The sequence below is a fragment of the Duganella flavida genome (assembly GCF_009857445.1).
In the GTDB taxonomy this organism is placed as follows: Bacteria; Pseudomonadota; Gammaproteobacteria; order Burkholderiales; family Burkholderiaceae_D; genus Rugamonas; species Rugamonas flavida.
On sequence record NZ_WWCN01000019.1, the window covers coordinates 1 to 105,960 of the forward strand.

At 62.0% G+C, this 105,960-nt stretch carries 102 protein-coding genes and 2 pseudogenes; 60 read left to right on the top strand and 44 right to left on the bottom strand.

Annotation, left to right across the window (positions count from 1 at the left end; all coding sequences use genetic code 11):
* The 3 genes and pseudogenes from GTP46_RS24455 to GTP46_RS24465 form a co-directional block, all read right to left on the bottom strand.
* Nucleotides 1-669 (bottom strand): annotated as a pseudogene (locus tag GTP46_RS24455) (hypothetical protein); the annotation flags it as partial.
* Between the two features lie 267 nt (nucleotides 670-936).
* Nucleotides 937-2,283 carry a sigma-54 dependent transcriptional regulator gene (locus GTP46_RS24460; protein WP_161009243.1) on the bottom strand — a complete coding sequence of 449 codons (1,347 nt, stop codon included), beginning with the start codon at nucleotides 2,281-2,283 and terminating at the stop codon, nucleotides 937-939.
* A 156-nt stretch (nucleotides 2,284-2,439) separates the two neighbouring features.
* Nucleotides 2,440-2,775 carry a hypothetical protein gene (locus GTP46_RS24465; RefSeq protein ID WP_161009244.1) on the bottom strand — a complete coding sequence of 112 codons (336 nt, stop codon included), beginning with the start codon at nucleotides 2,773-2,775 and terminating at the stop codon, nucleotides 2,440-2,442.
* A gap of 157 nt (nucleotides 2,776-2,932) precedes the next feature.
* On the opposite strand from GTP46_RS24465, the gene ligD reads away from it, so the two are divergent.
* Complete coding sequence (gene ligD, locus GTP46_RS24470) at nucleotides 2,933-5,314, top strand: DNA ligase D (protein ID WP_161009245.1); 2,382 nt, start codon at nucleotides 2,933-2,935, stop codon at nucleotides 5,312-5,314.
* Here the strand turns inward: ligD and ku are convergent.
* A complete protein-coding gene (ku, locus tag GTP46_RS24475) occupies nucleotides 5,295-6,119 on the bottom strand; it encodes a non-homologous end joining protein Ku (RefSeq protein ID WP_161009246.1) in 825 nt (274 codons plus the stop codon). The two genes, ligD and ku, sit on opposite strands and share 20 nt — an antisense overlap.
* A gap of 214 nt (nucleotides 6,120-6,333) precedes the next feature.
* Between ku and GTP46_RS24480 the strand changes: the two genes are divergently transcribed.
* Nucleotides 6,334-7,821 carry a GGDEF domain-containing response regulator gene (locus tag GTP46_RS24480; RefSeq protein ID WP_161009247.1) on the top strand — a complete coding sequence of 496 codons (1,488 nt, stop codon included), beginning with the start codon at nucleotides 6,334-6,336 and terminating at the stop codon, nucleotides 7,819-7,821.
* On the opposite strand, the gene GTP46_RS24485 is transcribed toward GTP46_RS24480, so the two are convergent.
* Nucleotides 7,818-8,954 carry a thiolase family protein gene (locus GTP46_RS24485; RefSeq protein WP_161009248.1) on the bottom strand — a complete coding sequence of 379 codons (1,137 nt, stop codon included), beginning with the start codon at nucleotides 8,952-8,954 and terminating at the stop codon, nucleotides 7,818-7,820. The two genes, GTP46_RS24480 and GTP46_RS24485, sit on opposite strands and share 4 nt — an antisense overlap.
* 87 nt (nucleotides 8,955-9,041) lie before the next feature.
* On the opposite strand from GTP46_RS24485, the gene GTP46_RS24490 reads away from it, so the two are divergent.
* The 7 genes from GTP46_RS24490 to GTP46_RS24520 all read left to right on the top strand — a co-directional run bounded on the left by GTP46_RS24490 (nucleotide 9,042) and on the right by GTP46_RS24520 (nucleotide 19,932).
* Entirely contained in the window at nucleotides 9,042-9,608 is a 567-nt protein-coding gene (locus GTP46_RS24490; RefSeq protein ID WP_161009249.1) for a TetR/AcrR family transcriptional regulator, read from the top strand.
* Nucleotides 9,609-9,690: 82 nt separating this feature from the next.
* The gene (locus GTP46_RS24495) at nucleotides 9,691-11,337 is read left to right on the top strand and encodes a SulP family inorganic anion transporter (RefSeq protein WP_161009250.1); all 1,647 of its coding nucleotides are present in this window, start codon (nucleotides 9,691-9,693) and stop codon (nucleotides 11,335-11,337) included.
* A gap of 146 nt (nucleotides 11,338-11,483) precedes the next feature.
* Nucleotides 11,484-13,988 carry a response regulator gene (locus tag GTP46_RS24500; protein ID WP_371869748.1) on the top strand — a complete coding sequence of 835 codons (2,505 nt, stop codon included), beginning with the start codon at nucleotides 11,484-11,486 and terminating at the stop codon, nucleotides 13,986-13,988.
* A 40-nt stretch (nucleotides 13,989-14,028) separates the two neighbouring features.
* Complete coding sequence (locus GTP46_RS24505; protein ID WP_161009252.1) at nucleotides 14,029-16,212, top strand: EAL domain-containing response regulator; 2,184 nt, start codon at nucleotides 14,029-14,031, stop codon at nucleotides 16,210-16,212.
* Nucleotides 16,213-16,229: 17 nt separating this feature from the next.
* Nucleotides 16,230-17,999 carry a DUF885 domain-containing protein gene (locus GTP46_RS24510; protein WP_161009253.1) on the top strand — a complete coding sequence of 590 codons (1,770 nt, stop codon included), beginning with the start codon at nucleotides 16,230-16,232 and terminating at the stop codon, nucleotides 17,997-17,999.
* A 69-nt stretch (nucleotides 18,000-18,068) separates the two neighbouring features.
* Entirely contained in the window at nucleotides 18,069-19,370 is a 1,302-nt protein-coding gene (locus GTP46_RS24515) for a DUF945 family protein (protein WP_161009254.1), read from the top strand.
* Entirely contained in the window at nucleotides 19,363-19,932 is a 570-nt protein-coding gene (locus GTP46_RS24520) for a nucleotidyltransferase family protein (protein ID WP_161009255.1), read from the top strand. Before GTP46_RS24515 ends, GTP46_RS24520 begins: the two co-directional genes overlap by 8 nt.
* Here the strand turns inward: GTP46_RS24520 and GTP46_RS24525 are convergent.
* Entirely contained in the window at nucleotides 19,929-20,585 is a 657-nt protein-coding gene (locus tag GTP46_RS24525) for a sigma-70 family RNA polymerase sigma factor (RefSeq protein ID WP_161009256.1), read from the bottom strand. The genes GTP46_RS24520 and GTP46_RS24525 overlap by 4 nt on opposite strands.
* A 150-nt stretch (nucleotides 20,586-20,735) precedes the next feature.
* On the opposite strand from GTP46_RS24525, the gene clpP reads away from it, so the two are divergent.
* On the top strand, nucleotides 20,736-21,329 hold the full coding sequence (gene clpP / locus GTP46_RS24530; protein ID WP_161009257.1) for an ATP-dependent Clp endopeptidase proteolytic subunit ClpP: 594 nt from the start codon (nucleotides 20,736-20,738) through the stop codon (nucleotides 21,327-21,329).
* Here clpP and GTP46_RS24535 read toward each other — a convergent pair.
* The 3 genes from GTP46_RS24535 to GTP46_RS24545 form a co-directional block, all read right to left on the bottom strand.
* Nucleotides 21,326-22,219 (bottom strand): NAD-dependent epimerase/dehydratase family protein, encoded by an 894-nt coding sequence (locus GTP46_RS24535; protein ID WP_161009258.1) that lies wholly within the window; start codon nucleotides 22,217-22,219, stop codon nucleotides 21,326-21,328. The two genes, clpP and GTP46_RS24535, sit on opposite strands and share 4 nt — an antisense overlap.
* A 100-nt stretch (nucleotides 22,220-22,319) precedes the next feature.
* Complete coding sequence (locus GTP46_RS24540; protein WP_443093205.1) at nucleotides 22,320-22,796, bottom strand: Csu type fimbrial protein; 477 nt, start codon at nucleotides 22,794-22,796, stop codon at nucleotides 22,320-22,322.
* Nucleotides 22,797-23,007: 211 nt separating this feature from the next.
* A complete protein-coding gene (locus GTP46_RS24545; protein WP_443093206.1) occupies nucleotides 23,008-23,475 on the bottom strand; it encodes a Csu type fimbrial protein in 468 nt (155 codons plus the stop codon).
* Nucleotides 23,476-23,871: 396 nt separating this feature from the next.
* On the opposite strand from GTP46_RS24545, the gene GTP46_RS24550 reads away from it, so the two are divergent.
* The 8 genes from GTP46_RS24550 to GTP46_RS24585 are packed head-to-tail and all read left to right on the top strand — an operon-like array spanning nucleotide 23,872 to nucleotide 29,504.
* Nucleotides 23,872-24,747 carry an urease accessory protein UreD gene (locus tag GTP46_RS24550; protein ID WP_161009261.1) on the top strand — a complete coding sequence of 292 codons (876 nt, stop codon included), beginning with the start codon at nucleotides 23,872-23,874 and terminating at the stop codon, nucleotides 24,745-24,747.
* A 13-nt stretch (nucleotides 24,748-24,760) separates the two neighbouring features.
* Nucleotides 24,761-25,063 carry an urease subunit gamma gene (locus tag GTP46_RS24555; protein ID WP_092269656.1) on the top strand — a complete coding sequence of 101 codons (303 nt, stop codon included), beginning with the start codon at nucleotides 24,761-24,763 and terminating at the stop codon, nucleotides 25,061-25,063.
* Between the two features lie 11 nt (nucleotides 25,064-25,074).
* Entirely contained in the window at nucleotides 25,075-25,401 is a 327-nt protein-coding gene (locus GTP46_RS24560; protein WP_161009262.1) for an urease subunit beta, read from the top strand.
* A gap of 8 nt (nucleotides 25,402-25,409) precedes the next feature.
* Complete coding sequence (gene ureC, locus GTP46_RS24565; protein WP_161009263.1) at nucleotides 25,410-27,110, top strand: urease subunit alpha; 1,701 nt, start codon at nucleotides 25,410-25,412, stop codon at nucleotides 27,108-27,110.
* Between the two features lie 15 nt (nucleotides 27,111-27,125).
* Entirely contained in the window at nucleotides 27,126-27,635 is a 510-nt protein-coding gene (ureE, locus tag GTP46_RS24570) for an urease accessory protein UreE (RefSeq protein WP_161009264.1), read from the top strand.
* Nucleotides 27,635-28,315 (top strand): urease accessory protein UreF, encoded by a 681-nt coding sequence (locus GTP46_RS24575; protein ID WP_161009265.1) that lies wholly within the window; start codon nucleotides 27,635-27,637, stop codon nucleotides 28,313-28,315. The genes ureE and GTP46_RS24575 overlap by 1 nt, the downstream gene beginning before the upstream one ends.
* 10 nt (nucleotides 28,316-28,325) lie before the next feature.
* On the top strand, nucleotides 28,326-28,949 hold the full coding sequence (ureG, locus tag GTP46_RS24580; protein ID WP_202414421.1) for an urease accessory protein UreG: 624 nt from the start codon (nucleotides 28,326-28,328) through the stop codon (nucleotides 28,947-28,949).
* A gap of 9 nt (nucleotides 28,950-28,958) precedes the next feature.
* Nucleotides 28,959-29,504 (top strand): HupE/UreJ family protein, encoded by a 546-nt coding sequence (locus GTP46_RS24585; RefSeq protein WP_161009266.1) that lies wholly within the window; start codon nucleotides 28,959-28,961, stop codon nucleotides 29,502-29,504.
* Between the two features lie 6 nt (nucleotides 29,505-29,510).
* Here GTP46_RS24585 and GTP46_RS24590 read toward each other — a convergent pair whose 3' ends face one another.
* Nucleotides 29,511-30,128 (bottom strand): 1-acyl-sn-glycerol-3-phosphate acyltransferase, encoded by a 618-nt coding sequence (locus tag GTP46_RS24590; protein WP_161009267.1) that lies wholly within the window; start codon nucleotides 30,126-30,128, stop codon nucleotides 29,511-29,513.
* Nucleotides 30,129-30,269: 141 nt separating this feature from the next.
* Between GTP46_RS24590 and GTP46_RS24595 the strand changes: the two genes are divergently transcribed.
* The 7 genes from GTP46_RS24595 to GTP46_RS24625 all read left to right on the top strand — a co-directional run bounded on the left by GTP46_RS24595 (nucleotide 30,270) and on the right by GTP46_RS24625 (nucleotide 36,249).
* Nucleotides 30,270-31,607, top strand: coding sequence for a sigma-54 dependent transcriptional regulator (locus GTP46_RS24595; RefSeq protein WP_161009268.1), 1,338 nt, complete (start codon nucleotides 30,270-30,272; stop codon nucleotides 31,605-31,607).
* Nucleotides 31,608-31,789: 182 nt separating this feature from the next.
* Complete coding sequence (locus tag GTP46_RS24600; RefSeq protein WP_161009269.1) at nucleotides 31,790-32,755, top strand: hypothetical protein; 966 nt, start codon at nucleotides 31,790-31,792, stop codon at nucleotides 32,753-32,755.
* A gap of 49 nt (nucleotides 32,756-32,804) precedes the next feature.
* Complete coding sequence (locus GTP46_RS24605; protein WP_202414422.1) at nucleotides 32,805-33,089, top strand: hypothetical protein; 285 nt, start codon at nucleotides 32,805-32,807, stop codon at nucleotides 33,087-33,089.
* The gene (locus GTP46_RS24610; RefSeq protein ID WP_161009270.1) at nucleotides 33,086-33,745 is read left to right on the top strand and encodes a C39 family peptidase; all 660 of its coding nucleotides are present in this window, start codon (nucleotides 33,086-33,088) and stop codon (nucleotides 33,743-33,745) included. The genes GTP46_RS24605 and GTP46_RS24610 overlap by 4 nt, the downstream gene beginning before the upstream one ends.
* A gap of 14 nt (nucleotides 33,746-33,759) precedes the next feature.
* Nucleotides 33,760-34,173, top strand: a complete 414-nt coding sequence (locus GTP46_RS24615) for a hypothetical protein (protein WP_161009271.1) — start codon at nucleotides 33,760-33,762, stop codon at nucleotides 34,171-34,173.
* Between the two features lie 10 nt (nucleotides 34,174-34,183).
* A complete protein-coding gene (locus GTP46_RS24620) occupies nucleotides 34,184-35,242 on the top strand; it encodes an acetate kinase (protein WP_308495447.1) in 1,059 nt (352 codons plus the stop codon).
* Between the two features lie 59 nt (nucleotides 35,243-35,301).
* Nucleotides 35,302-36,249 carry an MBL fold metallo-hydrolase gene (locus tag GTP46_RS24625; RefSeq protein ID WP_161009272.1) on the top strand — a complete coding sequence of 316 codons (948 nt, stop codon included), beginning with the start codon at nucleotides 35,302-35,304 and terminating at the stop codon, nucleotides 36,247-36,249.
* A gap of 13 nt (nucleotides 36,250-36,262) precedes the next feature.
* Here GTP46_RS24625 and GTP46_RS24630 read toward each other — a convergent pair whose 3' ends face one another.
* Nucleotides 36,263-37,318, bottom strand: a complete 1,056-nt coding sequence (locus tag GTP46_RS24630) for an alkene reductase (RefSeq protein ID WP_161009273.1) — start codon at nucleotides 37,316-37,318, stop codon at nucleotides 36,263-36,265.
* 11 nt (nucleotides 37,319-37,329) lie between these two features.
* Nucleotides 37,330-37,620, bottom strand: coding sequence for an ArsR/SmtB family transcription factor (locus tag GTP46_RS24635; protein ID WP_161009274.1), 291 nt, complete (start codon nucleotides 37,618-37,620; stop codon nucleotides 37,330-37,332).
* A gap of 128 nt (nucleotides 37,621-37,748) precedes the next feature.
* On the opposite strand from GTP46_RS24635, the gene GTP46_RS24640 reads away from it, so the two are divergent.
* Entirely contained in the window at nucleotides 37,749-38,756 is a 1,008-nt protein-coding gene (locus tag GTP46_RS24640; protein ID WP_161009275.1) for a hypothetical protein, read from the top strand.
* A gap of 2 nt (nucleotides 38,757-38,758) precedes the next feature.
* Here the strand turns inward: GTP46_RS24640 and GTP46_RS24645 are convergent, their stop codons facing one another.
* From GTP46_RS24645 to GTP46_RS24665, 5 genes are all read right to left on the bottom strand, one after another.
* Entirely contained in the window at nucleotides 38,759-38,956 is a 198-nt protein-coding gene (locus GTP46_RS24645) for a hypothetical protein (protein WP_161009276.1), read from the bottom strand.
* Between the two features lie 2 nt (nucleotides 38,957-38,958).
* Nucleotides 38,959-39,318, bottom strand: a complete 360-nt coding sequence (locus GTP46_RS24650) for a DUF1304 domain-containing protein (protein WP_161009277.1) — start codon at nucleotides 39,316-39,318, stop codon at nucleotides 38,959-38,961.
* Between the two features lie 21 nt (nucleotides 39,319-39,339).
* Nucleotides 39,340-40,281, bottom strand: coding sequence for a M14 family metallopeptidase (locus GTP46_RS24655; RefSeq protein WP_161009278.1), 942 nt, complete (start codon nucleotides 40,279-40,281; stop codon nucleotides 39,340-39,342).
* A gap of 66 nt (nucleotides 40,282-40,347) precedes the next feature.
* A complete protein-coding gene (locus GTP46_RS24660) occupies nucleotides 40,348-40,722 on the bottom strand; it encodes a DP-EP family protein (protein WP_161009279.1) in 375 nt (124 codons plus the stop codon).
* Nucleotides 40,719-43,988: an nSTAND1 domain-containing NTPase gene (locus GTP46_RS24665; RefSeq protein ID WP_161009280.1), complete on the bottom strand. Its 3,270-nt coding sequence runs from the start codon at nucleotides 43,986-43,988 to the stop codon at nucleotides 40,719-40,721. Before GTP46_RS24665 ends, GTP46_RS24660 begins: the two co-directional genes overlap by 4 nt.
* Before the next feature lie 149 nt (nucleotides 43,989-44,137).
* Between GTP46_RS24665 and GTP46_RS24670 the strand changes: the two genes are divergently transcribed.
* Both GTP46_RS24670 and GTP46_RS24675 read left to right on the top strand, forming a co-directional pair.
* Nucleotides 44,138-44,755, top strand: a complete 618-nt coding sequence (locus GTP46_RS24670; protein ID WP_161009281.1) for a glycoside hydrolase domain-containing protein — start codon at nucleotides 44,138-44,140, stop codon at nucleotides 44,753-44,755.
* Nucleotides 44,752-45,075: a hypothetical protein gene (locus tag GTP46_RS24675; RefSeq protein ID WP_229259081.1), complete on the top strand. Its 324-nt coding sequence runs from the start codon at nucleotides 44,752-44,754 to the stop codon at nucleotides 45,073-45,075. The genes GTP46_RS24670 and GTP46_RS24675 overlap by 4 nt, the downstream gene beginning before the upstream one ends.
* Here GTP46_RS24675 and GTP46_RS24680 read toward each other — a convergent pair.
* Nucleotides 45,038-45,502 carry a hypothetical protein gene (locus GTP46_RS24680; RefSeq protein ID WP_161009282.1) on the bottom strand — a complete coding sequence of 155 codons (465 nt, stop codon included), beginning with the start codon at nucleotides 45,500-45,502 and terminating at the stop codon, nucleotides 45,038-45,040. The two genes, GTP46_RS24675 and GTP46_RS24680, sit on opposite strands and share 38 nt — an antisense overlap.
* 101 nt (nucleotides 45,503-45,603) lie before the next feature.
* Here GTP46_RS24680 and GTP46_RS24685 point away from each other — a divergent pair, with 101 nt between their 5' ends.
* Together GTP46_RS24685 and GTP46_RS24690 are read left to right on the top strand one after the other, a co-directional pair.
* Nucleotides 45,604-46,032 (top strand): hypothetical protein, encoded by a 429-nt coding sequence (locus tag GTP46_RS24685; protein ID WP_161009283.1) that lies wholly within the window; start codon nucleotides 45,604-45,606, stop codon nucleotides 46,030-46,032.
* On the top strand, nucleotides 46,029-46,229 hold the full coding sequence (locus GTP46_RS24690) for a hypothetical protein (protein WP_161009284.1): 201 nt from the start codon (nucleotides 46,029-46,031) through the stop codon (nucleotides 46,227-46,229). The genes GTP46_RS24685 and GTP46_RS24690 overlap by 4 nt, the downstream gene beginning before the upstream one ends.
* A 123-nt stretch (nucleotides 46,230-46,352) precedes the next feature.
* Here GTP46_RS24690 and GTP46_RS24695 read toward each other — a convergent pair whose 3' ends face one another.
* Both GTP46_RS24695 and GTP46_RS24700 read right to left on the bottom strand, forming a co-directional pair.
* Complete coding sequence (locus GTP46_RS24695; protein WP_161009285.1) at nucleotides 46,353-47,222, bottom strand: pirin family protein; 870 nt, start codon at nucleotides 47,220-47,222, stop codon at nucleotides 46,353-46,355.
* A 14-nt stretch (nucleotides 47,223-47,236) separates the two neighbouring features.
* Complete coding sequence (locus GTP46_RS24700; RefSeq protein ID WP_161009286.1) at nucleotides 47,237-47,836, bottom strand: FMN-dependent NADH-azoreductase; 600 nt, start codon at nucleotides 47,834-47,836, stop codon at nucleotides 47,237-47,239.
* A gap of 118 nt (nucleotides 47,837-47,954) precedes the next feature.
* Here GTP46_RS24700 and GTP46_RS24705 point away from each other — a divergent pair, with 118 nt between their 5' ends.
* Entirely contained in the window at nucleotides 47,955-48,866 is a 912-nt protein-coding gene (locus GTP46_RS24705) for a LysR family transcriptional regulator (protein WP_161009287.1), read from the top strand.
* Here the strand turns inward: GTP46_RS24705 and asd are convergent, their stop codons facing one another.
* The gene (asd, locus tag GTP46_RS24710) at nucleotides 48,867-49,712 is read right to left on the bottom strand and encodes an archaetidylserine decarboxylase (protein WP_161009288.1); all 846 of its coding nucleotides are present in this window, start codon (nucleotides 49,710-49,712) and stop codon (nucleotides 48,867-48,869) included.
* 159 nt (nucleotides 49,713-49,871) lie between these two features.
* Here asd and GTP46_RS24715 point away from each other — a divergent pair, with 159 nt between their 5' ends.
* The 7 genes from GTP46_RS24715 to GTP46_RS24745 all read left to right on the top strand — a co-directional run bounded on the left by GTP46_RS24715 (nucleotide 49,872) and on the right by GTP46_RS24745 (nucleotide 57,981).
* On the top strand, nucleotides 49,872-52,073 hold the full coding sequence (locus GTP46_RS24715) for a TonB-dependent receptor plug domain-containing protein (protein ID WP_161009289.1): 2,202 nt from the start codon (nucleotides 49,872-49,874) through the stop codon (nucleotides 52,071-52,073).
* Between the two features lie 18 nt (nucleotides 52,074-52,091).
* Entirely contained in the window at nucleotides 52,092-52,436 is a 345-nt protein-coding gene (locus GTP46_RS24720) for a hypothetical protein (RefSeq protein WP_371869749.1), read from the top strand.
* Entirely contained in the window at nucleotides 52,433-54,703 is a 2,271-nt protein-coding gene (locus GTP46_RS24725) for a GAF domain-containing protein (protein WP_161009290.1), read from the top strand. Before GTP46_RS24720 ends, GTP46_RS24725 begins: the two co-directional genes overlap by 4 nt.
* On the top strand, nucleotides 54,704-55,621 hold the full coding sequence (locus tag GTP46_RS24730) for a LysR family transcriptional regulator (protein WP_161009291.1): 918 nt from the start codon (nucleotides 54,704-54,706) through the stop codon (nucleotides 55,619-55,621).
* Between the two features lie 109 nt (nucleotides 55,622-55,730).
* Nucleotides 55,731-56,021 (top strand): H-NS histone family protein, encoded by a 291-nt coding sequence (locus GTP46_RS24735; RefSeq protein WP_161009292.1) that lies wholly within the window; start codon nucleotides 55,731-55,733, stop codon nucleotides 56,019-56,021.
* Between the two features lie 129 nt (nucleotides 56,022-56,150).
* Nucleotides 56,151-57,332, top strand: a complete 1,182-nt coding sequence (locus GTP46_RS24740) for a metal-dependent hydrolase family protein (protein ID WP_371869750.1) — start codon at nucleotides 56,151-56,153, stop codon at nucleotides 57,330-57,332.
* A 34-nt stretch (nucleotides 57,333-57,366) separates the two neighbouring features.
* Nucleotides 57,367-57,981 (top strand): LON peptidase substrate-binding domain-containing protein, encoded by a 615-nt coding sequence (locus tag GTP46_RS24745; protein WP_161009293.1) that lies wholly within the window; start codon nucleotides 57,367-57,369, stop codon nucleotides 57,979-57,981.
* On the opposite strand, the gene GTP46_RS24750 is transcribed toward GTP46_RS24745, so the two are convergent.
* The 3 genes from GTP46_RS24750 to trpS are packed head-to-tail and all read right to left on the bottom strand — an operon-like array spanning nucleotide 57,982 to nucleotide 60,289.
* Nucleotides 57,982-58,941: a DMT family transporter gene (locus GTP46_RS24750; protein ID WP_161009294.1), complete on the bottom strand. Its 960-nt coding sequence runs from the start codon at nucleotides 58,939-58,941 to the stop codon at nucleotides 57,982-57,984.
* Between the two features lie 11 nt (nucleotides 58,942-58,952).
* Nucleotides 58,953-59,216, bottom strand: a complete 264-nt coding sequence (locus GTP46_RS24755; RefSeq protein WP_229259082.1) for a DUF1294 domain-containing protein — start codon at nucleotides 59,214-59,216, stop codon at nucleotides 58,953-58,955.
* Between the two features lie 17 nt (nucleotides 59,217-59,233).
* The gene (gene trpS / locus GTP46_RS24760) at nucleotides 59,234-60,289 is read right to left on the bottom strand and encodes a tryptophan--tRNA ligase (protein WP_161009295.1); all 1,056 of its coding nucleotides are present in this window, start codon (nucleotides 60,287-60,289) and stop codon (nucleotides 59,234-59,236) included.
* A gap of 259 nt (nucleotides 60,290-60,548) precedes the next feature.
* Between trpS and GTP46_RS24765 the strand changes: the two genes are divergently transcribed.
* Nucleotides 60,549-60,788: a hypothetical protein gene (locus tag GTP46_RS24765; protein ID WP_161009296.1), complete on the top strand. Its 240-nt coding sequence runs from the start codon at nucleotides 60,549-60,551 to the stop codon at nucleotides 60,786-60,788.
* Nucleotides 60,789-60,828: 40 nt separating this feature from the next.
* Nucleotides 60,829-62,697 (top strand): CocE/NonD family hydrolase, encoded by a 1,869-nt coding sequence (locus tag GTP46_RS24770; RefSeq protein ID WP_161009297.1) that lies wholly within the window; start codon nucleotides 60,829-60,831, stop codon nucleotides 62,695-62,697.
* Nucleotides 62,698-62,703: 6 nt separating this feature from the next.
* Here the strand turns inward: GTP46_RS24770 and GTP46_RS24775 are convergent, their stop codons facing one another.
* Genes GTP46_RS24775 through GTP46_RS24785 form a run of 3 tightly spaced genes read right to left on the bottom strand, consistent with a single transcriptional unit; the run spans nucleotide 62,704 to nucleotide 65,409 of the window.
* A complete protein-coding gene (locus GTP46_RS24775; RefSeq protein WP_161009298.1) occupies nucleotides 62,704-63,495 on the bottom strand; it encodes a substrate-binding periplasmic protein in 792 nt (263 codons plus the stop codon).
* Entirely contained in the window at nucleotides 63,492-64,730 is a 1,239-nt protein-coding gene (locus GTP46_RS24780; RefSeq protein WP_161009299.1) for a TCR/Tet family MFS transporter, read from the bottom strand. The genes GTP46_RS24775 and GTP46_RS24780 overlap by 4 nt, the downstream gene beginning before the upstream one ends.
* 19 nt (nucleotides 64,731-64,749) lie before the next feature.
* Nucleotides 64,750-65,409, bottom strand: coding sequence for an HD domain-containing protein (locus GTP46_RS24785; protein ID WP_161009300.1), 660 nt, complete (start codon nucleotides 65,407-65,409; stop codon nucleotides 64,750-64,752).
* Between the two features lie 200 nt (nucleotides 65,410-65,609).
* Between GTP46_RS24785 and GTP46_RS24790 the strand changes: the two genes are divergently transcribed.
* Together GTP46_RS24790 and GTP46_RS24795 are read left to right on the top strand one after the other, a co-directional pair.
* On the top strand, nucleotides 65,610-66,104 hold the full coding sequence (locus GTP46_RS24790) for a chemotaxis protein CheW (RefSeq protein ID WP_161009301.1): 495 nt from the start codon (nucleotides 65,610-65,612) through the stop codon (nucleotides 66,102-66,104).
* 72 nt (nucleotides 66,105-66,176) lie between these two features.
* Entirely contained in the window at nucleotides 66,177-67,826 is a 1,650-nt protein-coding gene (locus GTP46_RS24795) for a methyl-accepting chemotaxis protein (RefSeq protein ID WP_161009302.1), read from the top strand.
* On the opposite strand, the gene GTP46_RS24800 is transcribed toward GTP46_RS24795, so the two are convergent.
* From GTP46_RS24800 to GTP46_RS24810, 4 genes and pseudogenes are all read right to left on the bottom strand, one after another.
* A complete protein-coding gene (locus GTP46_RS24800; protein ID WP_229259083.1) occupies nucleotides 67,827-68,462 on the bottom strand; it encodes a ribonuclease HI family protein in 636 nt (211 codons plus the stop codon).
* Nucleotides 68,463-68,482: 20 nt separating this feature from the next.
* Nucleotides 68,483-68,917, bottom strand: coding sequence for a hypothetical protein (locus GTP46_RS29955; RefSeq protein WP_371869754.1), 435 nt, complete (start codon nucleotides 68,915-68,917; stop codon nucleotides 68,483-68,485).
* Nucleotides 68,918-69,013: 96 nt separating this feature from the next.
* Nucleotides 69,014-69,241 (bottom strand): annotated as a pseudogene (locus GTP46_RS30430) (YXWGXW repeat-containing protein); the annotation flags it as partial.
* A gap of 125 nt (nucleotides 69,242-69,366) precedes the next feature.
* Nucleotides 69,367-69,591, bottom strand: a complete 225-nt coding sequence (locus GTP46_RS24810) for a hypothetical protein (protein ID WP_161009305.1) — start codon at nucleotides 69,589-69,591, stop codon at nucleotides 69,367-69,369.
* A gap of 191 nt (nucleotides 69,592-69,782) precedes the next feature.
* Between GTP46_RS24810 and GTP46_RS24815 the strand changes: the two genes are divergently transcribed.
* The 8 genes from GTP46_RS24815 (at nucleotide 69,783) to GTP46_RS24850 (ending at nucleotide 81,998) form a co-directional block, all read left to right on the top strand.
* Entirely contained in the window at nucleotides 69,783-73,028 is a 3,246-nt protein-coding gene (locus GTP46_RS24815; RefSeq protein ID WP_161009306.1) for a penicillin-binding transpeptidase domain-containing protein, read from the top strand.
* 82 nt (nucleotides 73,029-73,110) lie between these two features.
* Complete coding sequence (locus GTP46_RS24820) at nucleotides 73,111-74,424, top strand: hypothetical protein (RefSeq protein ID WP_161009307.1); 1,314 nt, start codon at nucleotides 73,111-73,113, stop codon at nucleotides 74,422-74,424.
* An 11-nt stretch (nucleotides 74,425-74,435) separates the two neighbouring features.
* Complete coding sequence (locus GTP46_RS24825) at nucleotides 74,436-75,020, top strand: hypothetical protein (protein WP_308495448.1); 585 nt, start codon at nucleotides 74,436-74,438, stop codon at nucleotides 75,018-75,020.
* A 3-nt stretch (nucleotides 75,021-75,023) separates the two neighbouring features.
* Nucleotides 75,024-76,175: a hypothetical protein gene (locus tag GTP46_RS24830; RefSeq protein ID WP_161009309.1), complete on the top strand. Its 1,152-nt coding sequence runs from the start codon at nucleotides 75,024-75,026 to the stop codon at nucleotides 76,173-76,175.
* The gene (locus tag GTP46_RS24835; RefSeq protein ID WP_161009310.1) at nucleotides 76,172-77,179 is read left to right on the top strand and encodes a hypothetical protein; all 1,008 of its coding nucleotides are present in this window, start codon (nucleotides 76,172-76,174) and stop codon (nucleotides 77,177-77,179) included. The genes GTP46_RS24830 and GTP46_RS24835 overlap by 4 nt, the downstream gene beginning before the upstream one ends.
* An 88-nt stretch (nucleotides 77,180-77,267) precedes the next feature.
* Nucleotides 77,268-79,295, top strand: coding sequence for an SPFH domain-containing protein (locus GTP46_RS24840; RefSeq protein WP_229259084.1), 2,028 nt, complete (start codon nucleotides 77,268-77,270; stop codon nucleotides 79,293-79,295).
* Between the two features lie 6 nt (nucleotides 79,296-79,301).
* Nucleotides 79,302-81,617: an SUMF1/EgtB/PvdO family nonheme iron enzyme gene (locus GTP46_RS24845; protein ID WP_161009311.1), complete on the top strand. Its 2,316-nt coding sequence runs from the start codon at nucleotides 79,302-79,304 to the stop codon at nucleotides 81,615-81,617.
* Nucleotides 81,618-81,653: 36 nt separating this feature from the next.
* A complete protein-coding gene (locus GTP46_RS24850; RefSeq protein ID WP_161009312.1) occupies nucleotides 81,654-81,998 on the top strand; it encodes a zinc ribbon domain-containing protein YjdM in 345 nt (114 codons plus the stop codon).
* Here GTP46_RS24850 and GTP46_RS30220 read toward each other — a convergent pair.
* Entirely contained in the window at nucleotides 81,982-82,545 is a 564-nt protein-coding gene (locus GTP46_RS30220; protein WP_161009313.1) for a GNAT family N-acetyltransferase, read from the bottom strand. The genes GTP46_RS24850 and GTP46_RS30220 overlap by 17 nt on opposite strands.
* 153 nt (nucleotides 82,546-82,698) lie before the next feature.
* Between GTP46_RS30220 and GTP46_RS24860 the strand changes: the two genes are divergently transcribed.
* Both GTP46_RS24860 and GTP46_RS24865 read left to right on the top strand, forming a co-directional pair.
* Nucleotides 82,699-83,181 (top strand): DUF4124 domain-containing protein, encoded by a 483-nt coding sequence (locus GTP46_RS24860; protein WP_161009314.1) that lies wholly within the window; start codon nucleotides 82,699-82,701, stop codon nucleotides 83,179-83,181.
* A 4-nt stretch (nucleotides 83,182-83,185) separates the two neighbouring features.
* On the top strand, nucleotides 83,186-83,395 hold the full coding sequence (locus GTP46_RS24865; RefSeq protein WP_161009315.1) for a DUF6434 domain-containing protein: 210 nt from the start codon (nucleotides 83,186-83,188) through the stop codon (nucleotides 83,393-83,395).
* A gap of 60 nt (nucleotides 83,396-83,455) precedes the next feature.
* On the opposite strand, the gene GTP46_RS24870 is transcribed toward GTP46_RS24865, so the two are convergent.
* Complete coding sequence (locus GTP46_RS24870) at nucleotides 83,456-84,499, bottom strand: helix-turn-helix domain-containing protein (protein ID WP_202414424.1); 1,044 nt, start codon at nucleotides 84,497-84,499, stop codon at nucleotides 83,456-83,458.
* A 43-nt stretch (nucleotides 84,500-84,542) separates the two neighbouring features.
* Nucleotides 84,543-85,091, bottom strand: a complete 549-nt coding sequence (locus GTP46_RS29965; protein ID WP_229259085.1) for a discoidin domain-containing protein — start codon at nucleotides 85,089-85,091, stop codon at nucleotides 84,543-84,545.
* A 208-nt stretch (nucleotides 85,092-85,299) separates the two neighbouring features.
* Between GTP46_RS29965 and GTP46_RS24880 the strand changes: the two genes are divergently transcribed.
* Nucleotides 85,300-85,698: an OsmC family protein gene (locus GTP46_RS24880; protein ID WP_161009316.1), complete on the top strand. Its 399-nt coding sequence runs from the start codon at nucleotides 85,300-85,302 to the stop codon at nucleotides 85,696-85,698.
* Nucleotides 85,699-85,702: 4 nt separating this feature from the next.
* Nucleotides 85,703-86,581 (top strand): pirin family protein, encoded by an 879-nt coding sequence (locus tag GTP46_RS24885; protein ID WP_161009317.1) that lies wholly within the window; start codon nucleotides 85,703-85,705, stop codon nucleotides 86,579-86,581.
* Here the strand turns inward: GTP46_RS24885 and GTP46_RS24890 are convergent.
* The 9 genes from GTP46_RS24890 to GTP46_RS24930 form a co-directional block, all read right to left on the bottom strand.
* Nucleotides 86,578-88,134 (bottom strand): adenylate/guanylate cyclase domain-containing protein, encoded by a 1,557-nt coding sequence (locus tag GTP46_RS24890; RefSeq protein WP_161009318.1) that lies wholly within the window; start codon nucleotides 88,132-88,134, stop codon nucleotides 86,578-86,580. The genes GTP46_RS24885 and GTP46_RS24890 overlap by 4 nt on opposite strands.
* Before the next feature lie 16 nt (nucleotides 88,135-88,150).
* Entirely contained in the window at nucleotides 88,151-89,680 is a 1,530-nt protein-coding gene (locus GTP46_RS24895) for an FHA domain-containing protein (protein WP_161009319.1), read from the bottom strand.
* Between the two features lie 95 nt (nucleotides 89,681-89,775).
* Entirely contained in the window at nucleotides 89,776-90,753 is a 978-nt protein-coding gene (locus GTP46_RS24900) for a PP2C family protein-serine/threonine phosphatase (protein ID WP_161009340.1), read from the bottom strand.
* An 80-nt stretch (nucleotides 90,754-90,833) separates the two neighbouring features.
* Nucleotides 90,834-91,352 (bottom strand): SH3 domain-containing protein, encoded by a 519-nt coding sequence (locus GTP46_RS24905; protein WP_161009320.1) that lies wholly within the window; start codon nucleotides 91,350-91,352, stop codon nucleotides 90,834-90,836.
* A gap of 6 nt (nucleotides 91,353-91,358) precedes the next feature.
* On the bottom strand, nucleotides 91,359-92,966 hold the full coding sequence (locus GTP46_RS24910; RefSeq protein WP_161009321.1) for a hypothetical protein: 1,608 nt from the start codon (nucleotides 92,964-92,966) through the stop codon (nucleotides 91,359-91,361).
* Between the two features lie 3 nt (nucleotides 92,967-92,969).
* Nucleotides 92,970-95,462, bottom strand: coding sequence for an FtsW/RodA/SpoVE family cell cycle protein (locus GTP46_RS24915; protein WP_229259086.1), 2,493 nt, complete (start codon nucleotides 95,460-95,462; stop codon nucleotides 92,970-92,972).
* Nucleotides 95,462-96,499: a serine/threonine-protein kinase gene (locus GTP46_RS24920; protein ID WP_161009322.1), complete on the bottom strand. Its 1,038-nt coding sequence runs from the start codon at nucleotides 96,497-96,499 to the stop codon at nucleotides 95,462-95,464. The genes GTP46_RS24915 and GTP46_RS24920 overlap by 1 nt, the downstream gene beginning before the upstream one ends.
* Nucleotides 96,500-96,575: 76 nt before the next feature.
* On the bottom strand, nucleotides 96,576-97,022 hold the full coding sequence (locus GTP46_RS24925) for a glycine zipper domain-containing protein (RefSeq protein WP_161009323.1): 447 nt from the start codon (nucleotides 97,020-97,022) through the stop codon (nucleotides 96,576-96,578).
* Nucleotides 97,023-97,156: 134 nt separating this feature from the next.
* Nucleotides 97,157-97,687: a GNAT family N-acetyltransferase gene (locus GTP46_RS24930; protein ID WP_161009324.1), complete on the bottom strand. Its 531-nt coding sequence runs from the start codon at nucleotides 97,685-97,687 to the stop codon at nucleotides 97,157-97,159.
* A gap of 128 nt (nucleotides 97,688-97,815) precedes the next feature.
* On the opposite strand from GTP46_RS24930, the gene GTP46_RS24935 reads away from it, so the two are divergent.
* From GTP46_RS24935 to GTP46_RS24955, 5 genes are all read left to right on the top strand, one after another.
* Nucleotides 97,816-99,246 carry a M20/M25/M40 family metallo-hydrolase gene (locus GTP46_RS24935; RefSeq protein ID WP_161009325.1) on the top strand — a complete coding sequence of 477 codons (1,431 nt, stop codon included), beginning with the start codon at nucleotides 97,816-97,818 and terminating at the stop codon, nucleotides 99,244-99,246.
* A gap of 58 nt (nucleotides 99,247-99,304) precedes the next feature.
* A complete protein-coding gene (locus GTP46_RS24940; RefSeq protein WP_161009326.1) occupies nucleotides 99,305-99,544 on the top strand; it encodes a hypothetical protein in 240 nt (79 codons plus the stop codon).
* A 155-nt stretch (nucleotides 99,545-99,699) separates the two neighbouring features.
* Entirely contained in the window at nucleotides 99,700-99,954 is a 255-nt protein-coding gene (locus tag GTP46_RS24945) for a hypothetical protein (protein WP_161009327.1), read from the top strand.
* 58 nt (nucleotides 99,955-100,012) lie between these two features.
* On the top strand, nucleotides 100,013-101,383 hold the full coding sequence (locus GTP46_RS24950; RefSeq protein WP_161009328.1) for a TolC family protein: 1,371 nt from the start codon (nucleotides 100,013-100,015) through the stop codon (nucleotides 101,381-101,383).
* Nucleotides 101,380-102,753, top strand: coding sequence for a multicopper oxidase family protein (locus tag GTP46_RS24955; protein WP_161009329.1), 1,374 nt, complete (start codon nucleotides 101,380-101,382; stop codon nucleotides 102,751-102,753). Before GTP46_RS24950 ends, GTP46_RS24955 begins: the two co-directional genes overlap by 4 nt.
* Here GTP46_RS24955 and GTP46_RS24960 read toward each other — a convergent pair.
* Nucleotides 102,750-103,379, bottom strand: coding sequence for a hypothetical protein (locus tag GTP46_RS24960; RefSeq protein ID WP_161009330.1), 630 nt, complete (start codon nucleotides 103,377-103,379; stop codon nucleotides 102,750-102,752). The genes GTP46_RS24955 and GTP46_RS24960 overlap by 4 nt on opposite strands.
* A gap of 110 nt (nucleotides 103,380-103,489) precedes the next feature.
* On the opposite strand from GTP46_RS24960, the gene GTP46_RS24965 reads away from it, so the two are divergent.
* Nucleotides 103,490-104,743 (top strand): voltage-gated chloride channel family protein, encoded by a 1,254-nt coding sequence (locus GTP46_RS24965; protein WP_161009331.1) that lies wholly within the window; start codon nucleotides 103,490-103,492, stop codon nucleotides 104,741-104,743.
* The last annotated feature ends 1,217 nt before the right edge of the window (nucleotides 104,744-105,960 follow it).

Here is a 105,960-nt window from a genome sequence, read left to right on the forward strand (position 1 = left end):
TGCGCCACTGCTGGCGTTACTGGCCCAACCGCCGGTGCCGCCGCTACCGCCGCTGGCGCTGCCCGCGGCGGTATTGCCGTTGCTGGCGCTGCCATTGCTGGCGCTGCCGCCGCTGCCTGCTGCGGCGCTACTGCCGCCATGGGCCGCCGCGCCGCTGCCACCGCTGGCGCTGGCGCTGCCACCGCTGGCATTACCGCCACTGGCGCCGGTGCCGGACGCACCATTTGCATTGCCGCTGTTGCTGGCGATGTTGCCGATGTTGTTGATGGCATTGCCGGTGACCGAGCCGGTCAGCGCGCTGGTGGCGGTGGCCGATGAACTGTTGAAGGAGTTGCTGAGGTTGGCTGTGGCGGTGCCGCCGTTGTTGGCCGCTGCGGCGCCTGCTGCTGCGGCATGCGCAGCGCCGGTGCTGTCGTTATTGTTGTTGCGGTTGTCATTGTCCCGGTTCGTGCTGCTGTCGTTATTGCGGTTGCTGCTGCTGTCGTTGTTACGATTGGTGCTGCTGTCGTTGTTGCGGTTGGTACTGTTGTCCTGGCTTGCGCTGGCATTCTGATTGGCTGAGGCGCCGCCAGACTGGTCAACGGTGCTGCTTGGGGTAGGCGTGGTTTGAGCGTGGGCGGCAACGCTGAATGCGATGGCCAGCGCGGTCGCAATAATGTTCTTTTTCATGGTAGATCCTTGTTGTACGGGTTAGCGGTTCACGCCAGCGGTTGTGCCTGGCTAAGGGTGCTACCGCAATAACAGTGCCAGTCGCTGGTTGTGCTGGCTAACACCATGATTTGAAAAGGATTCGCCTGCGACAGGCAGGATGCATGCGGACAGTGAGGGCGGGGAACGAGCTGGCGGGCGCGGCACTCGTCCCGGAAAAGTGACAGATCAGGCTGGTTTGAGAGGTGCTACGGCAGCGCTGTTGTCACAGGATTGTGACAGCGTGCCTTATTTGCCGCGATTGCGGGCTGGTGAGGGGATGCCGTGCTTGGCCATGAGGCGGTACAGCGTCATGCGCGACACGCCGAGTTCTTGCGCAATTAATGTGACACTCTTGCCGTCGCTTAAGCTGGACTCGATGGCGTAACGTTCGGCGCGGATGCGTGCGCCGCCCAGGCATTCGCTGCCGTTGTTGCGCACCGGTCCGGTCAGCATCAGATCGCCCGGCTGTATCAAGCGTCCCTCGGACATCACCATGGCACGCCGGATGCGATTGATCAGTTCGCGCACATTGCCTGGCCAGTGGTGGGCGCGCAGCGCCGCTTGCGCGGCCAGGCTGAAGCCCTGCAACCTGGCCGCCCGTTCAGCCGCGTATTTGTGGAAGAAGTGTTCGGCCAGTGGCGCCAAGTCTTCCTTGCGTTCACGCAGCGCCGGTACTTCCAGTGCCAGCACATTCAAGCGATAGTACAAATCTTCGCGGAAGGCGCCACGCGCCACCGCCGCTTCCAGATCGACATGGGTCGCAGCAATCACGCGCGCCTCCACCGGAATACTGCGGGTGGCGCCCAGCCGTGTAATGGAGCGCTCCTGCAAGAATCGCAGCAAGGCGGATTGCTGCTCGAATGGCAGGTCGCCTATTTCATCAAGGAATACCGAGCCGCCGTCGGCCGACTCCAGCAAGCCTTGCTTCTCGCGTGTTGCGCCCGTGAAGGCGCCGCGTTCATAGCCAAACAATTCCGATTGCAGTAGCGAGGGGGCGATGGCGGCGCAGTTGATGGGAACGAAGGGGCCGCCGGCCCGTGGCGAATGGTCGTGGATAGCGCGCGCCACCAGTTCCTTGCCGGTCCCGCTTTCGCCGCGGATCAGCACCGGTGCACTGGCGCTGGCGACGCGCAGGATTTGCTGACGCAGACGCGCAATTTCATTGCTTTGCCCGACTAGCGGCATGCGCGTCGACAAGGTCCGGCGCGGCGCGACGTGGCGCAGTCCGGCCACGCCCTGGGCATGTCCCAATGTATGGGCAAGCCGGAAGCCGTCGATCGGCCAGGTGTGAAAGTCGCGGCAATGCTCGTGTACCAGCTGACGGCAGGCCGCGTCCAGCAAGGCGTCCGGGTGACAGATAGCAATCCACTGCAGCTCCCAATGCTTGCGCAGGAAGGCGTCGAGTTGAGGCAGTTGCGCGGTATTTCCATCGAGCAGTACGATACCGATGGTGACTTGTAAAGCGGGAAGCATATACTCTGCAGCCGCCAGGTTCAGTGCAACATTGACCTGCCAGTCAGGCACGCAGCGCGTCAGCTCCGCACTGGTATGCGCGTCGCCAATGGAGACGCAAAGCAATGTTCTGATGGTCATTAACTGCTGCCTGTTTACGAAGAGGATGTGTCCGCTGAATGTAACAGACACGGCGTAAACATTGGTTGTTGGTTTCAAGCGTGCAGGGGTACGGAGCCTGCGAAAGCAACAAGACAGCACGGCTGCCCGCGTTGGGGCAGCCGTTGGCGGCAGGGCTTACTTGGTAGCGGCTGCGGCTTCTGCTTTCTCAGCTTTGGCGTGGGCCTTGGCTTTGGTTTTGCTAGCCTTGGCGTGTGCGTCGGCCTTGTCGGATTTCTCTTCAGCCTTGGCGACGGCGACGTCTTTCTTGGCATCGGCTTCTACCTTGGCGGTCTTGGCTTCTGCCTTGATCTCGGCCTTGGTTTCTTTGGCTTCGGCTTTAACCGCAGCTTTGGTTTCCTTGGCTTCCGCTTTGGCGGCAGCAGGAGTAGCTGGGGTAGCAGGAGCTGGGGTCTGTGCGAATGCTGCGGTAGCGAACAGGCCGGCGATCAGGGTAGCGATTACTTTAGTCATGATTCAATCCTTTGGTATTCAGGTTTCGGGCCCGGGACAATTCCCGCGTCTCTGAGCAGAAAACGCGGCCTCGGATCGTCTCGTTGACGGGCTTTACAAACGCTTACATGTTGGTCACCGCACGGTGTAGCCGCTGGCCCGGACGTAGGCTGTGCAGATGAAAGGCTCGCTCACAACTTACAAGGCCAAGCGCAACTTTACTGTCACGCCGGAACCGGCGGAGGGCGGCGAGGAGGGCGCCGGCACGCTGGCGTTTGTGATCCAGAAGCATTGGGCCTCGCGCCTGCACTACGACTTTCGGCTGGAGCTGGATGGCGTGATGATAAGTTGGGCCGTGCCCAAAGGGCCGAGCTACGACACGCACGACAAGCGCATGGCCGTGCATGTAGAAGATCATCCGATTTCGTACAACGACTTTGAAGGCACGATACCGCCCAAGCAGTACGGTGCGGGCAAGGTGATTATCTGGGACAAGGGCACATGGTTGCCGCTTGATGATCCGCACCAGGCGCTCAAGGCGGGCAATTTGAAGTTCGAACTCCATGGCCACAAGATGCGTGGCCGCTGGGTGCTGGTGCGCATGCGTGGTAAGGGCGAGAAGCAGGAGCCATGGCTGCTCATCAAAGAAAGCGACGACTACGCCCGCCCGGCGAATGAGTTCAGTGTGATCGACGAAATGCCCGATAGCGTGAAGTCGCTGCCGATGCCCGGCGCCCCTGTGCTGCCGGAGAGTCTGTCGCCGCAACTTGCCACGCTGGTCGACGCGCCGCCCACATCGGTGGAGGACTGGTTGTTCGAGGTGAAGTTCGACGGCTATCGTCTGCTGGCGCGGATAGATGGCGACAACATTCGCCTTATCACGCGCAATGGCAACGACTGGACACACAAGCTGCAACCGCTACACGCCGAGCTAAAACGCCTCAAGCTCCCCAGTGGCTGGTACGACGGCGAAATCGTTGTCCACGATGAGCAAGGCCGTCCTGATTTCGGCCTCCTGCAAAACGCCTTCGATGAAGACCACCCAGCCGATATCGTCTACTTCCTGTTCGACCTGCCATTCCACAACGGCCGCGACCTGCGCGACACGCCGCTCGAACAACGCCGCGAGACGTTGAAACAGCTGCTGACCAAGCGCCGCTCCGACACCATCCGCTTCAGCGCTACCCTCACCGCCGACCCGCAAGACATGATCGCCGCTGCCTGCCAGATGGGCCTTGAAGGCATCATCGGCAAGCGCCGCGATTCGCTCTACACTGGCCGCCGCAGCGGCACCTGGATCAAACTCAAATGCGGCCAGCGCCAGGAGTTCGTCATCGGCGGCTACACCGACCCACAAGGCTCGCGCAGCGGCTTCGGCTCACTGCTGCTTGGCACTTACGACGAACACGGAAAACTCCACTACGCCGGCAACGTCGGCAGCGGCTTTGATGCCGCTACGCTGAAAGACCTCACTGCCAAGATGAGCAAGCTGCATGCCGACACCAGCCCATTTTCGGCCAGCCGCGAGATTGCGCGCAAAGCCCACTGGCTCAAGCCTGAGCTGGTGGCGGAAGTCAGCTTTGGCGAGTGGACCCGTTCCGGATCGATTCGCCACGCCGTGTTCATCGGCCTGCGCAAGGACAAAGCTGCTTCTGCCATCGAACGCGAAAGCCCCGCCATGAAAATCACCAATCCGGATCGCATCATCGACAAGCAAAGCGGCGCCACTAAAATTGAACTAGTACGCTACTACGCACTGGTGGCCGATCTGATGCTGCCTCATTTAAAAGGACGCCCAGTCTCGCTGGTGCGTGCACCGGAGGGTGTAGGCGGCGAGCTATTCTTCCAGAAGCATGCCGACATTGCCAACATGCCCGGCGTGAAGCAATTCAAGCAGGCGCTGGATCCGGACCACCCGCCCATGCTGGAAGTCCCTACCAAAGAAGCGCTGCAATCCGCAGCGCAGATGAACGTCATCGAACTGCACACGCAAAACGCCAACGGCAGCAGCTACGAAAAGCCGAATCGCATGAACTTCGATCTCGATCCCGGCGAAGGCGTGGAGTGGCTGCAAGTGCAGGAAGCCCCCTACCTGATGCGCGCCTTCCTCACCGAACTGGCACTACCGGTATTCCTGAAAACCAGCGGCGGCAAAGGCCTGCACGTGGTGGTGCCGATCAAGCCGGGTTACGGCTGGGATGATGTGAAAGCCTTCTCGCAGGCCATCGTCGCGCACATGGCGCAGACCATCCCGGACCGCTTCGTGCAGAAAAGCGGCCCGCGTAACCGCGTCGGCAAAATCTTCATCGACTATTTGCGCAATGGACGCGGCGCTACCACCGTCGCCGCATGGTCCGCCCGTACGCGCCCTGGCCTCGGCATTTCAGTGCCGCTGGCATGGGACGAATTGGATAACCTGCGCAGCGCCGACGAATGGCGCGTCACCAATGTTCATGAGCGGCTCGACGTCGGTAACGCGCCCTGGGAGGACTACGCCAAGTCTGCCAAAGGCCTGGCGGCCGCCATGAAGCGTATGAAATTCAAGCCCGGCGGCGCTTAGGCGCAGGCTTGGCTGCTGGCCGCTTACCCAGGCTATCCTGCAGCAGCGCTACCAGATCCACCACGTTGGACGATTTCGGCGCGCGCTCTTTGGCGCTGGGCGCGGTGATGGTCTTGGTCTGGCCGGCCTTGATCTTTTTCTTGACCAGTGCCAGTACGTCGTCGCGATAGGTGTCGTGGTACTGCTCCGGTTTCCATTCTTCGCTCATGCCCTCCACGAGCGACAGCGCCATCTTCAATTCCTTGGCGCTGATGGCGGTGGCGGGCGGCAGCTTGAGTTCTTCCGCATCGCGAATCTCGGTTGCATAGCGCAGCGTGTTCAGCACAATCTTGTCCTCGACGCAGACCAGTGCACACAGGTGCTGCTTGGTGCGCATCACTATCGTGGCGATGCCGATCTTGCCAGCCTTGCGCAACGTCTCGCGCAGCAGCGCATACACTTTGGCGCCGCCGCGTGTTGGCGCGAGGTAGTAGGGCGTTTCGTAATAAGTGAGCGGCACCTCGGCCGCTTCCACAAAGGCAGCGATGTCGATCGTCTGCGTGGCTTCCACGTTGGCGCGCTTCAGGTCTTCGTCCGACAACACCACATATTCATCGGTCTCGTATTCATAGCCCTTGACGATATCGTCCCATGTCACCTCCTTGCCGGTGCTCTTGTTATAGCGCTTGTAGCCGACCGGCGAAAAATCGCGCCGGTCAAGCATGGTGAGATCAAGATCGTGCTCCTGCACGGCCGTGTACATTTCGACCGGGATGTAGACCAGCCCAAAGCTGATCGCCCCTTTCCACAGCGCCCGTGCGGCCATAGCTCAACTCCCTCCAAGGTGTGAGCAATCAGTATTGGCGCCACCCGCTAGCATGACGGTACGCTCCCGCACATATGCAGGCAAACCACGCCCTGCGAGAAAAAACTGATCTTTAATGCAAAAAATATTGCTATTTATGAACTTTATGGCACACTAGTAGTAGGGGTGTTTTTCATATTAGAATATTTAGAACCAGAGGCGGGAGAGTACCATCATGGCGGACGCGATTAGCCGGCTGAATAGCACGGGCGTGTTTTTTAATCCCAGCGCTGAGCGGCGCTCGGAGTTCCAGTCCTGCTGCGGAGAGATGTTTTCCCAGCTGTCGCTTTGCGACAATGTGGACGCCACCGGCGCCGCGCTGGTCAAGCGCGAAACCGATCTGCTGATCCTTGACCTCAACGGTTTCGACCATTTGAACGAGTTGGCCGGCGTGGGCGCGTTGATCCGCAGCCGAGCGGGCGCGCCGATCTTGCTGCTGTGCGCCTACGAGCACAGCTCTTGGCTGCCGGAGTTGATGGCTTACGGCACTTTCGACTACCGCATCTGCCCGATCCTCAGCGACGAGCTGCAAGAAGCCGTGAAGCAGGGCTTAAAAGTGCCGACCGACCTGGCCGCTGCCATGCAGCAGGAATTGCTGGATAAGGAAAAAGAACTGCGCGACCTGCTGGCCGTGCAGCGTAGCCTGCAGCGCGCGCTGGGCGGCATCGATAACATCGCCACCATGTCGGCGCAAATCTGCCTGGCGCTGTGTAACTTCCCGGGCGTGCGCCATACTTCGCTGCTGCATATGAAATCGCGCGGCGACTTGCAACTGGTGGCGCAGGAGTCGCGCAACCATCTCGACATCGGCCGTTTGCTGCAACGGCGCGACCGCCTGCTGCAATCGCCGCTGCGCGATGTGTTCCCGCCGTTGATGGCCGTTGCGCGCGGTGAACTGGTGCTGCTGGACGCGCCGGAAAAATCGGGTGATCCGGAACTGGCGATGCAGCTGCACGACCGCAATGTGCGCATGGTGCTGTCGCTGCCGCTGCGCGCCGAACCGGGCGGCCCGGAAATGGGCGCCATCTGTCTGATGTTCGACCGTCACATTACCTTCTCGCGTGAGCAGTTTGCCTGCTTCGCCAGCCTGGCGCAGTTTGTCAGCTTCGGCTTGGGCATGAGCGAATTGAAGCACCAGAACGATGCGCTGTCTGGCCAGTTGTCGCAGATGAGCACCATCGATTCGGTGACCGGCGCATCCAACCGCCGCGCCGGCGAGGACAATCTGGATAACGAAATCCGCCGCGCGCGCCGTTACGGCCTGCCGTTGTCGGTACTGACTTTCGATGTCGGTAGCTTCCGTTCCGCAAACGATTTATACGGTTCCGCTGTTGGCGACCCGGCCCTGCGCAAGATTGCCGAAACGGTGCTGGGCCGCCTGCGTACTTCGGACACGCTGGCGCGCATGCGTGGCGAAGAGTTCCTGATCGTCGCCACTCACACCACCTCGGCCGACGCCGTGCGGTTGGCCGAAAAACTGCGCACGGCGATTACCGAAGCCGATCTGCCGGGCGCCGGTTTTGGCGCGTCCGTCAGCATCAGCCTCGGTGTGACGCAAGTGGGTGCGGATGAGGGCAGCGCCACGGTGCTGGATCGTCTCGACACCGCACTGCACCGCGCCAAACGCGCGGGCCGCAACTGTATCGAGCTGGCGACGGTTTAAATCTTCGCCAGAATGGTAGCGATACCCTGGCCGCCGCCGATGCACTGGGCGGCCAGCGCGTAGCGGCCGCCGGTACGCTTCAACAGCGCTGCCGCCTTGCCGGTGATACGCGCGCCGGTGGCGCCCAGCGGATGACCGATGGCCATGCCACCGCCGTCAATATTCAGCACCTCCGGCTTGATCCCCAGCTCGCGCACGCAGGCCAGTGCTTGCGAGGCGAAGGCTTCGTTGATCTCCGCCACATCGATATCTTCTGCCTTCAGGCCCGCCAGCCTGAGGGCTTTTTGCGTGGCTGGAATCGGGCCGATGCCCATCAGTGCTGGATCGCAGCCGACTGTCGCCATCGAGACGATGCGGGCGCTCGGCTGCAGGCCGTGCTTGCGGGCGAAGTCCTCGGTCGTCACCAGCACGGCCGATGCGCCGTCGGTCAGCGGCGATGAAGTGCCGGCGGTGACCACGCCGTGCTCCGGGTCGAACACCGGCTTGAGTGACGCCAGCGCTTCCAGCGTGGTGCCAGGGCGGATGCAGCCGTCTTCCGCGATCAGGTCGCCGTTGTTATCGGTGATGGGGATGATTTCCTCTTTCAGCAAACCGGCGGCGCGCGCGGCGGCGGCTTTGTGGTGCGATTGCATCGCCAGCAGTTCCTGGTCGGCGCGCGAGACCGCGTATTTGCGGGCCACGTTTTCGGCGGTGTCGCCCATGCTGATGTAGGCGTCGGTGTTGGCTTGCAGCTGCGGGTGAGGGGAGAAGTTAAAGCCACCCTGCGGCACCATCGTCATCGACTCCACGCCGACGCACAAATAAGCTTCGCCGAGACCTGCCTCAATATTGGCGGCAGCGATGTGGACGGCGGACATGGACGAACCGCAGAAGCGGTTGATGGTCATGGCGCTGACTTCGTGCGGAAAGCCGGCCAGCAGCGAGACGATGCGCGCCAGGTTATTCCCTTGCGAGGACTCCGGGTAGGCGCAGCCGAGGATCACGTCGTCCAGCAGGGCCGGATCGAGGCCGGTACGCTGGATCAAACCTTTCACCACTTGCGCCCCGAGATCGTCGGGACGGATTTCGGCCAGCTTGCCTTTGCGGGCGAAATGAAAGGGCGAACGTGCATAGGCTCTGATGACTGCTTTCATGATGGATACCTTTTAATGACGATCATAATGTTTGATATATTACGCTCGTAATATATAATGTCAACATGGTTGATGTAGGAGACGAATATGAAAGTCAGCAGGGAGCAAGTAGCGCTCAACCGTGAGCGCATCGTGGAAACCGCAGCGCGGCTGTTCCGCGAAAAAGGCTATGACGGCATCGGCGTGGCTGACCTGATGAAGGGGGCAGGCCTGACGCACGGTGGTTTCTACGGCCACTTTGAATCGAAAGAAGACTTGTTGGCCGAAGCGGCTGCCCATGCGCTGAAAAAATCCGTAGCGCGCTGGGAAGGCTATCTGGCCGAAGACCGCAGCTCGGCAATGGATAAAATCGGCGACGGTTATTTAACCGTGCAGCACCGCGACCATCCGGAGAAGGGCTGCTCCGTCACCGCGCTAGGCGCAGACATTGCCCGTTTGGGCCCCAAAGCTCGCCATGCCGTCACCGAAGGCGCAAGCGGCCAAATGGCGGTACTCCAGCAACTGATGCCCGGCGCCGATGACGCCGAAAAACGCAAACAGGCGCTGGCAACTTACGCCGCCATGGTCGGCGCCATCGTCCTGTCCCGTGCCGTAGACAACGAAGCGCTGTCGCTGGAAGTGCTGCAAGCCGTGCGCGATTCGCTGCCCGGCTAATTCCTTATGAGATTTTCGAGTTAGCTAATTCGGAATTCGTATTTAGGGTAAACTGGCGGCATTTCGTGTTTGTGGATTGAAAATGCTGCAATGGTTGAAGTTTTACCGGCGTGACCAGCTGCCTGGCGATATCAGCGCCGGGCTGGTGGTGGCGATGATGATGATCCCGCAGGGCATGGCCTACGCTCTTGTGGCCGGGCTGTCGCCGGTGGTAGGCATTTACGCCAGCATCATGCCGCCTATCGTCTACGCGCTGTTCGGCAGCAGCATGACCCAATCCGTCGGCCCGATGGCCATTATTTCGCTGATGACCGCCGCTGTGATCGGCCCGATGGCACCGGCCGGTTCCGCGCTGGCCAATGTGCTGGCGGCGCAACTGGCGCTGGTGTCGGGCGCGGTGCTGCTGCTGTGCGGCCTGCTGCGCATGGGCTTCCTTGCTAATTTCTTCTCGCGTCCGGTGATGAGCGGCTTTACAGTCGGCTCGGCCATCGTGATCGCTTTTGACCAGCTGCACACACTGCTCGGCGCCGAGCTGCCGCATATGCATCTGCCGAGCGCCGCGCTGGGCGTCGGTTCGCTGGTGCTGCTGGTGGCGGCGCGCCAGTATCTTGCGTCGCTGCTGAAGCTTTGCGGCTTGCCGCTAGTCGCCGCCGATATCGGCGCCAAGCTGGCGCCAATGGCTGTGGTCCTCGGCGGCATCGCGCTGATGGCGACCACCGGCCTGGCCGATATGGGCGTACGCACTACCGGCGCGATTCCCGCCGGCCTGCCACATCTGAATCTCGCATCGTCCAGCGCCCATTGGCGTCCCTTGCTGCAACCGGGCCTGCTGATCGGCTTCATCGTATTCCTGATGTCGATGTCCGGCGCGCAGGCGCTGGCGCAGAAGCGCAATGAGAAGCTGGTCAGCAATCACGAACTGATCGGCCTAGGCGCGGCCAACGTGGCCAGCGCGCTGTCCGGCGGCTTCCCGGTGACGGGCAGCTTGTCGCGTTCCGCTGTCAACTTCGCGGCCGGCGCCAACACGCCGCTGGCCAGTTTGATCACTGCCGTGCTGCTGGCCTGCGCGCTGCTGGCGCCAACCGGCTGGCTGGCGTTGCTGCCGCTGCCGGTGCTGGCGGCCACCATCATCGTCGCGGTGCTGGGCATGCTGGAGATGGGCATCCTGCACACCGCCTGGCAATACGATCGCGGCGACGCGCTGGCCTGGATCGCCACCTGCCTCGGCGTGCTGGTGCTGGGCGTGGAGGCGGGCGTGATTATCGGCGTAGCGCTGTCGATGGGTACTTTGATCTGGCGCGCCAGCCGTCCGCATATCGCGGTGCTGGGACGCATTGCCGGCACTGAGCATTTCCGTAATATTGAACGCTATCCCGCCGAGACCCAGCCGGAGCTGCTGGTGCTGCGCATCGACGCCAATCTGTTCTTCGGCAATGTGGAGGCGGTGAGCCAGCGCATCGAGTGCGAACTGGCCACGCACCAGAGCGCGCGGCACCTGGTGCTGGTGATGTCGGCCGTCAACTCGATCGACACCACGGCGCTGATGGCGCTGGCGGAGCTGAACCAAAGCGCCAAACGCCGCAACATCGGCCTGCATTTCGCCGAGGTGAAAGGGCCGGTGATGGATCGTCTACGCAATAGTACGTTGCTACAAGAACTAAACGGCAAACTGTTCCTGAGCACCGCCAACGCATGGGATCAATTACATACCGCTAAGGATGTTGCTTGAGCGCAAATATACATGGACTTCATGCTAGATTGACCCTATGATCTAAGTCGAAGCAGCAAACGATTAACCCCAAAGAATGGTTGTCTCCGATGTTGGCCCGACTTGCCCGCCGTTTAGGAAGAGTATCTATCGCCGTTTTCGTCAGTGTGACGTTGACCGCTGTGGTGACGTTGGTGCTGACGACGTTTGCGCTGTACTTCTACCAGGTGGAACGCGCGCAGCGCTGGGAACAGCTGCATAAAACGCTGGCCAACAGCGCCGACGAACTGGCCGCCGCCGTCGCGCTGCCGGCCTGGAACTTCGACGAAACCCAAATCATCACCATCATGAAGAGCGGTTTGAGCAACCGCGATTTGTACGCCAGCGCGGTAGCGCCGGTGGCTTCGACCCGTCCTTTCATCCTCACCCGCAACGAACAACAGCAGCTGGTGCCGTCCGAGCAGCTGCCATCCGATCCCGTGCTGCTGTCGGAGCAGCGGCCCATCGTGGCAGGCGGCCAGAATATTGGCACCATCACCGTGTACGCCTCGCCGGCGGTGCTGATCGAGCAGCTGCGCCAGCGCCTGTACACCATCGCCGGCCTGATTTTCGTGCTGGACGTGACGCTGGTGCTGTCGCTCTACCTGCTGCTTTGGCAGCTGATCCTCAAGCCACTGACGAATATCGAACGCTACGCCGCCAGCGTGAAAGCGGGCCAGAATTCCGGCGCCTCGCCACCGCGCGACTGGTACACCGGCGAACTGAAAACACTGAACGCCTCCATCCGCGAGATGGTGCGTCTGATGGAAAGCCGCTACGTCGCCATGCACGCCAGTGAGGAGCGCTTGCAGATTGCGTCCAGCGCGGCGGCCATCGGCATCTGGGACTGGAACATCGTCACCGACGAAATGGTGTGGGATGAGCAGATGTATCGCCTGCACGGATTGGACGGCGGCACGGTGCAGTCGCCGGTCGACAACCTGCGCGAGCGGCTGCACCCGGACGACGCCATTCCTACCGTGATGCTGTTGCAGCAGGCCCTCAAAGGCACGGCGGAATTTGACGTCGAGTTCCGCGTGATCTGGCCGGACGGCTCACTGCATTACCTCAAGGCCGACGCCATGATCTTCCGCGACGCCGACGGCCAGCCGATGCGCATGGTCGGCGTGAACTACGACGTCAGTGCCAGCCGCACGGCGGAAGCGGAGCTGCGCCGCCATCGCATTCACCTCGAAGAACTGGTGGCCGAACGCACGAATGCATTGTCGGTGGCGGTGCGCCAGGCGCAGGGCGCCAACCGTGCCAAGAGCACCTTCCTCGCCAATATGAGCCACGAGCTGCGCACGCCGCTGAATTCCGTGATCGGCTTCTCGCGCCTGATGGCGGATTCCAAGAACATGCTGCCGGAAGAGAAGCGCAATCTCGCCATCATCCACCGCTCGGGCCAGCACCTGCTTACGCTGATTAACGACATTCTCGAACTATCCAAGATTGAAGCCGGGCGCGCCGTGCTGCAAACGGAAGTGGTCAACCTGAACGACATGCTGCAGGAAGTGATGGACATGGTCAGCATGCGCGCCGGCCAGACCGGCGTGGAGCTGGTGCTGGACAGCGCCGGCCTGCCGGCCAGCGCGCGCGTGGACGGCACCAAGCTGCGGCAGGTTTTATTGAACCTGATGTCGAATGCAGTCAAGTTCACGGCGCAGGGCAGGGTGACATTGCGCGTGCGCGGCGCCTCACGTAACGGCGCTTGCGAGCTGGCTTTCGCTGTTACTGACAACGGTCCCGGCATCGCGGAAGAAGACCAGGCGCGCATCTTCGAGCCTTTCATCCAGGCCGATGGGCCAGGAGCGAAAGAGGGCACAGGCCTGGGCCTGACCATCTCGCGCGAATTCGTGCAGCTGATGGGCGGCACGCTGGTGCTGCAATCGGCGCTGGGCGCCGGCGCGACCTTCTCGTTCGCGGTGGCGGTGCAGGTCACCGACGAAGCACCTGCCGCCGGTGAAGAAGAAGCCACGCCGCTGGCACCGCAGCAGCGCCGCCGCATCCTGGTGGCCGACGATAACGCCGACGGCTGCACGCTGCTGGAAAGCCTGCTCAAACCACTGGGCTTCGATGTGGCGGTGGTGGGTGACGGCGCACAGGCGCTGGCGATGGTCGACGTCTGGCAGCCGGATCTCGTCTTCATGGACTGGCGCATGCCGGCGCTGGACGGCTTGAGCGCCACGCGCCAGATCCGCACTAACAAAGACGGTCCGCAGCCGCGCATCGTGATGCTGACCGCGTCCGCCTTCGCCGAGGAGCGCGAGGAAGCGCTGAATGCGGGCGCCGATGAATTCATGCGCAAGCCGGTGGAGCAAGAGCAGCTTTACGCGTTGCTGGAGCAGCAGCTGGACCTGCAGTTTGTGCGCCGCCATCACGGCGCGCGTCCCGCCGTACCGGCGCCGCTGGCGCGTGAAGATCTGCAGCACCTCGATCCGGCGCTGCGTGAAGAATTGAAGACCGCCTTACAGGAGTTGAACCTGTCGCGCGTGACGCTGCTGCTGGAGCCTTTGCCGGCGGAGCTGGGCCAGGTGGTGGCGCGTATTGAGCACATGATCCAGCTACACCAGTACCCGCAGCTATGCGCTCTGCTGGACGAAGCGGGTAATGAATTGGAGCCGCAGGCCTGACGGGTATATCATAGTGGTAGATTAGGCGAGAGAGTTTTACATGCACCGGGATTTGTCAGGACAACACACCAAGGGCGAAGTGCTGATCGTGGAAGACACGCCGGCCTCGCTCAAGCTTCTCAGCGACCTGCTGACGGAAGCTGGCTACTACGTGCGCCAGGCGCCCAACGGCGAACTGGCGCTATGGACGGCGCAATCGCGTCCGCCGGAACTGATACTGCTCGACATCCGCATGCCTGGCATCGACGGCTTTGAGGTTTGCCGCCGCCTGAAAGCCACGCCGGAGCTGAGCCAGGTGCCGGTAATCTTCCTGTCCGCCCAACACGATACCGACGACAAGGTGCGCGGCTTTGAACTGGGCGCGGTGGACTTTATCGCCAAACCGTTCCAGGCCGAAGAGATCCTGGCGCGTACCGACGCCCACGTAAAGCTGGGCCGCGCGCAAAAAGCGCTGGCCGAAGAACGCGCTTTGTTGGAAGAGCGCGTGGCCGAGCGCACTGCGGAACTGGCGAAAGAAGTCGAGCAGCGCCGCGCCAATGAGGAATTCCTGCGCCTCGCCAGCCAGGTATTCGAAGCGACGCAGGACGCCATCGTGGTGACCGACCGCGATGCGCGCATCGTCGCTACCAACCCGGCTTTCACGCAAATCTCCGGCTACACGGCGGAGGAGGTGCTGGGCCAGAACGTCTCGCTGTTGCACGCCGGCGACCCGGATGCATCCTCATTCGGTTCCATGGTGCAGTCGGTGATCGCCACCGGCCACTGGTCGGGCGAGATCCTTGCGCGCCGCAAGAACGGTGACATTTATCCCGGTTTGCTGAGCGCCTCGGTGGTGCGCGATGAAATGGGCCACGTCATCAACCACGTGGCGGTGTTCATGGATATCACCGAGCGCAAGGCCGAGCAGCACCTGATTGATTTCCTGTCCAACCACGACGCACTCACCGGCCTGCCGAACCGCATGCTGGCGCGCCAGCGCTTCGGGCAGACATTGGCTACTGCGCGCCGCGATGGCCGCTGCGTGGCCGTCATGTGCCTGGACCTGGACCGTTTCAAGAGCATCAACGACTCGTATGGCCACGACATGGGCGACAAGGCGCTGCAAGTGGTCTCCAGGTACCTGAGCGAGACCGTGCGCGAAAGCGATACCGTCACGCGCCAGGGCGGCGACGAATTCCAGATCATCGTCGACGACGATGCGCAGCTTAGCACCACCATCGCGCTAGCGCAGAAGATTCTGGCCGGCTTGCGCAAGGAGCTGGTAATCGACGGCCAGCAGATCACCGTCACGTCCAGTATCGGCATTGCCGTCAGCCTGACCGACGGCGAGAGCTTCGATGAACTGGTGCGCAACGCCGACACGGCGCTGTTCCGCGCCAAGGAAATCGGCCGCGATAACTACGCTTTCTTCACCGAGCGCATGGACGCGGAAATCCGCGACAAGCTGGCGATCCAGGGCCAGCTGCGCGGCGCCATCGCGCGCGACGAATTTGAACTGCACTACCAGCCGCAGGTCTGCCTGAAAACCGGCGAGATGATCGGCGCCGAGGCGCTGCTGCGCTGGGAAAACGCGGTGCTGGGCAAGGTGCCGCCGAACCGCTTCATTCCGCTGGCCGAGGAATATGGCCTGGTCAATTCCATCGGCGAGTGGGTGCTGGAAAGTGCGTGCGCGCAGATGAAGGTGTGGCACGAGCAGGGCCTGGGCCAGATCAAGGTCTCGGTCAACCTGGCTGCGGGGCAGTTTGCCAACGACGCCACCGTGCCGCATGTGGAAAGCACGCTGCGCAAATTCGGCGTGGCGGCGGAATACCTCGGCCTCGAAATCACCGAAGGCACGGTGATGGGCGATCCGAATAAGGCCGTGGCCTCGCTGCGCCGCTTGAAGGACATTGGCGTCAGCATCTCGCTGGACGACTTTGGCACCGGCTATTCAAGCCTGAGCTATTTGAAGCGCTTCCCGATCGATGTGCTGAAGATCGACAAATCGTTCGTCGACGACGTCACCACCAATAGCGCCGATGCGGCAATCGCACTGTCGGTGATCTCGCTGGCGCACAACCTGAATATGCGCGTGATTGCGGAAGGCGTGGAAACGCGCGAGCAGGTGCAGTTCCTCAGCGAGCGTGGTTGCGACGAGATGCAGGGCTATTATTTCAGCCGCCCGGTCAACGCTGAAAGCTTTACCGCGCTGCTGCGCGAACGCCGTAATTTATTGGACATGTAATCACCCCCTGGAGACTTATGGATAAGAAGTTCAGCACCGCCATTGCCGGTGCAGTCATGCTGGTATGCCTCAACGCCGGCGCTGCGCCTGTTGTTAAACCTGGTCCTGCCGACGCCCAGTTCAAGGCGCTCTACACGCAGGAATGGAAATGGCGACTGAGCCAGAAGCAGGAAGATGGTGAGGATGACGATGACAGCGGCGTGTCGCCATCGCTGCCGCGCATTGACGCTGCCACCCAGAACAACCGCCTGGCCTACTGGCAGGGCGTGATGAAAAAACTGGACGGCATCAAGGAGTCCAGTTTGTCGGCACCGGAGCGTATCAACTACCAGGTGTACAAGGCGCAGATCGCCGCCTTCATCGCCGCCCAGCAGTTCCGCGAATACGAAAAACCGCTGAACGCCGATAGCGCCTTCTGGTCCAATATGGCCGGCACCGCGCGCCGTCCGATGACCAAGGAAAAAGAATTCCGCGACTACCTGAAGCAGCTGGCCGACGTGCCGCGCTACTTCAACGACGAAATCGTCAACATGCGCGCTGGCGTGGCGCGCGGCTTCACGCCGCCGAAAGTCACGCTGGTGGGCCGCGACAGCTCCATCACTTCCGTGACCGATGCGAAAACGCCGCAGGATACTGTGTTCTATCTGCCATTCAAGACCATGCCAGCTTCCATGCCGGCCGCGCTGCAGGAAGAACTGCGCGCACAGGCGGTGAAGGTGATCGCATCCTCGGTGATCCCGGCGCACCAGTCGCTGCTGAAGTTCATGCGCGAAGAATACGTGCCGAAAGCACGCGAAGAACTGGCGGCCGAGAGCCTGCCGGATGGTAAAGCCTATTACCAGTCGAAGATCGTCGAATTCACCACCACTTCATTGAGCGCGGACCAGATCCACCATATCGGCCTCGAAGAAATGGCCAAGATCCGCGCCGAGATGCAGGACGTGATCAAACAGGTTGGATTTAAAGGCGATCTGCCGGCCTTCCTGCAATTCCTGCGCACCGATCCGCAGTTCTACGCCAAGACGCCGGAAGAGCTGCTGATGCGCTCCACATGGGTGGCAAAGAAGTTTGACGCCAAAGTTGGCCAGTACTTCGGTTACCTGCCACGCCGCCGCTTCGCGGTAATTCCAGTGCCGGACGACCAGGCACCGTTTTACACTTCGGGCCGTGGTGGTCCAGGCGTTTATCTAGTGAACACCTATAACCTGCCGTCGCGCGCCTTGTACAGCATGCCGGCGCTGACGCTGCACGAATCAGCGCCGGGCCACGCCTTCCAGATGCCGGTGGCGCTGGAGCAGAAGGGCCGTCCGCCATTCCGAAACGCTTACATTTCGGCTTACGGTGAAGGCTGGGCGCTGTATAGCGAACGTCTCGGCACCGAGATGGGTATCTACGAAACGCCGTATGAAGTCTTCGGCATGTTGAGCTACCAGGCATGGCGCGCGTCGCGACTGGTGGTCGATACCGGCTTGCACAGCAAAGGCTGGACGCGCAAACAGGCGCAGGACTACCTGCACGAAAACACCGCGCTGTCGGAGCACGAGATCGAGACGGAAGTGGACCGCTACATTTCGTGGCCGGGCCAGGCGCTGTCCTACTATCTGGGCGAGATGAGCATCATCAACGCGCGCAAGAAAGCGGAAAAAGCGCTGGGCCAGAAGTTCGACATCCGCGCTTTCCACGACACCGTGCTGCAACTGGGCTCGGTGCCGCTGCCGGTGCTGGAAGCGCGTATCGACCTGTTTATCGCGGAAGGCGGCAAGAGCCCATATCCTGACCTGGAGTGACAAAGCGCGCATTTCTGGGGGCGGTCAGTTGGCTACAATGCCGCATCACTGACTTTCTCCGGTAATGCTTTGAAAAAGACTCTCCTCTTCATTACGGCGGCCAGCGCGATGCTGGCTGCTCCCGTCTACGCAGACACCCAGCCAGCGGCACCAGCGCCTAAGCTGCCGGAGTTCCTCACCAAGGAAACCGAAGCGACGCTTAACCAAGCGGGCAAGGAACTGCGAGCGGCGCAGGGCAAGGAACGCAACTTCGCCAAGCTGCTGGACACTTACAGCAAACTTGAATTCTCGCCTGAACTGCGGCCAAAGCTGAAAGAGATTTTTGGCGTCGAGCGTCCATTCCCGCTGCAGCGTAGCGCTGGCGCCAAGGGCCAAATCAACTACGTTGGCAAGCTGGCGCCGCACCTGTTTGTGCAGGGCAACGGCACGGATTTCAGCTGGACCGAACTGACTTCAAAGATCACGACCGACAAGGCCGGCCGCACGTTGAACGCCAACGTTACGTGGCCGTCGCTGGTGGTCGCCCGTCCGGATGGTTCGGCGCGTTTGCTGGACATGACCATCACCACCAGGCAGCAGCGCGGCGCCGACGGTGCCGCCTATGGCACGGCGAACTTCGGCATCGGCGCCATCACTGTGCACGAAGCGGCGGTGGGCGGCAAGACAGCTAAAGAGTTGATGCGTTTTGAAGACCTGCAGGCGCGCTCGGAGACGGTTCGCCGCGGCAGCATGGCGGAAATTGGCTACCGTTCGTCGGTGAAGGCCATCGTGTTCGGTGACGAGCGTGTGGAACGCGCCACCTTTGCCTTCCGCCTGACGAATATCCCGGCCAAGGAAATGGCGGAGTTGGACCAGTCGCTGCGCGCGCAGGAAAACAGCGACCTCGCGCTCGACGCGCGGCAAGAAGTGATGATGCTCAAGCTGAAGGACTCCGGTAAGCGCCTGATCAAGGCCGGCGCCGCCTTAACCATCGAAGAAATCAGCGCGGCGTATCGCGGCAACGTGGCTTCGGTCAAGGGCCGCGTCGCGTTCCAGAAAGTGGTCGATGCCGATTTCGAGAACATGCCCGCGCTGATTAAAAAGCTGGTAGCGCACTTTGATGTGCGCGTGCCGGTGGCGCTGGTGAGGGACGTGGGCCGCGCTACAGCCACCAAAACAATACCGGCCGACACGCCGGACGCCGCCAAGCAAATCGATGCCGCCGGCGACGGCATGGTGAGCATGGTGGTCGGCAAGGCTGTGACCAGCGGTTTTGCCGTCGTCGAAAAAGGCGAGCTGCGTTCCAGCATCGACTTCAAGAACGGCCAGCTGACTGTGAACGGCAAAGTCATCGAGCTGCCGAACCTGAACCTCAAGCAGAAAAATGACTAACGAAGAGCGTTTGCGCCGGATCGCCCGGTCTTCGAAATGGTTTATGCCGGCCTTGTGTGCGGCGCGTGAACTGGGACTTGCCTCGTGGTGCCTGGGTGCGGGCGCGGTGCGCAACCTGGTATGGGATGCCTTGCACGGCTATCACACGCCGACCGCGCTGGCCGATCTGGATCTTGCCTATTTCGATCCATCCGACATGGATCCGGAGCGGGAGCTGGACTTGCAGCATCGCCTTTCCGCAGCGATGCCGGAAGTACCGTGGGAAGTGACCAACCAGGCGTCGGTTCATCACTGGTTTGAACGATATTTCGGATACGCGGTCGAGCCGCTGTCGTCTCTGCACGATGCCGTGGCTTCATGGCCGGAATACGCCACGTCGGTCGGTGTGCGCCTGCATAGCGACGACACCATCGAAATCATTGCCCCGCATGGGTTGGATGATTTGTTCAACTGCGTCATTCGCCGCAATCCAACGCGCGCCAGCCTCGCTACCTACCGCATGCGCATCGAGCAAAAGAAATATGCGCTACGTTGGCCGAACGTAACCGTCGTTGCAGCTTAGGCAGCGAGGGCGTACGACGCGTCGTTGGCGCAGGCCCGTGTCTGGACCGATAACGGCTGGCCGTCGCCAAGCAGGGTGATAATCGCCGGCGCATCGATGCCGTGGATGGCCGCGTGAAAGCGCTGTACTAGTTCGCGGTTGAGTTTTTCGCTGGCTGGCGGCTCGTCCGCTGCCTCGCGAAGGCGGCGGCGCGCGCGGGCCAGGTGCTGGCGCGCGTTTGCGGCATTGATGCCCAGCGTTGCAGCGATGTCGGCGTGCTCGCATTCAAATACTTCATGCAGGACCAGCGCTAGCCGCTCGGATGTCGACAGACATGCCAGCATGCGGACCAGGGCGTCGCCCATTTCTGCGCGCAGCAACAGCGCATCCTCCGGCTGCACAGTCGTCGCATCCGGCGTTAATTCCATCGCGGTGTGCGCGGCTGTCGCATCCCGTGCGCGCTTGCGCAAGCGGTCGATGGAGTGGTGTTGAACCACGGTGGTCAGCCATGCGGCCGGCGTCTCCAGCGCGGCTTGTTCCACGTTGCGCCACTTAAGAAAACAATCCTGCACGATGTCCTCGGCCTCCGCGTCATTGCCGACGATGCGGCTGCTGATTGCTTTCAGGCGCGGACGTAGCTGCTCAAAAATGGCGGTGTCGGTATCGATAGGCATGGCGCTTCTCCTGTCATGGGGGCTGGTGACCTATGACGCTGGGCGCGGTCCTGGTGTGACACGTGGGAGAAATATTTTTTGAATGGTCACGCGCGGCCGGTCGCCAGCGTCAAGCGGGCAGTGCCTCAACTTTACCGCAAAAGGACGATCATGACTGGTTTGGTACCCACTGTTATTGAACACACGGGGCGCGGCGAGCGCGCTTTTGACATTTACTCACGCCTGCTGAAGGAACGGGTGATTTTCCTGGTCGGCGAGGTGACCGAGCAGTCGGCCAACCTGATTGTGGCGCAGTTGCTGTTCCTTGAGTCGGACCATCCGGACAAGGATATTTCGCTGTACATTAATTCGCCGGGCGGCTCGGTGTACGCGGGCATGGCGGTCTATGACACCATGCAGTTCATTAAACCGGATGTATCGACACTGTGCACCGGCTTTGCCGCCAGCATGGGCTCCTTCTTGCTGGCGGCGGGCGCGATCGGCAAGCGTTATGCCTTGCCGAATGCCCGCATCATGATCCACCAGCCGCACGGCGGTTCGCAAGGCGTGGCGGCTGATATCGAGATCCAGGCGCGCGAGGTACTGTACCAGCGCCATCGCCTGAACTCCATCCTGGCCGAACGCTCCGGCAAAATGCTGGCGCAAATCGAAAAAGACTCGGACCGCGACAACTATATGTCCGCCCGTGAGGCTGCGGAATACGGCCTGATAGACCGTGTGCTGGTGCAGCGCGAGCTGGATTAACGCAGCATGTCGCTGGCGATCCAGTCCAGCACCGCTGGGCGATGCGGTTGCCAGCCTAGCTGCTTGCGGGCGCGCTCGCCGCGCACGCGGCTGTTGGAGCCAAGGCCATAGGAAGCCATTTCGTAGCCCCATTCTTCCTTGGCCTGTTCCTGCGGCCAGTCCTGTGCCTCGCCCAGATCCAGCGCCTTGGCGATGGCCGCGCTCATGTCGCGAAACGCCGCTTCGCCGCTTTCGACGAAGTAGAAGGCGCCGGCTTCGGTCTTCTCCAACGCTAGCAGGTACAGGTCCACCATATCGTCGATGTGCACATTCGACCAGATATTGCGGCCCGCTCCCACGTGGCGCACGATGCTGCTCTTGATGGCTTGCTTGAGAAGGCGAGGCAGCTGCACTGAATCGCGCGGCAGCGCGCCGTGGCCGTAGATCAGGGTATTGCACAGCACTGCCGAACGCACGCCTTTACTGGCTGCGTCCAACACCAGCTTGTCGATGCCCACGCGCGCGGCTTTGTCCGCAGTCGGTTCGGGGAGCTGATCTTCGTGGTAGATGTGGTCCGTGCCTTCGCCGCCGGAGGCGTCGCCGACGATGCTGGAGCCGCTGGTATGCAGGAATACTTTGCCGCTGCCGGCCAGTGCGTCGACAAAGGCTTCTACCGCTGCGCGGTTGTCGCTGCTGGCGGCGTTGATGACGGCATCCGCTGCCTGCGCCCGGGCGATCAGCAGTTCGCGGTCGGTGAGCGTGCCCAGTACGCCGGTCACGCCGATTTTTTTCACTTCTTCCAGCTGCTCCGGCTTGCGCACCAGGCCAACGACTTCATGGCCGGCCTTGACCAGACCCGCCGCAATCGAACTACCGATAAAACCGGCCGCGCCGGTGACGAATACTTTCATGTTCTGCTCCGTTTCAATTTCATGAGCAGACAGTATGGGGACGGTGCTTGTGCGCACCAAGAGTGCCGGGATCAAAGCTCCCTTGCGCTGGTTTCAATAATCAGAAGTAGACGGTGGCGGTGATGGTGGATTTGTAGGCGTCCGGCTGTGGCGTTGCTTGTGCCGGCACCACGCCGTACACGGTCAGGGTTTGCGCGCTGCCGGTGCCGGTGCTCGAACGGGTATCGGTGCCTTGGGTGTTGCCCCAGTTGCCGCCGCCGGCGGTTTGGTTCAGGTTAAAGGCCACGGTGCTGGTGTTGGCGCCGGTGCCGCTCATGAGGCGCGCGCTAGCGGTCGAACCGGTGCCGGTGCCGGCGCTCAGGCCGACGTTGTACGGGGTAGTGTTGGTGCAGGTGACTAGTAGCGACGAGTTGACGTTGAGCGCTGACGACAGCACGCCTTGCGAGGAACCGAAATCCAGTGGATTGGCGGAAATCGTGCAGTCCGCGATGATGGTCACCGTCACGTCGAAAGTCGTGGTCTTGCTACCGTTGCTGTAGACGGCGGCGCCGCCGGTCAGTGGCAGCAGGGCGATCATGGTGGCGATGGCGGTAGTACGGTTCAGAAGACGGTGCAGCATGATGTTCTCCAAGTGTGGCCGGATAGTCGTTGGGCGAATGCTGTCTGCGGTTCTGGGGCAGTACGATTTGAAACAGGGGGAGATTTAGCGCGGGCTTGGGCGCTGGAAGGAAATTCTGGTCGCGTCATCCAGCCTGGTTTTAAGGCAGATGCGGAAAGACTTACAACGATTAGAAATAGACGGTCGCGGTGATCGTCGATTTGTAGGCATCTGGTTGCGGCGTCGATTGGACTGGGATGTTGCCGAATACGGTCAGGGCTTGCGACGAACCGGAGCCGGTGCCGGAAACGGTGTCGGTGCCTTGCGTGTTACCCCAGTTGGAGCCGCCGCTGGTTTGTTTCAGCGTGTAGGACACGGTGCTGGTGTTGGCGCCGGTGCCGCTCATCAGTCGTGCGGCAGTGGTGGAGCCGGTGCCGGTGCCGGCGTTCAGGCCAACGTTGTATGGCGTGGTGTTGGTGCAGGTGACGTTCAGTGAGGTGGTGGCGTTGACGGTAGTTGCCAGCACGCCTTGCGAGGAGCCGAAGTTCAGGTTGCTGGCGGCGATGGTGCAGTCGGCAATGATGGTCAGCGTGACGTCAAAGGTGACGGTCTTGCTGCCGTTGCTGTACACAGCCGCGCCGCTCAACAGCGGCAGCATGGTGATGCCGAGTGCCGTAGCCAGTGCTGCACGGGAAAGGGTCTTGCTGATCATGATAGCCTCCGTTGGGTTAATTTGGTTAGCGTGCTCAAAACAACTTTTGTTTCCACGCCTCAATGGATTCAATTATTCCCTAATCAAAAAAACGCTGCTTTTGTCAAAAGTGGAGAAACTTTTGGGCGCGTAGAAAACCTAAAATATTTTTGCTGCACGGCACTTTTTTACAACAGCCAGATTTTGCCAGCGGCGAAAAAGTTTGGTTTTCCAGAGACGGCGAGTTGCACGCACTGAGTTGGTGCGTTTTGCCATATGTTGGTGCGTGGTGTAGCAGGTAGCTGGCTGTTTGGCTGGCACGGTGATTGCATAAGAAGAACATTATTTATTTTGTTCGACTTTATGCCCGACTGCACCGCACCGCGCGACTACGCCGCCAGCACCCGCCACAGTGCCTGGCAGGCCAGTCTCACCCTCGGTTTTGCAGATGATGCCGGCACCACGCGGCTATTCAATAAGCTCCACTACGGCCCGCTGCGTGTGCAGAAGGCGCTCTACCCGGAAGATAACAAGGTGTGCCAGGCCATCATCGTCCATCCGCCCGGCGGCGTGGTCGGCGGCGATCAGCTGGAGATCGATATCGGCGTCGGCGACAAGGCCCACGCTTTCATCACCACACCCGGCGCGGCCAAGTGGTATCAGGCCAACGGCAAGGTGTCGCACCAGGCCGTGCACCTGCATGTGAACCGGGACGCCGCGCTGGAATGGCTGCCGCAAGAGACTATCTTCTTTGATACCGCTAACGTGGTGCTGGACCAGCATATAGAACTGGCCGCTGGCGCCACCTTCCTCGGCTGCGAAATCCTCTGTATGGGACGGCGCGGCTCGGGCGAAGTATTTAATAGTGGCCGCATCCGCCAGCGCAGCAGCATCCGCCGCGAAGGCAAGCTGATTTGGTGGGAGCAGGGCGACATGCTCGGCGGGCGTCTCGACAGCCCGCTGGCGCTCAACGGCCGCACCGTGTGCGCCACGCTGATCGCCGCTGGCAAGCCGCTGCCTGCCGCTGTGCTGAATGACTTATTGGCTCAAATCCGCGCCGACATTGCCGCCGATGGCGAGCATGTTTTCGGCGTCACGCAAACCAAGGGCGTACTGGTGGCGCGCCACCTCGGCGACGACAGCGAAACCGCGCGCCGCCTGATGCTGGCCGTCTGGCGCCGCATCCGCCCGCACCTGCTGGGACGCGAGGCCGTCACGCCGCGCATCTGGCAAACCTGAGAAAGAACATCACATGGACCTGACTCCACGCGAAAAAGACAAGCTGTTGATTTTTACCGCAGGCATAGTGGCTGAACGCCGCCTTGCCCGTGGCCTGAAGTTGAACTACCCGGAAGCGGTGGCGCTGATTACCTGCGCCATCATGGAAGGTGCCCGCGACGGCAAAACTGTCGCAGAACTGATGTCCGACGGCACGCGCATACTCACGCGCGCCGACGTCATGGAGGGTATCCCCGAAATGATCCCTGACATCCAGGTCGAAGCGACGTTCCCCGATGGGAGCAAGCTTGTGACTGTCCACAATCCCATCCCATAAAGGAGTTCATCATGATCCCAGGTGAATACAAGCTTGAAGAGGGCGAGATCGGTCTGAACGTGGGGCGCGAAACCGTCACCGTCGTTGTCACCAACCAGGGCGACCGCCCGGTGCAAATCGGCTCGCATTTTCATTTTTTTGAAGTCAACTCCGTGCTCAAGCTGGAACGCTGGAAGGCTTATGGCATGCGCCTGAATATCGCCGCCGGCACCGCCGTACGCTTCGAGCCGGGCCAGCAGCGCACCGTGGAACTGGTGAAGCTGGACGGTGACCAGGAAGTCTATGGCTTCAACGGCAAAGTAATGGGCAAGCTGGCTTCCAAACCACCCAAAGAGTAAAGGTTCTCATGGCTACAATCTCGCGCCGCGCCTATGCGGAGATGTTCGGTCCCACCACCGGTGACCGCATCCGTTTGGCCGATACGGAACTGTTTATCGAAATCGAGAAGGACTACGCCACCTATGGCGAGGAAGTGAAATTCGGCGGCGGCAAGGTGATCCGCGACGGCATGGGCCAGTCGCAGCGCGTGGCCGCCGATGTGATGGACACGGTGATTACCAACGCGGTGATCGTTGACCACTGGGGCATCGTCAAGGCGGACATCGGCCTGAAAAACGGCATGATCGCCGCCATCGGCAAGGCCGGCAATCCGGACATCCAGTCGCACGTGACGATGGCGATTGGCGGTGCAACTGAAATCATCGCCGGCGAGGGCATGATCGTCACCGCCGGCGGCGTCGACACGCACATCCATTTCATCTGCCCGCAGCAGATCGAGGAAGCGCTGATGAGCGGCGTGACCACCATGATCGGCGGCGGCACTGGTCCGTCGGCCGGCACTTCGGCCACTACCTGCACGCCGGGGCCGTGGCATTTGCATTCGATGCTGCAGGCGGCCGATGCGTTTCCGATGAACCTCGGTTTTCTCGGCAAGGGCAACGTCAGTTTGCCGGCGCCGCTGGAAGAGCAAATCCTCGCCGGCGCCATTGGCCTCAAGCTGCACGAAGACTGGGGCAGTACACCGGCCGCCATCGACAACTGCCTGACGGTAGCCGACAACATGGACATCCAGGTCGCCATCCACAGCGATACGCTGAACGAAGGCGGCTATCTGGCGGACACGCTGGCCGCGTTCAAGGACCGCACCATCCACACCTTCCACACCGAAGGCGCGGGCGGCGGCCATGCACCGGACATCATTGCGGCGGTGGGCGAATCGAATGTGCTGCCGTCGTCGACCAATCCTACGCGGCCGTACACGATCAATACACTGGACGAGCATCTGGATATGCTGATGGTCTGCCATCACCTCGATGCCGCCATCACCGAGGACGTGGCGTTTGCCGAATCGCGCATCCGCCGCGAGACCATTGCGGCGGAAGATATCCTGCACGACATCGGCGCGATTTCGATGATGTCGTCCGACTCGCAGGCCATGGGCCGCGTCGGTGAAGTCATCCTGCGCACCTGGCAAACGGCGCACAAGATGAAGGTGCAGCGCGGACCGCTGGCGCCGGATTCCTCGCGCGCCGATAACTTCCGAGTCAAGCGTTATATCGCCAAGTACACCATCAATCCGGCCATCACGCACGGTATCGCGCATGCGGTGGGCTCGGTGGAAGTGGGCAAGATCGCTGACCTGGTGCTGTGGAAGCCGGCCTTCTTCGGCGTCAAGCCACAAACTATTCTGAAAGGCGGCATGATCGCGGCGGCTTTGATGGGCGATCCGAATGCCTCGATTCCAACGCCGCAACCGGTGCATTACCGCCCGATGTTTGGCTCCTACGGCGGCGGTTTGAAGAAGTCGTTCACCTTCGTGTCGCAGGCTGCGTACGACGCTGGTATCGGTGATCAACTGAAGCTGAATAAAACGCTGATCGTGGCCAAGGGCATGCGCGCGCTGCGCAAGTCGGACATGATCCACAACTCATTGGCGCCGAAGATGGACGTCAATCCCGAAACTTATGAAGTGCGCGCCAATGGCGAACTGCTGGTCTGCGAACCAGCTTCCGTCCTGCCGATGGCGCAGCGCTATTTCCTGTTCTGATTTTGCTGACTGATTATGCTAACACTTCATACCAAAATCTCGCAAGCCGATGCGATCGCCGCGCAGCTGGTGCTGCCTTATGAACTGCGCGAGAAATGCCGCCTGCGCGCCACGCTGGATAACGGCGAAGACGTGGCCGTGTTCACCGTGCGCGGCACCGTGCTGCGTGACGGCGACCTGCTGACCGGCGAAGACCAGCGCGTGGTGCGCGTGGTCGCTGCGCCGGAACCGACCTACAAAGTCACCTGCGCCGATGCGCATGCGCTGCTGCGTTGCGCTTTCCATCTCGGGAACCGCCACACGCAGGCGCAGGTGGGCGACGGCTTCCTGCGCATCCGCGCCGATGCGGTGCTGAAGGAAATGCTGCTTGGCCTGGGCGCGACGGTAGCGGAAGAATCGGCTGCATTCGAGCCGGAGTCCGGCGCGTACGGCGGCGGTCACGGTCACCATCATGACCACGGCCATGGTCCGCTCGCGCCGATCCCGCTGCGCCAGAAAATCCATCGCCCGGGCGACGCCAAATAATGCAAGCTGCCGCGCTGCTCAACCTCCTGCAATTCGCCAGTCCTGCTTTGCCGATTGGCGCGTACAGCTATTCGCAAGGGTTGGAAGCGGCGCTGGAAAACGGCACGGTACACAACGCCGACACCGCGCGTGCGTGGATCGCCCGCCATTTGCATGAAGTGGTCGCGCAATGGGAAGCTCCCATCGCCTGGCGCTTGATGCAGGCCTGGTCGGCGCGTGATTGGCGCGCGGTCAGCGATTGGAGCGAAAAATTCATCGCTTCGCGCGACAGCGCAGAATTCCGCGCCGAGACCATCCAGATGGGCTACTCGCTCACTAAGCTGGTGGCGGAGCTGGGCATTACCGATGCCGGCATGCTGGCGCAGTTGCAGGCGGAATCTGAAGTCGCATTGCCAACCGCTTTCGCCTGCGCTGTCGCCGCGCTGGAGATTCCGCACACCGAAGCGCTGCTGGCCATGCTGTTCGCATGGGCCGAGAACCAGGTGCTGGTGTGCGTGAAGTCGGTGCCACTGGGGCAGGTGGCCGGCCAGCGCATGCTGCTGTCGCTGCGTGAAGATATCGAAGCCGCCGCCCGCCACGCGCAAGCCGTCAGCGATGACGACATGTGCAACTGGGCGCCGGGCCTGTCGCTCCTCTCCATGCAGCACGAAGTTCAATACAGTCGTTTATACAGATCGTGAAAGAATAAATATGAATACCTCCAATCCTCTCCGCGTCGGCATCGGCGGCCCCGTAGGCTCGGGCAAGACCGCATTGTGCGAAATGCTGTGCAAGGGCATGCGCGATCACTTCGACATGGCCGTCATCACCAACGACATCTACACCAAGGAAGACATGGAGATCTTGCTGCGCGCCGACGCGCTGCCGGCCGAGCGTCTGATGGGCGTGGAAACCGGCGGCTGCCCGCACACGGCCATCCGCGAAGACGCCTCCATCAATCTGGAAGCTATCGCCCGTATGCAGGCTGACTTCCCGAACCTGGACCTGATCCTGGTGGAATCGGGCGGTGACAACCTGGCCGCCACTTTCAGCCCGGAGCTGTCCGACCTGACCATCTACGTGATCGACGTCGCCGGCGGCGAGAAGATTCCGCGCAAGGGCGGTCCAGGCATCACGCGCTCCGACCTCCTGATCATCAACAAGACCGACCTGGCACCGCACGTGGGCGCAGACCTCGACATCATGGCGCGCGACGCCAAGCAGCAGCGCGGCAGCCGTCCGTTCATCTTCACCAACCTGCGTAGCGGCGAAGGCGTGACCAAGGTTATCGACTTCATACGCGAACAAGGCCTGCTGGGCCAAACCCCACACTAAGGAGCAAACATGAAAAAAATCGCCGCCCTGACTTTGGCCTTGGTCAGCACCGCCGCCTTTGCCCACACCGGCACTGGTGCGCATTCGCATGGCTTCCTGTCCGGCTTCGCGCATCCATTCACCGGCCTCGATCACTTGCTGGCGATGCTGGCCGTGGGCGCATGGAGCGTACGCCAGCCGAACGCCAAATGGCTGCCGGCTACCTTCATCGGCATGCTGCTGGTGGGCGTGGCAACCGGCGCGGCCGGCTTCACGGTACCGGGACTGGAAACCGGCATCGCCCTGACGGTGGCGTTGATGGGGGTATTGCTGGCAGTAGCGGTACGCCTGCCGGCTGCAGCCAGCACGGTGATGGTCGGCGTGTTCGCGCTCCTGCATGGTAACGCGCACGGTCACGAACTGCCGCAAGCGGCAAGCGCCGTCGGCCTGTTGGTGGCAAGCGCGCTGCTGGTCTACGGTGGGAAGCTGCTGGGCCGCGTCAGCCCGGCGCTGGCCGTGAAGGCCTCGGGTGCGGCAATCGCCGCCACCGGCGTGATGCTGGCGGCGACGGCTTAAGAGGACTTACTTGCGCTCGTCGCTGCGGCGTTCCTGCAGCACGATGGGCGCTTCGTTTTCCGGATGCAGGCCGCGATGGCCTTCATACACGGCGCGGATGGCAGCCATATCGGCTTCCTGGTCGCCGGTCAGGTACAGGTGGTCCACCAGGCCCAGCGTCTTGTTCGGATAATCAATGTACACGAGGCACAGCGGCACCTTGGCTTCTAACGCCAGGTGATAGAAGCCGCTCTTCCAGTGCGGGCGATAGCCGCGCGTGGCTTCCGGCGTGATGCCGACCCAGTACCATTCAGCGGCGTTCATGCGTTCGGCCTGCGCGCGTATCATGCCTTGCGGCGCGCTGCGGTCGACCGGTTCACCACCGAGATAGCGGAACCAGCCACCCAGCGGCGACTTGAACAGCGAGTCCTTGGCCAGCCAGCGGAACGGCAGGTTCAGCGCCCACTTGCCGAACAGGCCGATCAGGAAATCCCAATTTGTGGTGTGCGGATAGACCACCGCGATGCCGCGCGGGCCGGGCAGGGGACGGTACAGCATGCGCCAGCCGAACAGCTTCAGCACGCGCAGCGCCGTGCGCTGGCGCCAACCTGGCAGGGCTGCTACCTTCATTTCAAATTCATTCATCTCTCTACATCCCGTTTTTTTAATCTATTTGAAGTATTGACAGGTTGTTATTCACCTGTTCAAAAAAGCAGCGCGCATTCTATATTGGCCTCGCCGGTGGCACAAGCTTGAACTTTTCTCATCATTTCCCGTCCAATATGCATGACGACGAAATCGATACTCTGCGTGGGCGTCGGCGTACCGCGTCTGCCGGCGGACTGGGAACTGATACAAGCAGCCACGCCGGCCGAAGCGCGCCGTCATTACAAGGCGCAGCCGTGCGCCGTCGGCCTATTAATAGTGCAGGAGACAGACCGCAGCGAAGAGTTGCATGCCTTCCTCCTCGATCACTGGGACTTGCACTGGATTGTCGTGCTGCCGCCTGCTGCGCTGGATCTGCCCGTGTGGCGCCAACTGGTGCGGGACCACTGCATTGATTATCACACCGCACCGGCGGACAGTGAGCGGCTGCGCCATGCACTGGGGCACGCGTTTGGCATGGTGGCTTTGCGCCACGACGCCTCACCACCACGCGCGCGTGACGATGCCACGCTGACTGGCCAAAGCAGCGCCATCCTGCGTTTGCGGCGGCAAGTGGTGAAAGTGGCCTCAGCCAGCGCGCCGGTGCTGATTTGGGGCGAGAGTGGCAGCGGCAAGGAACTGGCGGCGCAAGCCGTGCATGCGCATTCGCCGCGCCGCAAGGGACCATTCGTGCCCATCAACTGCGGCGCGATTCCGGCTTCGCTGATTCAATCGGAATTGTTCGGCCACGAGCGCGGTGCTTTTACCGGGGCGGCGCGCGACAAGCGCGGCCTGATCGAAAGCGCGCAGGGCGGCTCTATCTTCCTCGATGAAATCGGCGATTTGCCGATGGAGCTGCAAGCCAATCTGCTGCGCTTCCTGCAGGAGAAGACCATCTACCGCGTCGGCGGCACGCGCAGCATAGCGGTCGATGCGCGCGTGATCGCCGCTTCCCACGTCAACCTGGCGCAGGCTGTGCAGCGCGGCGCCTTCCGCGAAGATTTGTACTACCGCCTCAACGTGCTGGCGCTGGATGTGCCGCCGCTGCGCGAGCGGCGCGACGACTTGCTGCCGCTGGCCGAACATTTTTTCCATGCCTTCGCCAGCGAGCGCGCGCCGCGCGTGCGCGGCTTCAGCAGCGGTGCCGCGCAAGCGATCCGCGATTACGACTGGCCCGGCAATGTGCGCGAGCTGATTAACCGCGTGCGCCGCGCCATGGTGATGGCGGAAGGCCGCCTGATCCAGCCGCTAGATCTTGGCTTGGGCGCGGCGGCGGCGTCCGCACCGCTACAACTGGACGACGCCCGTATCCGCGCCGAGCGCGACGCCATCGATGCCAGCTTGCTGCGCGCCGGCCGCAATATTACGCTGGCTGCGCGCGACCTCGGCGTCTCGCGCATGACGCTTTACCGCCTGCTGGCCAAGCATGGGATACCGGCGTCGTCGCGTGCAGGTTACACCGGCGGCCAGAGTGAATGAACGGCGCGCTGTCACATGCGCGTGACGAATCGCAGCAGCACGACGGCTGCATCAGCGCTGCTGCTGCCCGATAGTCCTTGCAGATCAAGACCTTGCCGCCGGTGGCACCAAGTTTGCGAAAGAAGTAAGACCGGGGATAGGTTCCCCGGTCCCATCCCTCAAACTGTAAGGTAGGAGCAGCTATGAAAAAAACTCTAATCGGCGCGGTCATCGCATTGGCTTTCACGCAGGCTTACGCGCAGACGGCGACCACACAGAACGGTACCGGCGCCAGTGCCAACGATAGTTCCAGTGCCTCGCTGGACAGCAGCACCAAGAACGCGAACAGTAATAACAACAGCAGCGGAGCGGCGACGTCCAACGCGCTGGCAGGCGTGGCGGCCAATAACGGCGGCACGGCCACGTCGGCGTTCAGCAATTCGTACAACACCACCAGCGCCAATGCCACCAGCACGCTGAACGGTACGGTCGGCGGCAACACCGTCAGCGGTATCGGCAATTACGTGGAGAACAACGGCAGCAGCACTGGCGGCGCGGCAGCAGGTGGGGTGGGTGGTAATGCTCGCGGCGGCCGGGCGGTGTCCAACGGCGGCTCGGGCGGCGAGGCTTATGGCGGCTCGGGTGGCGCCGGTAGTGCCGGCGGTAGCGCCAGCAACGGCAGCGCTTCCAATGGCTCGCCGTATGTGGGCGGGACTTCTGGCGGTAACGGTGGCGGCGGCGGTGGTGCTGGCGGCGGTGCCAGCGCAGGCGATACCGGTGCGGCATCGGCCAACGGCGCAGCCGGCGCCAGTGGCGGTGCTGGCGCTTCCGGCACTGGTGGCACGGCCAGCAACGGCAACCCAAGCAACGGCAGCGCCACCGGTGGCGCTGGTGCGGCGGGCGGCGCAGGAGGAGGCGGTAGTAGCGGCGCAGGCGGGGCTACGGGCGCTAACACGGGAGGCATGGCTACCGGCGGCAATGGTGCTGGTGGTACTGGCGGTGCGAGTGGTGCGCTGTCGGTGGATGCTGGCACCTTCAACCTGTCCAACACCATGACCAGCGTCGGCCAGTCGGCGGCGGGCATCATGGCTGCGGCGCAGAACAGCGGCATGTCGTCGCTGATCCAGCAAAGCGTGAATGTGCAATCCAACCTGACCCTGGGTCACTAATAAAAGGGCGGGACGCTTGCGTCCCGCCTTCTTGAAAGGGAGGACAGGTATGCTCATCGCTTCCACCATCGTCGCCTTGATGCTGGCTTTCGACAGCGAGCCGGTAACGGATGAAAAACTCGCCACACTGCACGCCGGTACGGATACGGTGTCCAACGAGATGCGCGTGAACGGCACGGTCACGCAGAATAGTGCGTCGGACGTTGTCAGCGGCGCCAACACCATCAGCAGCGGGGCATTCAGCAATGCATCCGGCTTGCCGGTGGCGATACAGAATTCCGGCTCCAACGTGCTGATACAAAACGCCACCATCATCAACATTCAAATGCAATGAAGATCATCGCCTTGTTGATGCTGGCGTGTAGTGCCCACGCTGCCGAGCTGCCCGTGCCGAATGGCAGCTACACCTTGCACGTCACTAGCTTGAAGGAAGCGCGCTTCCGCTCCACTGTGCACCAGCAGTTTGATTTCAGCTGCGGTTCGGCGGCGGTGGCGACGCTACTCAGCTATCACTACAACACGCCGGTCTCGGAAGAGCAGGTGTTCAACGCCATGTACGCGCAGGGCGAGCAGCAGAAGATCCAGCACGAAGGCTTTTCGCTGCTGGACATGAAGCGCTACCTGGCGCAGCGCGGCTTTATCGCTGACGGCTATGTGCAGCCGCTGGACAAGCTGTCGGCGGCGGGCTTTCCCGCCATCGTGCGGCTGGTGGAAAACGGCTATCTCCATTTTGTCGTTATCAAAGGGGTGGACCAACAGCGCGTGCTGATCGGCGATCCGGCCGGCGGCACACGCGCCATGCGGCGTGACGCGTTCGAGGCCGCATGGCCGGACCGCCTGCTGTTCGTGATCCACAACTGGAACGGCAAACCACTCTTCAACCAGGCCAGCGATTGGAACGTAGCGCCGCGCGCGCCATTGGGCGAGGCCGTCAATCGTGCCAGCCTGACCGATATCACGCTGCCGAAAAACGGCAGCGGCAATTTCTGAAAGGCGGTACCGCCATGCGCAAGATGTTATCGATTATGCTGCTGGCCTGCGCCACCGTTGCGGCGCAGGCCGACCCCACCGACGGCTGGAACGCGGTCGAGGACAGCCAGCTGGACGAGGCGCGCGGCGGTTTCGATGTCGGCAACGGCATGCTGGTGTCATTAGGTGTCGAACGTTTGGTTTCGATCAATGGCACTGTTGTAGCGAGTACCCATTTTTCCATCCCCGATATGACACAGTTGAGCGCTGCGGATGCACTGATGGCCAGCGATGCAATGGCCGCCGTGCTGGTGCAGAACAGTCTCAACGACCAGGCTATCCGCACCCAGACCACGATCAACACCACGGTCGCGAATCTGGCGCTGCTGAAGGCCGTTAACTTTGAAAGCAGCCTGCGTGAAGCCTTGAATAGCGCAGTCGGCAAATAGGGGGATGCACATGCAAGCAAAAGCAATATGGCTGACCGCAGCGATGCTGGCCAGTAGAATCGCCGTGGCTGAACCAGACCCAGTGGGCAACCCGCCGCAGCAGGATGGCCGTCCGCCAGCCGTGGCGCCGCTGTTCGAGCAGCCGGGCGTGCTGACGCCACGCGGCAAAATCGTGCTGGAGCCATCGATGCAGTTTGGCTATTCGTCCAGCAACCGCGTGGTGCTGGTGGGGTACACCATCATTCCGGCGCTGCTGATTGGCTTGGTCGACGTGCGCGAGGTCAAGCGCAATACGACTACGGCAGCGCTGACGGCGCGTTACGGCCTGAGCAACCGCGCCGAGCTGGAATTCAGGGTGCCGTATGTGTACCGCTCCGATTCCACCGTTAGCCGCGAGCTGTTCACCGGCACCGGCGTTGACCGCGTGTTCGAGACCAGCGGGCGCGGTGTCGGCGATGCAGAGCTGGCCTTGCGCTACCAGCTGAACGAGGGCGGCGCGGACAAGCCTTATTACGTCGCCGGGCTGCGTTTCAAATCGCGTACCGGCACCGATCCGTTCAGCGTGGTAACCGATTGCACCAAGCGTTGCGTCGGCCCTGACGCCACTGGCACCGGGCTGCCGCTGGAGCTGCCGACCGGCTCCGGCTTCTACGCGCTGCAACCGAGTTTGACGTGGCTGTACGCCAGCGATCCGGCTATCCTGTTCGGTACTGTGAGCTACCTGCATAACTTCAAGCGCGACAACGTCAACCGGCAGGTGCTGGGCGGCGAGTTGGAACCGCTGGGGGCAATCGCGCCGGGCGGTGTGATCGGCTTTAACTTCGGGGTCGGCCTGGCGCTGAACGACAGGGCGCTGATCAGCTTTGGCTACGACCACAGCTCCATCGCGCGCACCAAGCAGAACGGCGTGCCTGTGGCGGGTTCGGTACGCACGCAACTGGGCACGCTGCTGACCGGTTTCTCATACAGGATCAGCGACAAGCGCACACTCAACATCGCGGTGGGCGCCGGGTTGACGCGTGATACGCCGGACGTGCAACTGTCGTTCCGCTTGCCGGTCACGTTCTGACGGAATTCTTGTATTTGCGGTATTGTAGTGCTCCTGATAATTTTCAAAATAGGGGAGTCATGAGCAAACGTACTTTGACTGTCATTGCAGCGCTGTTGGCTGCGGCCACCACGGCGCAGGCGGCCGCGCCGATGGCGCGCTTCCAGGCCCCGGGCTTTTATCGCACCACGCTGGGCGACTTTGAAATCACGGTGCTGAACGATGGCACGCTGGACCTGCCTGTCGAGAAGCTGCTCAAACAGCCGGCCGAGAAGACCAATGCGGCGCTGGCCAAATCGTTCCAGAGCAGCCCGCTGCAAACGTCGGTCAATGGCTTTCTGATTAATACCGGCAGCAAGCTGGTGCTGATCGATACCGGTGCCGCCAGCCTGTTCGGCCCGACACTGGGCCAACTGGTCGGCAATCTGAAAGCGGCCGGCTACAAGCCGGAGCAGGTGGACGAGATTTACATCAGCCATATGCACGGCGACCACGTCGGCGGGCTGGCCTCGAACGAGCAGCGGGTGTTCCCGAATGCGGTGGTGCGGGCTGGTAAGCTGGATGCGGACTACTATCTGAACCAGGCCAATCTGGACAAGGCTTCGGCAGACGCCAAGGATAATTTCCAGGGACCGATGGTGTCGATCAATCCCTACGTCAAGGCGGGCAAGTTCCAGCCTATCGTGGCCAACAGCGAGCTGGTGCCGGGGATTAAGTCGTACTTCAATGGCGGGCATACGCCGGGCCACATCACCTATGTGGTGGAGAGCAAAGGACAGAAGCTGGTGCTGCTGGGCGACCTGCTGCACGTGCAGGCGGTACAGTTTGACGATCCGGGCGTGGGCATCCAGTTCGATACGGACAGCAAGATTGCGATTGCCGAACGCAAGGAAGCGTTTGCGGCGGCAGCCAAGGATGGTTACCTGATCGGCGCGCCGCATCTTTCCTTCCCTGCGCTGGGCCATGTGCGGACCAACGGCAAGGGCGGTTACGTGTTCGTCCCAGTGACGTACACGCAACCGCGCTAACTACGCTAAAGGCTTAAGCCAAAGCTGGGTAGTCGGTGTAGCCTACTTCGGTCGCGCCGTAGAAGGTTTCCGCTTTCCAGGCGTTCAGTGGAGCGTCTGCTTGCAGGCGTTCCACCAGGTCCGGGTTGGAGATGTAGTCCTTGCCGAAGGCGATGGCGTCAGCATGGCCGCTATCCAGCACGTCCTGCGCTACAACCTTGTCCATCTTCTCGTTGGCGATGAAGATGCCGCCGAATTCCTTCTTCAGCAGCGGGCCCAGGCTGTCTTCGCCCACCGCTTCACGCGCGGCGATGAAAGCAATCTTGCGCTTGCCCAGCTCGCGCGCCACGTAGCCGAAGGTTTCGGCCGGGTTGGCGTCGCCCATGTCGTGCGAATCGCGGCGTGGCGCCAAGTGCATGCCGACGCGGTCTGCGCCCCATACTTCAATCGCGGCATCCGTCACTTCCAGCAGCAGGCGGGCGCGGTTTTCGATCGGGCCGCCGTACTGGTCGGTGCGCTGGTTGGTTTTCGATTGCAGGAACTGGTCCAGCAGGTAGCCATTGGCGCCGTGAATTTGCACGCCGTCGAAGCCGGCTTTCTTGGCGTTTTCAGCAGCCTTTTTGTAGGCAGCGACCACACCGGCGATTTCCGAGGTTTCCAGCGCGCGCGGCACAGGATAGGCGCGTTGCGGACGCAGCAGGCTGACGTGGCCTTCAGCGGCAATCGCGCTGGACGATACTGGTGCTTCGCCGTTCAGGAAGCTTGGGTCCGAAATACGGCCCACGTGCCACAGCTGGGCGAAGATCAGGCCGCCCTTGGCGTGCACGGCAGCGGTGACTTGCTTCCAGCCTTCCACCTGTTCGTCCGACCACAGGCCCGGGGTGTCGGCATAGCCCACGCCTTGCGGAGTCACGGCGGTAGCTTCGCTCAGGATCAGGCCGGCGCTGGCGCGCTGTTCGTAGTACTTGGCCATCAGCGCGTTCGGCACGCGGCCGCCGCCAATGGCGCGGGCACGGGTCAGCGGCGCCATGACAACGCGGTTTTTCAGGGTGAGGGCACCAATGGTGATCGGGTCGAACAAGGTTGGCATGATTGAGTTCCTTAAAGTTGCATTTGGTCGACGAAAGCCTTGATGACTTCTTCGTCGCGTTTAAAGTAGTTCCACTGGCCGACGCGCTGCGACGTCACCAGCCCGGCCTTGACCAGTACGGCCAGGTGGGCTGACATCGTCGACTGCGACAGGCCGGCGCGCCGGTCTATCATGCCGGCGCACACTCCCAGGTTCAGCGGATGCTGCTGGTCCGAGAAGAACACGTCCGGCTCCTTCAGCCACGCCAGAATCTGGCGTCGCATCGGGTTGGCGAGAGCTTTGTGGATGGCGTCGATGTCCATGATTACCTATATGTATCGTGTTTTTCCGATTTCAATATCGCCATCTTACGATATAAAAGAAAAACGTGCTGGCGGCCGAAAAATCCTTTATGTTATGGGAACATTGTTGGAAATCTAACGAGGGCGGTATGTCGAGTCATTACCTGGATGTGGCAGTGGGCCTGTCCTACACTTTCCTGGCCGTGAGCCTGCTGTGCAGCGCTACGCGGGAAGCCATCGCCTCGCTGTTCCAGACGCGCGCCAAGGTGCTGCTGGACGGCGTGCTGACGCTGCTGCACGAATCGGCGGCGCGGCCCAGGCTGCGCGGCGTGTGGCCGTCGCTGCTGCGGCTGTTGCGGATCGAGGGCGGCTTCGGCCTGCAAAAGCTGGACGCCCAGTCGCTGACGGCGCAAGTGATGCAGCATCCGCTGATTACCGGCATGGCGCAGCAAGGGCGCATGCCGTCCTACATTCCATCGGCTATTTTTGCGCGGGCTTTTGTGTCCACGCTGACGTCCAAATACGGTAAGGAGCAAACTGCGCTGGCGCTGCTCACCAGCGTCGGCAACGACGGCTTGACGCGCACGCTGCTGGCCATCATGGGCGAAGGACCGAATGATGCGGCGGCGCTGGAGAACGCCGTGCGCCTGTGGTACGACACCGTGATGGAGCGCATCAGTGGCTGGTACAAGCGGCGCTCGCAGTTCGTGCTGTTTTTAGTGGGATTGTTTTATGCGTGTGCGATGAACATCGACGCACTGCAATTGTCGCAGCGCTTGTGGAACGACGCCGCGCTGACGGCACAGTTGGTGCAGAAAGCCGAAGCCGCCACGCCCGCAGCCGCACCGGCAGCAGAAGCCACGCCACTGGACCAGACCAAACAAGCCAAGGCGCAAGCGCAGGTGCTGCAGGCGCTGCCCATCGGCTGGCCCTCGGCACGCTTTGAACATGTCAGCGGCTTTTCCGCCATCAGCATTGCGCTGTTCTTTGCCGCACTAGGCTGGATTGCCACCGCCTTCGCCGCCTCGCTCGGATCGCCATTCTGGTTCGACGGTGTCGGCTGGCTGCTGGCCCTGCGCGGTACCGGCGCCAAACCCGCTGCCGAAACCACCGCCACGCCAGCGCCCACCATCACGCTGCCGAGCCTACGAAAGTAGCACTATTTGCCGAGCTGCGCGCACTTGGAAGATTGGATGGCGCGCTCGGTGATGCTGTCGATGCTTTTGATGGCGTCCGGCGTGCAGGAGGTGCTGTCGACGGCATGCGGCTGCGGCTTGCTGTTGATTTCCTTGTAGCCGGTGACCACCAGCCCGGCCGCAGCGCAGGCCAGCAAGATCCAGTTGAATTTGGTTTGCATGCTCAGGCGGCGAAGTGCAGCGCCAGGCCGATCACCGCTGGCAGGGTTTGAATCAGCAGGATCGAGCGCTTGACGGTCACGCCGCCCCACACGCCGGCCACGGCCACGCAAGCCAGGCCGAAGACGGTGAAGGCCGAGCCAATTGCCGCATCCGGATGCGCCAGGCCGATCACCAGTGCAGCCACCAGGAAGCCGTTGTAGCAGCCTTGGTTGGACATGGCCGGTTGCACGATCTCGGCTTTCTCTTTACTCAGCCCGAACACGCGGCGGCCGCGCGAATTGAACAATACGGTTTCCAGCAAAACGATGTACACGTGAAGCAGTGCCACCATGGCGGTGACGATATGCGCAGCCAGCTGCATGTAGAACTCCTTGTTTTAATTTTAGAATGAGGGATTGGCGCGGGTGAGATAGTACCATTCGTTGTTGGCCCCGGCCTCGCTGTCGGGGAACAGGATGCGGCCATCGAACTCGGCCAGCACCGGCGTGCCATCCACGCGGCGGCCGATTTCTTCGCCTTGCCGAACCGGATCGAAGCTGGCCCAGTTGCGGCTGAAGGCATCGGCGGCGTCTTGCTTATCGTAGACCGAGACCATGCTGAGGGCTTCCATTTTTTTCGGCGCGACCGGCTCGGGCGCCGGCGCATCGATCAGTCCGAGGAAGGCGAGGGTGTTGAGGATGGCGCGGTAAGCCACCTCCGGCGCTTGCGGATCGGTGTGCTGGCCGCATTCGAGTGTCAGCGCATAGCCGCCGGTGGTGCGCATGTATTCGGTGGTGCCGACGCCGTAGCGCAGCACAGTTTGCAGTTCGCTGCTGCCGCTCATGCGGCGCTGTACGCCCGCGCCATAAGTCCGCAGCCAGCCGTCGACAAAGCGCCGCACGCCGAGACGGCGCGCCAGCGCGCGCTCTTGCGCTTCATGCTTGAACGGCTCCAACGGACCGTCGTTGTCGCGCGGCCCGACCATGACGAAGGGCTCGCCGCTGCCGCTGAACGAGTGCAGGTCGAGCAGCACCTCATGCTGCGCTAACAAAGGACACAGCCAGTTGGCCACTCGGTCTTCAAAATCTTGCGGATCTGAGTTCGGAAACAGGTTGCGGTTCAGGTTGCGTTCACCGGCGCGCTCCCCCTTGGCATACGCCAGCGGATTGGTGATCGGCACCAGCGTCAGCATGCCGTGACGGATCAGTAGCGCGCCGCTGTCGAGTTCCTGTATCACACGCTGGATCGCCCTGGTGCCGCAAGTCTCGTTGCCATGCACGGCGCCGGTGACGATCAGCCGGATGCCGGCCTGTTGGCCGCTGTATTGAATGGATTTGAATTGCATGTGCTGTTATACCAGCTCGGCGCTGCCGGCGCTATTGCTCAAGGCCGGCAGCGCGGCGGCGGATGCTTAGCTCGGTGGATTGTTAGTAATTTGCGGGTCGTGCGTGAACTCGCTGCCCACCACATTACGCAGTGCGAAATTGAGGGTGATATTAAAGTCGGTGCGCTGGGTGTTGGCGTCGCTGAAGGTCAGCAGCTTGCCGCTGACGCTCACCGATGCCGCGCTCAGCTGAGTGCTGCTGTTAGGGACGACGGTCATTCCGGTAAACACGATGTCATAGCTGCCGCTATCAAAAATCTGGTAGTTGATGACGGTGTCGTGCTCGGTGATGATGGGCGCGACAGGGGCGGTCACAACGTCCCATTGTTTGCCAACGGTCAGGCTGGGTTTGACGGTTACCAAAATATTGACGAAAGGCGTTGATGCAGGAAGGGTGCTCATAAACTCGCTTTCTTAAGTGGGTGGGTGGAAAGATAGTGCAGATAAGCCGCGTCGTGATAGGACATGGCGTCAAGTTGCTTCTTGATGTGGCTGACCTGGTCGCTCTGGTCCAGGCAGGCATGGGCCTTCACCCACGGCGCCAGCAGTTGAAAATCGGCGCTGCCCTGCACCAGTGGGCGCAAAACGGTACGCACCGCTTCGCAGTTTTCCTGCGACTTGGGATCGTTTTGCATTGCGACCAGATCGGCATTGAGCAGCAGCGCGTCGATCATGGCGTCGCGTATGGTGATGTCCGATGGCGTCGCCGCGTTGAGTTGCTTGAGTGTTTCCAGCGTCCCGCGCAAGCTGTCGCCTGCTTGCGCCAGCCGGCGCTGCTGCATTAGCAGGGCGGCTTTGCGCTGCTGGATGACGGCCACCATGACTTGCAGGTTCAGCCGCTTCGGGTCGAGCTTGCCGAGCTCGCCGAATACCTGCTGCAGCTTGTCGAGGCGGCTGAACGATTGTGTCGGTTGCTGTGCCTTGTCGGTATCGATCAGGCGTAGTTCCGCTGCGGCCGTCTTGCGTTGCCAGATGCGATTGCTGGGGTCTTTTTCAACCATGCTTTGCAACAGCGCGTAGGCTTGCTGCGCATCGTGATTGCTGCCGCCCATGTCGCCGCGCGCTTGCTTGAGCTCGGACTGCCGCGACCACACGCCAGCCAGATGGTTGACCCAGAGCGTCTCGTTGGGGTAGGCCGCATGCAGCGATTGCAGCAGCGTCAGCGCGCGTCCGCACAGCGCTTCAGCCTGCACCAGCTGGCCCAGCTGGACTTGCGCACTGGCCTGCCATGACAGGCTGTCGGCCAAATCGGCCGCCAGCTGTTTGTCGGTCGGGGTCTTCTGGTAGGCGCGATTTTTGAGTTCGACGGATTGGGCGAACTCGCTGGCGGCGCGTTTGGTGTCGCTGCGCTGCAGGGCCAGCGTGCCCAGGCTGTTGTGCGCATATGATTGCTCTATCCATCCGCTGACATCGTTGGGTGACAAGGCTGACTGGCGGTCGGCGTGCACCTGGTATTCGTCGAAATACTGCTGGGCCTTGGGCCAGTCCTTGCGGTCATAGTGAATCTGCCCCAGCCAAAAAGCATTTTCGCCAGCGCTTTTCAGCAGGGCGAGGTCGTCTGGCCGCGTGCGTAGTTGGCGCTGCAAAATGGCGCGGCCGGCCAGCAAGGCGGTGCTGGCCCCGGCGGAGTCGGAACGCGCGATGCGCACCTCGGAAATCAGCTGCAGCGATTTGGCCCGTTGCGCCAAGGCGGCATCGCTATCGTTGACGCGCGCCGGATCAGAAAGATAACTCAGGGCGCGGCTGCTGATGCTATCCAGCAAGTCGAGCCGGCTCAGTGGACGCAGTTTGTCGACAAATTCGCCCAGCATATAGCCCATCAAACCTTCCGCTTCCAGCCGGTGCGCCTCGGCCTCGGTCTGAGCCGAGCGGGCGGCGAGGCCGAGGCCAGCTGCCAGTACGGCCAGCCCAGCCACCACGGCCATGATGGTCAGGCGTATGCGCTCGCTACGGCGCTCGCTTTGCAGCGAGGCCTGGATGAATCCCTGTTCCTGCGGCGTGAAGCTGAAGCCGCTCGTGGCCAGCAACTGGCGCGCCTGGTTGGTCTGGGTGCCGGAGGGCAGCAGCATGTCGCGTTTGCTGCCGCTGTCTTGCCAACGCTTGGCCTGGGCGCTGATGCGGCTGCGCACTTGCAGCGCTTGCCGGTGTTCCTCGATCCACGACACCACGCGCGGCCAGCGCCGCAGCAGGGCTTCATGGGCCAGTCCGAAAGCCGGTGCGCCGGCCTGCAAGTCGCTGACGAACAAGTGGGCGTCGACCAGCGCCTGCACCAGTTTGTTTTCGGCTTCGTTGCGCAGCGCCGACCATGGCACGCGGCGCGAGCTGATGGTGGCTTCATCTTCCGCCACCAGCACCAGCTGCGACAGCACGTGGGGCAGGGCCGCGATTTGCGCATGACCCAGCGCCGAGATGACTTGCTCGGCCCGCGCGCCGATCGCGCCTTCCAGCCCGCCCATGGCGCGGAAGGCTGCGTGGCTCAGTTCCCCGTCCGGACTGCGCTGGCGGTACAGCTCCTGCAGGCAGTATTGCAGCAGTGGCAGGCTGTCGGCGCCGGAAAGTGCGGCCTTGCACAGGACTTCGTCTAGGCCTTCGCCATGTTCATCGACGGTGTAGCGCAGTTGCGCCACTTGCGCCGGGTGGCGCACGATCTGGGCAATGTCGGCGCTGCCGGGCGGCGTCAGGTCGAAATGGCCGCCGCTTAATTTCAGGTTCATCAGCGCCGGGTAGGCCGCCAGCTGCGGATAAAAATCGTTGCGGCAGGCCAGCACCAGCTGCACGCTGCCGCAGCGGGCCAGCTGGTCCAGTACGCTGATGAAGACGGCCCGCTCTGCATCTGTAATGTGCGGCAGCCTGAACACGGCTTCAAAGCGGTCGATGAACAGCAGCAGCTGGATGGCCGGCAGCTGGCGCTGCAGCTGCTCGATCAACAGCGGCAAGTCGTGCGCCAGGCGCTGGGCCAGCGCGGCGGCGCTGCTGTTTTCAAATAGCAGGCGCTCGCCGATTTCCGCATCGAGCAGCACGCTGGCCAGCGTTTCGAGCAGGCCGGACTGGCCCATGTCGGCGCAATCGAGCTGCACGTGGGCACTGATCGCGATACCGGACTCGGCCGGTGCGGCACCGCTCTTCAGTGCCGGGATCAGCCCGGCCTGCACCAGCGAAGTCTTGCCGGCGCCGGACGGGCCCAGCACCAGCACCATCGCGCAGGCGGCCTGGGCCTGTGCCACCACCACTTGCACCAGCTGGTCCACGCTGAGTTTGCGGCCGAAGAAAATGGCCGCGTGCTGTTCTTCAAACGCTTCCAGCCCGCGGAAGGGCGAGGCGTGCAGCCAGCTGCCCTGGCTGACTTCATCGTCGTAGCTGAGCTCGGCCAGCAGGCGGTAGCCGCGCTTGCGGATAGTTTCGATGTAGCGCGGTTCGGTGGCTGAATCGTCCAGCGCGCGGCGCAGTTGGGTGATGATTTTGTGGATGGCGTTGTCGCTCGGCGAGACCTCGCCCCAGCAGGCTTCCAGCAACGTTTCGGCCGAAATCACCACGTGCGGGTGGCGGCAAAGATACAGCAGCACGTCCATAGCCCGCGGTTCCAGCTGCCGGTTGAGCACCCCGCAGCTGAGCGTATTGGTGGCTGGATCGACGCGCCACTGGCCAAAACGAAAACTCTTGTGCTTCATCCTGCCTCGAATAATTCTATTCTAATCAATGGCTTATGTTTCGGAAGGTTTTCGGAAGGCCGGATAGTCGGCGCTCCGATAAAGTTATTCCAAGGAAAATACTAACATTATCTCGTTACAAATAGTTAAACAATGACCACGGAGTTTCAATGACTGTTTTGACCGGCGTAAAAGCACCTTTTGAACTGACCCAGTACGCCATCGCGATCAAGCAGCAGGGGATAGATTTTGTCATTCGTCATTACAGCCACCAGTCGGGCAAGAGTTTGTCGCTGGCCGAAGCGCGCGCCCTGACCGACGCCGGGCTGCAAATCGGCGTGTTGTGGGAGGGGCCGGATGTGCAGCTTGGCTACTACAGCCGGGCGCAGGGATGCGCCGATGGTGCGGCAGCCTATTTAATGGCGCAGTCGGTGATTGCCCAGCCGTCCGGCTCGGTAATTTATTTTGCCGTGCCGGATGCGGCCGGGGCGGACGGCGCGGCCAGCCGTTATTTCGAGGGCGTCAACCAGGCTTTTCGCGCCGCCGCGCCGGGCGAGCGCCAATACCAGGTTGGCGTGGTTGGCTCCGGCGCCAGTTGTGCGGCGCTGCTGGCGCTGGGTTTGGCCAAAGTCAGCTGGCTGGCCGACGACAGCGACCTGGCCTATGGTGGTTACAGCCTGCGCCAGCAGAGCGGGGTGGCGCTGCCGGTCGATGATGGGCAGTCGATCCGGGTCGGCATGGTGCGCAACAGCCCTGAGCGCCCTGCAGGCTTGTTCCGGGTGCTATGACGATGAATATCTGTTTTACCGAAACACCGTCGCGCAAAACGGTCAAGCCCGCGCGTACGGTGTTCCTGAATAATACCGGGCAGGATGTGACGCTGAAATTCGTTACCGCGCCGGACTTGCTGCTTTCCGCGTACACCATTAGCAACGGCGTCAGCGCGGCGATCGACCGCATCCAGCTGGGGCCGGCGGAATTTTTTTCCTGCCATAGCCAGAACGTGGCGATCCCCGGCGACTGTACGGCGGTGCTGAGCGTCGCCAACAGCGTGCTGACCATGACGATTTCTAGTTCATCTCAATCACATCAAACGGTGATTGGGTAGCGCCGAGGAAGGCCATCACTGCGCGGGCACGGTCGCCGGGATCGTGGCCACGGGTGGAGTCGACCACGCTGCGCAGGCCGGGGATGATCTCGGCGATGTGTGGACTCTCGTACGCCTGCACCAGCAGCGCGGCCAGTTCGGTGGCGCGGCCGCGGTTATTGCGCATGCGTTCCTCCAGCACCGCCAGCAGCGCGCGCTGCATGCGCGGCGTCGGATTATCGATATAGCTGAATACCAGCGGCGTATTGCTGATCGCCTCACATAAACGGCGTTCAATATCATCCGGCTTCACATCGGAAGCGATATCGAAATACGCGCCATTCCAGCGCGTGCGCTCGTACGGGTGGCCGGGCGGGAACGAATCGGCCGTCTCAAAACCAAGGATGTGGCTCAGGCGGCGCAGCCATTTAATCAGGGTGGGTATCATCCCTGCATTTTATCCGTTCGCTAGAGAAGTGCGCTGGCTCAATGCCAGTAACGTATACTTTGTATACGCTTTTATAACGTCGAATGTTATAGGAGAGGATCATGGCATCTGATTTTTATAAGTACTTCAAAGAGAATATGGACAGTTTGGGCTTGGACTGTCCAGAAACGCTGTTTGCTACCAAGGGTACCGCGATTAACACGGCCGCGACGATTTTATCGGCGATCCAGCAGCATGGTTCCAAGGTTACGGTGGCTGAATTGGTCGGTGCGGGGACTGGGTTGGAAAAGCTGCTTTATCTCGGTGCCTTGCGTGCGTCGTTTTACGTCGGCGCTGTTATTGGCAGCATTGCGGTGGCGACGGGGCGATCGCTGGCCGGCGGTACGTCGCTATCGGACGTGCTGATGTCTGCTCGCGGCAATAATTTGCATCGTCCCTGGCTTGCTGGTGTTTTGACTCGTTGGCCCGGAATCTATCGGCCGGAAGTGAACTCGCGAAAACTCTATCGCCAATCCTGGAGCAGGCCATGAAGGACCAGCTCGCGCTGCTCTTGTGCGGTTGCATTTCCGCGGCGCTGGCGTGGGCTTCGTGGCACTGGTGGAGCGATTACATCTCCTTTGCAGTGTTGGTGATTTTGTTGCTGGCCTATGCCGTCGACAATTTTAAATTGCGCAAGCAGGTGCGAAATTTATTGGCGGAGCGCGAGCGGCATTTGCGGGAACGGTGATCGCCAGCGATATCGCCGATCGGCGGCTGACTGCGCGATGTCATGGAAAGCACCAACTGCTGCCCATTCACACAGCCTCAAACGGCAGCCGCAGACATCGCGTGTCTGCGGCTGTTACGACTTTTACGCCTGGGCTTCTTCACCCAGTTTGCCGGCGCGGAAATCCTCCACTGCGGCGAAGATTTCTGCCTGTGTGTTCATCACGAACGGGCCGTATTGTGCAATCGGCTCGTTCAGCGGCTGGCCGGCGATCAGGATAAAGCGGCTCGCCTCATCCGCCGTGACGATCACGCCGTCAGTGCCCTTGGTGTTGGCAAGGATCGCCATGCGGCCCGACGCCACAGCCTTGCCATCCACGGTCACTGAACCACGATAAGTGAAGATGAACGCGTTGTGACCTTCCGGCAGCTGCTGGCTGAAGCTCGCGCCGGCCGGCAGGTTGACGTCGATGTACAGCGGTTCGGTGACTTCGCGCTGCACCGCGCCGTCCACACCGTGGCTACGGCCTGCGATTACCTTGACCTTGGCGCCTGCTGCGGTTTCGAACACCGGCACATCTTCGCCGTTGAAATCGCGGTACCACGGATCGCGCATCTTGTCCTTGGCCGGCAGGTTAAGCCACAGCTGGAAGCCTTCCATCACGCCGTCTTCCTGCTCCGGCATTTCGGAGTGGATCACGCCACGGCCTGCGGTCATCCACTGCACACCGCCGTTGGTCAGCAAGCCTTCGTTGCCGGCGCTGTCCTTGTGGCGCATGCGGCCTTCGATCATGTAGGTCACCGTTTCAAAGCCGCGATGCGGATGGCTAGGGAAACCGGCGATGTAATCGTTGGCCTGGTCGCTGCCGAAGTTATCCAGCATCAGGAACGGGTCGAGGCGGCGTTGCAGCGTTTGGGTCAGGACACGGTTGATCTTCACGCCCGCGCCGTCCATGACGGCTTGGCCGGTGATGATGCGTTCTACGCTGCGTGCGGTGTTTACTTGATCGGTCATGTCCTTCTCCTTGTTTAAACCAGAATTGCGTTGATGTCGGCTTCTGCTTGCGCCTGTGCTTTGGCGACGGCTTCCGGACCCATGCCCAGGCCTTCAGCGAACACGTACTGCACATCGGTCAGGCCCACGAAGTTCAGGAACATCTTGATGTGCGCCAGCTGGGTGTCGGTAGGACCGTCACGGTGCATGCCGCCACGCGACAGGGTCACGTAGACTTTTTTACCGGTCAGCAGGCCGATTGGGCCGGTTGCGCCGTACTTGAAGGTGACACCGGCGCGGGCAATCGCGTCGAACCAGCTTTTCAGCTGGGCGGTGATGCCGAAGTTGTAGGTCGGCGCGCCGATCACGATCACGTCGGCCGCTTGCACTTGGGCGATCAGGGCATCGTCCAGGGCCACACGGGCGGCTTGTTCGGCGCTGCGCTGGTCAGCCGGGGTGAACAGGGCTTGCAGTGCAGGCTCGTCCAGCACTGGGTGCGGATCGGCGGCCAGGTCGCGGCGGGTCAGGGCAGCGCCAGCGTTGGCGGCGACGAGTTTGGCGACCAGGGCATCGGCCAGGCGGGTCGATTCGGAACCGGTGCTACGGGCGCTGGAATTGATTTGCAGGATGTTCATGGTCTTACTCCTTCGTGTCTGGTTGAGTGCTGCGTCGATGGAGTAACTTTAATCGTTTCAAATACAATGCGGAAGCCGCTAAAATGGATAACATTAATCCACCAATGGAACAATGGACATGGAAATTGATCCCGGCGATCTACTTTTGTTTGCCCGCATCGTCGAATGCGGCAGTTTCAGCCTGGCGGCGGAGCGCGTGCAGCTGCCGAAGTCCACGGTTTCGCGCCGCATCACGCTGCTGGAGGGCAAGCTGGGCGAACGCCTGCTCCAGCGCACCACGCGCAAGCTGGTGTTGACCGAGTTCGGCGCCAGCCTGCTGGAACACGCGCGCAAGGTGGCCGACGAGACCGAGGCAGCCGGCGCGCTGGCCCAGCACCGGCAGGGCGCGCCGAGCGGCTTGCTGCGAGTGTCGATGCCGGCCGACTTCGCCAACGTGGGGATGAGCGCGATACTGGCGGAGTTCATGGACCGCTATCCAGCCATTTCGGTGGAACTGGATTTATCGCCGCGCCGGGTGGATTTGGTGGCGGAAGGTTTCGATCTGGCCATCCGCATGGGCAACCTGCCGGACGACGCCACACTGGCGGCACGGCGCATCACCTTCAGTTCGCTGGCGCTGTACGCCTCGCCCAGGTACACCAACTTCCGTGGTCTGCCCGAGCATCCAGACGACTTGTTCAAGCATGATTTGCTGAGCCTGCCGCCGCGATTGAACGGCATGATCCGCTGGCACCTGCTGCGCGGAAAAACGTCGTGGGAACGCGAGCTGCCGGTGCGTCTGCTGGCCAACTCGCCGGAACTGCTGGTGCGGATGGCGGCCACCGGCATCGGCATTGGCGCCTCGACTGAGGCGATTGCGCGGCCGTATGTGCAAACGGGGGAGTTGGTGCGGGTGCTGCCCGAGTGGGGCTTCCCAGAGGTGACGGGCTGGGCGGTGTTCCCGGGACGGCGGCTGATGCCGGCCAAGACCCGGGTCTTCATCGATGCGCTGGAAGCGGCCTTTGCGACCGGCCGTCCGGCGGGGATGTGATTACTTCAGCTGGGCCATTTCCTCGCCCAGTTGGACTGGGCCGGCCGGCTGCCAGGCCGGATTGAACTTCAGCACATCCTTCTGGAACAGCATCACCACGGTGGAGCCAAGCAGGAAGCGGCCCAGTTCATCGCCTTTTTTCAGCACGATGTTCTGGTCGGCGTAGCGCCATTCGGTCACTTGCGGCAGGCGCGGCGGATTGACCACGCCGTGCCATACCGTCGCCATGCTGCCGACGATGGTGGCGCCGACCAGCGTCATCACGAACGGGCCTTGGGCGGTATCGAACACACAGACCACGCGTTCGTTGCGGGCGAACAGGCCGGGAATGCCGCGCGCGGTGGTCGGGTTGACCGAGAACAGCTCGCCCGGCACGTAGATCATGCGGGTCAGCTTGCCGTCGATCGGCATGTGGATGCGGTGATAGTCGCGCGGGCTCAGGTAGAGGTTGGCGAAGCTGCCGTTGTTGAATTGCGCGGCCAGGGTGGCGTCGCCGCCGACCAGTGCGGTGGTGCTGAATTGGTGGCCCTTGGCCTGGAAAATCTGGTCGTCTTCGATATCGCCGAACTGGCTGATGCGGCCGTCGACCGGGCAGACGTAGGCGGCGTTGGCCAGCGGGCGGGCGTCCGGGCGCAGGGCGCGGGTGAAGAATTCGTTAAACGTCTTGTAATTGGCGATATTTGGATCGAGCGCCTCGTCCATATTGACGTTATAGCGCCCGACGAACCAGCGGATCAAACCAGTCGTGTATTTGCCGGCCTTGGCGCCAGCAACACGGCCAGCGAAATTGGTCAGCGCGCTCTTCGGGAGCAAATATTGCGGCAAAACGGCAAGACGATCGGACACGATAGCAAATCCATACAAATTAACGATCGTGCATTATAGCGTCCCACTCCGGGGTCAGGTCCTCCATTTCAGCATGAGCTCGTGTAGAAATGGGGGACCTGACCCCGGAGTTGCGGCATAATGGCGGCACTTACTCATCCTACAACTTGCCAAATTCGTATGACGCCGATTCGTGTGATGCCTGTCGCTGTGCTTTCCGTTTTTGTTGCCGCCGGAGCGGCGGGTGCCGAGCCGGAGCAGCCTAAGCAGGAAGAAATCCAGAAGGTAGAGATCAAAAGCTCCGCTGCCAAATATGATGCGCGCCGCGATGATACCGCTAGCAAGACGGTGGTCAGCAGCGAGGAAATCCAGAAATATGGCGATACCTCGGTCAATGATGTGCTGAAACGCCTGCCGGGAATTACCGTCGGCGGAGCGGCGGGCCGCAGCGGAGGCGAGATCCGCATGCGCGGCCTTGGCGCCGGCTACACCCAGATTCTGATCAATGGCGAGCGCGCGCCAGCCGGCTTTTCCATCGATACACTGGCTCCGGATGTGATCGAACGCATCGAGGTGCTGCGCGCTGCCAGCGCCGAATTCAGCACTCAGTCCATCGCCGGCACCATCAATATTGTGCTGAAGAAGTCGCTGAAGCCGGCCCAGCGCGAACTCAAGGTGAGCTACGCCAAGGGCGAGAAATCCAACACGCCAAGCGCCAGCTTGCAGATGTCGGATAAGCAGGGTAGCACTTCGTATTCTTTCGGCGCCAACGCCTGGCACTTCAGCTATGGCCGTATAACGCCGACCTGGGAAACCGGCGAGGACGCCAACGGCGTGCCCAACCTATCACGCGCCTCGACTTGGCAAGACCGCGGCCACGGTGACGGTTTCAACCTCTCGCCACGCATCAACTGGTTGTTGGACAACGGCGACACGGTCACCTCGCAAACCTTCTTCAACTGGAACCGTTTCGGCAGCAGCAGCCACGGCCGCACAGAGACCGCGTTTGGCGCGCCGCCGGACTACGACCGCACCGACAACACCTACAGCAACCACAACGTCTTCGGCCGCACCGACCTGAACTGGGTACACAAGCTGGCGGACGGCGCCAAGCTGGACCTGAAGATGGCCGTCAGCGATGCCCACAACAGCGCCGATTCGCTGCAACTGGCGGGCAGCAACGGCCAGCCGGCCACCTTGCTCCGTACCGTAACCTCGGCCACGACCGAACAGGGCTTCAGCACCCAGGGCAAGTTCTCGACGCCGTACGTCTTCCGCAAGCCGGCCGACGGCGAGCCGGAAGCCACCGAGCACGCACTGGCGATGGGCTGGGACGCCGGTGTCACCCAGCGCGACGATACCCGCATTCAGCACGATGCCGACTTGCCGGGCAGTTCGCCGATCAACAGCGATGAAGGTTTTACGGCCAAGGTTACGCGGCTGGCGCTGTACGGCCAGGACGAGTGGAACATCACGCCGCGCTGGTCGATCTACACCGGCCTGCGCTGGGAAGGCCTGGACACGCGCGCCGACGGCGGCAGCATCGATGCCGTGCAAAACCGTTCCAGCGTCTTCAGCCCCCTGATGCAAACGCTGATCAAGCTGCCCAACAAAAAAGACCAGGTCCGTCTGGCGCTGACCCGCACCTATAAAGCGCCATCCACCGCCGCCCTGATCCCACGTAAATTCACCTCGACCAATAACAGCCCGACCGAGCCTGACCGTCGCGGCAATCCCAACCTCAAGCCGGAACTGGCGCTGGGGTTGGACGCCTCGATCGAGCATTACTGGGGCGACGGCGGCCTGCTGAGCGCCAGCGCCTCCATGCGCCGGATCGACAACTACACCCACCAAGGCCTGTTCTACGAAGATCAGCGCTGGTTCTCGACCGCCATCAACGACGGCCGCGCTGAAACCCGCGGCATCGAGCTGGAAGCCAAGCTGCCGGCGCGCGCGCTGGTCGACCACGCGCCCAACCTTGACCTGCGCGCCAGCGTCAGCCGCAACTGGTCGCGGGTGGACTCCGTGCCGGGCCCGGACAACCGCCTCGACCAGCAAGTGCCGCTCAGCGCCACCCTTGGCATCGACTACAAAACGCCTGACGGCCAGATGAGTACCGGCAGCAATTTCAGCTTCCGCAACGGCGGCCTCGCGCGCCTGAGTGGCACGCAGGGCGGCTACACCTCGGTGCGCCGCGATCTTGACGTCTATGCCCTGTGGAAGCTCGACCACCAGAACAACCTGCGGGTGGCGGTGTCCAATCTGTTGGCCCAGGATTACACCACCGAAAGCTTGTACAACGACGCCAACGGTTCGCTCAACCGCATGACTGTGGCAGGGGGTGAAACCCAGCTGCGCGTAACGGTAGAGACCCGCTTCTGAGGGTGGTATGATGCTCTGGTGAAAAAACCGGACGCCTCCGATATTCCCCAGCCCGACGAAGCCAGCCTTCGCCTGGCACTGGCCGAGGTGCGCGATTTGCAGCGCACGGTCGCGGCGTTGCGCTCGGAACTGGAATTGGCGCACCAGGAGCGTCAGCGGCAAGTGCAGGATGCGGTCTCTGCTGCGCAAAGCGATATCCTGCAACTGCGCGACACCATCGGCGCACTGCGCACCAGCCTGGAAAAATCCGAGCAGCAGCGCATCGACGCGCTGCAATCGGCGTCCGCCGCCCATCACGCCGAAATCAGCCATTTGCACGATACCGTCAGGGCGCTGCGCACCGTGCTGGAGTCCAAAGCATGACAGCCGGCGACCAGCCCGCGCTCCACGCCCAGCGCAAGCGCTTGCGCCAGGTAGAGCTGCTGCTGGAAGTCTCGCGCCGCATGGCGGCGTATGACACGCTGGATGAAATCCTCACCGCACTGGTCGAGGTCACCACCGAAGAACTGGATGCTGAACGCGGCACGCTCTTCCTCAACGATGCCGAAACCGGCGAATTGTTTTCCCGTGTCGCGCAGGGCAATATCCAGCGCGAGATCCGCTTCCTCAACCACACCGGTATTGCCGGCCACGTGTTCACCACCGGCGAGGCGGTGATCATTGCCGATGCCTACGCCGATGCGCGCTTCAACCGCTCCATTGACGAGCAGACTGGCTTTGTCACCCGCACCATTTTGTGCGTGCCGATCAAGACCGTGAAGGGCGAGATCATCGGCGTGTCGCAAACGCTGAACAAGCGGCGCGGCAAATTCACCCGCAGCGATTTGCAATTGCTGGAGGCACTCACCACGCAAGGCACGCTGGCGCTGCAAAGCGCGCGCTTCCTCGAAAGCATGAAGAAGATCCGGCGCCAGGAGATGGAGTTCATCGACGTGGTGTCCGAAGTCACGGCCGATATCAAGCTCGGCTCGCTGCTGCAAAAGGTGATGGGCGAGGCCACGCGCCTGCTCAACGCCGAGCGCTCGACGCTGTTCCTCAACGACGAGAAGACCAGCGAGCTGTGGTCGGAGGTAGGGCAGGGCCTGGAGTCGCTGCAAATCCGCCTGCCCAACAACGCCGGTATTGCGGGCGCGGTGTTCACGTCCGGGAAGACCATCAACATCCCGTACGCGTATGCCGACTTGCGCTTCAATCCGGCATTCGACAAGAAGACTGGCTATTTCACCCGCTCGATTCTGTGCGTGCCGATTGTGAACAAGGCCGGCAAGATCATCGGCGTGACCCAGGTGCTGAACAAGCGCGGCGGCCCGTTCAGTGCGGAAGATGAATCGCGGCTGCGCGCCTTCACCGCGCAAATTTCAATCGCGCTGGAGAATGCCAAGCTGTTTGCCGACGTTCAGCAAATCAAGAACTACAACGAGGCCATGCTGGAGTCCATGTCCAACGGCGTGATGACACTGGACAGCCAGGAGAAAATCGTCACCTGTAATGAGGCCGGGCTGCGCATCCTGCGTGCCAGGGGGATGGGCATTGTCGGCCAGCAGGCGGCAGAGTTTTTCGGCGTCGCCAACACGTGGATCATGGACCGGCTGCGGCAGGTGGAAGTCAACGAAGAAGCCGAGCACCTGATGGATGTGGAACTGGTGCTGGGCGACGAAACGCGCTCAGTCAACCTCAGCGTGCAGCCGCTGCTGTCGATGGAGAAAAAGCGCATCGGCTGGATGCTGATGATCGAGGACATTTCCAGCGAAAAGCGCCTGCGCTCCACTATGTCACGCTACATGGACCCCGGCATCGCCGACCAGATGGTGGCCAATGGCGCTGAAATGCTGGGCGGGAAAAACGTGCCGGCGACCGTGCTGTTCTCGGACATCCGCAGCTTCACCACCATCACCGAGCAGTTCGGCGCGCAGGGCACGGTGACCATGCTCAACGAGTACTTCACGCTGATGGTCGACTGCATCCAGCGCGAAGAGGGCATGCTGGACAAGTTCATCGGCGACGCCATCATGGCCGCGTTCGGCATCCCGGTCAGCCACGAGGACGACCCGGACCGCGCCGTGCGCACCGCCATCGCCATGGTCAACGAGCTGCGCATCTGGAACCTGGTGCGGGCGGGCGAGGGCAAGCCGCCGGTGGAGATCGGCATCGGGCTGAATACCGACCAGGTGGTGTCGGGGAATATCGGCTCCAAGAAACGCATGGATTACACCATCATCGGCGACGGCGTGAACCTGGCGGCGCGGCTGGAATCGGCCTGCAAGCAGTACGGCGCGCGCATCCTGATCAGCGAATTCACCTACCGGGCACTGCGCGGCACCTACCGCACACGCGAGGTCGACATCGTGGTGGTGAAGGGCAAGACCAAGCCGGTGTCGATTTACGAAGTGCTCGACTATCACACCGAAGAAAGCTACCCCTCCTTGCAGGAAGCGATGGGCCTGTTCCGCAACGGCCTGCAGAGTTACCGCAAGCGCAGCTGGACTGCCGCTTGCAAGCTGTTCGAAGAGGTGATGGTGCTGAATCCGCGCGACCAGGTAGCGGAACTCTACGTGGAGCGCTGCCGTCACATGGCGGTCAATCCGCCCTCGGCCGATTGGGACGGCACGTTTATCATGGAATCGAAGTGAATGAAGATACCCCGGAGTACGCTGGAACAATGGCAGGTGCTGCAAGCGATCGTGGAATGCGGCGGCTACGCGCAGGCGGCGGAGGCGCTGCACCGCAGCCAGTCCTCGGTCAGCTACATGGTGGCCAAGCTGCAGGAGCAACTGGGCGTGGAGCTGCTGGAGATCGATGGCCGCCGCGCCAGGCTGACCAAGAACGGCGAGGCGCTGCTGGCCAAGGCGCGCGAGCTGCTGGGTGATGCCTTCCAGTTGGAGCAACTGGCCGGCAGCCTGGTCGAGGGCTGGGAGCCGCAAGTCAGCATCGCGGTCGACAGCTTGTTCCCGGTCGAGCTGCTGGTGCAGGTGCTGCGCGATTTTGAGCCGTGGGCCAAGCACACGCGGGTCAACCTGGAAGAAACGATTTTGTCAGGCTCCGAGGATGCGCTGATTGAAAAACGCGTCGACCTGGCCATTGTCAGCAGCATACCCCAGGGTTTTCTCGGCGATGTGCTGATGGATATTGAATTCGTCGCCGTGGCCCACCCATGTCATCCGCTGCACGCGCTGGGGCGGGAATTGGAAACCGACGATTTAAGCCGCAACCTGCATATTGTGGTGCGCGATTCCGGCACCCTGAATCCGCGCGATCATGGCTGGTGGTTAAATAGCAGCCAGCGCTGGACCGTCACCAGTCCGCATACGCGGATGGAAATGATTTGTAATGGAATCGGCTTTGGCTGGCTGGCCGAACACAAAATTCAAAATCAATTAGAGCAAGGATTGCTCAAGCCTTTGCCATTGCGCGTGGGGCAGCGGCGCAAACTGTCTTTATCGCTGGTGGTGACCAATCCCGAATTAGCTGGGCCCGCCACTTGTCGCTTGGCTAATTTAATCAGAAAAGTGGTGGTGGATGGAATACAGCGGCGGCCTTTGTGCGAATGAGTTGTGGAAAATATTCATTTTTATGGTTATATTGGGATATAGCTAGAGTACAGCTACTAAGTTATGGTAAATTGCGGCTGTTAAATAACCCTCGTACGAAGGAATTAAGATGACGACTTACCAGGAATACAAAGCGAAGATCGCTGAACTGGAAAATCTGGCCGAATCCGCCCGTAAAAATGAAGTTACTCAGGCGAAAGAGAAAGTTTTCGCGATCATGCGCGAATACGGCTTGACCGTTGCGGATCTGGGCGGCGTAGCCAAGGTGAAAACGTCGAAACCGCGTGCTCCGGTGCCAACCAAGTACCGTGATGACGCCACCGGCGAGACCTGGACCGGACGTGGCCGCGCGCCAAAATGGCTCGAAGGCAAGAACAAAGACGATTATTTGATTAAGTAATTCCTGTTCTATGCCGGGTAAGCGGGGTTTATATTGAAGCGCATTCGTGTTGCTGTTTTATTCTCTGTCTTAATCGGCATATTCTCGCCCGCCGCGCAGGCCGCTGACACTTTGTTAAGCGCTGCGCGTGTGTGGACGGGCGAAGGCCAGCCGCATGCCAATTGGTCGCTGCTTATCAGCGGCGGCAAGATTGTTGCCGTTGGCCCGGCCGATAAAATGAATATCCCCGCTGGCACTGAGCGTATCAGCCTGCCGGACACCACTCTGATCCCCGGTTTAATGGATTTGCACTCCCATGTGCTGCTACATCCATATAACGAAACTTCGTGGGACGACCAGGTCTTAAAGGAATCCGTCGAATACCGCACTTTGCTGGCTAGCCGCCACGCTGCTGCGACTTTACGGGCCGGATTTACCACCTTGCGCGATCTGGGCACCGAAGGCGCTTTGTATGCTGACGTGGCAATTAAAAAAGCGATTAATGACGGTGTGATACCGGGGCCGCGATTATTTATCGCCACCCGCGCCATTGTGGCCAGCGGTAGTTATGGTCCGTCGCCGCGCAGTTATCGCGCCGATGTCGATTTACCGAAAGGTGCGCAGGAAGCCAGCGGCATCGATGAAGTAGTCAAAGCGGTACGCGAGCAGGGCGCGCGCGGTGCCGACTGGATCAAGGTCTATGCCGACTACCGCACCGGCGCTGATGGCAGTTCCCACGCCACCTTCTCGCAAGCGGAGCTTGATGCGCTGGTACAAACCGCACATGAATCGGGCCGCAAGGTTGCCGCCCACGCCAGCACGGACGAGGGCATGCGCCGCGCCACGCTGGCCGGCGTCGACACCATCGAACATGGTTACGGCGGCAGCGAGGCCACCTTCAAATTGATGGCTGAACGCCACGTCGCTTATTTCCCGACCCTGACCGCGCCGGAAGCCACCAGCGAATACTTCCAGAAGCATCAGCGCGGCGGCACGCCAACGCCGTCCATGCAGGCCGCAGCGCGCGCCTTCCAGCTGGCGCGCAAGCTGGGCGTCACCATCGGTAACGGCAGCGATGTCGGCGTGTTTGCGCACGGCGATAACGAGCGCGAACTGGAGTGGATGGTCAAGCTGGGCATGACGCCGCTGGAGGCCTTGCGCGCGGCCACTGTGGTCAACGCGGCAGTGCTGGGCCAGCCCACGTTAGGCCAATTGCGAGAAGGCTTCCTGGCCGATGTGGTGGCCGTTCAGGGCGATCCAACGCAAGACATTACCGTCTTGCGAAAAGTGCAATTAGTGATAAAAGACGGAACGATTTTCATTCGTCCGTGAGCCTGTGCTGAGCATTTCGTGCGATGATAGCGAAATGCCATCAATACCTCTTTTTCCGCTGAAAACGATCTTGTTCCCTGACGGCCATTTGCCGCTACAGGTGTTTGAAGTGCGCTACCTCGACCTGGTAAAACGCTGCATCGCCAAGGGGGAAGAATTTGGCGTAGTGTCGCTGCTGGACGGCAGTGAAGTACGCGTTCCCGATCAACACGAAACCCTGTCTGGCTGCGGCACGATGGCGCGCATCCTCGACTGGAGCGCACCACTGCCGGGCCTGCTGCAAATCTCCTGCATCGGCACCACACGCTTCCAGGTCAAGGCAGCCGAGCAGCTCAAGCACGGCCTGTGGATGGCTGATGTGGAAGAGGTGGCGGAAGATATGGTGGTGCCAATTCCAGCCGAACAGCAGGACGTGGCCAACGCGCTGGGCGCGCTGATCCGCTCGCTGCAGAAGAAGCAGATTTCCACCGCCAATATGTCGCTGGCGCCGCCGTATCGGCTGGATGAGGCGGGCTGGGTGGCGAACCGCTGGTGCGAGCTGCTGCGTCTCGATATCGAAGAGAAGCAGCGCCTGCTGCTGCAGGAGAATCCCGTGCTGCGGCTGGAGCTGGTGCAGGACGTGCTCAGCGAGAACGGCCTGCTCGAATAATCAATCGGCGTGCGCTTCGGTCGGATCTTCCAGCGCGTGCACGCGCACCGACCACATCACACCAGCAATCAGCAGCACCACGGCGGCAATCTCCAGCGAGCGTGGCAGTTGCTGTTTGTAGATGAAGCCGTACAGCAGCGCGAACAGCGTTTCAAACAGGATCAGCTGGCCGGACAAGGTCAGCGGCACTTTGCGGCTGGCGACATTCCACAGGTGGTTGCCGATCACCGATGCGCCCAGTGCCAGCAGCGCATTCACAATCCAGAACACGCCCCAGTCGCGGCCGCTGGCAACGGCTGCCGCGCCGGTTACATCACTATGGAAGATGGCAAACGCCGCCAGCGAAATCACCAGCGCGATCAGGCCGCTGGAGATGCCATACAGCGACGACCACTCGCCGCTGCTAAAGTGCGGATTGCGCTTCAGGTAGCGCGCGTTATCGACCGAATACCAGGTCCAGCAAACCAGCGCGCCGGTCGCGCACAGCACGCCCAGCAGCTTGGCGTTGAACGGCATGCCGTTGCCGACATCGTGCGTGAACACGTCCACATTGATGCAGGCGATGCCGGCCGCCACCAGCAGCAGCGGCAGCATCAATTGCTTGAGCGGTACGGAGCCGTGGTCCTTGTGGCCCATCAGTGTGACGGAAATCGGCAGCACGCCGATGATCAGCGAGGTAGCCGCCACACCGGCCAATTTGACGCCCAGCGCAAGCAGCATGTAGTAGATGATGTTACCGGCCAGCGCATGCTTGACCATGGCGATGATGTCGTTGCGATCCAGGCGGCGCAGCAGCGGCGGCAGGCGCGAGCCCATCAGCGCAGCGGCGATCAGGCCGTAGGCGATGTAGCGGCCGCAAGCCATTTCCAGCGGCGTGAACGCACTGAGGAACACCGGCGTGATAAACACCATGCCCCACATGGCTCCCGCCAGCAAACCACACAACACGCCATGCCACATCGTTGCTATCCTCAAAAGAGCGTGCAGAGCCACCACACTACGGCCACGTTGGCCACGGCGCTGCACCAGTAGGCAATTTGAAAAGAAGTCTTGGCGGTTTTATGGCGCAGCGTTTGCTGCGCCAGCCAGCCGCCGGGCCAGCCGCAGAATAAGCCCAATAACAGCAGGCTGCGTTCCGAAATGCGGCGGCGCTGGTGCACCGCCGCTGACTTGTCGATCGCGTAGGCGAGGAAACAAGCGACGCTGGCGACGCCGTAGAACGACGCCAGCCACAACGCAGTCAGCGCAGGGTTCAGAAGTAGCTCAGGCCAAGCGCGGCCTTGACTTCATCGGCAGTTTTGGCGGCCACTTCGCGCGCTTGCATGGTGCCTTCTTTCAGCATCTGCATGATGTAGCCCTTGTCCTGCGCCAGTTCCTCGCGACGGGCGCGGATGGGCGCCAGCATCTCTTGCAGCACGACTTCCAGGCGTTTCTTGACGATGGAGTCGCCCAGGCCGCCGCGCACGTAGTGGGCTTTCATTTCTTCCAGCTTGTCTTTTTCCGGATCGAAGGCGTCCAGGTAGATGAAGGCGACGTTGCCTTCCAGGTGGCCAGGATCTTCCACGCGCAGGTGCAGCGGGTCGGTGTAGACCTTCTTCACGGCAGCGGTGATTTCAGCGGCGCTGGCGCCCAGGTTGATGGTGTTGCCCAGCGATTTGCTCATCTTGGCTTTGCCGTCGATGCCCGGCAGGCGGCCGATGTCCGGCACCAGTGCTTTGCACTCGACCAGGATTTCTTTATCGACGATGCGGTTGAAGCGGCGCACGATTTCGTTGGTCTGCTCGATCATCGGGATCTGGTCTTCACCAACCGGCACCAGCGTGGCCTTGAAGGCCGAGATGTCAGCAGCTTGCGAAGCAGGGTAGGTCAGGAAGCCGGCCGGAATGTCGCGTTCGAAGCCGCGCAGGGCGATTTCGGTTTTCACGGTCGGGTTGCGCTCAAGGCGGGCCACGGTGACCATGTTCAGGTAATAGAAGGTCAGTTCGGCCAGTTCCGGAATCTGCGACTGGATCAGGATGGTCGATTTGGCCGGGTCGATGCCGACGGCCAGGTAGTCCAGCGCCACTTCCACGACGTTGCGGTGCACCTTGTTGGTGTCGTCCATATTGTCGGTCAGGGCTTGCGAGTCGGCCAGCATGATGAACTGCTTGAACTGGTGCTGGTATTCGACGCGGTTACGCAGGCTGCCGACGTAGTGGCCGAGGTGCAGCGGGCCGGTCGGACGGTCGCCGGTCAGGATGATTTGCGGACCTTTTGGTGCGACGGCGACGGCGACGGCTTCGGTGTTGGACTGTTCAGGCAGACTCATCAGGGTTCCTTGGGATTGCTATTGTTTGCCCCAGCCCGATGCGCGGATGTAAAAACGCCACCAGACGAGGGCGGCGTTGATAAAAATATCACATCACTAGTGTAGACAGTGGCCGCTCATGCTCGGAGCGGCGCCAATACGTGCAGGTGTGAAGTGGGGCATAAAAAATCATGGCCGTATGGTTGCAGTTTGGTGGCGGTCTGTCAAGTTCAGGAACTGTTTTGGCTGGGACGCGATCTAAGCGAAAAAGGAGAATAAAATGACTAATAACTTCAATATGGTGGCTTTTATGGACGCACTGGTCGAAGGCGGATTTTCAGAGAAGCAGGCCAAGGCATTAGCGAACGCCATGTTTCAGCTGATTGATACGCACTTGGTAACAAAGGATTACCTCGACATGCGCCTGGCACAACTGAAATCCGAGATGATCCAGTGGATGGTCGGTCTGATGGTCGTGCAATCGGGCGTAACGGCAGTACTCTTTAAACTCTTGCATTAGTGGTATATTGCTCCACCGGAAACGTTCCCGTGGAGCCGATATGCGTCGTACCGTTGTTGCCGCCTTGCTTGCCCTGTCCTTCCCAGCCTTCGCGCAGACGCCTGCGATGGCGCCGGACATTCCCGCCAAATTCGATACCGTCATCCCCAACGCCGACTACATCAAGCGCGATGTCATGATCCCGATGCGCGACGGCGTCAAGCTGCACACGGTGATCGTCATTCCTAAAGACGCCCAGCGCGCACCGATTGTCCTGACCCGCACCCCATACAACGCCAGCGGCCGTGCCAGCCGCAACATCAGCCCCAGCATCGCCGCCACGGTCGGGCAGGGCGATGAGACCATGGTCGGCGAAGGCTATATCCGCGTGTTTCAGGACGTGCGCGGCAAATACGGCTCCGAAGGCGATTATGTGATGACTCGCCCGCTGATCGGCCCGCTTAACGCCACCCGCACCGACCACGCCACCGACGCCTGGGACACCATCGACTGGCTGGTCAAGAACGTCCCCGAATCCAATGGCAAAGTCGGCATGATAGGCTCGTCCTACGAAGGCTTCACCGTGCTGATGGCGCTGACCGACCCGCACCCGGCGCTCAAAGTCGCCGTGCCGATGAGTCCAATGGTCGACGGCTGGCGTGGCGACGACTGGTTCCACAACGGCGCCTTCCGCATGCCTAACCTGGGCTACATCGCCGGCCAGACCGGTGCCAAGAGCGGCGGCAAGCCATTGGCCACCGGCGTCTACGACGATTACGAAGGCGTGCTGCGTGCCGGCTCAGTCTCTGCCTATGCCGCCAAATTCGGCATCGACCAGCTGAACTTCACCAAGAAACTGTTCGAGCATCCGGCCTATGACAGCTATTGGCAGCATCAGGCGCTGGACAAGATCCTCGCCAAAAAAGCGCTGAAAGTGCCGACCATGACTGTGGTCGGCTACTGGGACCAGGAAGACATCTACGGCGCCTACGCCGTCTATGGTGCGCTGGAACCGAAGGACACCGCCAACGACAAGAACTTCCTGGTCGTCGGCCCGTGGCGCCACAGCGGCGTCAATTACGAAGGCTCCAGCCTTGGCGTGTTCAAGTTCACCGGCGACACCGCACTGGAATTTCGCCGCGACGTCATGCAGCCCTTCCTCGACCAATACCTGAAAGATGGTGCGCCTGCCGCCGATACGCCGCCAGTGCTGTTCTACCAGACCGGCATCAACCGCTGGCAGAAGCTGCCGCAATGGCCGGTGGCGCAGCAGCTCAAGCCGATCTACCTGCAGAACGGCTTCAAGCTCGGCTTCGACGCACCGCAAGAGGGCTACGACGAATACGTGTCCGACCCGGCCAAGCCGGTGCCGTTCGTGCCGCGTCCGGTGCGTATGGGCGATGGCAATGTGTGGAAGCCATGGCTGGTAAGCGACCAGCGCTCCGTTTCCGACCGCACCGACGTGCTGAGCTACATGACCGAGCCGTTGAAAGCCAAAGTGCAAATCGCCGGCCAGACCATGGTTAACCTGCAGGCCGCCACCACCGGCACCGATGGTGACTGGGTGGTGAAGCTGATCGACGTCTATCCGGACGAAGTGCCGTCGCAGCCGGAGCTGGGCGGTTACCAGTTGCCGATTGCGATGGACATCTTCCGTGGCCGCTACCGCAACAGCCTTGAAACGCCGTCGCCGATTCCGGCCAACGAAGTACAGCGCTACCGCTTCGCACTGCCGAACGCCAACCACGTCTTCCTGCCGGGCCACCGCATTATGGTGCAAGTGCAATCGAGCTGGTTCCCGCTGTACGACCGCAATCCGCAAACCTATGTGCCGAACATCTTCTACGCCAAGCCATCCGACTACCAGAAGGCGACGCTGAAAGTGTTCCACAACAGCGCGCTGGAGTTGCCCGTGGTGGAGTCCAAATAAAGTGTTTTAGCGCGGGCGTACGCTGTCGTTTAGCACGTCCGCGCGGAAGTAACGCAGGTAGCCTTCCATGATCTGGTTGGTCTTACCGGCTTTGTCCAGCGCGTCGCGGATGGTGGCCTGGTCTTCCGGCTTGAGCGCGTTGGAGATGTAGGCGCCGCTCTGGTGCCACGGCAGTTCGGGAATGGCTTCGGCTTTCAGCTTCTCCTGCATGCCGTGCACGCGCGGGTCGCGGCGGATGGCGCCTGCCAGCAGCGTCGGGCCCATGATGGTGACATCGGCCGAACCGGCTTGCAGCAGGCGCGCTACCGCAATCACGTCCACTTGCACAAACAGACGGCCTTGCTTTTGCAGCTCTTCGATCAGCGCCGAGTAAGCCTCGCCGTAATCGAAGCCGCGTACTACGGCCACGCGCAGTTCTTTGCGTGCCAGCAGGTCTTGCGCGCTGGTGATGGGCGCCCGGCCGTTGTTCACGGAGATCAGCATGGCGCGATGATTGATCATCGGCATAAAGGTGCCGAACTTGTCGCGTGCAGGCGTGCGCGAGGCCGGCACCAGTACGTCCGCCGTACCGGCATTGAACATCGCCACTTGCCGCGCACGCGGCACCACGGTGAAGGCGAACTGGCAGCCGGCCTTGGAGCCGATGGCGCGCAGCAGGTCAGGATAAATGCCTTTCACGGTCAGGCCATCGATCATCACGCTGGCGCCGTTGGCCGACACTGGCACCGAGATTTCACGCGAGCAGCCGGCAACGGCGTTCTGCGCGATGAGCGCAGCAAACAGTAAGGCCAGCTTCATGGCTGCACCGCATGCTTGCCGAAGTAGCGCTGCGCCACGAAGATGCCCAGCGTTTGCATGATGGCGCACAGGTAGAAGGTGCTGCCAACACGCCAATCGCTGGACGACAGGTGACTCACTTCACCCAAAATCGCAGAACCCAGCAGCGGCATGAAGATCACGCCCACACTGCTGATCGATTGCAGTGATCCCATTAACTCGCCTTGTTCGTTCGGCGGCGTGGTCTTGGAAATGATGCTTTGCAGGGCAGGGCCGATGGCAAACGACAGCACATTGCACAGGATGAGCACATACATCATCCAGCCCTGCGTGGCGAGGCCGTACAGCAAATAGGTGATCGCGCCGGACACCATGCCCAGCACCGACAGCCGCACTTCACCGAAGCGCTTGATCAGCACCCCGAGCAGGCCAGCCTGCACCACGGCCGCCGTCAGGCCGACGCAAAACAGCGCCGCGCCGTTCTGGCCTGGCGTCCAGTTGAAGCGGAAGGTGGTGTACAGCACCCAGGTGGTTTGCAGCATCATGGCCGCCAGCGTGACCAGCGTGTAGGTCACCACCAGACCGCGAATGTCGGTGCGGCCTATCAGCTTGGCCAGTGCGCCGAGCGGATTAATCTTCGATAGCTGGAACGGCGCGCGACGATCTTGCGGCAGCGATTCCGGTACGATGAAATAGCCATACAAAAGATTGGCAGTCGACAGCGCACCGGCCACGTAGAACGGCAAGTGCAGGTCAACGCTGCCGAGTAGCCCGCCCAGCATCGGACCGCAAATGAAGCCGAGGCCAAACGCCGCCCCGACTTTGCCGAAGCTCTTGGCGCGGTTTTCCGGCGTCGAGATATCCGACGCATAGGCCGAAGCCACCGACATGCTGGCCGACGACATGCCGCCGATCACACGGCCGATAAACAGGCAAGCCAGGTTCGGCGCCCACGCGGTGGTGAAGAAGTTAATCGCCATGCCGGCCATGGAATACAGCAGCACCGGACGGCGGCCGACACGGTCGCTGATCGCGCCCAGCATGGGCATGAACAGGAACTGCATCAGGCCAAAGACGGCGCTCATCACGCCATACCAATAGGCTTGGTTCTCGCGCGTGCCGGTGAACTCGCCCACCAGCACCGGCAGCACGGGCACAATCAGCCCGATGCCCAGCATGTCAATAAATACGCAGATCAGTACAAAATTCAGATTGCCTGAGGATGCAGGTAATGCAGGTGATGCAGGTTTGCTCATGGGGACTCGAAATATCAGGTTACGGCGCGGCCGGGCTGGCGGCCCATTCCGCAATAAAGTTATCGCGGAAGGCGATCAATTCGTTCAGGCGCGTTTCGGCCAGACGGCGGCCAGCGGCGGTTTGCATTTTGCCGGGCAGGGTGGCCAGCTTGGTGTTGATGTGGTCCAGTGCGTAGGCGCGGTCGTCCAGTTCGCGGTGCAGCGCCATTGGATCGTCGGCGTGTGCCAGGCCTGCGCCCATGCGTCCCGCCGTGTAGAACAAGCGCGCCAGGCCCACTGCACCGAGTGCGTCCAGCCGGTCGGCATCTTGCACGATTTTGGCTTCGATGGTTTCAGGGCGGATGCCGGCCGAGAAGCTATGACTCTCGATGGCGTGCGCCACGGCGGCCAGCTTATTCGGCGGGAAGTCCAGCTCCGCCAGCTGGCGGCTGGCCAGCAGCGCGGCCTTGCGCGAAGCCGTGTGACGTTCGGGATCGTTCTTGGGCAGGTTGACCAGATCGTGGAGATAACATCCAGCTAACACGATCAGCGCGTCGGCATCGGGATAATCGTCCAGCAGCAGGCTGGCATTGCGCCACACGCGGTGTAGATGGTTGGTGTCGTGAGCGCCGTCTATCCCTTGGGCTGCGTTAGCCAAAGCGACCAGGCGCGGGTGCCAGCTGGTGAGCAAGCTATTCATCGGTCTCCCTGAAGTCTGATGATTTTGCTCAGATCATACAGGCTCGCGCTGGGCTTGTGCAGGCTAAAACCCATGGTTGAAATAATAATCTGATTCTTGCAATAAGTTTATTTATTGCCGTAACGCATTTATTTGGTGCTATTGATCTTGACTTGCGGTAACATTGCGGCCAATAACTTTAGCACTGAAGGAAAAATTCCATGTCTAACGTAAGCGAACTGCACGCAGCAACCGCCAACGCCGCCGAGTACCTGGCCTTTACCCTGGGCAATGAAGAATACGGCATCGACATTCAAAAAGTCGGCGAGATCCGCAGCTATGAAGCGCCGACCCGCATTGCCAATGCGCCGGACTTCGTCAAGGGTGTCGTCAACCTGCGCGGCATCATCGTGCCTATCGTTGACATGCGCATCAAGTTCAACCTCGGCACCCCGACCTATGACCAGTTCACCGTGGTCATCATCCTCAACATCGGCCACCGCGTGGTGGGCATGGTGGTGGATCGCGTGTCGGACGTGACCACGCTGCTGCCGGAACAAATCAAGCCAACGCCGGAAATCGGTTCGGCCCTGAACACCGACCATATCGTCGGCCTGGGCACCATCGACGACCGCATGCTGATCCTGGTCGATATCGACAAGCTGATGTCCAGCGCCGATATGGGTCTGATCGAGAACACCGCACTGGCAGCGTAATTCTCGCCGGGCAGGTCCCGATGCTGGTCCCGTGGTTTTGTTTTTGATTTACTGTGAGAGGTAGGTGCAAGAATGAATATGTTGGCGAATATCAGTATCGGCAAACGCCTGGCGTTAGGCTTCACGATCATCCTGGCGTTTGCGATGCTCATCACCGGCATCAGCGTCTGGCGCCTGCAGGGCGTGGCATCGGCCACCAGCGAGATGATGGAAGTCCCGCTGGCCAAGGAGCGTATGATCTCCGACTGGTCAGGCAAAATTGATAGCGGTATCCGACGCACCACCGCTATCGCGCGCAGCAGCGACGCATCCCTCGGCGCCTATTTCGCCGAGGAGTCCAAGGCCTCTTCGGCCGCTTCCTCCGAACTGCAAAAGAAAATTGAAGGACTGATCTCCGACGCGGATGAGAAGGAGCTGTTCGGCCGCATCGGCGAGCAGCGCAAAGTCTACCTGTCGTCGCGCGACCAGATCGCCAAGCTGAAGACCGCAGGCGAACTGGAAGAAGCTAACAAAATTTTTGAAACGGTTTTCCGTCCGGGCACGGCGTCTTACCAGGCCTTGATCGTTGAGCTGTTGAAGATGCAGCGCGCGAAAATCGATGCGGCAGCGGAGCATATTCAGGAAGTGGCGTCGAGCAGCCGCAAGCTGCTGTATGCGCTGGCCGTGCTGGTGCTGGCGTTTGGCGTGACCTGTGCATGGCTGCTCACTACCGGCATCACCGGTCCGCTGCAAGAGGCGGTATCGGCGGCGCGCCGTGTCGCCAGCGGTGACCTGACTGGCCATATTGACGACAGCGCCAAGGATGAAACGGGCCAGCTGCTGTCGGCGCTGAAGGACATGAATGCGGCGCTGCTGGGCATTGTGACTGAGGTGCGTAGCGGGACCGATCATATTACTACTTCGTCGTTTGAAATCGCGCAGGGCAACCAGGATCTGTCGCGCCGCACCGAGCAGCAGGCGGGCGCGTTGGAGGAGACGGCGTCGTCGATGGAAGAACTGACGTCGACCGTGAAGCACAACGCGGACAATGCGCGCCAGGCCAACCAGCTGGCGGCATCGGCAGCGCAGGTGGCTGTCAAAGGCGGCGATGTGGTGGCGCAGGTGGTTGGTACGATGGATTCGATCAACCAGTCGTCCAGCAAGATCGTGGACATTATCGCGGTGATCGACGGTATCGCGTTCCAGACCAATATTCTGGCGTTGAATGCGGCGGTTGAAGCGGCACGTGCTGGTGAACAGGGCCGTGGCTTTGCGGTAGTGGCGTCGGAAGTGCGTAATCTGGCGCAACGTTCGGCGTCGGCGGCCAAGGAGATCAAGGCCCTGATTGGTGATTCGGTTGAGAAGGTTAATCTCGGCAGCAAGCTGGTGGCCGATGCTGGCAGCACGATGGGCGAGATTGTCGCCAGCGTGCAGAAGGTCAGCGACATGATCAGCGAGATCACGGCGGCCAGCAGCGAGCAAAGCGCCGGCATCAATGAAGTGAATCATGCGATCGGCTCGATGGATGCGGTGACGCAGCAGAATGCGGCGCTGGTGGAGGAGGCTGCGGCGGCGGCGGAATCCATGCAGCAGCAGGCAGCAGCGTTGGCGCAGGCGGTAAGCGTGTTCAAAGTGAACGACACGGTGACGGCATTTGCACCGCGCCGCAAGGCCACCGCCACCGCCTCATTGCACACACCATCCTCCAGCCGTCTCGCGCTGAAACTGACCCGCCGCGCTTAATCAGCCAGCGACGGCTTGCTGCGACAAGCGGTCCGCGTCACCATTACGGTGGCGCGGCACCCAGCGCAGCTGAACTTCCCCAAGCTGCGACATCAGCGCTACGACCCGGGCGCGATGCTCTTCCAATCCCTTCGCTCCGCGCACCGCGCCGAGATTCACATCATTCACCACCACCTGGCTATCACCGCAAACGGCCAGCCCACTCGCGCCCATCTCGACGGCCGCCTCCAGCAACGCCGTCAACGCCAGATACTCCGCCTCGCTGCTGTTGCCATGCCCTTCGCGGCGGCTGATCTCCACGCGCTGTCCATCCGGCCCGCACAACAGTGCACCAATGCCGATCTGCCCCGGATTCGGATGGGCCGAACCATCAAACCATCCACGCCAAGCGGCGGATGTTTGCAAGCTCGCCTTGCGCGCCGCCAGCTTGTGCGCGGCGTGCGCTTGTCTGGCCAGACGCCGTTCCTCATCGCGCAGCCGCAGCTGTTCGCGATCCGCCAACAACTGCGCCAGTCCCGCCGCACCGGCGGCCAGCGTCAACACCTGCGACAAAGCCTGCGCCTCACTCAATTGCATGCGCGCCGCCAAACGACGCGCGGCCACGCGCTCGCCCTTGAAGGCTGCCGTGACCAACATCTCAAACTCAAAATTTTCCATTAATCGCGACGACGGTTGTCCGGATGCTGATCATACCTGTTCGGCACACCATCGCCATCGCGATCGCGGTCGTAGCGATTCGGGATACCGTCATGATCACGGTCGCCGTAGCCACGACGATCGCCGCGATTGTCATGCCGGTCGTAGCGATTTGGGATGCCGTCATGATCGCGGTCGCCATTCGGGCCGCGATCCCAGCGTGCTTCCTCACGATACCAGCGGCCATCGCGTTGTTCCCAGCGCGGCTGCGCGTATACATAGCCCGGACGCGAAGCGATCCAACTGCCGCCGATCCAGACATGACGACTTACACGCCAGTCCCAGTAGCCCGGCGACCAAACGTAGCCGGGACGCGGCGCAGGAATAACCTCATAGCGTGGAGGCGGTGGCGCGACGGTAATGTAATCGCCGCGTGACGGGCCATTATCAACCATCACCCAGCCGGCAGGGCTCAAACGCCAGCCGCCATCGGCGCGTACCCATTCAGCGGGACGCCAGTAGCTGCCGACACGTTCGCGCTCCCAGTGGCCGCCGGCCCAAATGTGGCGATAACCATCCCAGTTCCAGTAGCCGGGCGCCCAGACGTAGCCGTGACGCGGCGCTGGCACGCTTTCAAAACGGGCCGGTGGCGGGGCATTGCCGATGACGACGCTGACGCCGACTTGCGCCGATGCGATGGTTGGTACAAAAGCTGCGGCGCTCAAGGTGAGCAGGGTAGCAGCGAAAAGTGGCTTGATCATGATAGCGTCCTCCGTCATTCTGGCTGCGCTGGTGTCAGCGCTTGGACGAACTATATCAAGCGGTACAAGGCCTTGCAGTGGATGATGCAGTTTTTTACATATGACACAAAGCTGCGCATTGCTGCGTTAGATAACGCACAGAGTCAGATGGCATCTGCCTTCTTGGCTTCCGCAGCCAGCGTGGTAGCGCGTTCTTCCAGCAGCGAGTGCAGCTTCTGTTCAGCCGTCAGGCGCTTGGCGCTGACGACCACCACTTGCATGTTTGGATCTTGCGCTTGTGCGGCCGATTTATCCAGAGCGTAGCTTGCGCCGCAAGCCAGAGCCACAGTCACGACGAACAGGGCTTCGAAGTTTTTCAGGACGTTCATTTTGCTTCCTTTCGACAGTTAAAGTGTGTTTCGATGTGCTCACTGTATCCAATGCCCCGTCAAGCCGCGACGTGATTGCGACGAGCGGTGATTTTTGCGGTGCAAAATGCATTTTGGCGCGATAAGAAGCGTGTTTTTCCTTGTCCCTCTGCTAAGCAAAAGCGGATTCCGACCATTAGCGTGAGGGGCATATGCCGCGATTCTTCCACTCCATCCTGCAAGCCTGGGCCGAGCGCCGGCGCACCCGCCGCCGCAGTGCCAACCTGCGTGCAGGTCAGCGCAAGCTGACGCTTGTGCCGTCAATCCGCACTGCAGCATCGCGCCCCAGGCATTTGGTTTGGATTGCGGCTGCAGGCTTGTGCGCGCTGCTCGGCGGCGGTGCGCTGATCGCCGGCCATGCACGCCATCTGGCTGCGGCTACCGCCAGCACGCCGCAGTCGGCCGCCAACGTCCGTGCGGCCAACGCTTACCAATCCGTCCTGCCGGGCATCGTCTTCACCGTGCCGGAGCAGGCATCCATCACCACCACGCTGCATCCAGCTGGCGCCTTGCTGATCGCCTCCGGCCTGCAAGCCGCGCCGCCGGTGCGTGTGGACCTGTGCAGCCAAATGCGCAGCGCAGCCGATCCGCGACTGCTGCCGCTGCGCCTCGGCTACCGCTTCGACGACGTCAAACGCTGGGTCGCCCGCAACCAGGAAGCCGATGTGCAAATCGCACTGCGCAATGTCCTGCTGGTGGCCGACCGTAGCGCCGACGCCATCCCCGAAATCCAGATCGAAGGCACGGCCCGCGCCGACTTCACCGATCCACTGAGCGAACCACTGCAACTGAGTTGGCATAGTCAACGGGCCGACACGCGCTGGCTCAGTGACGCCAGTTTCGGCCAGATCGAGCAAGGCGCCAGCGGCCAGGTTGCGCTGCGCCAGCAAGGCTGGCTGCTGTGGGGCGCGTCGTCCGCCTTGCGCATCGAACGCCGCGCCAACGCCATGTGTCCGCAGGCCGGCGAACTGCTGGTGCAAATGTACCGCCCGGCCACGTCGATCGCTGGTCCCGCACTGGTCACCGCTTTTCCTGCGCGCGGACGCGCCGTCAACGCCTTCCTGGCTCCTGGGCAGTACCAGGTCCCACGCGCCGCAGCGGGCGAGCTGGAAGACCAGTCCCTGTTCGAACAGCTGCAAGCGCAAGGCCTGATCCGCATCAGCGCAAGCGGCGCGATTGAACTCGCCCCACGCGATCTGCCACAATGGCAAGCTGCAGGCAGCACGGAACGCGCCGCCGAACTGCGCGACTGGAAGCAAATCAAACCCGGTCCGGACACGCACAAACTCTTCAAGCGCCTTTACTATCAGGCTGACGGCGCGTACGTGCGTCAGCAAATCGACATCTACAACAGCGAGCGCCGCTTGCTCGCGTGGCGCATCAAAGCACCCGATGGCCTTGCGCTGGAGTGGTCGGCCAGTACCGGCGGCGTCGCCAACGGCAGCGCGCCGGTGATGGTCGCCACCACCAGCCAGATGCCGGTGGCTGCGGCGCGCCTGTTCGCATCGCTGCCGCAAGGCTGGCAACAATGGACCCGCGTCGCTCGCTGGCCGCAAGCCGGCGAGGGCAATGGCACCCGTCCCGTCGTACGATTGTCGCTATCCCTGCCGCGCGCAGCCAGCGGCGGTGAAGTGCTGCACCTGCTGCTCGCAGGCCGTTTAGGCGGCATCGCCGGCGCCAACGCCCAGGTGACGCCGGCCTGCACGGGCCGCGTATGCGCCAGCAGCAGCGACGTCCAGCACATCGTGCTCACGCTGCAAGCTGGCGCCCGCAGCGTACAACTGGATGTCGAACCGCTAGACTTCAGCGCACCGGAAGACCAGAAATATCGCCACCTGCGCATCGTTGCCGGACGCCTGGTCTGGCAGCCGCTCGCGCAAGCCGACAATATCGCCGCCCGCAGTACCGCGCCATCCCCCGTTCAACTGCAAGACCGCAATGGCACCGCGCTTTGGAGCGACGGCGCACCCACCGAATCCGCCATCGAAGCTGGCCTCGCGCCGCTGCTCGGTGTGAATCCCGAACACGCCAACAGTATCGCCGGCATGCTGGCCCGCCTGCCGGCAAGCGACGGCGCTGTCAATGCGCGCCTCACGCTGGACCTGCCATTGCAAGCCCTCAGCCAGCACGTGCTCGATTGCGTCGCCATGCAGCGCGGACGCTGGGAGTCTGGCCGCTGTGCGTTCGGCCGGTCCGTGCCTGAAGGCCGCCACGCCGGCATCGTCATCCTCGACACCGAAACCGGTGACATCCTCGCCGCAGCCGGAGCAGGTGCGGGCAACGTCACCAGTGCCAACTGGGCCGAAGTGCGTGATTTTGACCGCACCAGCCCCGCGCGCAGCCCATTGCGCCTGCCGGCCTTGCAGCACGACGGCGGCGCACACCAAAGCCCCGGCTCGACTTTCAAAGTCGTCAGCGCACTCGGACTGGAAATCGCCGCCCAAAGCGATCCGCAAATCGATGCGCTGCTGGGGGGGATGCCGCTCGCCGCGATCAACAAGCTGGCGGCGCAGCGCGGCTACGGCTTCCAGACCGACGCCGCCAGCTATCCGCTCAATCCGCGCCTCGCTCACATCACCAACTACCGTGAACAAAGCCTGGACCGGCGCGCGCAGGAAGGTCGCCTCGGACTGGCGCAAGCGTTGACCTATAGCCTGAATACCTGGTTCGCATGGTCGAGCGAACTGAGTGACCGCAGCCTGTTCGGTCGTCCGGACGGCGGCGCGCCTGACCTGCAAGCGCTGGATGCGGATGCGCTGGACGGCATCCGTCCCATCGTCGCTGCCGCGCACCGCCTCGGATTTGAACAGGCCTTGCGACTGGACGGCGGCCTGCTGCCGCCCGATTTCAACTGGCGCGCGTGGGACGCACTGCAATCCACGCCGGCCCACATGGATCCAATCCATACCCGGCACGAATTGCGGCAGATGGCGATTGGCCTGCGCATGCAGGTCACGCCGCTGCAAATGGCGTTGGCGTCAGCAGCGGTGGGGCAGGGGCACGTGGTCGCGCCGCGCATACTGCTGTCGCTGGGGCGCAAGGACAGCGCCGTGCCGGCGTCGCGGCCGCTGGGCATACGGCTGGACCGCATCAAGGCCGGCATGAAAGGCGTGGTCGATGTCGGCACCGGTGCGGGCGCGTTTCGCGGTCCGGCGCTGGCCGCCGTGCGTACGGGCTTGTACGGCAAGACCGGCACCGCGCCGACCGGCGACGATACGGCCACGGTCTGGTTCACCGGCTGGCTGGAAGCGGGCAGCTTGCCCGGCCAGGCGCACCGGCTGGCGATGGCTGCTTTCGTCAGCCACTCGGATGCCACCGGCGGCGAGCATGCAGCGCCGGTAATCGCTGCCATCCTGTCCGCGCTGGCCGCCCAGAACATTGAACAGAAGGGGAAATAGCCTTGTAAACGGAATAATGAAAACGGCCTTTTTATGGCATGCTTGAGGAGCCATTTGATTTATTCAACTCATACAGGATTTTATGCGCTTGCCAGGAACCCGCTACCAAGAGCATGGCTGGGAACAAGTGCGCAAGCTGCTGGGACACTGCTCGTTGCAGGCCTTTCGGCAGATTGAAATGCACCATGTGCTCGACCCCGCGCAGCACGCAGCGCTGCTGGACGCCTATACCGATGCGGTAGCGGCCTCCTTGCGCCTCAACGCCCGCAATGCGCGCGGCGAGGCCGAGGGCAATAGCTACGGCGAGAGTGTGTATGAATTATCGCTAGGCCTGTTGTATGAATTGCAGGCGCAGACCGCATACTGGACGGCGTTTGTCTTGGCCATGGCGGCTGAGCATACGCGCAGCGGCGCGTTCTGGCACGATGCGGCGGCCGAGGGCGTGCTGCGCAAGAAGGTCAACGATATGTATGCCACCTTGCGCGACAAGGTCGATGCGGACAACTACATGGTCGCTACAGGACGCGAGTGCTCGCCTAACAAAATTTACACTTACCGCATGCTGGATACGGCGTATCGCGAGATATCTGGTCTGTTTGCGGCTTGGGAGCAGCATGCCGCGCAGGTTGGGGCGATCCTTGGGCGCCCGCTGGCCGGCACGCCGATTGAGGTGCGGCAGTTGAAGTCTATCAGCGCCTGCAAGGCGGAGTGGATTATCCGCTGGAGCGAATCGCAGGCGCAGTTTGGCGGTTCCCCGGGGCCGCTGCACACCAAGTCCAAGCGCTTCGCCAGCCTGAAAAATAGTCCGGACAAGATTGCGGTGCTGTTGGCGGAAATCGGCGACTACGAAGAGCTGTCTGCCAATATGGACAGCGCGGATGATGGTCTCGGCGAGGCCGGCGAAGCGGCAGCCTGGCTGGAAGACTACTGGCGCGTGATGGGCGAGTCCGAGCAGGCCGAGGCCAGCGGCCAGCCGCACGACGAAGACCGCATCCTTGCCGCGCCGCTGCCCGACGACGATGTCGAAGCTGTTGCCGAGGACACGCATCTGGAGAGCGGGGAGGCTGCCGATAGCGCCGAACTGGCCGTCGAACAGGCGCGCGCCGGCGAACTTTCCCTGCCCCTCCGCTATCTTGAATTGGCACGGGCAGCGCAGGAAACCGGTAGCTGGACCGTCCGCATGATGCGCGACGAATCGCTACCGATCCGCCTGGCCGTCTACCACAAGCTGCTGGGCGCGGACGACGACACTTACCCGGACGCCTGGCTGGACCCGGCCACCGGCGAGCTGCCAACCTTGCAGCAATTGGCGGTGCTGGACCAGATTTCGATGCCGACGCTGCGCAAGCGCCGGAATGAAGCAATCGCCAGGCTGCAAACAGCGGGCGCGCGATGAAGGAGAACGATTTGAACTCAGCACAAGATGATCTGGATGCGCGCCTGCGTGAAAGCGTGTTGTTGTCGCAGCCAGTGCCGGGCGACCGCCTGATGCTGGCCGACGCCACGCTGCTGGCGGCGCTGGACGGCACGCGTCCCCTGACGCCGAATGAGCGCCAAGCCTTGTCCGCATCGCCGCTGACTTTGCGGCGCTTCCGCCAGTTGTCGCTACAACGGCAGGCGGCTGGGCAGTCGGCAGCCAATGATCCGGTGTGGACCGGCAGCAGCGGCATGCTGCGCGCTGCGTCGACTGCATCGGCGGCCCAGGCACTGGAGTCGCTGGTGACGGACGACGGCCATTGGACGTTGCATTTCCTGCCGCAGGATGGCGGCTGGCAGGTGATCCTCGGGCTATCGGCGGAGGCGCCGTTCGCCGCGCGCCTGTTGCGCGAACAACCGCAGTTACGCGTGATCGATGGCGGTGGCGCGATTGTGCTACAGGGCCGCCTCGATGCGGACGGCGAGTGCGAACGCGTCTGGCCGTTTGCGACTGCGCCTGCATCGCATTTTCAACTATATGGAGCCGGCTTTGCCGTTGAACCGGTAGCGCCGTAATTTATGGGATTGTTTAGCCGTCGCCGCAAACCGGTCACCGATATGGGCGGACTGGGTGTCACCTTGATCGCATTGCGGGTCGAGGCGGGCGATGTCGCGCCGATGCATAGCACGGTAGTGCTCTTCAATGCGGCCGGGCATGCGCGACGCGCGGCTGTGGGGAAGGTGGCGTGCGAACAGGGTGAGATGGCGTTCTGCTTTCATCCCGGGCCATATACGGTGGATTTGACGCCGTTTGCGGCAGCGCCGGAGTGGGGCTTGCGGCTGCGCTTTGTGGTGGATGCGGCCAATCCGCGCGTGTCGCAGCAGCGGTTTGATTTGTATTTGTACAGCGAGACGGCAGGCCGCCTGGCGCTGGCGGATTTCGCGGCCTCGGTGCAGCTGGCGTTGCAGGCAGAGTTGGCGCAAGGCGCGCTCGATCTGCCGCCGTGCACCACGCTGGAAGAATGGCACGCCTTCCGCGCCGGCCTGAATCAGCTGATGTACACGCGCTACGGCGTAACGGTGGACGATTGCGTGCCGGTCGATCTGGGCGAACAAATCGACTACGCCACCACCTTGCGCGCCCGCGCCCAGCAAGAAGCCACCCGCGCCGCAGCCAATGCTGCCGCGATCTCCGCTGCGTCAGCCGCCAGCGCAGCTACTGCCGATCGCCCGTCGACTGAACCGCAATTGGGCGAGCAGCTTGGCGCGTCGCGTGCGACAGCGGGTAGCGTGAGGGCTGGCGCGCGGCAGCCCGCAGCAGCCGAGCAGGATGCGCGTGCTTTGCGTCGCCTGTTCATCGAGTTGCCTGCGCTGACCAGTGAGCTGCGCTTGCTCGCACTTCCCGAAGGATCGACGATCTTCCAGCAGCATCAAACTTTGCTGCTGCGTCTAGGCATGGCCGCACTGAACGTCAACACCATGCCTGCGCTGGCGTGGGCCGCTCCGGACCAGCCGCTACCCGCCGAAGACCAGTCTCGCCGCAGCGCCCAAACGCTGATCGCCGAATCCGCGCTGGACGAAAGCTGGTCCCTGCTAGCCCGACTTCAGCTGGCAGGCCCGCAGCAATGGGCGCAGTTGCTGGACGAAGCAGACCGCATCTGCGCCAATCTGGAAACCGGCTTGTCGCTGCGCCGCGTTCCGCACATCCCGCGCATGGAGCCATCGCTATGACCACCATCTCCACCAGCGCGGTCCCGGCCAACGCCGAATGCCGCAGCGTGCTGGCTGACGGCCGCATCGTCACCATCACTGCCAGCCGCCGCCCGCGCGCCAACCGCGCCGACGTCAAATGCACCGTGCCGAACGCGCCAGCGATTGCAGAACGCATGCAGCAAGTAGTCCGCCTGGCGCGCCACACCGAAGTGCGTTTCGACAGCCGTGACCAAGTGGTGCTCAGCATGGACATCACGCCCAACGTCACCGAGCGCGATTGGGAACTGGCCGCCGTGCTGGCCGACCGCATGGTGCGCAGTCTGCATCCCGCTGCGCCAGCCACCGCCCAAGGCAGTTCCGACGCTTGGCACCTCGGCCGCGTCACCGGCACGGTGCACGCTGCAGTAACGCCGGCTCGGGAACCAGTGCACATTACGCATCTGGGCGCGTTGAGTGGCCATGCCGACCTGTCGGCCGCTGTCTCCACGGTCCGCACATGGTTCCCGCTGCACAGCGGCGGTGCCAATGACACGCTGTGCTGGCTCGAAGTCAGCGTGTTTCCGCTGGACGCACCCGCAGCCAGCGAAGAAGACAGCATCGCCGCGCCCGGCCTCGATCTGGCGGCACAGCAGGAAGTCCGCCATGCACTTGCCGCCGCCCGCCACTTCGATGGCAAAGGCCTGAACCGCTGGCGTACCGTGGTGCGCTTTGGCCAGTCACGCTTCCAGGGCGGCTCCTACCAACTGGCGCTGGTGATGGCTGACCGCCTGGCGCGCGGCCGGGAGTTCGTGCCGCGCGGCCGCCTGATCGCCACCGGCTGCTCCAGCGCCTGGCACGCCGGCCGCGTTGACACTGTGGATGGCCGGGAGCCGAAGCTGGCATTAATACTCGATCAAGTAGGCCCCGGCGACCGCGTGCTGCTACCCAAGGACTGGCAGGACCTGCTGCCGCCCGGATTTGCCGCCGGCGTACGCCAGAAAGGCGCCGGTTTGGCCTGTATCGACAAGATCGGCATGATTTAAACTGTGCGCAAGCAGCAAACCGGGTACGCCTGCTAAAATCGGCAGATCGCAGGATGGCCCCAAAGATGAATCGTAGAAGGAGTCTGACATGTTCCAAATGTTTGGTTTTGGCGGCGTTAAATGCCCGCGGTGCGAGCACAAAGACGACGGCCAGTCGGGCTACTGCAAGCACTGCGGCCTGACGCTGGGCGCGCCGCGCAGCGAACCAGTCCTGCGCGACAACCGCTGGATCCCCGGCGATAACGAACTGGCCGTGTATTTCGGCGTCAGCACGCTGTCCGGCATCTTCACCAAGACGCTGCGCGTGCCGGCCACCACCCGCGCCTACATTCTGCAGGCCGACAAAGCCACCGAGGTGCCGCAGGGCGAATACGAAATCGAAGGATTCTTCACGCGCCTGAACCACCTGCTGCGCAACCAGAACGCCGAAATCCTGATCACCCGCAGCTTGCCGCTGCCGGTCGAGTTTTCGTTCAGCGACTTGTACACTGCCGAACACCTGAAAATATCGGCCCGTTTTACCGTCTCCATCCGCATTGAAAATGTGCCGGCCTTCGCGCAGTACTTCATGACTGTGCCGGGTGTGGTCAGCACCCTGCATCTGCACGAGCTGCTGGAACCGTCGGTGCGCCAATTGGCGGCGGAATTCGTCGGCAGCCGCTCGATGCGCGAGATGGCCGGCAACGCCGACCTGCGCCTGCAACTGAATGAACGCCTGCAAGCCGCGCTCAAACTGCGCCTCGTCACTTACGGGCTGGCGGTGGACGGCGTGGAAACTGCCGCGCTGCGCCACGATAAATTCGACCATAACCGCGAACGCGTTGGCACCATGTGGCTGGTGGCAGATGAGCGCCATGTGCAGCTGGAGCATGTCAAACAGCTGGACGAAATCTACACCGAGGAAGAGTGGCAGGCCATCTGGCGCGAAGAGCAGAAGATGCACACCGATTTCCGCCGCGCGGAATTACGCCAGGACGCCAGCATCAACAAGGCCGAGCTGACGCTGAAAGAAGCTGAACGTGTGCAGGCCTTGCGCGCGCGCGAGGTGGAACTGTACAGCCGCGTGATGGAGTCCAAGACCCGCAAGGTGGCGCTGGATAAAGGTGCAGGCACCGTGCTGGCGGACCTTGAGCACGAACTGGCGCGCAACAAGTCGCACCGTGTGGGCGAGCAAGCCGACTGGGAGCATGTACGCCACCTGGCGCAAATCCGCATGCGCACCGAACTCGAAGTGCTGCAGCAAACCGCCGCCGAACAGCGCCAGTTGGCGCAGCAGCGTTTATCGCACCAGCTGCGCCAGCAAGCGATTGAGAATCAGATCGCCCAGGCTTTGCAGATTGAAGATGAATCGCATCGCCGCAGCGAGCTGTCCGCGCTGCGCCAGCGCGAAAAAGACGAGAAAGCACGCGAGCTGCAAATCGAAGCGGAAGCACACGCCGCCCGCATCCAGGGCATGACGATGGCCAACGCCGCGCGCCGCCGCGAGGCCGAACGTGTGCAGGAATGGGAAGATCAACTGGTGCTGGCCCGCCAGCGCGAGCTGCTGCGCGAGGACGCGGTCAAGGATGCAGCCAACGCCGTGCAGGTAGCGGAGATCAGCCAGAAGATCGAAGACCTCAAGCGCAGCGGCGCGCAGGCCGACGCCGTGGCGCAATACGAGAAACTGCTGCGCACCATTGAGGCGGACGGTATCCACGCGCGCCAGAACCAGGCCAACGCCAAGCAGGTCATGCTCGACCAACTGGCGGCGGACGAGCAGCGCCTGATCCTGAAGCAGCGGGAGCAGGAAGCCGCTTGGCAGCACGAGTTGAAAAAACTGGAGCAGGAACGCGCTGCGGCGTTCAGCCTTCAGCAATCGCAGCAGGATCATGAAATCCGCCGCATGGAAACCGTCAACCGCCTGAGCGATCTGGCGATTGCCGCCGTTGCCGCGCCATCCAACGTGGAAGCGGTGATGCAGATCATGAAGATGCAAATCCAGGGCGGCATGTCGCCGGAGCAGATACAGGCGCTGGCGCAGGTCGTAGCGGCGGAACATGGCGTGTCTCCGGTGGAGGCGGCGCGCCTGGCCTATGAACGCTTATTGAAAGAGCGTGAGCACCGCGATGCAGAGTGACGAGTAATGATGCAAACAGCAAGGGACAAGATCCGCGAACTGCGGGCCTTACATGATGATGGTCTACTGAGTCTCCAGGAATTCGACCGTCGCAAGAACGCCATCCTCGACGCCGAATACGCGCCGCCGGGAGGCAGTGCCGCGCCGGTCGTCCTGCCGCCGCGCCAGGGGACGGAACTGGGCTTGATGACGGGGCAGGAGATTGGCCCGCAAAACCGCCGCTACCGGCTGGAACGCCTGATCGGCATGGGCGGCATGGGACAGGTGTGGCTGGCTACGGACCTGGCCACGCATGCGGAGTTGGGCCATAGCGATCAGGTAGCGCTAAAGATTCTGCCGCCGCAGCTGACCCAGAGCGCTACCCACGCCAAGCTGCTGATCGAGGAGGCCACGCAGGCGCGCAAACTGGCGCACGAAAACATCGTTCGCGTTTATGAGTGGGCACAAGATCCCGCCACCTCCAGCTACTTTATCATCATGGAGTATCTGGAAGGACAGGACCTGGATGCGTATCTGGCGGAGCAGGGGGCGCTGACGCTGGATGCGGTGATCAAGCTGCTGTCGCCGGTGGGCGAAGCGCTGCAGTATGCCTGGGACAAGCACAAGCTGGTTCACCGCGATATCAAACCGGGCAATGTGTTCCTGACCAAGCGCGGTGAGATCAAGCTGCTGGATTTCGGCATCGCCTCGCGTGCGCGCAGCGCCGGCAGCAGCCTTGGTTTGCAGACGCCGAACGCCGGTACCGCAGGTTATCGCGCACCGGAAGCGGGCACGCATCAACGCCAGCCTGCGCCCAAGCTGGACGTGTACGCGGTGGCGGTGATGATCTACCAGCTGCTGGAAGGGCGCATGCCGTTTGATGATATGCGTCCGGCGGACTTTCATCCTTCACCGCCGCGCGGCCTGAATGATCGCCAGTGGAAGGTCCTGCAAGAAGGCTTTGCATACTTGCAGGAGCGCCGGCCGGCATCGGTGAATGCGCTGCTGGCTGCACTGCGTGAAGCGGCCGGTCCGAGCGAGGAAGAAGTGGCAGCCCGCACCGAGCAGGCGGCCCGCGACCGGGTTGCCCGCGAGGCGCATGACCAGCAACGCCAGAAGGAACTGGCGGCGCAAGCGGAGCAGGCCAAGGCGCAAGCGCTTGCGGACGAAGAGAAGCGCAAGGCGATGGTGGCCGAACTGGCGGCGCGCCGTCAAGCCGAGGCACAGGCTGCGGCGGTGGAAAAGCAGCGGCAGGAGCAGCAGCGCCGCGCGCTCGAAGCCAAGCAGCGCGCCGAAGCGGAAGCAGCGGCGCTAGCTCGCAAGCAGGTGTTGCGCGATCAGTTGCTGGCGCGGCGTGAAGCCGATGCAAAGAAAGCGCGTGAGGAGCGTGAAGAGCAGCAGCGCAAGGCCACGCAACTGAAGGCGGAAACGGCGTATCGGCAGGAACAGGAGCGGCATCGCAAGCAGCAGGCCGAGCGCCATGCGGCTGAATTGGCGGCGGTGGCGTCGCACACGCCGGTGGCTGACGCCAGCGGCGTGCTACGCGACCGCTTCCTCGACGGTTCCAGCGCCGGGCCGGATCTGGTGCTGATTCCGACGGGCCGCTTCCAGATGGGCTCTCACGAACATGAGCAAGCGGCGGCGATCAAGGCCGGCGCGCAGAAAAACTGGCTGGAGCGCGAGCTGCCGCAGCGCTGGGTGGGCATTGAGCAGTCGTTTGCGATGGGCCGTTATCCGGTCACGGTGGGGCAATGGCGGCGCTTCGTTAAGGACACCGGCTGGGAGTCGCAGTCCGACACTGACTGGCGCGCGCCGGGCTTTGCGCAGAATGACGATCACCCTGTGGTTGGCGTCAGCTGGATAGACGCGCAGCTGTATCTGCGCTGGCTGTCGCAGAAAACAGGGCAGGTGTATCGCCTGCCGACCGAGGCGGAATGGGAGTATGCCTGCCGTGCAGGCACCAGGACTGCGTTCAGTTTCGGCGACACCATCAGCCCCGAACAGGCCAACTACGACGGCCACTACACCTACAACGGCGGCCAGCGCGGTGCATATGTACAGAGCACCAGCAAGGTTGGCGCCTACCAGCCGAATCCTTGGGGCCTGTTCGACATGCACGGCAATGTGTGGGAGTGGACGCAGGACGTGGTGCATGATAATTATTCCGGCGCGCCGGCCGACGGTAGCGCATGGGAGGCTGGCGGCGATCAGGTGCGGCGCGTGCTGCGCGGCGGCTCGTGGCTATATAACCCGCGCTACCTGCGTTCGGCGGTGCGCAATGGTTTTTCGGCGGTGCTGGCGAACGACATCGTCGGCTTCCGCGTTGCCCGCAAGCTGGCATGAGGTATACTGCCGGGCTTTGAAAAGTCAGGATTCCCTATGAGCGCCTTGCCACCATGCCCTAAATGCAGTTCCGAATACACCTATGAAGATGGTGCGAACCTGGTGTGCCCGGAGTGCGCACACGAGTGGACTGCCGGTGCTGCTGATGCGGCAGAAGAAGGCGCGCGCGTGTATCGCGATGCAGTCGGCAATGTGCTGCAGGATGGCGACACGGTCACCGTCATCAAGGACTTGAAGTTGAAGGGCGGTGGCGGTGTGGTGAAAGTCGGCACCAAGGTGAAGAACATCCGTCTGGTCGATGCCGACCACGATATCGACTGCAAGATCGATGGCTTTGGCGCCATGAGCCTGAAGACGGAGTTCGTCAAAAAGGTGGTGTGATCGTCACCGTGGAGAAGTGCGTGCGCACGCTCCAGCCTATGCTCGTGTAAAGTCCGCGTCCCGCTTCAGTTGCCACCAGCACGCGCTGCGCGGCTTGCGATTGCTGGGCGGTTCCCAAGGCGGCCATGATCGCCGCGCCCAGTCCCTGATGCTGGTGTTCGGGGACTGTGGCGATGCGGTCGAACACAAACACGCCGTCATATTCGATGCCGTAACCGCTGGCTGCGAGCGTGTCGTCCTCCGCGAAAATGCGGGCGGTGGTGACGTGGCCTTCGGTCTGCACCTGTAGCCAGTAGCCAGGCGGCAGCGAGGGTACGGGATTACGTCCGGCTTCTTTCGTCATCAAATATCCAGCTGGTTGCAGCTGCCAGCGATGCGGCACCAGCGACTGCAAAAGCGCGCCAGGCCCGCACATCTTGATAAACACATGCGGCTCATGAATCTCCTGCGCCAGCTGCGTGATGACAGGCGACGGCCCGGAAAACACGTAACGGCGCTGCTCTTCCGGCATCGCCGTATCGACGCGCAGACCGCCGCGATCTGCCACCGGTAACGGTAAACTCCGCCCAACCGACCGCGCCCGCAGCCAACTCTCCAGCAATTCAGCATCAAGCAGTTTACTCATAGGGCTCCGTGACAAAGCGCGTACTTTGAATATCGATAGGATGATATTCTTGCAGCGTTACGCTCAGGAGGCAAGTTGAAAGCTTTGCTGCTATTGATGTTAGCGCTGCCCGCGCATGCACAGATGTACAAATGGACCGATGCCAACGGCAGGGTGCACTATTCGGACCGTCCGCAGGATGGCGTGGCGGCCAAGCCGCTGCAAGTGGAAAACGCTCCGGCTGCGGCGTCGCCATCGGACGATAACTGGCGTGAGCGCGAGAAGATATCGCGCCAGAATCGTGTGCGACAGGCGCAAGCTGAGCGCCGTTTGGCGGCGGCGGAACAGTCTGAAAAAGCCAGGCAGCAGCCCTTCAATCCGAGCATGAACCGCTCCGACAAACCACTGACGGACGACGAGTTGTGCACGCGCGATCGTCAGCAAATCGAGTTCGCCGAGAAAACCAAGAACCTGACGGTTCTACCATTGGGACCGCGCAGCGAGGCACAACGCCAGGAAATTATCCGCGAGCGAAAAACCAATCACGCGCTTGCCTGCGCAGAAGGAAGGAGACGCTAGTTTTATGAATTTCGATTGGCATGGCGCTGAATTGACGCCGCAAACTCTCATTGACTCCAGCTATAAAAATACGCAGAACGTGCGGCGCTTCTTGCTGTCGGAGTGCGGTCCGGCGTTTAAATTTGATCGCGACCTGATGGCGTGGATCCGTGACGGCGTCGGGAAGACGCTGGGCGATGTCGTCGACGAGTGGAAACGCCGCAATCATAATTAAGAACTCTGCGATGTTCGTTCTGGCTGTCCAATAATCACCCCAGCCGCTCCAGCGTAGTCTTTACAAAGACTGCTCGCGATAGTCGCGCGGGGAGACGCTGTATTGGCGGCTGAAAGCGCGTGAAAAATCGGAGGCGCTGTTAAAGCCCAGTCCTAGCCCGATATCGGCCACGGCCAGCTGCGGCAAGGTCACCAGCTCGTACGCTGCTTCACGCAGGCGGCAGTGTCGGATGTAGGCGTGCAGGCCGCCCTGTGATTCGAACATGCGATAGATGGTGGCACGGGCGACCGGGAAGGCGCGCATCACGGTATCGGGCGACAAGTCTTCCCGGTGCAGATTGGCCTGGATGTATTCCTCGATCTGGCTTTGCATCGCGGCGCGTACGGCGGCGCGTCCCTGGCCGTTCATGCGCTGCTGTTTTGAGAAAGCGGTGAGTATCAGTTCAGCGCAGGTACGTATGGCTTGCTGTTGCTGCGCCGCCGGCAGCATCGGCATGGCGTTGCATAGGGTACGCACCCGCTCCAGTATCAATCGCGTGAGCGGGGTGGTATAGCTGATCACGCGGCCGTGGATTGCTTCGGCATCCGGCACGGCGGCATAGACCATCGCCCGAGGCAGGAAAAATGCCAGTACCCGCGCAGCCGTCGGTCGCATCATGGTCATTGGCTGGCCCAGGTCCAGTGCCAGAATGCCCGGCAGGTATTGGCTGGAGCGCGCACGCGGCGTATTGGTGGTGGTTTCGATGATGCCTTCAACGGCGATGTGAAACACGAAATCACGCACATTGTCGGTGGAGATGCGGGCATTGCTGCGAGCCTGGGTGAATGAGGCGGTGCGGCTGTCGAGATACACCATGTCGGACAGCAGGTAGGTGTCCAACTCGCCGCGGAAGCCTTGTTCCAGCTGGCTGCGTTTAACTGGGACGTCGAGAAAGCGGTCGAGGTAATCGCGCCAGGCGGGCAGCTGCAGTTCCTTGTGCTCCTGGGTCACGCTGAAGTGCTGGTGCAGCAAGATGTCGCTGCGTGCAAGCGGCGCAGTGCGGCTTGCACGCGCGGCGATAACCCGGCTGACGGCAGCAGAATATTCCTTATTCGTGTTCGACATCAGGACAATCTCCACCTCGCCCGGCTTCGCCGTAGGGACATGATTAAGCGGCTTTGCGGCGGCGTGCGATGGCGCCCACCAGACCTAAGCCTGCCAACATCATAGCGTAAGTTTCTGGTTCTGGGACGGCAGTGATGCTGGCAGTTTGCAGGGCGGTCCAGCTGCCTTCGTTGTAGGCCACGATTTCCACGTAACGGCCGGAGATGGCGCCGAAGCTGAACGAGATTGGCGTGTTGGCCACGGTATCGCCCTCGAAAGTCAGCGATGGCGTCAGGCTGGTCCAGTTGTCGCCGATAGCCGTGTTGGAGATGAAGATTTTCTGCCAGCTGTGGCCATCCGGTAGCTGGTTGGTGAGGTAGCTGATGGCGGTGATTTGCTTGGTGTCCAGCAGGTCTACTTGTACCCACTGCGGACCGCCGGTGCCGGCGTTCCAGGAGGCGCCGTTGAACAGCGATTCGGCATTCAGGCCGTTCCAATCAACGCTATCGGAGTAGCTAGCGGAAGGCAAGCCGGCGGCGGCGTTGGTGGCGTGGGCGGCGCTGGACAGGCTAACCAGTGCGGCGATCGATGCGGCGAGCAGATATCGTTTCATTTGAATCCCTTGGAGTTTAGTTTATTGGAGGCGCGAAGCTACTTGTGGTGCCAATATCAATTTTGCATTGATAATTTGGCCTCGTTTGACTGCCTGTCTCACTTTTTCAAAAAACTTGCAGGGTAGTGCGTAGTCTTTTAGTAGAAGCGCAAGCCCGCCATCCGGTGTACATTGTGGGTTCTGATTCAATCGCCACAAGGAACACCGAATGACTATCAAAGCCCTGCGTGATCAATCCCTGCCGATGCGCCATATCGTCCACGTGCGCAATCACATCATTCCGGCCGACGGTTCGGTGGAAGAAGGTGGCAATGACGCCGGCCCATCGCCGCACGACTTGTACGATGCTGCGCTGAGCGCATGCAAGGCGCTGACCGTGGTGTGGTTCGCCAAGCGCAAGAACATCCCGGTGGAGCACGTGGAAGTGAGCATGGAACGCGACGCCAGCGAAGAGCGCCAAGGCATCTATCGCCTGACTGCCACCTTGCATGTCACCGGCGACCTGACCGAAGCGCAGCGCACCGAATTGCTGGCCGCCGCGCAGAAATGCCCGATCCATAAGCTGATGACCTCCGTGACCACCGAAGTAACCACCGTGCTGGGGTAATACCATGACCATCTCGAATCTGTTGAAGGGCCATGAAAAAGATTTGGGCGGTGGCTTTGTGGTGCGCCGCTACTTGCCGTCCGCCGTCAAGCAGGCGGTGGGACCGTTCATTTTCTTCGACCATTTTGGCCCGGTGGACGTGCCGGCCGACGCTGACCATGATGTGCGCCCGCACCCGCACATCGGCCTCGCTACCGTGACTTATCTGTTTGAAGGCGCGATGGATCACCGCGACAGCCTGGGCACCTACCAGCGCATCGAACCGGGCGCCGTCAACTGGATGACGGCCGGCCGTGGCATCGTGCACTCCGAGCGCACCCCCAAAGATTTGGTCGGTGTGCCGCACCGCACGCATGGCCTGCAGCTGTGGGCCGCGCTGCCTGCCGCGCATGAGGAAGATGAACCGGGCTTCTGCCACACGCCATCCAGTGCGATTCCCGAACTGACTATCGACGGCGCCGACATCCGGGTGCTGATCGGCTCTGCTTTCGGCCAGACCTCGCCGGTGCAGACCTACAGCCAGACGCTGTACCTGGATGTCGCCCTCAAGGCCGGACATGAACTGGCGTTGAACGGCTTGCCGGCGGAAGCGGCGATCTACCCGATCAGCGGCGAACTGGAAGTGGATGGCGCGCCGCTGGAGCTGCACAACATGGCACTGCTGGATACCGCCGATACGCGCCTTGTGAAAGCCAGCAGCGCAACGCGCTTCGTCATTATTGGGGGCGAGCCGCTGGACGGCCATCGCTATATGTTCTGGAACTTCGTTTCGTCGCGCAAGGAGCGTGTGGTGCAGGCGGGCGAGGATTGGGAAGCGCAACGCTTCCCGCAAGTGCCCGGCGAAACCGAGCGCATTCCACTGCCGGCCAAGCGTCCAGCCTAAGATTTTTTATCGAGGGCGTTGATGGCCTGATGCAGCACGCCGCGCAGATCGCGCGCGGCGTCTACATCGATGCGGCCCAAGTCCAGATACAGATCGTGGCCGTCACCGGAATGGCTGAATACCTGCATGGTATTGCCGTCCGCATCCAGCAAGCCATCAATCGCATACGGCACCACTTCGCGCGCGATGCCTTTCATGTGCACCGGCGGCAGCGCGTGGCCCGAGGCGATGTCGCGCACCAGCGCAAAGGTTTCGTAGCTGGCCGCAATGCCGCCCGCCGGCGCGATCGATTGCAGGCGCGCCGCCAGATTGGCTTCCGCGCCGAGGATGGTGTAATCCATGCGGTCGTTGCTGCCGAAATTCCCTACATTGCAGTAGCCGGTGTTGATGCCCATGCGGACCAACAGCGGCGCTTCCACACCACGCTTGCGCCACTGCGCATTCAGTTCGGCCAGCGCGTTCTGCATCTCCACCGCCATGCGCAAGCAGCTGCGCGCATCTTCCGCCGCCCCCTTGGTTTCGGGATCGCCGAAGAACACCAGCAGCGCATCGCCGATGAATTTGTCGATGGTCCCACCGTGCTGGATGGCGATGGTAGACATGGCGGTGAAGTATTCGTTAATCAGCTCCGTTAAAGCTTCCGGCTGCAGCGACTCGGTCAGCGCCGTGAAGTCCTTGATATCGGAGAAGAAAATGGTCAGCTTTTTGCGCTGGGTGCGCAGCGATACTTCCATCTCGCCGCTGAAGATGCTCTTGTAAATTTGCGGCGACAGGTAGTGCGAGGTCTTCAGCGAGATCGAAGCAAGGAAGTCGTTGGCGTCGGTCAGTTCGCCGTTCATGCCGCGTATGACGGCGTTCTGGCGGCGCTGCAGCAGGATGAAGCCAAGCCCAATCACCGCCATCAGCAGGAAGTAAGCCAGGCTGTATTTGAAGGACCACAGGCTGGTGCTGATTTCGTTATGGATGTCGATTTCCTGCAGGCCGCGCACATCGCCGATTTTCCAGTCCTTTTTCGGGCTGTCCGGATGGCTGTTATGGCACTGGACGCAGGCAGCGGTCATCAGCACCGGTGCGGCAAGGCGTACTTGCGAGGCGGTGCCACTGCTGGTGGCGAGGATCAGCGGCGGCTGATCCGGTGCGGAGCGCAGTGACGCCAGCGACTTCTTTTCAAAGTCGTCCAGCGCGTGCGGCGCACGGCCGCGGAACGGATAGTCGGAGATGAAGCGGTAGCTGACGTTGGATTGCTTGTCCGCGATGACGTGACCGAGTTCCAGCGACAGCGTGGCCGGAATCGGAATCGCGCCCGGCACCGCCTCGTAATTGTGGATGATTTGCGTATCCTTGCCGTGGTTTTCCTGGATGCGGCCCACCACCGCGCTGCCGTAGTAGCTGCGGATGCTGGTGATCATGGAGTTGAGGTCTGCGGCCTGGCTGCGCAGGCGCTCCTCGGCGATATGCTGCGTATCCAGCCAGACCGCCAGCGGCAAGCCGGCCAGCAGCAGTATCAAAGCGGCGAGTGCGACACGTTCGTGGTGTTTGGCCGGCGTAGGCATGGCGCCGATGAAGTGTTCAGGCGGTGGACATGGCGTTGGCCGCCACGGTGCTGACCATGTCGCTGGCGCCGGTGCGGATGATCCAGTGCTCCGGATACGGATCGCTGGCGAAACGGGTGTGGCGTGGCACGCGGCTCAGTTTATCGAGCGAGACGGATGGCGCCAGCGCGGTCTCCTTGCCAGTCAATTGATCGAGATGCCAGAAACCGCCGTCGCGATGGAACAGCAGCGGCAGCGCAGCCGCATGCGGCGCGGCGGCAAACGATTTAACCGGATAGCCGGGATGCGTCTCGGGCGCGAGCAGGTAGAAGCTTTCGGCATTGGCGCCGTGATCCACGCGGTGCAGGATCACGCCGTGCGGCATGATGGCCGATACCGACAGGGTGACGATGCCCTTGATGCTGGCGCTGAATTCAATCCGCATGCCGAGCCGCAGCGCGGTCGGTTTGTGCTTGCCCGGCCAGACGCCGTCCAGCAGGATGCCATAGCGCGACACATCTTCAATTTCAAAACCGAGGCCGGAGCGGCGGATGATGGCGTGTCGTCCCGACAGGCGGCGCGTCAGGCCGTTGGTATCCTGGCCGTCGGCGGTGTAGTGGGTGAGCAGTACGTCCGCATCTGGATCGACCAGTTCAAAACGGCCGATCACGCATTCTTCCATCGCAAACAGGCGAATCTGGCGCTGGGCGCCAGCTTCCGGCGCAGCGTTCACCAGCGAGGTGGCGGCGCTTGGATGCGGATGCAGCGCGGCTGCTTGCGGCATGTCGATTTCGATCAGGTCTTCATCCCACGCGATGGTGGAGAAACCCAGGTCCACTTTACCGGCCGGCGCGTTGAGGTCAAGATGCGCGATGCCGGCGTTGCGGGCGGTGACGTCGATATCGAGGCTGTCGCCACCTTGCGCGCTGACGCGGGCGATGGAGGCGTCGTCTGCCATCACGCGTACGTTCTTGTGGGTGCTGAGGAAGATGCGGTGGATCTCGGTCAGCGAGGCGTCGAGGCGCGGCACCAGGATCACGAAGGTGCACACCCATTTGCGCGCGGCCAGGCCGGCGTGCTGACTAAGCAGCTCGATGCTGATCTGGTACTGGCCGTGCTCTTTGCCACGCGAGGAAAATTCGACAAACACCGGACGCCATTCGCCGCCCACCGCGCGCACGAAGTGCTGGCGCGATGCGCCGTGCGGGATCAGATCCGATTGCAGTTGCAGCGTCAATTGCGGCGCGCAGGCTTCCGGCATGCCGCGCAGTTCCATCTTCAGCGTTTGGCGGCCGCCGGCGGCGCGCGGGTCGAAGCCGCTGATGTGCAGTTGCGGACGGCCGGCTTGGGCGCGTTGCAGCGGATGGGCGTAGTGCAGGGGGGCAGGTTCGGTAGCAGGGACGGCATCCAGCGCCGTGGCCGGAGAGGCGGCACGGGTGGTGCGCAAGGCGCTCAACAGATCGAAGCTGGAAGGCGCTGCTTGGGCGTGGCCGCCTTCGCAACTTTGCTCTCCCGGTAAGACCCAATAAGTGCAGTGCGGGTGCTGGGCATTACTGCATTTTTTCATGACAAACCGACCGATGGGATACCCGTCAGTTTATGCGGTTTTCACTCTGTTTGGCAAACTTTGCAACTCCTTTTTTCGGTCGGCCTGTGCGCCAATCAAAAATGCGACGGAATTGGTGCGGTGGGGAGTGCTGTTTCGTCAACATTGCAGGCGAATCGCAGCACGATGGCGCTCAGGTTGTCGATGTGGAGTTGTGGCGGCGGGTTTTGGGCGTAGTCGTCGAACAGCGCATCTAACGCTGGCGCGGCGGCGGCGGCCAGCAGCGCCGGCCAGCGTTCGATCCACGGCAGCGGGCGCGCGCAGGACCAGAAGCCGTCGGTCGCCAGCAGGTAGACTGCATCGTACCGTACGGTGAGTGCGCGGCGGTCGGCCATGTGATGCAGGAAGGGCGGCAGGTTGGTTGCGTCCAGCGGCAGCAGGCCGTCGTCCAGCACTTGTGGATTGGCGAAGGCGTTGCCGAGAATGTAGGCCTGCGAGATTTGCGCGCGATGCTCGCCGTGCACCTGCTGCCACCATTCGTCCTTGCCCAGCAGGCCGTGCATGGCGAAGGAGGTGGCTGGCACGTGGTCCACCGTCAGCGGTCGCGCAGCTTGCGCGCTGATTTCGTACAGGCGCGAATCGCCCACGTGGTACAGCATCGGCGCCTGGCCGGGCGGGATTTCGATCAGCGTGAGCGTGGTGCCGGGACGGCGGAAGGTGTCGTGGTCGTTCGGGCGGCTGAAGCTAGCTTGCAGTTCGCGGTGCAGCTGGTCGAGGCGTGTGCCCAGTTCCTCCAGTGTGGCGCAGGCGGGAATGGCCAGCAGGCCGGCGGCGACGGCTTCGGCGGCCTGTCGTCCGTGCCCGTGGCCGCCCATGCCGTCGAGGACTGCAAGACGCACATGGCCTTGCGGCCAGTTGGGCAGCTGCGTGGTGTGCGGCGTTTGGTCGCGCAACAGGACGGCGCGGCCATCGGCGTCGATGAGCAGCAGGTTGTCCTGGTTCTCCGGCACTTGCAGCTTGCTGATGCTGGCCGCGCTGCGGGCGGCCACGTTCAGCGCGGGGCCGAAGTTAAGTTGATCGGTGATGCGTGTCATCGGTGCAGGCGCGGGCGCGCGGGATGCGAAAGGCCACAGCTTAGCCGAAAATATGCCGGCGGCGGTGGGTGGTGTGTGCGTCATTCGCTGCTCCGGCGCAGCCACAGGCTGCTGGCCCAGCCGGTTTGTGCGTGGCCGTCGATGGTGGCGCTGATTTGCCACCAGTCGCCGTCGCGCTGGCCGGTAGGCGTGACGATGGCGCCGGCCGGCACCACGATGACGCGCGCGGCTTGCACACCTGGCGCGGCGCGCAAGTTCAGGTCGCGGTGGACGCGGAACGGCTGGCCGGCAGCGGCTGCGTGGTTCACCTGGGCGTTGGCGCCGCACGGCGGCGCGAGTGCACAGCCGGTGCCTGGCGCTGTGCGTTCGCCACTGGGAGTGTCGACTTCCGCGCGTGTTTGGGCCATCGCGGCGGCGGGGGCCTGCGTGGCGTACAAGATCAGGCTACCGAATCCCCACGCGCCGGCTACCATGATGAACAGTGCGCGCGCGTTGGGCCGCTTCCACCAGCTGCGCGGCGTAAAGTAGGCGGCGAGGACCAAGGTGATCACGAGGCCCGCAGCAAACGCCGCGACGGCGTGGAGTTTGGCGGCATCCATGATGGCTCAGGCCTCGAAGCGCAGCACGTAGTGGCCCGCCACCAGGTGATGCCCATGCGGTAGCAGGTAAGGCGCCTCGCCCACGCTGGCGACGAATTTCAGTTTGTCGTCCAGATGATAGAGCGCTTGCGTGGCGCTCAGGCGGCCGATGGTATACCCCTTGGCGACGGCCTCGAAACTGAACGCATTGCGCGACAGGCCGATACGATCAGCGCTGGTGCTGTCCGCGCCATCTGCATGCTTGAGGAAGCGCGGCGAATCGAGCACGCGCAGTGTCGCCAGCATGGCGGAATTACGGCCGAAGGTGAAGCGCGCGCCGCTGGCGACGCCGTTGCTGATGGCTTGGGCCAGGCAGATGATGGCGCGGTAGCGGTCCGCCATTTCCGGCGCCGCAGGCAGCAGGCGCAGCGTGCGCGCGTCCACTGGCGAGAAAGTGGCGGGAGCTTCGATGCGTTGGCGGCCTTCGGCGGTGCAGGCGTATAGCTGGTCGGCCGCATCGACCATCAGGCTGATGGCCGGCTGGGCGTCGGTGGACAGTGCGAGGTCGCGGTTGAACGGCAGTTCCATCGCTTGCGCGCCGGTGTCGCGGTAGCGGCTCAGGCGCGGCAAGGCCAGCGCCACCAGACTGACGCGCTGCTGCGACACCGGCGCGTAAGTGGCGTCGCTTTCACCGGGACGGTTCGCCGGCTTGTGACCCGGCGCCGCAGGAACTGCTGTGAGGTCTATGCTGCCGTCGCCCCGGCGTGCATCCGGACCAGCGCTCACTCCAGCGGCCGCGCGCATGCCTGCGTTGCGGTATGCGCCGTCCACCGCGACGGCTCCCATGCCAAGATTCGCACTGGTGTCTGCGCGCTTTTGCCAAACGGCGGGAGCGGCAGGTTCACTCTGCTGGCTTGCGCGCGCGGGCATGCCAGCGGCGCGGGCGACTTTCAGCAGCAGGCGCTGGCCGTCCGGAGCCTTGATGGTGTAGTAGCCGCTGCGTGGATCGAAGCGGCAATCGAACGCGCCCTTGGGACGCATCTGCACTACCGGTACGGCGTCCGGACCGTCGTTGAGAATCAGCAGGCCGGCGTCGGCGCCGAAAGGCCAGCCCTGCGCCGGCACGCCGCCTTCACCGCCGATCAGTGCCAGTCGCTGGTTCGGATAAATCGCGCACACCGTATGCCAGATGGCGCTGTCGCGCGAGACGCTGACGTTGTACAGCACCTTCTCATCCGGCGCGGGCAAATACACGGCGTGGCCGAACTTGACCTCGATCTCGCCCGGCGCCAGCATGGTGTCGCCCACCACGTCGTAGCGCACCTCGTCGCCGCCCAGCAGGTCGCCGAAGTCCTTTTGATGCAGGACCGCCAGCGTTTGCGCGAGGTCGCGTGCGCGGGCGCCGCGCGTGAGGTGGTAGTCGTCGTCGACATCTTCTTGCGGCAGCGTCAACGTCACATGCGAGAAGCAGCGCGTGGCGGCGCGGCCCTTGTGTTCTCGCGGGCTGCGTTCCAGCAGGTCACGCAGCAATGGACGGCGCGAGAATAGCGCCAGGCCGGGCGTTTGCCAGATCGCCTCGGCGTTAAATACGTCCGGAATGCGTCCCAGGACGGCGTGTTGGACATAGGTTGGCATGATTCAGACTCCTTCGGAAGATATCGCACTGAAGGTAAGCAGGGGGCAGAGGAAAAACAGCAAGTGACTGCCGCCAGCTGATAAGAAACTCATCGGCTGCCCCATGATCGGGAAGATGGCAAGGTTGGTACCCCACGAAAGCAGGAAGTGGCCGAGCACAAAGGCGCCGCCGCCGCACAGCATGAAGTAGCGGAAGCGGCCCAACCACGCATGGCGGAAGTTGCGCGCGCCGGCACCGTTGCGGTATGCGTGCAGGGCGGTCAGCACGATCCCGATCAAGAAGGCAGCTTGCACGGCCCACAGCAGCAGGCCGCTCAACAAGCCGTGGCGATTGAGGAAGAACGAAGCTGCAAAGTCGTCCTGAACGGCGGGGATTTGCACCACGCTGCCCGCAGACTGGCCGAGCGCGCGCAGGCCCAGGCCATGGTCTGCGCCGAACCAGCCGCCATCTCCAATGGCGCGCGCGCCGAGTAGCAGTTGCTGGCCGGTGTGCGGATGTTCGGCGGGATTGAGCCAGACCAGAAAGCGGTCGGCGTAGAAGCCCCAGCGTATCAGGTCGTCCGTACCGTTAAGGCGCAGGTAGACGATGGCACTGATGGCGAGCAGCGCGCCACCTATCAGGATCGCGGACAGCCAGCGATTACGGGCGGCAATGGCGTAGGCCAGGCCCATGCCGGTGCTCCACACCAGCAGCAGGATCAGTGGCGAGAAGTCGTCTACCTGTACCAGCGCGAGGCCCAGCAGGGCAAGGAACAGCAGCGCAGGCGCGATCAGCTGCAGCCAGCGCGCGCCACGGTCGGCCAGCCGCTGCGGGCCGCTGTGCCAGTGGAAGCGCAGGGCGAGGCCGTGGGCGGTAAGGGCGGTGAGGGCGAGTTTCGCCAGTTCGACCGGCTGCAGGTCGAACACGCCGGTTTCGTCGCCCCACAGGACTTGCGCGGCCAGTGCGGCCAGGGCGATGGCGGCGAACAGGGCGAGCATCCATTCGATGGTGCGTTGCTGGAGATGCGCGCCGCGCGCTGAGTGATAGCGCGCCCACAGTTGCAGCAGTCCGCCCAAGCCTGCGCCTATCGCCAGCATGGCGGCGGATTTTTGGTAGTAGCGCAGCCAGGACGATTCCGGCGCGCCGAGGCCCAGCTCCAATTGCGCCAGCAGGCCGAAGGCCAGCAGGACGACGCCTGCGGCTGTGGCCAGCGTCAAGCGGCCGGGCAGTGCGAGCCACAGCAGCAGCGCGCTGGCGCCGAGCAGTAGCGAGCAAGCCGCAGCAGGAGCAAAACCGGTCCGCTGCGCGACCAGTGCTATTAGCCCGGCGGCCAGCATGCCCATCGCAGCGATGAGCTTACCGGCTTGTGCCACTAGCTGCGAGCCTCCGCCGCGAACGGGCATCGCTGCGGATTGGGCGGCCGGCGCGGGTGTCTTGCGGCGTGCGGTTGCACCGGCGATCATGCCGGCTGCGCACAGCGCCAGGGCGATGTAGATGGCGTTGGCCGGGCCGCTGCTCCACAGCGCGCGCTGCTGCCACTGCCAGCTCACTTGCTCCGGCAGCCGCAGTTCCGGCTCGCTGTACAGCTTTACGTGGCGGCTTGGATGCAGCGTCAGTTGGTCGCCGCTGGCGGCGATCTGCAAGCGCGTGTGGCCAACCATGATCGCGTTCACGCCATCCAGCGACGCTTCCTGTTTGCGCAAATCCATAGCACCGGCCAGCACGCCTGCGCGGTCGCCATCGGGATTGCCGGCACTGAGTTGCAAGCGTCCGTTCACTTGCGCGATTTGCGCTGCACCCGGCGTGACCTGCGCCAGTCCGAGACGGTTGTCGCAATACAGGTTGCCGCCAAACGTCAGCGGCCGCGCGACGGTCACGGGCATGATGCGGTTCCACAGTGACAGCGCCTTGCCGGCCAATCGTGCATCGGGGCAGTTGGCTTGCGGACGTCCATCGCGATACAGCACTGCGCCGTCGTAACGCCATTCATGGCCGTCGCGGGCGAAGGTTATCGAACCATCATTGGCGGAGCGGACCTCGAATACAGCGCCGTCGATCTGGAAGCGCTCCATTCCCTGCAAGGTCGCGCTGCCGAGACGCTGTTCTGAGCCATCACGCATCAACACCACCTGCCTGGCGGTACTGAGATTGCGCACCAACCAGCTGCCATTTGCATCGCGGCGTAGCGAAAGATGATTGCGGTCGGTCTGCGGTGCAGCCAATTCGCGCTGGCCCAAGGTGATACTGTCGCCTGCACGCAGTTGGACCGTGATCGAGGAGGGCAGCCACGCCGCAGGGGCACGCAATAAAGCCAGTGCCTGCAGGCTGCACAGGCCTCCCAGCACCGCCAGCGTGAGCGCCATGAAGGCATTGCGGGCGATCGCTCCGGCCAGTATTGGCAGTATGCCGGTCACGGTGCCGGTCACACTTTCTGCTAGCCGCTGGCCCAATGATGGACGCAACACCAGGCGATGCGGAACATTGCGCGTTGCCGCGCGAGCGTTGGAGGCCATCATCACGCCCCCTGCATGGTTTGCCAGCCGTTGACGGCTGAAGGACGGCGCATGCCCAGCGCTGGATCAACCGCGTCGAAGGCGCCGCGCGGTGGCTTCACGCCTTGCGCTGCATGCAGCATGCGGCTGATCTGGATCGCATGGCGGGGGCGCAGTGCCGGATCAATCTGTAGCAGCACCCGCAGCAACTCTAGCGCCGCATCGCGCTGCGCGGCGGGAATGCCGGCGGCAAAGCGTTCCTCTTCCTGCGGCAGTAGCGCGGCCGGGATTGCGCCGGCATTCCGGCTGCGCAGCAGGTCCGCGCCGGCCACGTGATGATCGCGATACGCCTGTCCGCAATCGACGCAGAAGCGCAGCGGCACGCCGCCCGCCATTAAAAAATACAGCATCGCGCCAAGCGAGAAATAGTCACTGCGCGCGCTAGAGGCATAGCCACCGCCGTCGGCGGGGAAGAATTGTTCCGGCGCCTGCCAGTTGGCGGTGCCGGCATAGGAGTGCGCCTGCAGGCTGCCCAAGGCGCGATTGGTGCCGAAGTCCGCCAGTTTTACTGTACGCAGATGCGGATCGAGCAGCACGTTGGCCGGTTTCAGGTCGAGATAGCGCCAGCCGTATTGATGTACCTTGGCCAGCGCCTGGTTCATTTGGGCGATCCAGCCTAACGCCTGCGCTAGTGGCACGGTTTCGCTGCGGCTTTTCAGGGTGGCCATGTGCTTGCCCAGGTCGGAGCCCATCAGCTCCAGCGCCAGTACCGGCAAGCCCTCATGCCAGCCGCTGTCGAGCAGGCGCACGATGTGGCGCTCGTCCCACGGTTCCAGCGATTGCAGGAAAGCGATTTCGTTGTTGGCGGCACCGATCCAGCGCTCCTGCTGTTGCGGCAGGGCGCGCGCCATCTGCTCGCGGTTGACCAATTTAATGGCCACGTCGCGCGTCGTCTGCGGTCCGCTGGCGCGCCAGATAATGCCGTAAGCCGAACCGCCGATCTGCTCACGCAGCCGGTAGTGGCCCAGTTCCAAAGCGATGATTGCGTCTGCTGTCGTCATAGATCCCCCGTTGCAGATAATTAGCGGAGGGACGAAAAAAAAAAGCCCCGGAAGTCCGGGGCTGGTGGCCGGGAGATTAACGTTCCCAGCGATCGTAGTGGTGATGACGCTCCCAGCGCTCCTCGCGGTAGTACGGGCGGGCCGGTTCAACGTAGACCACGCGTGGTGGCGGTTCGTAGTAGCGTGGTGGCGGCGCGTAGTACACCGGGGCAGGGCGCTCATAATAAACCGGGGCAGAGCGCTCGTAATACACCGGAGCAGGCTGCGAGTACACACGGGTCTCTACGTAACCACGATCACGGCCGCGATAATAGCGGTCATCCGAGGTGCGGATACTGTTGCCGACCGCCGCGCCAACCAGGCCGCCGACCACGGCGCCATTGCGTCCACCGGTGCTATTGCCGATTGCTGCTCCGACCACAGCGCCGGCCACCGTGTTGAAATCACGGTCGCCTGCGTATGCCGATGACGATACTGCTGCTACGGTCAGTAACGCTACACCCATCATTTTTTTGCTCAACATGGTAATTCCCCTTGCTGTGGCTCGGATCGGAATGATTCGTTAGCCAGTGACTCCACTATAAATCCCAGCAAATTTTTTACCACGTCTTATACACCTGCTTACAAACCGGCCTTGCCGGTAATGGCTTGTAACAATTAGAGACGTTGCGTTTCCCATTCGGGGCGCAGCAAACTGAAGACCGTCACGTCCTGGTAGCGGCCATTGATAAAGAAGCACTGGCGCAGCGTGCCTTCGGCCCGGAAGCCGCATTTTTGCGCGACGCGCACCGATGCCACGTTCTCTGGTGCGGTCAATAATTCAAGCCGGTGATACGGGTGCACGTTGAACAGATAATCGACCAGCAGCCTGCACGCTTCGGTTACATATCCGCGTCCAGACAATTTGGGCTCGAACAGGCGGTAGCCGATTTCGCGCGTGACCGGCGTGCGGCTTTTGAAATGGGTGATGACGCCAACCACGTGGTGTAGTGAGTCCTCGATCACAAACAGTTCGCTGTCGTCGCTGACGAAACCATTGGTCATGAACTCCTTGCGCATGGTTTCAGGCGATTTGAAATGGGTCGAAAAATAATCGCCGCGCGAGGGCAGGTCATTGACCAGCGCGATGAAGGTGTTCAGATCGGCGGTCACGAGGTGACGCACGGTACACAGTTGACCCTTGAGCATAGGTGCTTTCTTCCGAAAGTTGAAGTTACATCGTAGAGCAAGTGCGATAGCAAATCAACATGGATGACAAGAGCATCATGATCGGTTATCGTTTCTGGCTAATCACTCACTATCTGTACAGGAACCGTATGAAATCCGCCTTCAAGAAATCCCTGTCGCTGACCATCCTCGCCGGTAGCTTGCTTGGCATCGGCGCCAGCGCTGCTCCCAACGATGCCGCCACGCTGGGCCAGATCCGCGACAACGCGATGCAAAGCGACTGGGCCTACGAGCGCCTGTCCGATCTGACCGACCTGGTAGGCCCACGCCTGTCCGGTTCCGCCGGCGCCGCTGCGGCGGTGGAACAGGTGGCTGCGGCGATGCGCAAAATCGGCGCCACCGTCACGCTGCAGCCGGTGAAGGTTCCGCACTGGGTGCGTGGCGCGGAATCGGCGGAGCTGGTGGAGTACACCGGCCGTCCTGCTGGCATTTCGCAAAAAGTAGTGCTGACAGCCCTCGGCGGTTCTGGCGCTACTCCGGCTGCCGGCCTGACCGCGCCGGTCGTCATCGTGCGCAGTTTCGAAGAATTGAAGGCCAAGGGCGCACAAGTCAAGGGCAGCATCGTGCTGTTCGACGTCGCTTTCGACCAGGAGATGGCAGATCGTGGTCATGCCGGTCCGGCTTATGGCCGTGGTTCGGGCTTCCGTTTCGCCGGTCCTAAACTGGCGGCGGACATGGGCGCGGCGGCAGCGCTGGTGCGCTCGGTCGGCGGCGCCAACTACCGCATCGCCCATACCGGCGCCACCGGCGTGGTGGACGGCGCCCGTATTCCTGCCGCCGCCGTGACGGCGGAAGATGCGATGCTGATGAGCCGCCTGTCGGCACGCGGCCCGCTGAAAATGCATCTGACCCTGACCCCGCAAATCCTGCCGGATGCCGATAGCTTTAACGTCATCGCCGACCTGCCGGGTACCGACAAAGCCGATGAAGTGGTAATCGTCTCCGGCCACCTGGACTCGTGGGACCTGGCCACCGGCGCGCACGACGACGGCACCGGCGTGGCTGGCGCCATGGCGGTGATCGACACGCTGAAAAAACTGAACCTCAAGCCGCGCCGCACTATCCGCGTGATCGCCTGGATGAATGAGGAAAACGGCACCCGCGGCGGCAAGGCCTACTTCGAAGCCAACAAGGACAAGCTGGATAAGCACTTTGCTGCGATTGAATCGGACAGCGGCGGTGGCCGTCCGTTCGGCTTTATTGGCAGCGTGACACAGCCGATGGTGAAGTATTTCGCGCCGTTGAAGACCGCGCTGGAGCCGATCGGCGCCGGGATCTTCGAGCGTCACGACATCGCCGGTGCGGCCGATACGAGCCCGCTGGAACGCGCCGGCGTGCCGGTGTTTGAGCCGCTGGTGGACTCCAGCTTCTACTTCAGCTATCACCACACCCCGGCCGATACGCTGGACAAGGTCAATCCGCTGGAACTGAAGCGCCACGTGGCCGTCATGACCTCGCTGACCTGGTATCTGGCGAATATGGAAGAGAACATCGGCCGCGTTCCGCAGCAGCAGGACTAACGGGACGGCAGGCGTTTGTTGATGGTGGTATGCTGTAATTCCGGGTAAGGAGGCCACCATGAACAAGCTCCATTACAAAGGCTGGGAGATAATCCCGACCGCGTTGCCGACCTCTGACCACAAGTGGTCGGCCAGCTGCGATATTGAACGCCAAGGCGCCGACGGCATGGAAGTGTTTGAAGGCGCCACCATGCAGTTCATTCGCGATACCGAAGACGAAGCCCTCGCAGCCGCGTGCCGCGAGGCGCATATCCAGATCGATAACATTATCGCCAATCCGTCCGTACGGCTGGCATGAATGGCGCGTCTGGCTTGTGATAACATAGTTGGATGACCGTTCTGTTTCGATCCTTCGTCGTTTGGCTGATGCTGTTGGCGCTCCCTTATCAGGGGTATGCGTCGGCGCAGATGCAGTTGTGCGTCGCTCCGGCGACGACGGGAACTGCTGCGGCCATGAATATGATCATGCCTGCCGGTTCGCACGACCATGCGGCCATGCTGGCCGCGCAAAAGAGCGATAAAGCCCATCCCCACACCAACATGAAGTGCAGCGGCTCCGCATGCTGCGCTGCCGCCGCGCCGCTATTGACGCTGGCGATTCCTGCACCGTTGCTGCCGGCGGCTGCCGCCGTGCCGTTCTATTCCGATTTCCTCCCTGCGGTGGACCTGGCCCACCCTGAACGTCCGCCTCAAGGCCGCTGCGCCTGATCACGCCCAAGCTCCGTCTGCGAGCTGTATTTTTCATCAAACTATTGAGGTATAGGACATGAATTGTCTGTATAAACTCGCCAGCAGCGCCGGTTTGGCGCTGCTGTTGGGCGGTTGTGCGTCGCTGTCCGGTGATGGCGGCTTCAGTGCTGCCGCTGGCATCAGCGAACAGCGCACCGGCGTGGCTGGTCGTTTGCCGCGCAATGAGGACGACGAGCGCACGCTCGCGGCCATCATCGATAAAAAACTGGAACAGCCGCTGGCTGCCGACGATGTGGTGCAAATCGCGCTGCTGAATAACCGCGGCCTGCAAGCCCGCTATTGGTCGCTCGGCGTGGCCGAAGCGGACCTGGTGCAGGCTGGCCGCCTGCAAAATCCGGTGCTGGACTTCAAACGTAGTCACGGCGGCGGCGAGGTCGGTATCGAACGCACGCTGACTTTTAACCTGGTCGGGCTGATTACCGCGCCGATGGCCAGCCGCATCGAAGGCCGCCGCTTTGAACAGGCCAAGCTGCTGGTGGCGAATGAGGCGCTGAAGGTCGCCGCCGACACGCGCCGCGCGTGGGTGGACGCGGTGGCCGCCAGCCAGATCGCCGACTACGCCAAGCAGGTGGAAGCTTCGGCGCAAGCCAGTGCAGAACTGGCAGGGCGTATGCGCAAGGCCGGCAACTGGAGTGCGCTGGACCTGGCGCGCGAACAGGCCTATCACGCGCAAACGCTGGCCGATGTGACGCACGCACAAAAGGCCGCCGTCTCCGCGCGCGAAAAACTCACTCGCTTGCTGGGCTTGAGCGGCGCGCAGGCGTCGGCATATCGCTTGCCGGACCATTTGCCGGACCTGCCGTCGGCGCCGCGCGAATTGGCCGATGTCGAGCAGACCGCCGTCAACGAGCGGTTGGATATTCAGGCCGCCAAGCTGGATACCGAGCACACCGCATCCACGCTGGGTTTGACGCGCACCACGCGCTTCATCAATGTGCTGGACCTCGGCGCGGTGCGCAATACCGATGGCGGCACGGCCACGCGTGGCTATGAGCTGTCGCTGGAGATTCCGCTGTTTGACTGGGGCTCGGCCCGCGTCGCACGCGCGCAAGCGACGTATATGGAATCGGTGAATTTGCTGGCGCAAGCTGCCGTCGATGCGCGCAGCGAGGCACGCGAGAGCTACGCCGGCTATCGCGCCTCCTACGATCTGGCGCGCCACTATCGTGACAACGTAGTCCCGCTGCGCAAGCAGATTTCCGATCAAACCCTGTTGCGCTACAACGGCATGCTGATGAGCGTCTTTGAGCTGCTGGCCGACGCGCGCGAGCAAGCCTCCGCCGTCAGCGGCTACATCGCTGCACTCAAGGACTACTGGACCGCGCAAGCCAACCTGGAGGCCGCGTTGGGCGGCCGTCTGCCAACCAATAAAGGAGTACAACCATGACCTCCCGCAGGAATTTTTTGAGCGGCGCAGCCACGTTGATCGGCGCCGGCATGGTGAGCAAGGCCGGCGCGGCGACGCTGCCGGAAGCGCCACTGCAATCCTCGGCGTCCACGCAAGGGCCGCTGCTGCCGCCGAATGGCCGTCCATACAATCCGGTCGTTACGTTGAACGGCTGGACGCTGCCGTGGCGGATGAAGGATGGCGTCAAGGAGTTTCATCTTGTCGCGGAGCCGGTGGTGCGTGAAATCGCGCCCGGCATGACGGCGAATCTTTGGGGCTACAACGGCCAGAGTCCAGGGCCGACCATCGAAGTGGTGGAGGGCGACCGTGTGCGCATCTTCGTCACCAACAAGCTGCCGGAGCACACCAGCGTGCACTGGCACGGACAGCGCCTGCCGAACGGCATGGACGGCGTCACGGGACTGACGCAGCCGGGCATCGCACCGGGTAAAACCTTTGTCTACGAGTTTGTGGCCAAGAACGCAGGCACCTTTATGTACCACCCGCATGCGGACGAAATGGCGCAGATGGCGATGGGGATGATGGGCTTCTGGGTCACGCATCCGCGCGATCCCAAGCTGCATGCGGTCGACCGTGATTTCGTCTTTCTGCTGAATGCCTACGACATTGAGCCGGGCAGCTACACCCCCAAGGTCAACACCATGACCGACTTTAACCTGTGGACCTTCAACAGCCGCGCCTTCCCCGGCGTGGACCCGATGGTGGTGCGCAAGGATGACCGGGTGCGCGTCCGCGTCGGCAACCTGACCATGACCAATCATCCTATCCACATGCACGGGCACACGTTTGAAGTCACCGGCACGGATGGCGGCTGGGTGCGGCCATCGGCGCGCTGGCCGGAGGTCACCACCGATATCGCCGTCGGCCAGATGCGGGCGATCGAGTTTATGGCCGATGAGCCGGGCGACTGGGCCTTCCACTGCCACAAATCGCATCACACCATGAACGCGATGGGACACGATGTGCCTACCATGATCGGCGTGGACCACAGCGGTGTGGCGCGCAAGATCAACAACCTGGTGCCAGGTTATATGGTCATGGGCGACAAGGGCGGTGCTATGGGTGACATGCGCATGCCGCTACCGGAAAACACGCTGCCGATGATGATGGGCGATGGTCCGTTCGGTGGCCTGGATATGGGCGGCATGTTCACCGTAGTGAAGGTGAGGGAAGGGCTGGCGCGCAACGACTACAAGGACCCGGGCTGGTACCAACATCCGAAAGGCACCGTGGCGCACGAGTGGACCGGCGAACTCCCCGCCGCCCCGCGCGCGCCTGGCGCTCCGCCATCCAAACCATCGGAAGCGATGGACGTCAAGCGCGATGGCGATATGCATCACCATCACTAACCGTAGAGCGCTTTGGCGGCCAGGGTTAGTATCGCTAAAACGATGATGATCTGGCTGCCAAGCATCCATCGCATAAATGTGTTGAGCTGATGGATGGAGGCTTCTACCCGGTCCAGGCGTTGTTCTACCTGATCGAATCGTTTATCCACTTGTTCGAAGCGCCTATCCACTTGTTCGAAGCGCCTATCAACTTGTTCGAACTTGGCGTCGTTTCCGCGTTGTGCATCGATAAAACGTCGGTTGATATCTTCGCGCGCGGCGGCAAGTTGCCGGTCCATGTTGTCTCTTGACTCGGTGAAACGGCGACTCATGTCGTTTCGCATATCGTTGAACTGTCGGTTCATGTCCTCAGCCGATGCGGTGAAGCGGCGGTTAATGTCGTCTCGGACATCGGAAAATTGCCGATTCATATCATCGCGCGTTTCGGTGTAGCGTCGGTGCATCTCGTCTTGCAGGCTGTTTAGCCGGTATAAAGTTGGCTCATGGTCCGCTTTGCTCTGACGTAGCTCGCTCAGTTCGGTTTCGATGCGGTTGAATCGGTCATTCATAGCACTCTCCAGCGAAGCAAGCGCTCCTGCGTTAGCTTCGGACTCGGCTTCCAGTTGTGTTATGCGCTCTTCCATCATGAAATAGTCCTCCTGTCGAGCGGTTGGGGCAATGGCGGCCTGATAATGTGTTAGACCTATCTGCCTTAGATTTGATCCATCTCAGCGGATTTGCTAGTATCCCTAGCTCTATGAGGAAACTTCCCCGCTACCCTGAGCAAATCGCGCTGTTGCCCTACATCGGCAAATGGACCGCGCTCGCAGGGCTGATTGCGGTGCTGAGCGGCACCGCGTCGGCCTTCTTTTTGTTTGCGCTCGATTACGCCACTAACTGGCGCGAGGCGCATCGCTGGATTATCTGGCTACTGCCGCTGGCTGGCTTTGCGGTCGGCTGGGTGTATCTGAAATTGGGCAGCAGCGTCGAGGCGGGGAATAACCTGTTGATCGACGAAATCCACGATCCGAAAAACGTGGTGCCGCTGCGCATGGCGCCGCTGGTGTTGATCGGCACCGTGGTGTCGCACTGGTTTGGCGCCTCGGTCGGACGCGAAGGCACTGCAGTGCAGATGGGCGGCACGCTGGCCGATCAGCTCACCCACATCTTCCGCTTGCGCCACGCCGAGCGCCGCGTCGTGCTGATGGCCGGTATCAGCGCCGGTTTTGCGTCGGTGTTTGGTACGCCGTTGGCTGGCGCTATCTTCGGCCTGGAAGTGCTGGCCATCGGCCGTCTGCGCTACGACGCCATTTTCCCGTGCATGGTCGCTGCCATCGCCGCCGATCAGGTAGGCATGGCGTGGGGTGTGCATCATACGCATTACGCCATTAGCGCCATCACGCCGATCGGCTTCTGGAGCGTGGCGGCGGTGCTGGTGGCCGGCATTGTGTTTGGATTGGTGGGGATGGCCTTTGCCAAATCGACGCACGCGGCATCGGCCTTCATGAAACGTCATATTGCTTACGCACCGCTGCGGCCCATGCTGGGCGGCGCATTGATTGCGCTGGCCGTGTGGTGGCTGGGCACCCGCTACATCGGTCTTGGCATTCCGGTGATTGTGGAGGCTTTCCAGCAGCCGGTGGCGCCGTGGGACTTCCTCGGCAAATTCATCTTCACGGTCGGTTCGCTCGGGAGCGGCTTCAAAGGCGGCGAAGTGACACCACTGTTCTACATCGGCGCAACGCTGGGCAACGCGCTGGCGCCGCTGCTGCACCTGCCGTTTGCGCTGCTGGCAGGACTGGGATTCGTGGCGGTATTTGCCGGCGCGGCCAACACGCCGCTGGCATCGACCATCATGGCGATCGAATTATTCGGCCCGCAGATCGGTCCTTACGCGGCGTTGGCGTGCGTGGTGGCCTACCTGTTCTCTGGCCACAGCGGCATTTATCGCGCCCAGCGCGTCGGCCAGCCCAAGCACCGCTTGCCGCCGGTGGCGCGTGACCGGCATTAGCATTGATGCCATGTTATCGAATGCGCTAGTTGTCTGGCAGTTACGGCCGGTTCGTGGCATAATATCGGGCTTGTGTAGGCTCCGATGGTGAAATTGGTAGACGCACCCTATCGGGGGCAATACATATACGATTTCGAAAGTGTTTTTTGAAATCAGGCAGTTAGGTAGCAACTGAAATCGTATTTATACGGTTTCAACGTACGAAATTGCAGGCGCTGTACGGCTTGCTCACTCCTGCCGGGGTGGTGAAATGGTATACACAGAAGACTTATAGTAAATTGAGCACCGGGAGGCGAAAGCACCCGTGTGAATCCCCTCAAATTCGGCGAACCCCCTGGTCAGCAGACCGAGGCAACGCCGAGCCAAGCCTGGGAACGGGAAGGTGTAGAGACTAGACGGGGGGCACCTAAAGCTTCATGCAATGGTGAAGGCATAGTCCAGCGCACGAACACGCAAATTCTATTTGTGTGGCATTGAAAAATGTAGTGTGACGAAAATCTTCCGCTTTATGCGTGCCGGTTCGAGTCCGGTCCCCGGTACCATCCTTCTTAGGAAATTCTGCATTTGATTTATCCAGAATTTTCCCTTCCTAGCCATATTTCTATGGCTCTTAAGCTAAACCAAGCGATGTGTTGAATGCTATCTTGATGGCGCTAAATAGCCTGCCACTGTACGATAACAAAGCCACGTCGCGCACTCCGATCTCCTGCCAGTAAAATAGGCTAACTTTTCTACGCACCGTTGCAAATGTCTGAGATCGTGGGTCAAATTTCGGTGTGGCTTAGCTGGCGAACGTTTCCTGAAAATTACGAAGACCTGAGTGATATCACCTATCAGTTTTCTGAGTGAAAGGTTATTGGCCGTGACTGATTATTTTACTGACCGAGAATTCGGTCCTCGTGCTCGTGTTGAGCATACGATCTCTAGTGACGCTTGGGCGGGCGTTGTTGCCGCTATTGAAAGTCGCGTTCAAAGCGGAGCGTTTGGTTTCAGATTCCCGCTCGCATGTATGGATGGGCAGGTTACATGCGGTCATGATCCTGAGTCATTAAGCAGGACTGTAGGTGCATTAATACCGGGTTTAGATTGGCTGTTAAGTTGCACTGAAAATTGACCCACTTTCCCCACGAATTTGCAACTGAATCTGACCCACGTTAGTAGCACAATTCCACCTGTCTTATCGGCAGGAGATCGGAGTGATCAACGTGGCTCTACTC

What these genes read in the sequence shown, in the direction of transcription:
- ku (WP_161009246.1), bottom strand. Translation starts at nt 6,119, where the DNA reads ATGGCCGCACGGGCGCTGTGGAAAGGGGCGATCAGCTTTGGGCTGGTC.
- GTP46_RS24815 (WP_161009306.1), top strand. Translation starts at nt 69,783, where the DNA reads ATGCCGCGATTCTTCCACTCCATCCTGCAAGCCTGGGCCGAGCGCCGG.
- GTP46_RS24610 (WP_161009270.1), top strand. Translation starts at nt 33,086, where the DNA reads ATGAAGATCATCGCCTTGTTGATGCTGGCGTGTAGTGCCCACGCTGCC.
- GTP46_RS24505 (WP_161009252.1), top strand. Translation starts at nt 14,029, where the DNA reads ATGCACCGGGATTTGTCAGGACAACACACCAAGGGCGAAGTGCTGATC.
- GTP46_RS24600 (WP_161009269.1), top strand. Translation starts at nt 31,790, where the DNA reads ATGAAAAAAACTCTAATCGGCGCGGTCATCGCATTGGCTTTCACGCAG.
- GTP46_RS24660 (WP_161009279.1), bottom strand. Translation starts at nt 40,722, where the DNA reads ATGAGCACCCTTCCTGCATCAACGCCTTTCGTCAATATTTTGGTAACC.
- GTP46_RS24620 (WP_308495447.1), top strand. Translation starts at nt 34,184, where the DNA reads ATGCAAGCAAAAGCAATATGGCTGACCGCAGCGATGCTGGCCAGTAGA.
- GTP46_RS24820 (WP_161009307.1), top strand. Translation starts at nt 73,111, where the DNA reads ATGCGCTTGCCAGGAACCCGCTACCAAGAGCATGGCTGGGAACAAGTG.
- GTP46_RS24495 (WP_161009250.1), top strand. Translation starts at nt 9,691, where the DNA reads ATGCTGCAATGGTTGAAGTTTTACCGGCGTGACCAGCTGCCTGGCGAT.
- GTP46_RS24810 (WP_161009305.1), bottom strand. Translation starts at nt 69,591, where the DNA reads ATGAACGTCCTGAAAAACTTCGAAGCCCTGTTCGTCGTGACTGTGGCT.
- GTP46_RS24705 (WP_161009287.1), top strand. Translation starts at nt 47,955, where the DNA reads ATGGAAATTGATCCCGGCGATCTACTTTTGTTTGCCCGCATCGTCGAA.
- GTP46_RS24460 (WP_161009243.1), bottom strand. Translation starts at nt 2,283, where the DNA reads ATGACCATCAGAACATTGCTTTGCGTCTCCATTGGCGACGCGCATACC.
- GTP46_RS24940 (WP_161009326.1), top strand. Translation starts at nt 99,305, where the DNA reads ATGAACAAGCTCCATTACAAAGGCTGGGAGATAATCCCGACCGCGTTG.
- GTP46_RS24700 (WP_161009286.1), bottom strand. Translation starts at nt 47,836, where the DNA reads ATGAACATCCTGCAAATCAATTCCAGCGCCCGTAGCACCGGTTCCGAA.
- GTP46_RS24590 (WP_161009267.1), bottom strand. Translation starts at nt 30,128, where the DNA reads ATGAATGAATTTGAAATGAAGGTAGCAGCCCTGCCAGGTTGGCGCCAG.
- GTP46_RS24485 (WP_161009248.1), bottom strand. Translation starts at nt 8,954, where the DNA reads ATGAAAGCAGTCATCAGAGCCTATGCACGTTCGCCCTTTCATTTCGCC.
- GTP46_RS24800 (WP_229259083.1), bottom strand. Translation starts at nt 68,462, where the DNA reads ATGTTGGTCACGGCAGCCTTCAAGGGCGAGCGCGTGGCCGCGCGTCGT.
- GTP46_RS24745 (WP_161009293.1), top strand. Translation starts at nt 57,367, where the DNA reads ATGCCATCAATACCTCTTTTTCCGCTGAAAACGATCTTGTTCCCTGAC.
- ligD (WP_161009245.1), top strand. Translation starts at nt 2,933, where the DNA reads ATGAAAGGCTCGCTCACAACTTACAAGGCCAAGCGCAACTTTACTGTC.
- GTP46_RS24650 (WP_161009277.1), bottom strand. Translation starts at nt 39,318, where the DNA reads ATGCAGCTGGCTGCGCATATCGTCACCGCCATGGTGGCACTGCTTCAC.
- ureC (WP_161009263.1), top strand. Translation starts at nt 25,410, where the DNA reads ATGGCTACAATCTCGCGCCGCGCCTATGCGGAGATGTTCGGTCCCACC.
- GTP46_RS24765 (WP_161009296.1), top strand. Translation starts at nt 60,549, where the DNA reads ATGACTAATAACTTCAATATGGTGGCTTTTATGGACGCACTGGTCGAA.
- GTP46_RS24605 (WP_202414422.1), top strand. Translation starts at nt 32,805, where the DNA reads ATGCTCATCGCTTCCACCATCGTCGCCTTGATGCTGGCTTTCGACAGC.
- GTP46_RS24645 (WP_161009276.1), bottom strand. Translation starts at nt 38,956, where the DNA reads ATGCAAACCAAATTCAACTGGATCTTGCTGGCCTGCGCTGCGGCCGGG.
- GTP46_RS24880 (WP_161009316.1), top strand. Translation starts at nt 85,300, where the DNA reads ATGACTATCAAAGCCCTGCGTGATCAATCCCTGCCGATGCGCCATATC.
- GTP46_RS24585 (WP_161009266.1), top strand. Translation starts at nt 28,959, where the DNA reads ATGAAAAAAATCGCCGCCCTGACTTTGGCCTTGGTCAGCACCGCCGCC.
- clpP (WP_161009257.1), top strand. Translation starts at nt 20,736, where the DNA reads ATGACTGGTTTGGTACCCACTGTTATTGAACACACGGGGCGCGGCGAG.
- ureG (WP_202414421.1), top strand. Translation starts at nt 28,326, where the DNA reads ATGAATACCTCCAATCCTCTCCGCGTCGGCATCGGCGGCCCCGTAGGC.
- GTP46_RS24965 (WP_161009331.1), top strand. Translation starts at nt 103,490, where the DNA reads ATGAGGAAACTTCCCCGCTACCCTGAGCAAATCGCGCTGTTGCCCTAC.
- GTP46_RS24560 (WP_161009262.1), top strand. Translation starts at nt 25,075, where the DNA reads ATGATCCCAGGTGAATACAAGCTTGAAGAGGGCGAGATCGGTCTGAAC.
- GTP46_RS24635 (WP_161009274.1), bottom strand. Translation starts at nt 37,620, where the DNA reads ATGGACATCGACGCCATCCACAAAGCTCTCGCCAACCCGATGCGACGC.
- GTP46_RS24725 (WP_161009290.1), top strand. Translation starts at nt 52,433, where the DNA reads ATGACAGCCGGCGACCAGCCCGCGCTCCACGCCCAGCGCAAGCGCTTG.
- GTP46_RS24900 (WP_161009340.1), bottom strand. Translation starts at nt 90,753, where the DNA reads ATGACACGCATCACCGATCAACTTAACTTCGGCCCCGCGCTGAACGTG.
- GTP46_RS24480 (WP_161009247.1), top strand. Translation starts at nt 6,334, where the DNA reads ATGGCGGACGCGATTAGCCGGCTGAATAGCACGGGCGTGTTTTTTAAT.
- GTP46_RS24520 (WP_161009255.1), top strand. Translation starts at nt 19,363, where the DNA reads ATGACTAACGAAGAGCGTTTGCGCCGGATCGCCCGGTCTTCGAAATGG.
- GTP46_RS24575 (WP_161009265.1), top strand. Translation starts at nt 27,635, where the DNA reads ATGCAAGCTGCCGCGCTGCTCAACCTCCTGCAATTCGCCAGTCCTGCT.
- GTP46_RS24525 (WP_161009256.1), bottom strand. Translation starts at nt 20,585, where the DNA reads ATGCCTATCGATACCGACACCGCCATTTTTGAGCAGCTACGTCCGCGC.
- GTP46_RS24750 (WP_161009294.1), bottom strand. Translation starts at nt 58,941, where the DNA reads ATGTGGCATGGCGTGTTGTGTGGTTTGCTGGCGGGAGCCATGTGGGGC.
- GTP46_RS24780 (WP_161009299.1), bottom strand. Translation starts at nt 64,730, where the DNA reads ATGAGCAAACCTGCATCACCTGCATTACCTGCATCCTCAGGCAATCTG.
- GTP46_RS24465 (WP_161009244.1), bottom strand. Translation starts at nt 2,775, where the DNA reads ATGACTAAAGTAATCGCTACCCTGATCGCCGGCCTGTTCGCTACCGCA.
- GTP46_RS24915 (WP_229259086.1), bottom strand. Translation starts at nt 95,462, where the DNA reads ATGATGGCCTCCAACGCTCGCGCGGCAACGCGCAATGTTCCGCATCGC.
- GTP46_RS24615 (WP_161009271.1), top strand. Translation starts at nt 33,760, where the DNA reads ATGCGCAAGATGTTATCGATTATGCTGCTGGCCTGCGCCACCGTTGCG.
- GTP46_RS24695 (WP_161009285.1), bottom strand. Translation starts at nt 47,222, where the DNA reads ATGACCGATCAAGTAAACACCGCACGCAGCGTAGAACGCATCATCACC.
- GTP46_RS24945 (WP_161009327.1), top strand. Translation starts at nt 99,700, where the DNA reads ATGAATATGATCATGCCTGCCGGTTCGCACGACCATGCGGCCATGCTG.
- GTP46_RS24930 (WP_161009324.1), bottom strand. Translation starts at nt 97,687, where the DNA reads ATGCTCAAGGGTCAACTGTGTACCGTGCGTCACCTCGTGACCGCCGAT.
- GTP46_RS24730 (WP_161009291.1), top strand. Translation starts at nt 54,704, where the DNA reads ATGAAGATACCCCGGAGTACGCTGGAACAATGGCAGGTGCTGCAAGCG.
- GTP46_RS24715 (WP_161009289.1), top strand. Translation starts at nt 49,872, where the DNA reads ATGACGCCGATTCGTGTGATGCCTGTCGCTGTGCTTTCCGTTTTTGTT.
- GTP46_RS24845 (WP_161009311.1), top strand. Translation starts at nt 79,302, where the DNA reads ATGATGCAAACAGCAAGGGACAAGATCCGCGAACTGCGGGCCTTACAT.
- GTP46_RS24510 (WP_161009253.1), top strand. Translation starts at nt 16,230, where the DNA reads ATGGATAAGAAGTTCAGCACCGCCATTGCCGGTGCAGTCATGCTGGTA.
- GTP46_RS24670 (WP_161009281.1), top strand. Translation starts at nt 44,138, where the DNA reads ATGACTGTTTTGACCGGCGTAAAAGCACCTTTTGAACTGACCCAGTAC.
- GTP46_RS24775 (WP_161009298.1), bottom strand. Translation starts at nt 63,495, where the DNA reads ATGAAGCTGGCCTTACTGTTTGCTGCGCTCATCGCGCAGAACGCCGTT.
- GTP46_RS24555 (WP_092269656.1), top strand. Translation starts at nt 24,761, where the DNA reads ATGGACCTGACTCCACGCGAAAAAGACAAGCTGTTGATTTTTACCGCA.
- GTP46_RS24850 (WP_161009312.1), top strand. Translation starts at nt 81,654, where the DNA reads ATGAGCGCCTTGCCACCATGCCCTAAATGCAGTTCCGAATACACCTAT.
- GTP46_RS24920 (WP_161009322.1), bottom strand. Translation starts at nt 96,499, where the DNA reads ATGACGACAGCAGACGCAATCATCGCTTTGGAACTGGGCCACTACCGG.
- GTP46_RS24830 (WP_161009309.1), top strand. Translation starts at nt 75,024, where the DNA reads ATGGGATTGTTTAGCCGTCGCCGCAAACCGGTCACCGATATGGGCGGA.
- GTP46_RS24835 (WP_161009310.1), top strand. Translation starts at nt 76,172, where the DNA reads ATGACCACCATCTCCACCAGCGCGGTCCCGGCCAACGCCGAATGCCGC.
- GTP46_RS24935 (WP_161009325.1), top strand. Translation starts at nt 97,816, where the DNA reads ATGAAATCCGCCTTCAAGAAATCCCTGTCGCTGACCATCCTCGCCGGT.
- GTP46_RS24490 (WP_161009249.1), top strand. Translation starts at nt 9,042, where the DNA reads ATGAAAGTCAGCAGGGAGCAAGTAGCGCTCAACCGTGAGCGCATCGTG.
- GTP46_RS24950 (WP_161009328.1), top strand. Translation starts at nt 100,013, where the DNA reads ATGAATTGTCTGTATAAACTCGCCAGCAGCGCCGGTTTGGCGCTGCTG.
- GTP46_RS24960 (WP_161009330.1), bottom strand. Translation starts at nt 103,379, where the DNA reads ATGATGGAAGAGCGCATAACACAACTGGAAGCCGAGTCCGAAGCTAAC.
- GTP46_RS24535 (WP_161009258.1), bottom strand. Translation starts at nt 22,219, where the DNA reads ATGAAAGTATTCGTCACCGGCGCGGCCGGTTTTATCGGTAGTTCGATT.
- GTP46_RS29965 (WP_229259085.1), bottom strand. Translation starts at nt 85,091, where the DNA reads ATGAAACGATATCTGCTCGCCGCATCGATCGCCGCACTGGTTAGCCTG.
- GTP46_RS24640 (WP_161009275.1), top strand. Translation starts at nt 37,749, where the DNA reads ATGTCGAGTCATTACCTGGATGTGGCAGTGGGCCTGTCCTACACTTTC.
- GTP46_RS24790 (WP_161009301.1), top strand. Translation starts at nt 65,610, where the DNA reads ATGTCTAACGTAAGCGAACTGCACGCAGCAACCGCCAACGCCGCCGAG.
- GTP46_RS24545 (WP_443093206.1), bottom strand. Translation starts at nt 23,475, where the DNA reads ATGCTGCCGCTGTTGAGCGGCGCGGCTGTGTACAGCAACGGCAGCAAG.
- GTP46_RS24550 (WP_161009261.1), top strand. Translation starts at nt 23,872, where the DNA reads ATGCCCGACTGCACCGCACCGCGCGACTACGCCGCCAGCACCCGCCAC.
- GTP46_RS24865 (WP_161009315.1), top strand. Translation starts at nt 83,186, where the DNA reads ATGAATTTCGATTGGCATGGCGCTGAATTGACGCCGCAAACTCTCATT.
- GTP46_RS24870 (WP_202414424.1), bottom strand. Translation starts at nt 84,499, where the DNA reads ATGTCGAACACGAATAAGGAATATTCTGCTGCCGTCAGCCGGGTTATC.
- GTP46_RS24840 (WP_229259084.1), top strand. Translation starts at nt 77,268, where the DNA reads ATGTTCCAAATGTTTGGTTTTGGCGGCGTTAAATGCCCGCGGTGCGAG.
- GTP46_RS24925 (WP_161009323.1), bottom strand. Translation starts at nt 97,022, where the DNA reads ATGTTGAGCAAAAAAATGATGGGTGTAGCGTTACTGACCGTAGCAGCA.
- GTP46_RS24630 (WP_161009273.1), bottom strand. Translation starts at nt 37,318, where the DNA reads ATGCCAACCTTGTTCGACCCGATCACCATTGGTGCCCTCACCCTGAAA.
- GTP46_RS24665 (WP_161009280.1), bottom strand. Translation starts at nt 43,988, where the DNA reads ATGAAGCACAAGAGTTTTCGTTTTGGCCAGTGGCGCGTCGATCCAGCC.
- ureE (WP_161009264.1), top strand. Translation starts at nt 27,126, where the DNA reads ATGCTAACACTTCATACCAAAATCTCGCAAGCCGATGCGATCGCCGCG.
- trpS (WP_161009295.1), bottom strand. Translation starts at nt 60,289, where the DNA reads ATGAGTCTGCCTGAACAGTCCAACACCGAAGCCGTCGCCGTCGCCGTC.
- GTP46_RS24675 (WP_229259081.1), top strand. Translation starts at nt 44,752, where the DNA reads ATGACGATGAATATCTGTTTTACCGAAACACCGTCGCGCAAAACGGTC.
- GTP46_RS24625 (WP_161009272.1), top strand. Translation starts at nt 35,302, where the DNA reads ATGAGCAAACGTACTTTGACTGTCATTGCAGCGCTGTTGGCTGCGGCC.
- GTP46_RS29955 (WP_371869754.1), bottom strand. Translation starts at nt 68,917, where the DNA reads ATGGTTGATAATGGCCCGTCACGCGGCGATTACATTACCGTCGCGCCA.
- GTP46_RS24895 (WP_161009319.1), bottom strand. Translation starts at nt 89,680, where the DNA reads ATGAAAAAATGCAGTAATGCCCAGCACCCGCACTGCACTTATTGGGTC.
- GTP46_RS24690 (WP_161009284.1), top strand. Translation starts at nt 46,029, where the DNA reads ATGAAGGACCAGCTCGCGCTGCTCTTGTGCGGTTGCATTTCCGCGGCG.
- GTP46_RS24595 (WP_161009268.1), top strand. Translation starts at nt 30,270, where the DNA reads ATGACGACGAAATCGATACTCTGCGTGGGCGTCGGCGTACCGCGTCTG.
- GTP46_RS24685 (WP_161009283.1), top strand. Translation starts at nt 45,604, where the DNA reads ATGGCATCTGATTTTTATAAGTACTTCAAAGAGAATATGGACAGTTTG.
- GTP46_RS24795 (WP_161009302.1), top strand. Translation starts at nt 66,177, where the DNA reads ATGAATATGTTGGCGAATATCAGTATCGGCAAACGCCTGGCGTTAGGC.
- GTP46_RS24890 (WP_161009318.1), bottom strand. Translation starts at nt 88,134, where the DNA reads ATGCCTACGCCGGCCAAACACCACGAACGTGTCGCACTCGCCGCTTTG.
- GTP46_RS24540 (WP_443093205.1), bottom strand. Translation starts at nt 22,796, where the DNA reads ATGATCGCCCTGCTGCCACTGACCGGCGGCGCCGCCGTCTACAGCAAC.
- GTP46_RS24910 (WP_161009321.1), bottom strand. Translation starts at nt 92,966, where the DNA reads ATGCCAACCTATGTCCAACACGCCGTCCTGGGACGCATTCCGGACGTA.
- GTP46_RS24655 (WP_161009278.1), bottom strand. Translation starts at nt 40,281, where the DNA reads ATGCAATTCAAATCCATTCAATACAGCGGCCAACAGGCCGGCATCCGG.
- GTP46_RS24680 (WP_161009282.1), bottom strand. Translation starts at nt 45,502, where the DNA reads ATGATACCCACCCTGATTAAATGGCTGCGCCGCCTGAGCCACATCCTT.
- GTP46_RS24955 (WP_161009329.1), top strand. Translation starts at nt 101,380, where the DNA reads ATGACCTCCCGCAGGAATTTTTTGAGCGGCGCAGCCACGTTGATCGGC.
- GTP46_RS24770 (WP_161009297.1), top strand. Translation starts at nt 60,829, where the DNA reads ATGCGTCGTACCGTTGTTGCCGCCTTGCTTGCCCTGTCCTTCCCAGCC.
- GTP46_RS24885 (WP_161009317.1), top strand. Translation starts at nt 85,703, where the DNA reads ATGACCATCTCGAATCTGTTGAAGGGCCATGAAAAAGATTTGGGCGGT.
- GTP46_RS24905 (WP_161009320.1), bottom strand. Translation starts at nt 91,352, where the DNA reads ATGGATGCCGCCAAACTCCACGCCGTCGCGGCGTTTGCTGCGGGCCTC.
- GTP46_RS24785 (WP_161009300.1), bottom strand. Translation starts at nt 65,409, where the DNA reads ATGAATAGCTTGCTCACCAGCTGGCACCCGCGCCTGGTCGCTTTGGCT.
- GTP46_RS24735 (WP_161009292.1), top strand. Translation starts at nt 55,731, where the DNA reads ATGACGACTTACCAGGAATACAAAGCGAAGATCGCTGAACTGGAAAAT.